General features: G+C 69.9%; 108 protein-coding genes, 3 tRNA genes, 1 other RNA gene and 1 pseudogene (2 of these 113 only partly in view). 51 read left to right on the top strand and 62 right to left on the bottom strand.

What is annotated here, in order from left to right:
• Positions 1-1,090, bottom strand: the 5' portion of a protein-coding gene (gene uvrB / locus H6927_09205; protein ID MCP5218274.1) for an excinuclease ABC subunit UvrB. It extends 1,001 nt beyond the left edge of the window; only the first 1,090 of its 2,091 coding nucleotides appear in the window; the start codon lies at positions 1,088-1,090; its stop codon lies off the left edge, out of view.
• A gap of 120 nt (positions 1,091-1,210) precedes the next feature.
• Between uvrB and H6927_09200 the strand changes: the two genes are divergently transcribed.
• A complete protein-coding gene (locus tag H6927_09200) occupies positions 1,211-2,407 on the top strand; it encodes an aspartate/tyrosine/aromatic aminotransferase (GenBank protein MCP5218273.1) in 1,197 nt (398 codons plus the stop codon).
• 181 nt (positions 2,408-2,588) lie between these two features.
• Here the strand turns inward: H6927_09200 and dnaB are convergent, their stop codons facing one another.
• On the bottom strand, positions 2,589-4,004 hold the full coding sequence (gene dnaB / locus H6927_09195; protein MCP5218272.1) for a replicative DNA helicase: 1,416 nt from the start codon (positions 4,002-4,004) through the stop codon (positions 2,589-2,591).
• Between the two features lie 155 nt (positions 4,005-4,159).
• Complete coding sequence (locus tag H6927_09190; GenBank protein MCP5218271.1) at positions 4,160-4,588, bottom strand: Hsp20/alpha crystallin family protein; 429 nt, start codon at positions 4,586-4,588, stop codon at positions 4,160-4,162.
• Positions 4,589-4,766: 178 nt separating this feature from the next.
• Between H6927_09190 and H6927_09185 the strand changes: the two genes are divergently transcribed.
• From H6927_09185 to H6927_09175, 3 genes are read left to right on the top strand one after another with little or no spacing between them, the layout of a single operon-like run.
• Positions 4,767-5,708 (top strand): inositol monophosphatase, encoded by a 942-nt coding sequence (locus tag H6927_09185; protein MCP5218270.1) that lies wholly within the window; start codon positions 4,767-4,769, stop codon positions 5,706-5,708.
• On the top strand, positions 5,705-6,430 hold the full coding sequence (trmB, locus tag H6927_09180; GenBank protein ID MCP5218269.1) for a tRNA (guanosine(46)-N7)-methyltransferase TrmB: 726 nt from the start codon (positions 5,705-5,707) through the stop codon (positions 6,428-6,430). The genes H6927_09185 and trmB overlap by 4 nt, the downstream gene beginning before the upstream one ends.
• Positions 6,431-6,434: 4 nt before the next feature.
• Positions 6,435-7,376 carry a pseudouridine synthase gene (locus tag H6927_09175; GenBank protein ID MCP5218268.1) on the top strand — a complete coding sequence of 314 codons (942 nt, stop codon included), beginning with the start codon at positions 6,435-6,437 and terminating at the stop codon, positions 7,374-7,376.
• Here H6927_09175 and H6927_09170 read toward each other — a convergent pair whose 3' ends face one another.
• Positions 7,377-7,868: a hypothetical protein gene (locus tag H6927_09170; GenBank protein ID MCP5218267.1), complete on the bottom strand. Its 492-nt coding sequence runs from the start codon at positions 7,866-7,868 to the stop codon at positions 7,377-7,379.
• A 141-nt stretch (positions 7,869-8,009) separates the two neighbouring features.
• Here H6927_09170 and H6927_09165 point away from each other — a divergent pair, with 141 nt between their 5' ends.
• From H6927_09165 to H6927_09145, 5 genes are all read left to right on the top strand, one after another.
• Positions 8,010-8,432 carry a hypothetical protein gene (locus tag H6927_09165; GenBank protein ID MCP5218266.1) on the top strand — a complete coding sequence of 141 codons (423 nt, stop codon included), beginning with the start codon at positions 8,010-8,012 and terminating at the stop codon, positions 8,430-8,432.
• A gap of 66 nt (positions 8,433-8,498) precedes the next feature.
• A complete protein-coding gene (locus tag H6927_09160; protein ID MCP5218265.1) occupies positions 8,499-8,894 on the top strand; it encodes a hypothetical protein in 396 nt (131 codons plus the stop codon).
• 24 nt (positions 8,895-8,918) lie between these two features.
• Positions 8,919-10,334, top strand: coding sequence for an ISL3 family transposase (locus H6927_09155; protein ID MCP5218264.1), 1,416 nt, complete (start codon positions 8,919-8,921; stop codon positions 10,332-10,334).
• An 88-nt stretch (positions 10,335-10,422) separates the two neighbouring features.
• Entirely contained in the window at positions 10,423-11,370 is a 948-nt protein-coding gene (locus tag H6927_09150; protein ID MCP5218263.1) for an MBL fold metallo-hydrolase, read from the top strand.
• Between the two features lie 11 nt (positions 11,371-11,381).
• Positions 11,382-11,759 (top strand): MAPEG family protein, encoded by a 378-nt coding sequence (locus H6927_09145; protein MCP5218262.1) that lies wholly within the window; start codon positions 11,382-11,384, stop codon positions 11,757-11,759.
• Positions 11,760-11,924: 165 nt separating this feature from the next.
• Here the strand turns inward: H6927_09145 and H6927_09140 are convergent, their stop codons facing one another.
• Positions 11,925-12,416: a redoxin domain-containing protein gene (locus H6927_09140; GenBank protein MCP5218261.1), complete on the bottom strand. Its 492-nt coding sequence runs from the start codon at positions 12,414-12,416 to the stop codon at positions 11,925-11,927.
• 136 nt (positions 12,417-12,552) lie between these two features.
• Here H6927_09140 and H6927_09135 point away from each other — a divergent pair, with 136 nt between their 5' ends.
• Both H6927_09135 and H6927_09130 read left to right on the top strand, forming a co-directional pair.
• The gene (locus H6927_09135) at positions 12,553-13,386 is read left to right on the top strand and encodes an isocitrate lyase/phosphoenolpyruvate mutase family protein (protein MCP5218260.1); all 834 of its coding nucleotides are present in this window, start codon (positions 12,553-12,555) and stop codon (positions 13,384-13,386) included.
• An 88-nt stretch (positions 13,387-13,474) separates the two neighbouring features.
• Positions 13,475-14,623, top strand: a complete 1,149-nt coding sequence (locus H6927_09130) for a cytochrome P450 (protein ID MCP5218259.1) — start codon at positions 13,475-13,477, stop codon at positions 14,621-14,623.
• Between the two features lie 15 nt (positions 14,624-14,638).
• Here H6927_09130 and H6927_09125 read toward each other — a convergent pair whose 3' ends face one another.
• The gene (locus H6927_09125; GenBank protein ID MCP5218258.1) at positions 14,639-15,493 is read right to left on the bottom strand and encodes a tetratricopeptide repeat protein; all 855 of its coding nucleotides are present in this window, start codon (positions 15,491-15,493) and stop codon (positions 14,639-14,641) included.
• 50 nt (positions 15,494-15,543) lie between these two features.
• Entirely contained in the window at positions 15,544-17,097 is a 1,554-nt protein-coding gene (gene murJ / locus H6927_09120) for a murein biosynthesis integral membrane protein MurJ (protein MCP5218257.1), read from the bottom strand.
• A 109-nt stretch (positions 17,098-17,206) separates the two neighbouring features.
• On the opposite strand from murJ, the gene rpsT reads away from it, so the two are divergent.
• The 3 genes from rpsT (at position 17,207) to H6927_09105 (ending at position 20,289) form a co-directional block, all read left to right on the top strand.
• Entirely contained in the window at positions 17,207-17,503 is a 297-nt protein-coding gene (gene rpsT, locus H6927_09115; protein MCP5218256.1) for a 30S ribosomal protein S20, read from the top strand.
• A 200-nt stretch (positions 17,504-17,703) separates the two neighbouring features.
• Positions 17,704-18,084, top strand: a complete 381-nt coding sequence (locus H6927_09110; GenBank protein ID MCP5218255.1) for a hypothetical protein — start codon at positions 17,704-17,706, stop codon at positions 18,082-18,084.
• A 105-nt stretch (positions 18,085-18,189) separates the two neighbouring features.
• On the top strand, positions 18,190-20,289 hold the full coding sequence (locus tag H6927_09105; protein ID MCP5218254.1) for a TonB-dependent copper receptor: 2,100 nt from the start codon (positions 18,190-18,192) through the stop codon (positions 20,287-20,289).
• Here the strand turns inward: H6927_09105 and H6927_09100 are convergent.
• From H6927_09100 to H6927_09065, 8 genes are all read right to left on the bottom strand, one after another.
• On the bottom strand, positions 20,220-21,812 hold the full coding sequence (locus tag H6927_09100; GenBank protein ID MCP5218253.1) for an efflux transporter outer membrane subunit: 1,593 nt from the start codon (positions 21,810-21,812) through the stop codon (positions 20,220-20,222). The two genes, H6927_09105 and H6927_09100, sit on opposite strands and share 70 nt — an antisense overlap.
• A gap of 14 nt (positions 21,813-21,826) precedes the next feature.
• Positions 21,827-22,537: an ABC transporter ATP-binding protein gene (locus H6927_09095; protein ID MCP5218252.1), complete on the bottom strand. Its 711-nt coding sequence runs from the start codon at positions 22,535-22,537 to the stop codon at positions 21,827-21,829.
• Between the two features lie 5 nt (positions 22,538-22,542).
• Positions 22,543-23,742, bottom strand: a complete 1,200-nt coding sequence (locus H6927_09090) for an ABC transporter permease (GenBank protein MCP5218251.1) — start codon at positions 23,740-23,742, stop codon at positions 22,543-22,545.
• On the bottom strand, positions 23,739-24,890 hold the full coding sequence (locus H6927_09085) for an efflux RND transporter periplasmic adaptor subunit (protein ID MCP5218250.1): 1,152 nt from the start codon (positions 24,888-24,890) through the stop codon (positions 23,739-23,741). Before H6927_09085 ends, H6927_09090 begins: the two co-directional genes overlap by 4 nt.
• On the bottom strand, positions 24,887-25,495 hold the full coding sequence (locus H6927_09080) for a TetR/AcrR family transcriptional regulator (GenBank protein ID MCP5218249.1): 609 nt from the start codon (positions 25,493-25,495) through the stop codon (positions 24,887-24,889). Before H6927_09080 ends, H6927_09085 begins: the two co-directional genes overlap by 4 nt.
• Before the next feature lie 142 nt (positions 25,496-25,637).
• Positions 25,638-27,026, bottom strand: coding sequence for a sensor histidine kinase (locus H6927_09075; protein MCP5218248.1), 1,389 nt, complete (start codon positions 27,024-27,026; stop codon positions 25,638-25,640).
• Positions 27,023-27,694, bottom strand: a complete 672-nt coding sequence (locus H6927_09070; GenBank protein MCP5218247.1) for a response regulator transcription factor — start codon at positions 27,692-27,694, stop codon at positions 27,023-27,025. Before H6927_09070 ends, H6927_09075 begins: the two co-directional genes overlap by 4 nt.
• Positions 27,669-28,031 (bottom strand): PepSY domain-containing protein, encoded by a 363-nt coding sequence (locus H6927_09065; protein MCP5218246.1) that lies wholly within the window; start codon positions 28,029-28,031, stop codon positions 27,669-27,671. Before H6927_09065 ends, H6927_09070 begins: the two co-directional genes overlap by 26 nt.
• Positions 28,032-28,160: 129 nt before the next feature.
• Here H6927_09065 and H6927_09060 point away from each other — a divergent pair, with 129 nt between their 5' ends.
• The 7 genes from H6927_09060 (at position 28,161) to H6927_09030 (ending at position 35,773) form a co-directional block, all read left to right on the top strand.
• Entirely contained in the window at positions 28,161-28,706 is a 546-nt protein-coding gene (locus tag H6927_09060; protein ID MCP5218245.1) for a cytochrome b, read from the top strand.
• A gap of 19 nt (positions 28,707-28,725) precedes the next feature.
• Positions 28,726-29,124 carry a PepSY domain-containing protein gene (locus H6927_09055; protein ID MCP5218244.1) on the top strand — a complete coding sequence of 133 codons (399 nt, stop codon included), beginning with the start codon at positions 28,726-28,728 and terminating at the stop codon, positions 29,122-29,124.
• 29 nt (positions 29,125-29,153) lie between these two features.
• Complete coding sequence (locus tag H6927_09050; protein ID MCP5218243.1) at positions 29,154-29,630, top strand: DUF2271 domain-containing protein; 477 nt, start codon at positions 29,154-29,156, stop codon at positions 29,628-29,630.
• A gap of 4 nt (positions 29,631-29,634) precedes the next feature.
• Entirely contained in the window at positions 29,635-31,842 is a 2,208-nt protein-coding gene (locus tag H6927_09045) for a PepSY domain-containing protein (GenBank protein ID MCP5218242.1), read from the top strand.
• Positions 31,823-32,782, top strand: a complete 960-nt coding sequence (locus tag H6927_09040) for an FAD:protein FMN transferase (GenBank protein MCP5218241.1) — start codon at positions 31,823-31,825, stop codon at positions 32,780-32,782. Before H6927_09045 ends, H6927_09040 begins: the two co-directional genes overlap by 20 nt.
• Positions 32,783-32,875: 93 nt before the next feature.
• A complete protein-coding gene (locus H6927_09035) occupies positions 32,876-33,181 on the top strand; it encodes a hypothetical protein (GenBank protein ID MCP5218240.1) in 306 nt (101 codons plus the stop codon).
• Positions 33,182-33,184: 3 nt separating this feature from the next.
• Positions 33,185-35,773, top strand: a complete 2,589-nt coding sequence (locus H6927_09030; GenBank protein ID MCP5218239.1) for a cation-translocating P-type ATPase — start codon at positions 33,185-33,187, stop codon at positions 35,771-35,773.
• Positions 35,774-35,817: 44 nt separating this feature from the next.
• On the opposite strand, the gene H6927_09025 is transcribed toward H6927_09030, so the two are convergent.
• Positions 35,818-36,147 carry a DUF3579 domain-containing protein gene (locus H6927_09025; GenBank protein MCP5218238.1) on the bottom strand — a complete coding sequence of 110 codons (330 nt, stop codon included), beginning with the start codon at positions 36,145-36,147 and terminating at the stop codon, positions 35,818-35,820.
• A 269-nt stretch (positions 36,148-36,416) separates the two neighbouring features.
• On the opposite strand from H6927_09025, the gene H6927_09020 reads away from it, so the two are divergent.
• From H6927_09020 to kynA, 6 genes are all read left to right on the top strand, one after another.
• Positions 36,417-37,577: an aspartate aminotransferase family protein gene (locus H6927_09020; GenBank protein ID MCP5218237.1), complete on the top strand. Its 1,161-nt coding sequence runs from the start codon at positions 36,417-36,419 to the stop codon at positions 37,575-37,577.
• Between the two features lie 7 nt (positions 37,578-37,584).
• Positions 37,585-38,517 (top strand): ornithine carbamoyltransferase, encoded by a 933-nt coding sequence (gene argF / locus H6927_09015; protein ID MCP5218236.1) that lies wholly within the window; start codon positions 37,585-37,587, stop codon positions 38,515-38,517.
• Between the two features lie 2 nt (positions 38,518-38,519).
• The gene (locus H6927_09010; protein ID MCP5218235.1) at positions 38,520-38,831 is read left to right on the top strand and encodes a YkgJ family cysteine cluster protein; all 312 of its coding nucleotides are present in this window, start codon (positions 38,520-38,522) and stop codon (positions 38,829-38,831) included.
• 97 nt (positions 38,832-38,928) lie between these two features.
• A complete protein-coding gene (gene kynB, locus H6927_09005) occupies positions 38,929-39,573 on the top strand; it encodes an arylformamidase (GenBank protein ID MCP5218234.1) in 645 nt (214 codons plus the stop codon).
• Positions 39,574-39,638: 65 nt separating this feature from the next.
• Positions 39,639-40,922: a kynureninase gene (gene kynU, locus H6927_09000; GenBank protein ID MCP5218233.1), complete on the top strand. Its 1,284-nt coding sequence runs from the start codon at positions 39,639-39,641 to the stop codon at positions 40,920-40,922.
• A gap of 28 nt (positions 40,923-40,950) precedes the next feature.
• Positions 40,951-41,796: a tryptophan 2,3-dioxygenase gene (gene kynA / locus H6927_08995; protein ID MCP5218232.1), complete on the top strand. Its 846-nt coding sequence runs from the start codon at positions 40,951-40,953 to the stop codon at positions 41,794-41,796.
• Between the two features lie 67 nt (positions 41,797-41,863).
• On the opposite strand, the gene ilvC is transcribed toward kynA, so the two are convergent.
• The 3 genes from ilvC to H6927_08980 form a co-directional block, all read right to left on the bottom strand.
• Positions 41,864-42,880: a ketol-acid reductoisomerase gene (gene ilvC / locus H6927_08990; GenBank protein MCP5218231.1), complete on the bottom strand. Its 1,017-nt coding sequence runs from the start codon at positions 42,878-42,880 to the stop codon at positions 41,864-41,866.
• A 75-nt stretch (positions 42,881-42,955) separates the two neighbouring features.
• Positions 42,956-43,447 carry an acetolactate synthase small subunit gene (ilvN, locus tag H6927_08985; GenBank protein ID MCP5218230.1) on the bottom strand — a complete coding sequence of 164 codons (492 nt, stop codon included), beginning with the start codon at positions 43,445-43,447 and terminating at the stop codon, positions 42,956-42,958.
• 129 nt (positions 43,448-43,576) lie between these two features.
• On the bottom strand, positions 43,577-45,367 hold the full coding sequence (locus H6927_08980; protein ID MCP5218229.1) for an acetolactate synthase 3 catalytic subunit: 1,791 nt from the start codon (positions 45,365-45,367) through the stop codon (positions 43,577-43,579).
• 332 nt (positions 45,368-45,699) lie between these two features.
• Between H6927_08980 and H6927_08975 the strand changes: the two genes are divergently transcribed.
• The 6 genes from H6927_08975 (at position 45,700) to H6927_08950 (ending at position 49,030) form a co-directional block, all read left to right on the top strand.
• Positions 45,700-46,269: an RNA polymerase sigma factor gene (locus tag H6927_08975; GenBank protein MCP5218228.1), complete on the top strand. Its 570-nt coding sequence runs from the start codon at positions 45,700-45,702 to the stop codon at positions 46,267-46,269.
• Entirely contained in the window at positions 46,266-46,760 is a 495-nt protein-coding gene (locus H6927_08970; GenBank protein MCP5218227.1) for a DUF3619 family protein, read from the top strand. Before H6927_08975 ends, H6927_08970 begins: the two co-directional genes overlap by 4 nt.
• An 18-nt stretch (positions 46,761-46,778) precedes the next feature.
• Positions 46,779-47,420 (top strand): DUF3106 domain-containing protein, encoded by a 642-nt coding sequence (locus H6927_08965; GenBank protein ID MCP5218226.1) that lies wholly within the window; start codon positions 46,779-46,781, stop codon positions 47,418-47,420.
• Between the two features lie 69 nt (positions 47,421-47,489).
• Positions 47,490-48,026, top strand: a complete 537-nt coding sequence (locus tag H6927_08960; GenBank protein MCP5218225.1) for an RDD family protein — start codon at positions 47,490-47,492, stop codon at positions 48,024-48,026.
• Positions 48,023-48,421 (top strand): diacylglycerol kinase, encoded by a 399-nt coding sequence (locus H6927_08955; GenBank protein ID MCP5218224.1) that lies wholly within the window; start codon positions 48,023-48,025, stop codon positions 48,419-48,421. Before H6927_08960 ends, H6927_08955 begins: the two co-directional genes overlap by 4 nt.
• A gap of 6 nt (positions 48,422-48,427) precedes the next feature.
• Positions 48,428-49,030, top strand: coding sequence for a TIGR00730 family Rossman fold protein (locus tag H6927_08950; protein MCP5218223.1), 603 nt, complete (start codon positions 48,428-48,430; stop codon positions 49,028-49,030).
• A gap of 2 nt (positions 49,031-49,032) precedes the next feature.
• Here the strand turns inward: H6927_08950 and H6927_08945 are convergent, their stop codons facing one another.
• The 5 genes from H6927_08945 to H6927_08925 are packed head-to-tail and all read right to left on the bottom strand — an operon-like array spanning position 49,033 to position 53,604.
• Complete coding sequence (locus H6927_08945; protein MCP5218222.1) at positions 49,033-50,241, bottom strand: oxygen-independent coproporphyrinogen III oxidase-like protein; 1,209 nt, start codon at positions 50,239-50,241, stop codon at positions 49,033-49,035.
• Positions 50,238-50,837: an RdgB/HAM1 family non-canonical purine NTP pyrophosphatase gene (gene rdgB / locus H6927_08940; protein ID MCP5218221.1), complete on the bottom strand. Its 600-nt coding sequence runs from the start codon at positions 50,835-50,837 to the stop codon at positions 50,238-50,240. Before rdgB ends, H6927_08945 begins: the two co-directional genes overlap by 4 nt.
• A gap of 42 nt (positions 50,838-50,879) precedes the next feature.
• A complete protein-coding gene (gene rph / locus H6927_08935; protein ID MCP5218220.1) occupies positions 50,880-51,626 on the bottom strand; it encodes a ribonuclease PH in 747 nt (248 codons plus the stop codon).
• 60 nt (positions 51,627-51,686) lie between these two features.
• Positions 51,687-52,595, bottom strand: a complete 909-nt coding sequence (locus tag H6927_08930; GenBank protein MCP5218219.1) for a serine/threonine-protein phosphatase — start codon at positions 52,593-52,595, stop codon at positions 51,687-51,689.
• Position 52,596: 1 nt separating this feature from the next.
• On the bottom strand, positions 52,597-53,604 hold the full coding sequence (locus H6927_08925; protein ID MCP5218218.1) for a serine/threonine protein kinase: 1,008 nt from the start codon (positions 53,602-53,604) through the stop codon (positions 52,597-52,599).
• Positions 53,605-53,712: 108 nt separating this feature from the next.
• On the opposite strand from H6927_08925, the gene H6927_08920 reads away from it, so the two are divergent.
• Positions 53,713-54,606 carry a YicC family protein gene (locus tag H6927_08920; protein ID MCP5218217.1) on the top strand — a complete coding sequence of 298 codons (894 nt, stop codon included), beginning with the start codon at positions 53,713-53,715 and terminating at the stop codon, positions 54,604-54,606.
• A gap of 282 nt (positions 54,607-54,888) precedes the next feature.
• Positions 54,889-55,464 (top strand): DUF4102 domain-containing protein, encoded by a 576-nt coding sequence (locus tag H6927_08915; GenBank protein MCP5218216.1) that lies wholly within the window; start codon positions 54,889-54,891, stop codon positions 55,462-55,464.
• 176 nt (positions 55,465-55,640) lie between these two features.
• On the opposite strand, the gene H6927_08910 is transcribed toward H6927_08915, so the two are convergent.
• Positions 55,641-56,615: an IS5 family transposase gene (locus H6927_08910; GenBank protein ID MCP5218215.1), complete on the bottom strand. Its 975-nt coding sequence runs from the start codon at positions 56,613-56,615 to the stop codon at positions 55,641-55,643.
• Between the two features lie 62 nt (positions 56,616-56,677).
• Here H6927_08910 and H6927_08905 point away from each other — a divergent pair, with 62 nt between their 5' ends.
• Positions 56,678-58,207 (top strand): hypothetical protein, encoded by a 1,530-nt coding sequence (locus H6927_08905; protein MCP5218214.1) that lies wholly within the window; start codon positions 56,678-56,680, stop codon positions 58,205-58,207.
• A gap of 275 nt (positions 58,208-58,482) precedes the next feature.
• Here the strand turns inward: H6927_08905 and H6927_08900 are convergent, their stop codons facing one another.
• The 4 genes from H6927_08900 to H6927_08885 all read right to left on the bottom strand — a co-directional run bounded on the left by H6927_08900 (position 58,483) and on the right by H6927_08885 (position 64,104).
• The gene (locus H6927_08900) at positions 58,483-61,569 is read right to left on the bottom strand and encodes an efflux RND transporter permease subunit (GenBank protein ID MCP5218213.1); all 3,087 of its coding nucleotides are present in this window, start codon (positions 61,567-61,569) and stop codon (positions 58,483-58,485) included.
• Between the two features lie 9 nt (positions 61,570-61,578).
• On the bottom strand, positions 61,579-62,802 hold the full coding sequence (locus tag H6927_08895; GenBank protein MCP5218212.1) for an efflux RND transporter periplasmic adaptor subunit: 1,224 nt from the start codon (positions 62,800-62,802) through the stop codon (positions 61,579-61,581).
• Positions 62,803-62,903: 101 nt separating this feature from the next.
• Positions 62,904-63,341, bottom strand: a complete 438-nt coding sequence (rnhA, locus tag H6927_08890; protein ID MCP5218211.1) for a ribonuclease HI — start codon at positions 63,339-63,341, stop codon at positions 62,904-62,906.
• Positions 63,328-64,104, bottom strand: coding sequence for a class I SAM-dependent methyltransferase (locus tag H6927_08885; protein MCP5218210.1), 777 nt, complete (start codon positions 64,102-64,104; stop codon positions 63,328-63,330). The genes rnhA and H6927_08885 overlap by 14 nt, the downstream gene beginning before the upstream one ends.
• Before the next feature lie 70 nt (positions 64,105-64,174).
• On the opposite strand from H6927_08885, the gene gloB reads away from it, so the two are divergent.
• Positions 64,175-64,945, top strand: a complete 771-nt coding sequence (gene gloB, locus H6927_08880) for a hydroxyacylglutathione hydrolase (GenBank protein ID MCP5218209.1) — start codon at positions 64,175-64,177, stop codon at positions 64,943-64,945.
• Complete coding sequence (locus H6927_08875) at positions 64,942-66,489, top strand: transglycosylase SLT domain-containing protein (GenBank protein ID MCP5218208.1); 1,548 nt, start codon at positions 64,942-64,944, stop codon at positions 66,487-66,489. The genes gloB and H6927_08875 overlap by 4 nt, the downstream gene beginning before the upstream one ends.
• An 18-nt stretch (positions 66,490-66,507) precedes the next feature.
• On the opposite strand, the gene H6927_08870 is transcribed toward H6927_08875, so the two are convergent.
• From H6927_08870 to dnaX, 4 genes are all read right to left on the bottom strand, one after another.
• Positions 66,508-67,566, bottom strand: coding sequence for an ABC transporter substrate-binding protein (locus tag H6927_08870; protein ID MCP5218207.1), 1,059 nt, complete (start codon positions 67,564-67,566; stop codon positions 66,508-66,510).
• Positions 67,567-67,780: 214 nt separating this feature from the next.
• Complete coding sequence (gene recR / locus H6927_08865) at positions 67,781-68,371, bottom strand: recombination protein RecR (protein ID MCP5218206.1); 591 nt, start codon at positions 68,369-68,371, stop codon at positions 67,781-67,783.
• Positions 68,372-68,387: 16 nt separating this feature from the next.
• The gene (locus H6927_08860) at positions 68,388-68,723 is read right to left on the bottom strand and encodes a YbaB/EbfC family nucleoid-associated protein (protein ID MCP5218205.1); all 336 of its coding nucleotides are present in this window, start codon (positions 68,721-68,723) and stop codon (positions 68,388-68,390) included.
• Between the two features lie 34 nt (positions 68,724-68,757).
• Entirely contained in the window at positions 68,758-70,587 is a 1,830-nt protein-coding gene (gene dnaX / locus H6927_08855) for a DNA polymerase III subunit gamma/tau (protein ID MCP5218204.1), read from the bottom strand.
• A 203-nt stretch (positions 70,588-70,790) separates the two neighbouring features.
• On the opposite strand from dnaX, the gene H6927_08850 reads away from it, so the two are divergent.
• Together H6927_08850 and ffs are read left to right on the top strand one after the other, a co-directional pair.
• Positions 70,791-71,042, top strand: coding sequence for a hypothetical protein (locus tag H6927_08850; protein MCP5218203.1), 252 nt, complete (start codon positions 70,791-70,793; stop codon positions 71,040-71,042).
• Between the two features lie 5 nt (positions 71,043-71,047).
• Positions 71,048-71,144, top strand: an RNA gene (ffs, locus tag H6927_08845) — signal recognition particle sRNA small type.
• Positions 71,145-71,196: 52 nt separating this feature from the next.
• Here the strand turns inward: ffs and H6927_08840 are convergent.
• The 9 genes from H6927_08840 to H6927_08800 all read right to left on the bottom strand — a co-directional run bounded on the left by H6927_08840 (position 71,197) and on the right by H6927_08800 (position 78,935).
• A complete protein-coding gene (locus H6927_08840) occupies positions 71,197-71,493 on the bottom strand; it encodes a hypothetical protein (GenBank protein ID MCP5218202.1) in 297 nt (98 codons plus the stop codon).
• Positions 71,494-71,516: 23 nt separating this feature from the next.
• Positions 71,517-71,780: a nitrogen fixation protein FixH gene (locus H6927_08835; GenBank protein MCP5218201.1), complete on the bottom strand. Its 264-nt coding sequence runs from the start codon at positions 71,778-71,780 to the stop codon at positions 71,517-71,519.
• Between the two features lie 4 nt (positions 71,781-71,784).
• On the bottom strand, positions 71,785-73,206 hold the full coding sequence (gene ccoG / locus H6927_08830; protein MCP5218200.1) for a cytochrome c oxidase accessory protein CcoG: 1,422 nt from the start codon (positions 73,204-73,206) through the stop codon (positions 71,785-71,787).
• Positions 73,207-73,268: 62 nt separating this feature from the next.
• Complete coding sequence (gene ccoP, locus H6927_08825; GenBank protein MCP5218199.1) at positions 73,269-74,192, bottom strand: cytochrome-c oxidase, cbb3-type subunit III; 924 nt, start codon at positions 74,190-74,192, stop codon at positions 73,269-73,271.
• A gap of 17 nt (positions 74,193-74,209) precedes the next feature.
• On the bottom strand, positions 74,210-74,347 hold the full coding sequence (locus H6927_08820; protein ID MCP5218198.1) for a cbb3-type cytochrome c oxidase subunit 3: 138 nt from the start codon (positions 74,345-74,347) through the stop codon (positions 74,210-74,212).
• A gap of 17 nt (positions 74,348-74,364) precedes the next feature.
• Positions 74,365-74,982: a cytochrome-c oxidase, cbb3-type subunit II gene (gene ccoO, locus H6927_08815; protein ID MCP5218197.1), complete on the bottom strand. Its 618-nt coding sequence runs from the start codon at positions 74,980-74,982 to the stop codon at positions 74,365-74,367.
• A 22-nt stretch (positions 74,983-75,004) separates the two neighbouring features.
• The gene (ccoN, locus tag H6927_08810) at positions 75,005-76,441 is read right to left on the bottom strand and encodes a cytochrome-c oxidase, cbb3-type subunit I (GenBank protein MCP5218196.1); all 1,437 of its coding nucleotides are present in this window, start codon (positions 76,439-76,441) and stop codon (positions 75,005-75,007) included.
• 68 nt (positions 76,442-76,509) lie between these two features.
• Positions 76,510-76,647 carry a cbb3-type cytochrome oxidase assembly protein CcoS gene (gene ccoS, locus H6927_08805; GenBank protein MCP5218195.1) on the bottom strand — a complete coding sequence of 46 codons (138 nt, stop codon included), beginning with the start codon at positions 76,645-76,647 and terminating at the stop codon, positions 76,510-76,512.
• On the bottom strand, positions 76,647-78,935 hold the full coding sequence (locus H6927_08800) for a cation-translocating P-type ATPase (GenBank protein ID MCP5218194.1): 2,289 nt from the start codon (positions 78,933-78,935) through the stop codon (positions 76,647-76,649). Before H6927_08800 ends, ccoS begins: the two co-directional genes overlap by 1 nt.
• 227 nt (positions 78,936-79,162) lie before the next feature.
• Between H6927_08800 and H6927_08795 the strand changes: the two genes are divergently transcribed.
• Entirely contained in the window at positions 79,163-79,606 is a 444-nt protein-coding gene (locus H6927_08795; GenBank protein ID MCP5218193.1) for a universal stress protein, read from the top strand.
• A 13-nt stretch (positions 79,607-79,619) separates the two neighbouring features.
• On the opposite strand, the gene H6927_08790 is transcribed toward H6927_08795, so the two are convergent.
• The 5 genes from H6927_08790 to H6927_08770 are packed head-to-tail and all read right to left on the bottom strand — an operon-like array spanning position 79,620 to position 84,956.
• Complete coding sequence (locus H6927_08790; GenBank protein ID MCP5218192.1) at positions 79,620-80,228, bottom strand: LapA family protein; 609 nt, start codon at positions 80,226-80,228, stop codon at positions 79,620-79,622.
• A gap of 59 nt (positions 80,229-80,287) precedes the next feature.
• A complete protein-coding gene (locus H6927_08785; protein ID MCP5218191.1) occupies positions 80,288-81,847 on the bottom strand; it encodes a malonyl-CoA synthase in 1,560 nt (519 codons plus the stop codon).
• Between the two features lie 27 nt (positions 81,848-81,874).
• Positions 81,875-82,666, bottom strand: a complete 792-nt coding sequence (locus tag H6927_08780) for an enoyl-CoA hydratase/isomerase family protein (GenBank protein ID MCP5218190.1) — start codon at positions 82,664-82,666, stop codon at positions 81,875-81,877.
• 18 nt (positions 82,667-82,684) lie between these two features.
• Positions 82,685-84,073, bottom strand: coding sequence for a malonyl-CoA decarboxylase (locus H6927_08775; protein MCP5218189.1), 1,389 nt, complete (start codon positions 84,071-84,073; stop codon positions 82,685-82,687).
• A 52-nt stretch (positions 84,074-84,125) separates the two neighbouring features.
• A complete protein-coding gene (locus H6927_08770) occupies positions 84,126-84,956 on the bottom strand; it encodes a prolipoprotein diacylglyceryl transferase (GenBank protein ID MCP5218188.1) in 831 nt (276 codons plus the stop codon).
• A 109-nt stretch (positions 84,957-85,065) separates the two neighbouring features.
• On the opposite strand from H6927_08770, the gene ilvD reads away from it, so the two are divergent.
• The 3 genes from ilvD (at position 85,066) to H6927_08755 (ending at position 87,517) form a co-directional block, all read left to right on the top strand.
• A complete protein-coding gene (gene ilvD, locus H6927_08765) occupies positions 85,066-86,775 on the top strand; it encodes a dihydroxy-acid dehydratase (GenBank protein ID MCP5218187.1) in 1,710 nt (569 codons plus the stop codon).
• A gap of 11 nt (positions 86,776-86,786) precedes the next feature.
• Entirely contained in the window at positions 86,787-87,167 is a 381-nt protein-coding gene (locus tag H6927_08760) for a hypothetical protein (GenBank protein ID MCP5218186.1), read from the top strand.
• Positions 87,168-87,286: 119 nt separating this feature from the next.
• Positions 87,287-87,517 (top strand): hexameric tyrosine-coordinated heme protein, encoded by a 231-nt coding sequence (locus tag H6927_08755; protein ID MCP5218185.1) that lies wholly within the window; start codon positions 87,287-87,289, stop codon positions 87,515-87,517.
• Between the two features lie 4 nt (positions 87,518-87,521).
• Here the strand turns inward: H6927_08755 and ribD are convergent, their stop codons facing one another.
• The 10 genes from ribD to folC all read right to left on the bottom strand — a co-directional run bounded on the left by ribD (position 87,522) and on the right by folC (position 96,044).
• Positions 87,522-88,634: a bifunctional diaminohydroxyphosphoribosylaminopyrimidine deaminase/5-amino-6-(5-phosphoribosylamino)uracil reductase RibD gene (gene ribD, locus H6927_08750; protein MCP5218184.1), complete on the bottom strand. Its 1,113-nt coding sequence runs from the start codon at positions 88,632-88,634 to the stop codon at positions 87,522-87,524.
• Positions 88,635-88,715: 81 nt separating this feature from the next.
• Positions 88,716-88,792: transfer RNA gene (locus H6927_08745), tRNA-Asp, on the bottom strand.
• A 46-nt stretch (positions 88,793-88,838) separates the two neighbouring features.
• Positions 88,839-88,914: transfer RNA gene (locus H6927_08740), tRNA-Glu, on the bottom strand.
• A gap of 38 nt (positions 88,915-88,952) precedes the next feature.
• Positions 88,953-89,028, bottom strand: a tRNA-Ala gene (locus H6927_08735).
• A gap of 37 nt (positions 89,029-89,065) precedes the next feature.
• Positions 89,066-90,475, bottom strand: coding sequence for a glutamate--tRNA ligase (locus tag H6927_08730; protein ID MCP5218183.1), 1,410 nt, complete (start codon positions 90,473-90,475; stop codon positions 89,066-89,068).
• 54 nt (positions 90,476-90,529) lie between these two features.
• Entirely contained in the window at positions 90,530-91,768 is a 1,239-nt protein-coding gene (locus H6927_08725) for an O-succinylhomoserine sulfhydrylase (protein ID MCP5218182.1), read from the bottom strand.
• Between the two features lie 14 nt (positions 91,769-91,782).
• Positions 91,783-93,261, bottom strand: a complete 1,479-nt coding sequence (gene purF, locus H6927_08720; protein MCP5218181.1) for an amidophosphoribosyltransferase — start codon at positions 93,259-93,261, stop codon at positions 91,783-91,785.
• Positions 93,262-93,297: 36 nt separating this feature from the next.
• Positions 93,298-93,786 carry a CvpA family protein gene (locus tag H6927_08715; protein ID MCP5218180.1) on the bottom strand — a complete coding sequence of 163 codons (489 nt, stop codon included), beginning with the start codon at positions 93,784-93,786 and terminating at the stop codon, positions 93,298-93,300.
• Positions 93,787-93,814: 28 nt separating this feature from the next.
• Entirely contained in the window at positions 93,815-94,687 is an 873-nt protein-coding gene (locus tag H6927_08710) for an SPOR domain-containing protein (protein ID MCP5218179.1), read from the bottom strand.
• Positions 94,688-94,703: 16 nt separating this feature from the next.
• Positions 94,704-96,044 (bottom strand): bifunctional tetrahydrofolate synthase/dihydrofolate synthase, encoded by a 1,341-nt coding sequence (gene folC, locus H6927_08705; protein MCP5218178.1) that lies wholly within the window; start codon positions 96,042-96,044, stop codon positions 94,704-94,706.
• A gap of 15 nt (positions 96,045-96,059) precedes the next feature.
• Between folC and H6927_08700 the strand changes: the two genes are divergently transcribed.
• Together H6927_08700 and cls are read left to right on the top strand one after the other, a co-directional pair.
• Positions 96,060-96,422: an ArsC family reductase gene (locus H6927_08700; protein MCP5218177.1), complete on the top strand. Its 363-nt coding sequence runs from the start codon at positions 96,060-96,062 to the stop codon at positions 96,420-96,422.
• A 5-nt stretch (positions 96,423-96,427) separates the two neighbouring features.
• On the top strand, positions 96,428-97,879 hold the full coding sequence (gene cls / locus H6927_08695; GenBank protein ID MCP5218176.1) for a cardiolipin synthase: 1,452 nt from the start codon (positions 96,428-96,430) through the stop codon (positions 97,877-97,879).
• Positions 97,880-97,900: 21 nt separating this feature from the next.
• On the opposite strand, the gene H6927_08690 is transcribed toward cls, so the two are convergent.
• Positions 97,901-98,656 (bottom strand): class II aldolase/adducin family protein, encoded by a 756-nt coding sequence (locus H6927_08690; protein ID MCP5218175.1) that lies wholly within the window; start codon positions 98,654-98,656, stop codon positions 97,901-97,903.
• 296 nt (positions 98,657-98,952) lie between these two features.
• On the opposite strand from H6927_08690, the gene H6927_08685 reads away from it, so the two are divergent.
• The 5 genes from H6927_08685 (at position 98,953) to H6927_08665 (ending at position 105,079) form a co-directional block, all read left to right on the top strand.
• The gene (locus tag H6927_08685) at positions 98,953-99,894 is read left to right on the top strand and encodes a LysR family transcriptional regulator (protein MCP5218174.1); all 942 of its coding nucleotides are present in this window, start codon (positions 98,953-98,955) and stop codon (positions 99,892-99,894) included.
• Positions 99,895-100,072: 178 nt separating this feature from the next.
• Positions 100,073-101,242 carry an ABC transporter substrate-binding protein gene (locus H6927_08680; GenBank protein ID MCP5218173.1) on the top strand — a complete coding sequence of 390 codons (1,170 nt, stop codon included), beginning with the start codon at positions 100,073-100,075 and terminating at the stop codon, positions 101,240-101,242.
• A gap of 146 nt (positions 101,243-101,388) precedes the next feature.
• Positions 101,389-102,861, top strand: a complete 1,473-nt coding sequence (locus tag H6927_08675; GenBank protein MCP5218172.1) for an NAD-dependent succinate-semialdehyde dehydrogenase — start codon at positions 101,389-101,391, stop codon at positions 102,859-102,861.
• Between the two features lie 317 nt (positions 102,862-103,178).
• On the top strand, positions 103,179-104,456 hold the full coding sequence (locus H6927_08670) for an FAD-dependent monooxygenase (protein ID MCP5218171.1): 1,278 nt from the start codon (positions 103,179-103,181) through the stop codon (positions 104,454-104,456).
• 5 nt (positions 104,457-104,461) lie between these two features.
• Entirely contained in the window at positions 104,462-105,079 is a 618-nt protein-coding gene (locus H6927_08665; GenBank protein MCP5218170.1) for an NAD(P)-binding domain-containing protein, read from the top strand.
• A gap of 99 nt (positions 105,080-105,178) precedes the next feature.
• On the opposite strand, the gene H6927_08660 is transcribed toward H6927_08665, so the two are convergent.
• The 4 genes and pseudogenes from H6927_08660 to H6927_08645 form a co-directional block, all read right to left on the bottom strand.
• Positions 105,179-106,567 carry a TIGR03862 family flavoprotein gene (locus H6927_08660; protein ID MCP5218169.1) on the bottom strand — a complete coding sequence of 463 codons (1,389 nt, stop codon included), beginning with the start codon at positions 106,565-106,567 and terminating at the stop codon, positions 105,179-105,181.
• Between the two features lie 52 nt (positions 106,568-106,619).
• Entirely contained in the window at positions 106,620-107,792 is a 1,173-nt protein-coding gene (locus H6927_08655) for an amidohydrolase (protein ID MCP5218168.1), read from the bottom strand.
• A 17-nt stretch (positions 107,793-107,809) separates the two neighbouring features.
• A pseudogene (locus H6927_08650) lies at positions 107,810-109,033 on the bottom strand (diaminopropionate ammonia-lyase).
• 158 nt (positions 109,034-109,191) lie between these two features.
• Positions 109,192-111,389 carry the 3' portion of a UvrD-helicase domain-containing protein gene (locus tag H6927_08645; GenBank protein ID MCP5218167.1) on the bottom strand. The gene runs 1,093 nt beyond the window's last position, so the window shows 2,198 of its 3,291 coding nt (coding positions 1,094-3,291); its start codon lies off the right edge, out of view; it ends in the stop codon at positions 109,192-109,194.

Here is a 111,389-nt window from a genome sequence, read left to right as displayed (position 1 = left end):
TCTGGTGGCTTTCGTCCAGGAACATGATCGCGTCGCGCGGCAGGTAGTCGGTCAGCGTGGCCGGCGGCTCGCCCGGCGCCGCGCCCGACAGGTGGCGCGTGTAGTTCTCGATGCCCTTGCAGTGGCCCAGCTCGGCCAGCATCTCCAGATCGAACCGCGTGCGCTGCTCCAGCCGCTGGGCCTCCACCAGCTTGCCTTCGGCCACGAAGTATTTCAGCCGCTCGGCCAGCTCCAGCTTGATGGTTTCCACCGCCGCCAGCGTCTTCTCGCGCGGCGTCACGTAATGGCTGGACGGGTACACCACGAAGCGCGGCACCTTCTGCTGGATGTGGCCGGTGAGCGGATCGAACAGGGCCAGGCTTTCCACCTCGTCGTCGAACAGCTCGATGCGCACCGCCAGCTCGCTGTGCTCGGCCGGAAACACGTCGATGGTGTCGCCGCGCACGCGGAAGGTGCCGCGCTGAAAGTCCATGTCCTGGCGCTGGTACTGCATGCGCACCAACTGCTGGATGGCGTCGCGCTGGCCCTGCTTGCCGCCCGTCTTCAGGATCATCCGCATCTGCAGATAGTCCTCGGGTGCGCCGATGCCGTAGATGGCGCTCACTGTGGCCACGATCACCGTGTCGCGCCGCTCCAGCACGCTCTTGGTGGCCGACAGGCGCATCTGCTCGATGTGCTCGTTGATGGCGCTGTCCTTCTCGATGAACAGGTCGCGCTGCGGCACGTAGGCCTCGGGCTGGTAGTAGTCGTAGTAGCTGACGAAGTACTCCACCGCGTTCTTCGGAAAAAACTCGCGGAACTCGCTGTACAGCTGCGCCGCCAGCGTCTTGTTGGGTGCGAACACGATGGCGGGCCGCCCCAGGCGTGCGATCACGTTGGCCATGGTGAAGGTCTTGCCCGAGCCGGTGACGCCCAGCAGGGTCTGGAACGCTTCGCCGTTTTCCACCCCCTCCACCAGCTGCTCGATGGCCGTGGGCTGGTCGCCCGCCGGCGGATAGGGCTGGTAGAGCTGGAAGGGCGAGTCGGGGTAGCTGACGAACCGGCCTTCGGGCAAGGAAGGCGAAGCAACGGCATGGATCGGGGTGGACATCGGCAAGGACAGCGGCAAGGGCCGGCAAACGCGCCGTAAAATTTCGGGCGAACCGGCTAGGCTAACCGAGTCGGCGCTTTCTTGCCACCCGCTGGCGCTCCCACCGCAAGGATTTTTCTCATGTCGCTGTTTTCCGCCGTCGAGCTCGCCCCGCGCGACCCCATCCTGGGCCTGAACGAGCAATTTGCCGCCGACACCAAGCCCAACAAGGTCAACCTGGGCGTGGGCGTGTACTTCGACGAAAACGGCAAGCTGCCGCTGCTGCAGTGCGTGCAGGCGGCCGAGAAGCAGCTCATGGCCACGCCCAAGCCGCGCGGCTACCTGCCCATCGACGGCATCGCCGCGTACGACGACGGCGTGAAGAAGCTGGTGTTCGGCGCCGATTCGGAGCCCTACCGCTCGGGCCGCGTGGCCACCGTGCAGGGCCTGGGCGGCACCGGCGCGCTGAAGATCGGCGCCGACTTCCTCAAGCACCTCAACCCCAATGCCAAGGTGCTGATCAGCGACCCGAGCTGGGAAAACCACCGCGCCCTGTTCACCCAGGCGGGCTTCCCGGTCGGCACCTACCGCTACTACGACGCGGCCACGCGCCAGCTCGACTTTGCCGGCATGCTGGCCGACCTGCAGGCCGCCGCAGCCGGCACCATCGTGGTGCTGCATGCGTGCTGCCACAACCCCACGGGCTACGACATCAGCGCCGCGCAGTGGGACCAGGTGATTGCCGCCGTCAAGGCGCGCGGCCTCACGCCCTTCCTGGACATGGCCTACCAGGGCTTTGCCGAGGGCATCGCCGAGGACGGCGCCGTGGTCGGCAAGTTCGTCGCCGCCGGCCTGACGTTCTTCGTCTCGACCTCGTTTTCCAAGAGCTTCAGCCTGTACGGCGAGCGCGTGGGCGCGCTGTCGGTGCTGTGCGCCGACAAGGACGAGGCGGTCCGGGTGCTCAGCCAGCTCAAGATCATGATCCGCACCAACTACAGCAACCCGCCCACGCACGGCGGCGCGGTGGTGGCCACGGTGCTGGGCGACGCCACGCTGCGCGCGCAGTGGGAGCAGGAGCTGGCCGGCATGCGCACCCGCATCAAGGCCATGCGCAAGAAGCTGGTGGAGGGCCTGAAGGCCGCCGGCGTGCAGAAGGACATGGGCTTCATCACCACCCAGGTGGGCATGTTCAGCTACTCGGGCCTCTCCAAGGAGCAGATGGTGCGCCTGCGCAGCGAGTTCGGCGTGTACGGCACCGACACCGGCCGCATGTGCGTGGCGGCGCTGAACGAGAAGAACATCGACTACGTATGTCAATCGATCGCGAAGGTGATGTAAGCCAGCGCCGTCCCCAATAAAAAACCGTGGCTGAGGCCACGGTTTTTTATTGACCCCGCACTCAAGGCCGCGGAGCAGGCCATGCCAGGGCACCCCTGGCCGGGGTCTCCCCGGTCAGAGGGTGCGCCCCCTTGAAGGGGGGAAGCGAAGCGGAACGAAGTCCGCGCAGCTTGGGGGTGGTTCAATAATCGTCGCTGCTGCCCGCCGCCAGGCTCTCGAAGCGCGTGAGCGGCTTGATGAAGGCCAGCTTGACGGTGCCCGTGGGCCCGTTGCGCTGCTTGCCGATGATGATTTCGGCCACGCCGGGCTCGCGCGATTCCTTGTTGTAGTAGTCGTCGCGGTAGATGAACATGATGATGTCGGCGTCCTGCTCGATGGCGCCCGACTCGCGCAGGTCGCTCATCATGGGGCGCTTGTCGGTGCGCTGCTCCACCGAGCGGTTGAGCTGCGACAGCGCGATCACCGGGCACTGCAGCTCCTTGGCCAGCGCCTTCAGGCCGCGCGAGATCTCGCCCAGCTCGGTGGCGCGGTTTTCATCGCTGCCGCTGCTGCCGCTCATCAGCTGCAGATAATCGACCACGATCAGGCCCAGCTTGCCGCACTGGCGCGCCAGGCGGCGGGCGTTGGCGCGCAGCTCGGCGGGCGTCAGGCCCGGCGTCTCGTCGATGTGCAGGCTGACGTTGCGCAGGCGCTCGATGGCCTCGGTCAGGCGCGGCCATTCCTCGTCGGTCAGCCGGCCGGTGCGCAGGTGGCCCTGGTCGATGCGGCCGATGGAGCCGACGATACGCACCGCCAGCTGCGAGGCGCCCATTTCCATCGAGAACACCGCCACCGGCAGACCCTCGTTCAGCGCCACGTGCTCGGCGATGTTGATGGCGAACGCCGTCTTGCCCATGGATGGGCGCGCGGCCAGCACCACCAGGTCGCCCGCCTGCAGGCCGGCGGTCATGCGGTCCAGGTCGTAAAAACCCGTGGGCACGCCGGTGACGTCGTTGGGGTTGTCGGCCATCTCCTGCACGCGGTCGAGCAGCTGCACGACCAGGCTGTCCATGGCCTGAAAGCCCTGCTTCATGCGCGAGCTCTGCTCGCCGATCTTGAAGATCTTGCTCTCGGCGTCGTCCAGGATGGCGGCCACCGCGCGGCCCTGGGTGTTGAAGGCGCTGGTGGCGATGTCGTCGCTGGCGCTCACCAGCTGGCGCAGGATGGAGCGCTCGCGCACGATCTCGGCGTAGCGGCGGATGTTGCTGGCGCTGGGCACGTACTGCGCCAGCGCGTTGAGGTAGGCCAGCCCGCCGATCTCGTCGCCCTTGCCCTGGCGCTGCAGCTCCTCGTGCACGGTGATCACGTCGGCCGGCTTGCTGTCGGCCACCAGCTTGGCCAGCACGCCGTACACCAGCCGGTGCTCGTAGCGGTAGAAGTCGCCCTCGATCAGCACGTCGCCCACGCGGTCCCAGGCGCTGTTGTCCAGCAGCAGGCCGCCCAGCACGCTGGACTCGGCCTCGATGGAATGCGGCGGAATGCGCAGCTGGGCGACCTGGCGATCGAGCGGCGCGTCGTCGCCGAGCGCGGCGTAGCTGGGATCAAAAACGGTGGACATGGGCGGATCGAAACAACATCGGCCCGATCCTACGCGCTCCGATCGGCGCCGTCACAGGACAAGTCTGTGGATAAGCGGTGGGCACGCCGTGGAAAGGGCGCGCAGATCACAGCAACCGGGCCGCATCCGCACGGCCACGACCCGGTTTCAGCTTCTTACTCGATCGCCAGGCGCTGCGCGGCGCTGGGCAGCTTCTTGGGCAGGGTCAGCGTCAGCACGCCGTTGTCGTACTTGGCCTTGGCCTGCGCCTGGTCGATCTCGGCCGGCAGCTGGAAGCTGCGCGCCACCGCGCCGTAGTAGCGCTCGCTGCGCAGCACCTTCTCGCCGCTGGACTGGCTGTCCTGCTGCTTGATCTCGGCGCGCAGCGTGACGACGCCGCCATCGATCGACACCTGGATCTCGTCCTTGCTGACGCCCGGCACCTCGGCCTGCACCACGTAGCCGGCATCCGACTCCTTGACGTCAACGCGGATCCGCGCCGCGCTGGGCAGCGGATCGCCGTGCAGGGGCTTGATGAAAAAGCCCGGCGCGACATCGCGAAAGAAGTCGTCGAACAGGCTGTTGCGAAGCTGTTGGTTGGTCATGACACTCTCCTGATGAACACGGCGCCATTGCCGCATGCACCCCAGTTCAGGGCCAGGCGGCGGCTTTCAAGGCCCGCGGCCGCTCAGCCCGGCGCGCGACACCACCGCCTCAGGCGTGGGAAAATGCGCCTTTCGCCGTCGCCATCGGGCGCCCGGTCGCTGCTCTTTCCCACAAATCATGTCGTCCTCCCTGCACCCCATGCTCAACGTGGCCATCCGGGCCGCCCGCGCCGCCGGCGCCATCATCAACCGCGCCGCGCTCGACGTCGAGGCCGTGCGCATCTCGCAAAAGCGCGCCAACGACTTCGTCACCGAGATCGACCACGCCAGCGAGGACGCCATCATCGACACCCTGCTGACGGCCTACCCGCAGCACGGCATCCACGCCGAGGAGTCGGGCCGCACGCGCGGCAACCCGCGCTCCGACCACGTCTGGATCATCGACCCGCTGGACGGCACCACCAACTTCATCCACGGCTTTCCCGTCTACTGCGTCAGCATCGCACTGGCCGTCGCCGGGCGCGTGGAGCAGGCCGTGGTGTACGACCCCACGCGCAACGACCTGTTCACCGCCACGCGCGGGCGCGGCGCCTTCCTGAACGAGCGGCGCATCCGCGTCAGCAAGCGCACGCGGCTGCAGGAGAGCCTGATCGCCACCGGCTTCCCGTACCGCCAGGGCGACGACTTCGACGGCTACCTGCGCCTGATGGGCGAGCTGATGCGCCACACCGCCGGCCTGCGCCGCCCGGGCGCCGCCGCGCTCGACCTGGCCTACGTGGCCGCCGGCTATTCGGACGGCTTTTTCGAGACCGGCCTCAAGCCCTGGGACGTGGCCGCCGGCTCGCTGCTGGTGACCGAAGCCGGCGGGCTGATCGGCAACTTCACCGGCGAGGTGGGCGACACGCTGGAGCAAGGCGAATGCCTGGCCGCCACGCCGCGCGTGTATGCGCAGCTGGTGTCGGTGCTGCACAAGCACTCGCGCTACCGGCAGGCCGGCGGCGCCCCTGCCGCTGCTGGCGAGCGCAAGGGCGCGCTGTCGCTGCGCAAGCACGAGGTGGGCGCGGCCCATGCCGCCGAGCAGGCCGCGGCGCAACCCGGCACCCAAGCCAGCGCCGAATGAGCGCGCCCGAGGACAGCAGCGCGGGCGTGGCGCACCCGCGCGCGGTGCGCAGCTTCGTCACCCGCGCCGGCCGCATGACCACCGGCCAGGCCCGCGCGCTGGCCGACCTGGGGCCGCGCTACGTGCTGCCGTACGATCCGGGTATTCCTGATTTGATAGCGCATTGCGCAGATCGGGAGCGGGCCAGTGGCCAAAATCATTCCAAAACCGTGCTGGAGATCGGTTTCGGCATGGGCCAGGCCACGGCGCACATCGCGGCGCTGCGGCCCGACACCCTGTTCATCGGCTGCGAGGTGCACGAGCCCGGCGTGGGCGCGCTGCTCAAGCTGGTCGATGCGCTGCAGCTGCCCAACGTGCGCATCATCCAGCACGACGCGGTCGAGGTGCTGCAGCACATGGTCGCCCCCGGCACGCTGGACGGCATCCACATCTTCTTTCCCGACCCCTGGCCCAAGAAGCGCCACCACAAGCGCCGCCTGATCCAGCCCGACTTCGTGCACCAGCTGGCGCTGCGCCTGGCGCCCGGCGGCTACCTGCACTGCGCCACCGACTGGCAGCCCTACGCCGAGCAGATGCTGCAGGTGCTCGGCGCCGAGCCCCTGCTGGCCAACACCGCCGAGGACTACGCCCCGCGCCCCGACTACCGCCCGCTCACCAAGTTCGAGCTGCGCGGCCTGCGCCTGGGCCACGGCGTGTGGGACCTGGTCTTCAAACGCGTCTGAGTTCATGAGCCGTCGCGCCGGCGCCCTCGACCTGCCGCTGCGCGAGGGCGTGGCCGCCAGCACGGTGGCCGTGCCGGCCGGCGCCTGGCCCACGGTGCTGGACTTTCTGGCCGAGCGCCTGCCGGCCCTGTCGCGCGCCGACTGGCACGCCCGCCTGGCCGGTGGCGAGGTGCTGGACGAGGCCGGCCAGCGCCTGGACCCGCACGCGCCCTGCCCGCACGGCCGGCGCCTGCACTACTGGCGCTGGCACGCGCAGGAGCCGGCGCTGCCCTGGCACGAAACCATCGTGTTCCAGGACGAGTGGCTGGTGGTGGCCGACAAGCCGCACTTCATGCCCGTCACGCCCAGCGGCCGCTTTGCGCGCCAGAGCCTGCTGGCCCGGCTGCGCCAGCGCCTGGGCCTGCCGCGGCTGAGCCCCGTGCACCGCATCGACCGCGACACCGCCGGCCTGGTGCTGCTGGCCGTGCAGCCGCACACCCGCGACGCCTACCAGGCGCTGTTTCGTGCCCGCGCCGTGCACAAGCACTACGAGGCGGTGGCGGCGCACCGGCCCGACCTGGCCTTGCCGCGCCGGCACGCCAGCCGGCTCGAGCCCGACCCCGAGCGCTTTTTCATCGGCCGCGAAGTGCCCGGCGAGCCCAACAGCGTCAGCGAGCTGGCCTGCGCCCAGGTGCTGGGCCGCCACGCCCTGTACCACCTGCGGTCCATCACCGGCCAGCGCCACCAGCTGCGCCTGCACATGGCCGCGCTGGGCCGCCCCATCCTGGGCGACGCCTTCTACCCCGAGGTGCGCCACGCCGCCGGCGTGGACGACTGGCAGCGGCCGCTGCAGCTGCTGGCGCGCGCCCTGGCCTTCACCGACCCCGTCACGGGGCAGGCGCGCGCGTTCCAGTCCAGCCTGCAACTGGCCGCCGCGCAGGGCCGCTGGCCGCTGGCGGGCGGATGATCAGGCCTCGCCCAATGGACTGAGTTCGGTCAGGGGCAAGCCCTGCAGCGGGGCAAAGTCGCTGTCGATGCGCTGGCGCCGGCGCACGCTCAGGTGCTGGCGCAGCTGCGCCACCCGGTCGGCCTGCCGCGGCGGAGGCGCCGCCTCGGGGTTGGCGCGGCGCAGCATCGACGCCACGCGGCGCGAGCTGACGTGCCCCACCGGCTGCTCCCCCACGCGGGCCTGGTCCTGGCCGTCCACGACGTGCAGGCGCAGCAACCCGCGCTCACCCAACTCGCCCAGCTCGAACAGCTTGCGCTGGAAGTAGGCCTGCAGCTGCGGCCGCTCGGCCGGTGGCACGGATTGCGGCGTCTCGATGTGCAGCAGCACGCCTTCGTGCCCCCATTCGTCGCGCGTCAGCACGCAGTCGCACCGGCCCGCCAGGCCCACGTGCCGCATCACCAGCCGGGCGGCCCCGCGCAGCCGCCGCAGGCGCATCCCGCGCGTGGACACGGGCCAACGGGCCCTTTGGATAAACTGCATCAGCATAGGCACTCCGCCCCACATCACTTGCCGGCTCTCCGGAATAACTTGTGGAACAGGTGACCATGCAGTATCCTCCTGAGTCGGATTTTCGTGTGGAAAGGAAACCAAGTGAAACTGCATCCTAAGACCGCCGCCCTTGTGGACCGGTTCGCCGCAGCTCTGAAGGAAAAACTCGCCGCCGCAGAGGAGAAGTACGGCTACTCCGACGGGTGGGCGACTGACGACTGGATGGGCGAGTGTCGCAAGGAACTGCGGAAGCACGTTGCAAAAGGGGACCCACTGGATGTGGCGGCCTACTGCGCATTCCTGTGGCATCACGGCGAGGCGACCACCGGCCCATGTCCGCACGCAGACTACTGCAACGAGACGGGCTCCTGCGCGAACGGATGCGATGACCGGATGCCTCGGCTGACGGACCAAGATGTGGCCGACTGCTTGGGTCGGTCGTTCGATGCGGCGGGGAATATCCTGCCCAGCACCTTCGCACGCGAGGTTCTCCGGGCGGCTCAAGTCTTGGTCCGAGAGAAGTGAATTGACTGCCTTTTTCTTCATCTGCGCAGCCCTGTACTGCGCGTGGTTCATCCTGAGGTTCCTGCTATGAACGAGAATTACGAGGGCGCGCTGGCCAAGATTGACGCTGCAAGGAAACTGGCCCGGCAGACGATGGCGAAGCATGGCAAAGAGGAGGTGTGCGACCCGCCAATGGGCATCGACACGCCCCAGAGGCCGGCGCTGCCGGCTTGGCAGGACGTGTTGGGCGCTGCCGAGCAGCTCGTCCGGCAGAAGCCCGCCTTCCCCAAGTACATCAAGGGCACGGTCTTGGAGAACGATGTGCCGGTGTGGATTGCCACCTTCACCCAGCAAATGCTGGTGCGCGAGCTGTCTCGCATCCGGGCTGTCATCGCTTCCGACCGCTGTGACGGTGATACCGACTACGCAGCGGGAGCCAACGCCGCCCGAGCCAAGTACCTCGCCGCCATTGACAAGCGGTGACCCCATCCACACGACAATCCGGGGATGACGGACATCCTCGACCTGAAGGGCTGGACGGTGCTGGGTCGCACCGAGGAGGACGGGGCGGACGTGCTGGAGGCGGAGTACCCGCTGCCCATGCCTACCGCCTGCCCAAAGTGCGGCACCCTCGACTGCATCTACCGGCACGGCACCAAAGCTACTACTTACGTCGACATTCCGATGCGCGGGAAGCCGGCCAAGCTGCGGGCGAAGGTCCAGCGATACCGGTGCACCTCCTGCAAGGAGACCTTCCTGCAGCCGCTGGGCGGCATCTTGGAGGGCCGGCGCATGACGGAGCGCTGCGCCACCTACATCAAGGCCCACAGCCTGCGGGACACCTTCACCCGCATCGCGGAGAACGTGGGGTGCGACGACAAGACGGTCCGGACGCTGGGGGCGGAGTACATGGCCGAACTGGAGGCCAGCCACCGGCCGGAGATGCCAGACTGGCTGGGCATCGACGAGACCCAAATCGACGGGAAGATGCGCTGCGTCCTGACGGACATCGGGGAGCGCCGCATCCTCGACATGCTGCCGGACCGGGACAAGGCGACCTTGGCGGGGTGGCTGCACCGGTTCAAGGACCGGCACTGGGTCAAGGGCGTGGCCATCGACATGTGGCGGCCGTACCGGGACGTGTCGCACCAGATGTTCCCTGGCCGACCGGTGGTCATCGACAAGTTCCACGTCGTCCGCATGGCGAACTACTGCATGGAGCGGGTCCGCATCCGGCTCCAGAAGCAGCGCAAGGCTGGCGAGCGGCGCCTGTGGCTCCAGTCCAAGGCGATGCTGAACATGCGGTACGCCAAGCTGGCCGAGAAGGGCCGGTTCAATCTGGACATGTGGCTGGCCAACGAGCCCGAGCTGGCCGCCGCCTACGGGCTGAAAGAGGCGTTCTACAACATCTACGACCTGCCCAAGGCGCAGGCCGTGGCGGCCTTCGACGCCTTCCCGGGGACCATCCCAGCCAGCCTGAAGGCGGACTTCAAGACTCTCACGACCGCCATGAAGAACTGGCGGACGGAGATTCTGGCGTACTTCGACCACCCCATCACCAACGCCTACACCGAGGCGCTGAACGGGGTCGCCAAGACCATCAACCGGCAGGGCCGGGGGTACACCTTCGAGGTGCTGCGCGCCCGTCTCCTGTACGGCAAGGGGCCGCTGGAGCCGTGGCGGCTGGCGACCGTCTACCCTGCCAACCCCACCCAGTTGCAGCTCCTGAAGCGGGAACAGGGCAACCGGTGCCAGAGCTGCGGCTGCGAGCTGGGACGGACCAAGGACGACAAGGCGAACGTGGTCGTTCTGGTGCGCGGCAACACCCGCCGGCAGCAGCTCATTTGCGGGCTGTGCAACGTCGGTTTCCACACGGAGGCACTCAATCACCGGAAGCCTCCTTCAACACAGAAATCCGGATAGCCCACTTGCCGTTACATCAAATTTGAATCCGATTGGAATTGTGTGACATTTTCTCGCTTTTCGTCATTTTAATGAGGCCTTTTTAGGTATGTTTTCCGGTTCCCCCTCCAGCCTGATCGCCGACGACATCAAGGTCTTCGATCGCGGCTGGCTGTCGTCCACCAACGTCCTGTGCCTGGGCGAGGAGCCCGCCCTGATCGACACCGGCCACGTCAAGCACGCCAAGCAGACCGTTGCCCTGGTGCAACAGGCCCTGGGCGACCAGCCCCTGGCGCGCATCGCCCACACCCACCTGCACAGCGACCACTGCGGCGGCACCGGCGCACTGCAGGCCGCCTGGCCGCAGGCGCGCACCGGGGTGCCGCAGGTGTCGCTGGAGGCCGTGCAGCACTGGGACGAGCGCGCCCTCAGCTTCGGCGCCACCGGCCAGCGCTGCGCGCGCTTCGGCGCCCAGCACGGCCTGCGCCCCGGCGACACGGTGCGCCTGGGCCGCCGCGACTGGCAGATCCACGCCGCCCCCGGCCACGACAACCTGGCGGTGCTGCTGTTCGAGCCCGCCGCGCGCATCCTGATCGCCGGCGACGCGCTGTGGGAGCACGGCGTGGGTGTGATCTTTCCGGTGTTCGACGGCGACGAGGGCTTCGAGCCCTTCGAGCGCACCCTGCACGCCGTCGAGGCCCTGCAGCCCGAGTGGGTGGTGCCCGGTCACGGCCGGCCCGTCGCCCGCGCCGACGGCGGCATCGAGCGCGCCCTCGGCCAGGCGCGCGCGCGGGCGCAGCAACTTCAGGCGCACCCGGCGCAGCACGCGCTGCATGCGGCCAAGGTGATGGTCAAGTACCAGCTGCTGGACGTCGAGGCCATGCCGCACGCCGCCTTCCTGGCCTGGGCCGACGCGACGCCCATCCTGCACCGCCTGCACCAGCAGCACGGCCCCGACCTGGCATGGGACGACTGGCTGCAGCACGCCGTGCTGGCGCCGCTGCTGGCGCGCGGCGTGCTGCGGCAGGACGCCACCCACCTGCGCAACGGCACCTAAGCAACTGCACCATGAACACCCTGCACATCGTCGCCCTGCTGGCCGTCATCCAGTTCTTTTATTTCGGCGCCAAGGTCGGCCGCGCGCGCGCCCGGTACGGCATCAAGGCGCCGGCCGTGACCGGCCACGAGATGTTCGAGCGCGCCTATCGCGTGCAGATGAACACGCTGGAGCAGCTGGTCGGCTTCCTGCCCGCCCTGCTGATCGCCGGCATCTACTGGCCGCAAGCCGTGGTCGCGCCCGTCGGCGTGCTGTACCTGCTCGGCCGCGCGCTGTACCGCCACCGCTACATGCAGGACCCCGCGCGGCGCGGCCCCGGCTTCATGCTCACCGTGCTGGCCACGGGCATCCTGCTGGTGGCGGGTCTGGTCGGCGCCGTGGTGCACTGAAGGTGTAAACGAACCCACCATGCCCGCTCATCCCGCCCCAACGCGCCCGGGAGGCAGCGCAAATGCTCGCCATAGCCCCCGCTATGACTGCGCTTTGCGCCTTGATCGGCCACGTTGGGGCGGTCTGCTCGGGCACGCCGGATTCATTCACACCTTCTGAGCCCGTCAGCGCTCGGCCAGCAAGGTGCCCAGCGCCGCCCCCAGCGCCAGGTCGGGCACGTGGCCGAAGCCGTGCTGGCGCACGCGCCCCTGGCGGTCGATCAGGATCAGCGTCGGCGTGCCGTGCATGCCGTAGGCGCGCATCGTGCGCGGCAGGCCGCCGTTGCCGTCGGGCTGATCGACGCCGATGGGAAAGCGCAGCCGGTTCTCGACGATGTAGGCCTGCAGCGACACCGGCCGCATCGCCTCGTGATGCTCGAACACGGTGTGCAGCCCGACCACCGTCAGGCCCTGGCCGCCGAACTGCTCGTGCACCTGCTGCGCCTGCGGCGTGGCCAGCCGCACGCAGGCCGGGCACAGCATCTGGAAGGCATGCAGCATCACCACCTGGCCGCGCAGGTCGGCCAGGCGCAGGGGCGCGTCGTGGTTGAACCACTGGGCCACCTCCCACTCGGGCGCGGGCGGCGCATGGGCCTGCGAGGATGAAGGTCGTGCCATGGTAGCCCGATTATCGGCAGGCCGGCGCCCGGCCGGGCCGCGCGGCGTGTCGCAACCCTGCGCGCGGTGATGCCTCGGCGCGCCGCGGCGCCCTGGACGATGCGCGTGGCTACCATCGCAAGCAGGAGACCCCACCATGACCCATGCCCCCACCCCGGTCCAGATCGCGGCCCGCCGCGCCGCGTTTCGCCAGTTGCACGCCAGCGGCTGCTTCGCCCTGCCCAACCCCTGGGACGTGGGCTCGGCGCGCTACCTGGCGCAGCGCGGCTTCAAGGCGCTGGCCAGCACCAGCTCGGGCGCCGCCTGGTCGCAAGGCTGCGCCGACGGCCAGATGACGCTGGAGGCCGTGCTGCAGCACCTGCGCGAGCTGGTGGCGGCCACCGAGCTGCCCGTCAACGCCGACTTCGAAAGGGGTTTTGCCGACGACCCGGAGGGCGTGGCGCGCCACGTGCGCCTGGCCATCGACACCGGCGTGGCCGGCCTGTCGATCGAGGATTCGACCGGCGACACGGCCCGCCCCCTGTTCGACCTGCCCACCGCCGTGGCCCGCCTGCGCGCGGCGCGCGCGGCCATCGACGCCTCGGGCCAGGACGTGCTGCTGATCGGCCGCGCCGAGAACTTCTTTGCCGGCCAGCCCGACTTGGACGACGCCATCCGCCGCCTGCGGGCGTACGCGGAGGCCGGCGCCGACTGCCTGTACGCGCCGGGTCTGGCCACCCGCGAGCAGATCGCCGCCGTGGTCCAGGCCGTGGCGCCCAAGCCCGTCAACGTGCTGTACAGCACCCCCGGTGGGTTGACGCTGGACGAGCTGGCCGCGCTGGGCGTGCGCCGCGTGAGCGTGGGGGGCGGCCTGGCGCGGGCCGCCTGGGGCGGCTTTCAGCGCGCGGCCGATGCCCTGGCTCAGGGGCGCTTCGACGGGTTTGCGGGCGCCGCGCCAGGGCGTGAGCTCAACCAGTTGCTGGGCGCTTGAAACACAAAACGTCGCCGGAGGGACTTGACCCAGCACAAAACCACATCGGCCGCAATGCGCGAACCTGAGCGGCCCCCGAGATGCCGTCATGACTTCAACCCCACCCCCCGACTGGGACCCCCAGGCCCCCGATGTGCTGGCCGACCCACGCGCGGCCTACGACGCGCTGCGCGAGCGCTGCCCGGTGGCCTTCGGTCCCGCCGGCCAGGCCACGGTGACGCGCCACGCCGACGTGCTGCGCGTGCTGCTGGACCCTGCCACCTTCAGCAGCGCGGTGTCGGCGCACCCCGCCGTGCCCAATGGCTACGACGCGCCGCGGCACACGGCCTACCGCCGGGCGCTCGACCCGTTCTTCGCGCCGGAGCGCACCCGGCATTTCTCGCCGGTGTGCCGCAGGCTGGCGGTGCGCACCGTGCAAGAAGCGCTGTCGCTGGGCAGCATCGAAGCCGGCAACGAGTTCGCCCTGCCCTTTGCCGTGCGCGTGCAGTCCGCCTTCCTGGGCTGGCCGGCGCTGATCCAGGACGAGCTGATCGACTGGCTGCACCGCAGCCACGCGGCCACGCGCTCGGGCGACCGCGCGCTGACGGCGCAGGTGGCGCAGGAGTTCGAGGCCTTCGTCGAGCGCGTGCGCGACGCCCGCCTGGGCGCTGCGCCCACGCAGGACATCAGCACCGAGCTGATGCACACCCAGGTCGATGGCCGGCCGCTGAACCTGCGCGAGCTGGCCAGCGTGCTGCGCAACTGGACGGTGGGCGAAGTCGGCACCATCGCTGCCTCGGTCGGCATCCTGCTGCACTGGCTGGCCACCGAGCCCGACTGGCAGCAGCGCCTGCGCGCCGAACCGGCGCTGCTGCCGGCCGCCATCGACGAGGTGCTGCGCCGCGACGGACCGCTGCCGGCCAACCGGCGCATCACCACCCGCGCGGTGGAGCTGGGCGGGCGCAGCCTGCCGGCGGGCACGCGGCTGTCGCTGAGCTGGATCGCGGCCAACCGCGACCCGCGGGCCCTGGCCGAGCCCGACCGCCTGCACCTGGACCGCGATCCGGCCCTCAACCTGCTGTATGGCGCGGGCATCCACGTGTGCCCCGGCGCGCCTCTGGCCCGGCTGGAGCTGCGCCTGCTGATGGAAGAGCTGCTGATCCGCACCCAGTCGATCGCGCTGGCCGCCGGCCACGCGCCCACGCGCGCCGCGCCGCCGGACGCCGGCTACGCCAGCCTGCGCATCCGGCTGCGCTGACCTCCCCGGCAAGCGTCAGATCAGATCACCGCCCAAGGCCCGCAGCCGCTCGGCAATGTGGTCGCGGTCGGGGGCTTGGCCGGCCTGCCGCAGATACACCGCCAGGTCGACGCGCGCGCGCTGCAGCTCGCCCAGCTCGGCCAGGGCCAGGCCGCGCTCGCGGTACTCGTCCCAGGCGCGCGGCAGCAGGGTGATCAGGCGGTCCTGTACCGCCACCGCCCGCTGCCAGTCCTGCGCGCCGTGATGGATGTGCTTGAGGTTGCCCAGCATGCGCGCCAGGATCTGGCGTGGCGTGGCGCCTTCCAGAAACAGGGTGAGCGGCAGCTCCTGGGCAAAGCCGGGGCCGCTGGCCGGGCGGGTCCATTCGTCCAGCCGCTCGCGCAGCTCGGCCTGGCTCAGCGACTGCCCGGTGAAGGGGTCGATCACCACGCGCCCCTCGTCCAGGTGGGCCTGCACCAGGAAGTGGCCCGGAAAGCTGACGCCCTCCACCGTCAGATCGAGGCTGCGCGCCAGCTCCAGCCACAGCACGGCCAGCGAGATCGGGATGCCGCGGCGGGTGTGCAGCACCCGGTGCAGGTAGCTGTTCTCGACCGCGTAGTAGTCGTTGGCGTTGCCCGCGAAACCCAGCTCGCCGAAAAAGAACTGCCCCAGCGCGCCCAGCCGGTCGAGCACCGGCGCCTGCCGGTCCACCCGCCGCTGCAGGCGCGCCGCCAGCTGGTCGACGTCGGCCAGCACCTGCTGCACGTCCAGCTCGGGCCAATCGTCCTGCGCCAGGCTGGCCGCGGCCTCCAGCAGCGGCAGGTCGTCGTCGCTCTGCACCAGGACGGCAAAGTACTGGAGAGGCGTCGGTGTGGCCCAGTCGTGTTGCATGCGTGCCCCGTGGGCTGCTTGCGCAGCGTGGTCCCCTCGACTGTATAACCTCAGCGCCGAAGCAGCGTGCGCAGGCGCAGACCGCTGAGCACCAAAGTGCCGAAGTAGATCAGCGCCGCGCCCAGGCCCACCAGGCCCAGCAGGCCCACGCGCGGCCACGGCGGCATGGCCAGCCAGTCGAAGTGGCGCGCCGCCCACAGCAGGAACGCCGTGAGCACCACCGTGGCCAACGCCACCTGCATGCCGAAGCGCCCCCAGCCCGGCGCCGGCCGGAAGTGGCCGCGTCGCACCAGGCCGTGCAGCAGCCAGGCGGCATTGATCAGCGCCCCCAGGCCGATCGACAGCGTGAGCGCCGCGTGCTGCAGAAAAGGCACGAACAGGACGTTGAACACCTGGGTGATGACCAGCACCGCCACGGCGATCTTCACCGGGGTGCGGATGTCCAGGCTGGCGTAGTAGCCCGGCGCCAGCACCTTCACCGCCACCAGGCCCAGCAGGCCCACGCCGTACAAGGTCAGGGCAAAGGCGGTGCGCTCCACGTCGTGGCCCGAGAAGCGCCCGTGATGAAACAGCGTGGCGATCAGCGGCGTGGCAAAACTGAGCAGCGCCGCGGCGCAGGGCACGGTCAGCAGCACCACCAGCCGCAGGCCCCAGTCCAGCATCTGCGAATAGCGCGCGTCGTCGCCACGGGCGCGCGCCGCCGCCAGCTGCGGCGTCAGCACCACGCCCAGCGCCACCCCCAGCAGCGCGGTCGGAAACTCCATCAGCCGGTCGGCGTAGAACAGCCAGGTCACGCTGCCCACCGCCAGGTGCGAGGCGATCTGCGTGTTGATCAGCAGGGACAGCTGCGCCACGCCCACGCCCAGCAGCGCCGGCAGCATCAGCGTCAGCACCTGACGCACCCCCGCGTCGCGCCAGGCCGCCCGCACGCGGGCCGGCCACAGGCCGATGCGCGGCAGCAGGCCCAGGCGCGCCAGCGCCGGCACCTGCACGGCCAGTTGCAGCAGGCCGCCGGCCAGCACGCCGCCGGCCATGGCGTAGATCGGCTCCACGCCCCGGCGCGCCAGCCACGGCGCGCCCAGCCAGGCCGCCAGGATCATGGCCAGGTTCAAGAGCACCGGGGTGGCGGCGGGCACGGCAAAGTGCCGCCACGTGTTCAGGATGCCGGCCGACAAGGCCACCAGCGACATGCAGCCGATGTAGGGAAACATCCAGCGCGTCATCAGCACGCCGGCGTCGAAGCTGGGGCCGTCCAGCCCGCTGGCCAGGGCCCACACCAGCACCGGCGCCGCGACGATGCCCACCACGGTCACGGCCACCAGCACCCAGGCCAGCACGGTCGCCACCGCGTCGATCAGCTGGCGCGTGGCCGCGTCGCCCGCGCTGGCCCGGCCGCGCGCCAGCACCGGCACGAAGGCCTGGCTGAAGGCGCCCTCGGCAAACAGGCGGCGCAGCAGGTTGGGGATGCGAAAGGCGACGTTGAAGGCGTCCGTCAAGCCGTTGACGCCGAACACCGAGGCCATCAGCAGATCGCGCACCAGGCCCGTGATGCGCGAGGCCAGGGTGAGCAGGGAAACGGTGGAAGCGGCTTTGAACAGGCTCACAAGGGGCTCTCAGCAGGGCCCTGAAGTGTAGCCGCCGTCCGCCCGAGTCCACGAAAGAGTAGAATGCGCGGTTTGCCGACAACATCCTCAAACCCAAAGGACTACTCACATGGCTGCTGGAAAGCCCAAGAAAAAGAACCCGCGCCTGGCGTCGGGCCGCAAACGCGCGCGCCAGAACGTCGCGCTCAACGCCGCGAACACCTCGCTGCGCTCCAAATACCGCACCTCGGTCAAGAACGTCGAGAAGGCCGTGCTGGCCGGCGACAAGGACAAGGCCACCGCCGCCTTCGCGCTGATGCAATCGGTGGTGGACGCCATCGCCGACAAGGGCATCTTCCACAAGAACAAGGCCGCGCGCGACAAGAGCCGCCTGTCCACCAAGGTCAAGGCGCTGGCCGCGGCCTAAAGCCCAAGCCCCAACCCCGCCCGGGGCGGCTCCACCGCGATCCGCCCTGCCGTTTGAATCGGGTGCGCTGTCGGCAAAACAGCATCAAAAAAACCGCCTTCGGGCGGTTTTTTCATGGGCGCATGGATCCGCCGTTGATGCAACTCAAGTGCAGGCCATCGAGGGCCGAAGCACGTCGGGTTGGCCAAGATAATCGAGCGATGCTCCAACGCATGCGCCAGCACCCAAGCCTGCGCGCCGTGGTTTTCACGGCGTTCGTGCTGGCGTGGCTGGTGGCCTTGGCCGCAGGCATCCAGGCGCGCACGGCGCTGGCGCAGCTCGAGCCGCCCGGCCTGTGCACCACCGCGCAAGGCGGGTCTGCGCCATATGACCCCACCCCCGCCGGGCAAGCGCAGCACCACAGCCTGGACTGCCTGCTGTGCGTCGCGCTGGCCACGCCGCCCGCCATCCGGCTGGCGGCGTGGCGCTCGCCCGTGCCGGTGGCCCACCGGGGCCGCCACCGCCTGGCCTCGATCGTGCTGGCCTGGCAAGCGCAGGCCCCATTGCCCGCACGCGGGCCACCCGCTCCCCTCCACGCCTGACGGCTTGCCTCTTGCGCCCGGCCCCTGCGGCCCGGCGCCATTTCCCTTTTTGTCTGTCCGAACGCGGCCGTGCTGCCTGAGCGCACGGTTTGCGCTCGGGCGTGGATGGCTTTCATGACTGCAACCCTCATTCCCGCGGGCACGTGCGCTCGCCCCCGACTCACCCCTTGCGCGCTGGCCTGCGCGCTGCTGCTGGCCGGGCCGGCCATGGCCGCCCAGGACGATGCCGCGGTCGACAATGCGCTGTCCGAGGTGGTCGTCACCGCCGTGCACGACCATTCGCCCGCCCACGTCGTGGCCGACCCCAAGCAGCCGCGCCAGCCGGTGCCGGCCAGCGACGCGGCGGACTACCTCAAGACCATCCCGGGCTTCTCGGCCATCCGCAGCGGCGGCTCCAACAGCGACCCGGTGTTTCGCGGCCAGTTCGGCTCGCGCCTGCCGCTGCTGACCAACGGCACGCTGCTGCTGGGCGCCTGCCCCGGGCGCATGGACGCGCCCAGCTCCTACATTTCGCCCGAGACCTTCGACACCCTCACCGTGATCAAGGGGCCCCAGAGCGTGCTGTGGGGGCCCGGCGCCTCGGCCGGGGTGGTGCTGTTCGACCGCGAGCGGCCCGACTTCAGCACCGGCAATGTGCATTTGCGCGCCAGCCTGCTGGGCGCCAGCGCCGGCCGCAACGACCAGAACGCCGACCTGGAAGCCGGCAGCGAGCGGATGTACGTACGCGTCACGGCCAACCATTCGCACAGCCAGGATTACAAAGACGGCCAAGGCCGGCGCGTACCTTCGGCCTGGGACAAATGGAACGCCGACGCGGCCGTGGGCCTGACGCCCGACGCCGACACGCGGCTGGAGCTGAGCGCCGGCGCGGGCGACGGCTGGGCCCGCTACGGCGGCCGGGGCATGGACGGCACGCAGTTCCGGCGCGACAGCCTGGGCCTGCGCTTCGAGAAGGAGCACCTCACGCCCTGGCTCGCCAAGATCGATGCGCAGCTGTACCGCAACCAGGCCGACCACGTGATGGACAACTTCACCCTGCGCACGCCGCCCGCCACCGGCATGATGGCCGGCGGCATGGCCAGCAACGTCCAGCGCACCACCACCGGGGGGCGCCTGGCCGCCACCGTGGTGCCGGGCGATGGCGTGTCGCTGGTCACGGGCGTGGACTTTTCGCGCAGCCCGCACGAGGCGCGCCGCGGCACACCCGCGATGCCCTACGCCGATCAGCCCTGGAAGGGCGACGCCAAGTTCGCCAACCTGGGCGTGTTTGCCGAGGCCAGCTGGCAAGCCCAGCCCGGCACGCGCTGGGTGGGCGGGCTGCGGCTGGACCGCGCCCAGGCCTGGCGCTATCCCGCCAGCAACCCGGGCATGGGCGGCATGGGCGGCGCAGGCATGGGCATGCCCGCCTCGGCGGACGACAACCACCGCGCGCGCTCGGCGCTGCCCAGCGGCTTCGTGCGCTGGGAGCGCACCCTGCAACCAGGCACCACGGCCTACGTGGGCCTGGGCCACGTGCAACGCTTTCCGGACTACTGGGAGCTGATCTCCCCCGGCAACAGCGCGGCGGCCAGCGGCAATGCCTTTGCCACGCTGCGGCCGGAGAAAACCACGCAGCTCGACGCGGGGATCAACTGGAAGGGGCAGGACTGGCAGCTCTGGGGCTCGGGCTACGTGGGCCGGGTGCAGGACTACATCCTGTTCGACTACCCCGGCATGGGCTCCAGCGTGCGCAACGTGAACGCGCAGACCGCCGGTTTCGAGCTGGGCGGCAGCCGGCGCCTGAACGCCGCCTGGACGGCACAAGGCACGCTGGCCTACAACTGGGGCCGCAACAGCACCGACCAACGCCCGCTGCCGCAGATGCCGCCGCTGGAAGCCCGGCTGGGCCTGAACTATGCGCAAGGCCCCTGGAGCGCCGGCGTGCTGTGGCGCGTGGCGGCCGCGCAGCGCCGCTATGCCCTGAATCAGGGCAACGTCGTGGGGCGCGACCTGGGCCCCAGCGCGGGCTTCGGCGTGTTCTCGCTGCACGCCGACTACCGCGTGAACCAGCGCCTGAAGCTGTCCCTGGGCATCGACAACCTGTTCGACAAGACCTATGCCGAGCACCTGAACCTGGCGGGCAACGCGGGCTTCGGCTATCCGGGCGGCGTGCGCGTCAACGAGCCGGGGCGCACGCTGTGGCTGCGGGCGGATGTGACGTTCTGATCCGCCTCGGGCGCCGCGGCCGAGGCCTGGTACAGCGCGGCGCTGTCGGCCAGCCGCTGCGCCTGGGCGGCGATCAGGCCGAGCTGAGCCTGCCGCGCCTGCTGCCGGGCCAGCAGCACCTGCACGTAAGCGGCGGTGCCCAGCGCATGCTGGCGCTCCACCGACTGCAGGGTGGCGCGCGCCGCGGCATCGGCCGCCGCCAGCGCCGCCAGGGCCTGCGCGTCGTGGTCGAGCGCGCGCAGGGTGTCGGCCACCTCGCGCAGCGCCCCCAGCACCACGCCCTGGTAGTTGGCCGCGGCGGCATCCAGCGCCGCCAGATAGGCGCGCTGCTCCGCCGGCAGGCCGGGGTTGAACAAGGGCTGGGTCAGCTGGCCCAGCACGGCCCACGCTGCGGAGGCTCCGCCAAACAAGGCGCCCGCGGTCAGCGCCTGGCTGCCCAGGCTGGCGCTCAGTTCGATCTGCGGATAGAGCTTGGCCACCGCCACCCCGTGGTCGGCGGTGGCGGCGTGCAGCAAGGCCTCGGCCGCCCGGATGTCGGGGCGGGCCCGCACCAGCTCGGACGGCAGCGCCACCGGCAGCACGGCGGGCAGGCTGAACTCGGCCAGCGTGAATTCCGGCACCCGCGCCGCGCCCGGCGCCTGCCCGGCCAGCACGGCCAGCCGGTGATCGCTTTGATCGAGCTGCTGGCGCAGCGAGGCCAGGCCGGCGCGCGTCTGCTCGGTCTGCGCCTGCAAAGCCAGCAACTCGTCGGGCGCCGCCGCGCCCAGGCGCACGCGCTCGCCGGTCAGGCCCTGCTGCTCCTGCTGCGCGCCCAGCAGCGCCTCGGTGGCCGCGATCTGCCCGGCCAGCCGGGCGCGCCCGATGGCGCTGGCGGCCAGGCTGCCGGCCAGCGTCAAGCGGGCGCCGTCCAGCTGGTGGCGGCGCTGGTCGGTGCGGGCGGCCAGCGCCTCCAGCGCGCGCCGGTTGCCGCCCGACACATCGAGCCGATAGCGCACGCCGAGGCCGGCGCTGTACAGGTTGAACTCGCGCGCGTCGCCGGCCTGCCCCTGCGCGCTCGGGTTCAGGCGCTGGCGCTGCGCGCCGAGGGTGCCGCTGACCTGCGGGTACAGCGTGGCGCCGGCCTGCGCGGCGTAGGTTTCGTCGGCCTGCCGCAAAGTGGCCTCGGCCGCGGCCAGCGTGGGGCTGGCGGCAAAGGCCTGCTCGATCCAGGCGTCCAGCCGCTGCGAGCCCAGCTGGCGCCACCAGCGCGCATCCACCGGCGCGCCCACCGCAAAGCCCTGGGCGGCGCCCAGGGCGGTATCGGCCGACGCCGTCTGCGCCGGCAGTGGCGCCGCCGTGTAGCTGGAGACAGTGGGCGCTGGCGGGCGCTGGAAGTCGGAGCCGGCAGCGCAGCCGGCCAGCAGGCCCAGGGCCGCCAGCGTCGGCCATGCGAACGCCGTGCGCTGGGATGCGCCGGCGCCCTCACCCCCACCCTCTCCCGGAGGGAGAGGGAGAAAATCGGTGCATCGGGAGCCTCGTTTCATTTCAAACTCCTTGATCAATCGATCGCCCGCCCCTCGCCCGCCTCTTCGTGCGTCACGCCATCGCGGATGTGATAGATGCGCTTGAAGGTGGGGATGATTTTTTCGTCGTGCGTCACGACGATGATGGCGGTCTCGTACTTGCGCGCCATGTCGTTCAGGATGCGCACCACCGCCATGGCGCGCTGCGAGTCGAGCGGCGCGGTGGGCTCGTCGGCCAGGATCACCGGCGGGCGGTTGACCAGGCCACGCGCGATCGCCACGCGCTGCTGCTCGCCGCCCGACAGCTGCGCCGGCATGGCCTGGGCGCGGTGCTGCACGTCCAGCGCCGTGAGCAGCTCCAGCGCGCGCCGGCGCGCCTCGTCGTTGGGCACGCCGGCCAGCATCGGCAGCAGCGCCACGTTGTCGGTGACGTCCAGAAACGGGATCAGGTACGGCGCCTGGAACACGAAGCCGATCTTGTCGCGCCGCAGCGCGCGCAGGTCGCGCACTTTCCAGCCGTCGTCGTAGATCACCTCGTCGCCCAGCACCATGCGGCCGGCCGTCGGGTCGATCACCGCGCCCAGGCATTTCAGCAGCGTGCTCTTGCCCGAGCCGGAGGGCCCGATCAGGCCCACCACCTCGCCCGGCGCGACCTGCATGTTGACGTTGCGCAGCGCCAGCACGGCCGTGTCCCCGCTGCCGTAGCGCTTGGACAGCCCCTCGATGCGAATGCCCTTGCCGCCCATGGCCATCACCCGATCGCCTCGGCCGGATCGACCTTGAGCGCCATGCGGATCGCCACGCCGCTGGCCAGCACGCAGATCGCCATCAGGGCGAAGAAGCCCGCGACCGAGTCCTGCGGCACCAGCAGCACGTACTTGGGAAAGATGGGCGCGGCGAAGGTGGCGCTGATCTTGCCCACCACGAAGCCGATCACGCCCAGCACCAGCGCCTGCTGCAGGATCATGCCGGCGATGGTGCGGTTGCGCGTGCCGATCAGCTTGAGCACGGCGATCTCGCGGATCTTGTCCATCGTCAGCGTGTAGATGATGAAGGCCACGATGGCGGCGCTGACCAGCGCCAGGATGACCAGGAACATGCCGATCTGCTTGGCCGAGGTGGCGATCAGCTTGCCCAGCACGATGCCTTCCATCTGCGCGCGGTCGTACACCGTCAGACGCTTCCAGCGCCGGATCGGCTCGGCCACCCGCGCCGGCGCAAAGCCCGGCTGCACGCGCACCAGCACCGCGTTGGCCGCATGGTTGCTGGTCTGCGAGGCGACCACCGCGTCCAGCAGGCCGGGCACGCCGGGGCGGTTGAAGGCCGGGTTGTCGCCGGTGCGCCGCCGCTGCATGAGGATGGCGTCGTTGTCCTTGAGGAACTGCGCCTCCTGCGCGTCCTTGAGCGGAATGAACACCATCGGATCGCCGCCGGACGACACCATGCGGCGCGTGAGGCCGACCACGCGGTAGTGGTTGCGCCGGATCTTCAGCTCGTCACCCAGTTGAAACCCCGAGGCCAGGTCGGCCACGGCCTCGTAGTGGCCGCGCGTCAGCTGCCGGCCCGCCACCAGCTGCGGCGGCCAGCCCGGATCGCCCGGGCCGCCGGCGGTGATGCCCACCACCATGGCGCGCACGTCGCGGCTGCCCTGCCCCACCTGCATCGTCAAGTAGGTCACGTTGGCCGCCTGCGCCACGCCCGGCATGGCGCGGATGCCGCGCCACAGGTCGTCCGGCACGCTGGACGATTCGGCATAGGGGCCCAGCGTGTCCCTCTGCACCACCCACAGGTCGGCCCCGCTGGCGTCGAGCAGCACCTTCCCGTCGTCGATCATGCCGCGGTACACCCCGGCCATGGTCAGCGTGACGCCGATCAGCAGGCCCAGGCCGACCCCGGTGAAGATGAACTTGCCCCAGGCATGCAGGATGTCGCGCCCGGCCAGGCTGATCATGGCACCACCCCGGCAATCCGGTCGACCACCTGGATGCGGCTGCCCGCGCTCAGGGCCTTCTCGCTGTACACCACCACCGGCTCGCCCACCGCCAGGCCCTGGGTCACCTGCACCCAGCCGTCTAGGTCGCCACGCCCGGGCGTCACCGCCTGGAAGGCCAGCTTGCCATCGACCATTTTCCAGACACCCAGCTTGCCGCCGACCGTTCGCAACGCAGCGTTCGGGATGGCGGGCGCCGCGGCCAGGGCCGGCAATTGCACCGTCACCTCGGCCAGCTCGCCCACGGGCGGCAAGGTGGCCGGTGGGGCATCGAACGTCAGCTTGGCCAGCGTTTCCTCGGTCACGACGTCGGCGCGCGGCTCCACGCGCAGCACGCGCGCGTCCAGCGCCTGCCCGCGCCGGGACCGCAGCACGGCCTTGGCCGGCAGGCCGGCCGCCAGCCCCTCGGCGCCGATCTGGTCGAAGCGCGTGTCCACCCACAGGCTGGCCGGGTCGATCAGCTCGACCACGGCCTGCCCCGCCACCACCGTGGTGCCCGGGTCCACGTCGCGCGCCACCACCAGGCCCGCCACCGGCGCCAGCAGCACCAGGTTGCCGCGCTGCGCGCGCACCGCCTGCAGCTCGGCGCGCAGCCGGGCGCCGTCGGCGCGCGCCGCCGCCAGCGCGGCGTCGGCCAGCGCCAGCTCCTGGCGCCGGGTGGCGGCCAGCTCCTCGCTGGTGCCGCGCACCGCCAGCAGATCGTCATAGCGTTTGGCCTGCGTGCGGGCGAAGGCCTGTTTCGCCTCGGCCTGGCGCAGGGCCGCATCGGCGCTGGCGATGGCGGCCTGCTGCGCGCGCAGGCGCTCGTCCAGGTCGACCGGGTCCATCTCGCCCAGCACCTGGCCGGCGGCCACGGTGTCGCCCACCTGCACGTCGACGCGGCGCACGCGCCCGGCAGCGGTGGGGCCGATCTTGTAGGTGTGGCGCGCCTGTACCGTGCCGATGCCGGCCAGCGCCGGCGCGATGCTGCGCGATTCGACCTGCGTCACGGTCACGGCCACCGGCGCCAAAGGCCCCGAACGCAGGGCGACGTAGACGAACAGCACCGCCAGCGGCACGGCGACGGCCAGCAGCATGAGCGTGCGGCGCTGCAGACGGGGAAATTTCATGATGCGCTCCCGATGCCGCGGCGATAGATGGCAAACGCTCCCGCCGCCGCGTGGCGAATCTGGCCGACCTTGCCCGCCAGCAGCGACTGCATGACCAGGCCCTGGACGGTGCCGATGAACAGCACGGCCGCCGCGTCCACGTCGAGCGCGCGGTCGAACTCGCCCTGCGCCTTGCCGGCGTCGAGCAGGTGGCGCAGGCGCATGCCGTACTGCTGCAGCAGCGCGCGCACCATCTGCTTGGGCAGGCTGTCGTCGGCGCGCTGCAGCTCGCCGAACAGCAGGCGCGGCACGCCCGGGTGCCGGGCCACGAAGTCGATGTGCGCCATGAACATGGCCTCCAGCGCGGCGGCCGGGCCAGCGGCCTGCGCGGCCGCCTTGTCGATGCGCGCGAGCAGGCGATCGCTGACCCAGGTCATGCAGGCCTGCACGATCGCGTCCTTGCTCGGGAAGTGCCTAAACAGCGCCCCTTGCGTCAGGCCCATGCGCTCGGCGATCGCGCTGGTGGTGATGTCGCTCGGGTTTTGCCGCGCGGCCAGGTCGATCAGGGCCTCCACGGTGGCCGCGCGCCGTTCGTCGGCCGGGAGGTGTCGTGGGCGTTCGGTCATGGTCGGGCGGCGTTTTGATGCAAGTAAGTAATTGATTACTACCTTATCATGGCCAGGCGATGCAATGCAAGCCGCGCGCCGCCTGCCCACTTCGGGTTTGGGGCCATCCGTCTTTCAGGTGCAGGAAACCCGCGCTTACCGCTCACACCCCGGCACTTGGCGCAGCCCCCTCGGCCGCCGGCAGGCACAGCCGCATGCGCAGGCCGCCCAGGGGCGAGGCCAGCGCCTGCACGCTGCCGCCGTAGGTCTCGGCCAGCGTGCGCACGATGTCCAGCCCCAGCCCGGAGCCGGGGCGCTGCTCGTCGCCCTGCACGCCGCGCTCGAACATGCGCTCGCGCTCGGCCTCGGGAATGCCCGGGCCGTCGTCGTCGACCGTGAAGCACAGCTGCTCGCCGGCCGGCTGCACGTCGACCGCGACGCGCGCGCGGGCCCACTTGCCCGCGTTGTCCAGCAGGTTGCCCAGCAGCTCGTACAAGTCCTGGGCCTCGCCACGAAAGGCCAGGTCCCGGGCTTGCGGCGCCAGATCGAAGGCAACGCCGCGCTCGACGTGCAGGCGCGCCATGGTGCGCAGCAGCGAGCGCACGGGCCCCAGCACCGGCGTGCGCAGGCCGGTGGCGCGCACGGCGGCGGCGGCGCGCGCGCGCGCCAGGTGCCATTCGACCTGGCGCCGTGCCAGCTCCACCTGCTCGAGCACCTGCTGCGCCAGCGGGCCGGAGTCCCGCCGCGCGGCGTTGGCCAGGATCGCCAGCGGCGTGTGCACCGCGTGCGCCAGGTTGCCGGCCTGGGTGCGCGCGCGCTGCACCATGTCGGCGTTTTCGCTCAGCACGTGGTTGAACTCGCCCACCAGCGGCTGCAGCTCCCGCGGGAAGTCGCCGGTCAGTTGCGCCGCCTCGCCGCTGCGCACCGCCGCCAGGCGCTGGCGCAACAGCTTGAGCGGCTGCAGCGCGAAATGCAGCTGCAAGGCCGCCGCCACCGCCAGGCCCAGCGCCAGCATGGCCAGCGCCGCCAGCAGCAGGCGCGTGAAGCGCTGCAGCGGCTCGGCCAGCAGCGCCCGGTCGCCGGCCACCACCACGCGCAGCGGCGGCGCGGCCTGCTCGGGCAGCTGCAGCGGGCGCGCGACGGCCAGCAGCGCGTGGCCTTGCGCGTCCTGCAGGTGCAGCACGCCATAGCCGGCGGCGGGGTACTGCGCGGGCGGCGGCGGCAAGCTCAAGGCCTGGTCCCACAACGAGCGCGAGCGCGCCACGGCCGCGCGCGGCCGGGCGCCCCCTTCGTCGACCTGCCAGTACAGGCCCGACAGCGGCTGCTCCAGCCGGGCGTCGCCGGCCATCGGGGCCACCGTCACACCCTTGTCGGGCGTCCAGTCGACCGCCGCGCTCAACTGGTTGAGCTGCAGCAGCAGCTGCGCCTGCAGCTGCTGCGTGATGTGCTCCAGGAACAGCGTGCGCAGGCCCCAGCCCGCCACCGCCACCGCCAGCACGATCCAGGCCAGCGTGCCCGCCAGCAGGCGCAGGCGCAGCGAGCCGGCCTTCATGCGCCAGCGCCGGTGTCCACCAGCCGGTAGCCCAGGCCGCGCACGGTCTCGATGCTGCCTTCGGGCAGCTTCTTGCGCAGGCGAGCGACGAAGACCTCGATGGTGTTGGAGTCGCGGTCGCTGTCCTGCGCGTAGATGTGCTCGGACAGCTCGGTGCGCGAGAGCACCTCGCCCTTGCGCTGCATCAAGAGCGACAGCAGCTTGAACTCGTGGCTGGTCAGAACCAGGGGTTGGCCGTCGACCAGCACGCGCGCCTGGCGCGTGTCCAGCCAGATCGGGCCGCAGCGCCACTCGGCGCTGGCGTGCTCGCCACCACGGCGCAGCAGCGCGCGCAGGCGCGCCAGCAGCTCTTCCATGTGAAAGGGCTTGGCCAGGTAGTCGTCGGCGCCGGCGTCCATGCCCTCGACCTTTTCCTGCCAGCTGCCGCGCGCGGTCAGGATCAGCACCGGCATGTTGCGCCCGGCGGCGCGCCAGCGGCGCAGCACCGACAGGCCGTCCTGCACCGGCAGGCCCAAATCCAGCACCACGGCATCGAAGGTTTCCACGTCACCCAGGTAATGCGCCTCGCGCCCGTCCGCCGCGCCCTCCACCGTGTGGCCAGCGGCGGCAATGGCCTGCATCAGCTGCTCGCGCAGGGTGGGTTCATCTTCCACCACGAGAATTCGCATCCCTGTCCTTTTCGGTGTCCTTGCGCTTGATGGCCAGCACGCGGCCGTCGACCGCATCGACCTTCAGTTTGGCCACGCGGCCGTCGTTTTGCAACAGGCGGATTTCGTAGATGAAGCGGCCGTCCTCGCGCTCGAACTCGACCTTGAGCACCTGGCCCGGCACCTCGCGCGCCAGCTTGCCCAGCACGGTGGCCAGCGGCAGCACCTGGCCGCTTTCCAGCGCCTGGCGCGCCAGGTCGTGATCGTCCGCCTGCACGGCGGCGCCAAGCCCCAGCGCGCACGCCAGCAGACCCGCCTGAAAGGGGCCGCACAGCCAGCGGAGTTTGGGGATGCTCATGGGACCGGTTTATACCGGCCCCGCAGTGAACGGCAGATGAACAGCGCTTTCAGGATCGGTTCAGGCCCGGTTTGGAACAATGGATTCCAAGGCCGGCACGTTGCTGGACTGCAAGCCCATGGAGCCATGATGAAACCGCAAGGCAACCGTTACCACCCCCTGCTGATCGGCCTGCACTGGCTGACGCTGCTGCTGCTGATCGCCATCTACGCCAGCATGGAGCTGCGCGGCATCTTCCCCAAGGGCAGCGCCGCCTACGACGGCATGAAGACCTGGCACTTCATGCTGGGCCTGACGGTGCTGGGCGTGGTGCTGGTGCGCCTGCCGCTGCGCCTGGCCCTGCACGAGCCGCCCATCACCCCGGCACCGCCCGCGTGGCAGCACGCCATGGCCACGGCCATGCACTGGGCGCTGTACGGCCTGCTGATCGCGATGCCGCTGCTGGGCTGGCTGGCCCTGAGCGCCAGGGGCAAGCTGATTCCCTTCTACGGGCTGGAGCTGCCCGCGCTGATCGGCCCGGACAAGGCGCTGGGCAAGAACATCAAGGAAGTCCACGAGTTCATCGGCAACCTGGGCTACGCGCTGATCGGCGTGCACGCGGCGGCGGCGCTGTTTCATCACTATGTCATGCGCGACGACACGCTGCAGCGCATGTTGCCGGGCGCAGCCCGCTGACCGAGAAGGAGCCCACGCCATGAAAACCCGCCAAACCATTGCCCCCGCCCTGCTGGCCCTCACCCTGGGCGCCGCCACGCTGGCGGCCTGGGCCGGCGACGACTGCGACGTGCCGGTCCGGCGCTGGCAGTCGCGCGACGCCGTGCGCCAGATGGCGGCCCAAAAAGGCTGGGAGCTGGAGCGCCTGAAGATCGACGACGGCTGCTACGAAATCCGCGGCCGCGACGCCGAGGGCCGCCGCTTCAAGGCCAAGCTCGACCCCGAGACGCTGGAGCCGGTCAGCATGAAGCGGCGCGAGCGCGACCGCGAACACCGGCGCGAACCCGCGCCCGACGGCCCACCGGCCGCCGCGCCCGGCGCCGCCCCCGCCAGCCCCCTGTTCAGCCCCGGCAGCAAGCCGCGCGGGCAGATCGAATGACGGCAGCAGCCACACAAGGAAGAACCACCATGCGCAAACCCCTGCTCACCACCCTCGCCGCCGCCTGCGCGCTGGCCGTGCCGGCGCTGGCCCAGAGCCGCGAAGTCACGCTCACGACGCAGCTCAAGAACTACGGCGGCAACGGCGCCTACCTGGCCGTGTACCTGACCGACGCCAAGGGCGCCTACGCCGGCACCCTGTGGGTCGCTGGCGGCAAGGCCAAGTACTACAAGCACCTGAGCGACTGGAACCGCCTGTCGGCCGGCGACGCCAAGCGCCTGCAGGGCGTGACCGGCGCCAGCGTGGGCGCGGGCCGCACGCTCAAGGTGACGGCCGACCTGGCCGACGCGCTGATCGACGCCGGCTACGAGATCCACGTCGACGCCGCCGTGGAAGACATGCGCGACAGCCCCTCCGAAGTGCGCCTGCCCCTGACGGCCGCCGGCGCGGGCAAGGCGCAGGCCGGCAAGCAGTACATCCAATCGACGAGCTATCAACTCAAATAAATCGATGCTTTGGCGACAAATCCACCGCTGGCTCGGCCTGGTGGCCGGCACCGTGGCCCTGGTGCTGGGCCTGACCGGGGCGGTGCTCTCGCTGGACCCGGTGCTCTCCCGCTGGCAGGCCCGGCCCACGCCCAATAGCCTGAGCGTGGCGCAGCTGGCCGGGCAGATCGCGGCCAGCGTCCCCGGTGCGGAAGAAGTCCGCCGCCTGCCTTCGGGCGAGATCGTGGTCTATGGTTTCGACAACGGCCAGGCGCGCGCCAGCCGCATCGACCCGGCCAGCGGCCAGGTGCTGGGCGAGTACCAGCCCTCGGCCACGATGCGCTGGTTCAAGAACCTGCACCGCAGCTTTCTGCTGGGCGACGGCGGGCGCATCGCGGCGGCGCTGGTCGCCCTGGCCATGGGGCTGCTCGCCGCCACCGGCGGGGTGCTGCTGGCGCGGCGCCTGGGCGGCTGGCGCCAGTTGCTCGGCCGCGTGCGCGGCACGCGGGTGCAGCGCCTGCACGTGGTCACCGGGCGCGCGGTGCTGGCGGTGCTGCTGCTCACCTCGGTCACGGCGCTGGCCATGAGCGCGGCCACCTTCGGCTGGGTCACGCTGGATGCCGACGCCGAGCCGGACCTGGCCCCCAGCACCGCCATCACCGCCGACCTGCCCGCGGCCCAATTGCCGCTGCTGCGCGAGCTGCCGGTGCGCGAGCTGCAGAAACTCAACTTCCCCGCCGCCGACGACCCCGCCGACACCTGGCAGGTCACCACCACGCAGGGCCAGGGCTGGATCGACCGCCACAGCGGCCAGACGCTGGCCTGGCACGACGCCAGCACCGCCCAGCGCATCAACGACTGGGCCGTGCTGCTGCACACCGGCGAGGGCGCCTGGGCCTGGGCGCCGGTGCTGGGACTGGCCGGCCTGTCCATCCCGCTGTTCTGGGCCACCGGCCTGATGCTGTGGTGGCAGGCCCGCAGCCAGCGCCCGCGCCTGGCCCGCAACAGCGCGCCGGCGCAGGCCGACACCCTCGTCTTCGTCGCCAGCGAGAACGGCTCGACCTGGGGCTTCGCCCAGGCGCTGCACGCGGCGCTGGTGCAGGCCGGGCACGCGGTGCACACCAGCGGCCTGGAGCACTTCCAGGTTCCGCCCAACGCCCGGCAGGTTTTGCTGCTGGCCGCCACCTACGGCGACGGCCAGGCGCCGGCGCATGCAGCGCGCGCGCTGGAGCGCATCGCGCAAGCGCCGGTGACCTCGGCGCGCGTGGCCGTGCTGGGCTTCGGCGACCGCCAGTTCAAGGCCTTCTGCGCCTACGCCGAGGCGCTGGACGCCGCGCTGCGTCAGCGCGGCTGGGCCAGCCTGCTGCCGCTGGAGCGCATCCACCAGCAGTCGGCGCAGGAGTTCACCCGCTGGGGCGAGCGGTTGGCCGAGCAGCTCGGCCAGCCGCTCACGATCGACTACCGCCCGCGCCTGCCGCGCACCACCGAGCTGGAGCTGGTCTCGCGCCAGGACTACCCGGGCGGCGCGGGCGAGCCGGCGGCCATCCTGCGCTTCAAGTGGCCCAAGGCCAGCTGGCTCGACCGCCTGCGCGGGCGCGCGCTGCCGCGCTTTGCCGCCGGCGACCTGCTGGGCGTGCTGGCGCCGGGCAGCGCCGTGCCGCGCCTGTATTCGCTCGCCAGCGGCTGGCGCGACGGCTTCGTCGAGATCTGCGTGCGCCGCCGCGCCGGCGGGGTGTGCTCGGGCTACCTGCATGGCCTGCAGCCGGGCGCACGCATCGCAGCATTCATCCGGCCCAACCCCGCCTTCACGCTGGAAGCCACGCGCCGGCCGGTGATGCTGATCGGCGCCGGCACCGGCGTGGCGCCGCTGGCCGGCTTCATCCGCGGCAACACGGGGTACACGCCCATGCACCTGTACTACGGCGCGCGCGACCCGGCGCTGGACTACTACTTCGAAGACGACCTGCAGCGCTGGCTGGCCGAGCAGCGCCTGGCCAGCCTGAACACCAGCTTCTCACGCACGCCGCAGGGCGGCGGCTACGTGCAGGAGGCCCTGCAGCGCGACGCGCCAAGGTTGCGCGAGCTGGTCTCCAAGGGCGCCATCGTGCGCGTGTGCGGCAGCCAGACCATGGCGCACGGCGTGGCGCAGGCGCTCGACGCCATCCTCGCCACCATGGGTCTGAGCGTGCAGCAGCTGAAGGCGCACGGACGCTATGCCGAAGACACCTTCTGAACGCCCGGCGCGCCAGCGCCTGCACGGCCCCACCATGGGCACGCGCTGGTCGGTGCTGTGCGACCTCGAACCCGGCGTGGACCCGGCCGCGCTGCGGCGTGATCTGGCCGCCGCCGTCGAACAGGTGGACCGGCAGATGTCGCCATGGAAGCCCGACAGCGACCTCGTGCGCCTGAACCGCGCGCCCACCGACGAATGGGTGCCCTTGCCGGCCGAGATCACGGCCGTGCTGGCGCGCGCGCTCGACGTCGCGCGCCTGAGCCACGGCGCCTTCGACCCCACGGTGGGCGCGCTGGTCGATGCCTGGGGCTTCGGCGCGGCGCGCGATGCGCCCGACGCCGCCGCCATCCGCGCGGCACCGCGTCCAGCCTACGAAAAACTCGAACTCGACCCCGCCGCCGGCCGCGCGCGCAAGCACGCGCTGCTGCAGGTGGACCTGTGCGGCATCGCCAAGGGCTACGCGGTGGACCGGATGGCGCAGGTGCTGCAGCAGCACGGCGTGGCCCACGCGCTGGCGGCGCTGGACGGCGAGCTGCGCGCCCTGGGCAGCCAGGCGGACGGCACGCCCTGGGCCGTGGCGCTGGAGCGCCCCGACACCGGCCGGCGCGCCGCGCACGGCGTGCTGGAACTGGCCGACCTGGCGGTGGCCACCTCGGGCGACTACCGCCACTTCGTGCAGGTGGGCGAGGCCCGCCTGGCGCACAGCATGGACGGGCGCAGCGGCCGGCCGGTACACAACGGCGTGGCCAGCGTCACCGTGCTGGCGCCCGCCTGCATGGACGCCGACGCCTGGGCCACCGCGCTGCTGGTGGCCGGCCCGGGCGAAGGCCTGGCGCTGGCGCAGCGCCATGGCCTGGAAGTGCTGTGGCTGCTGCGCCGGGGCGACACCCTGACCGAGATCGGACTGGGGCGTTTCGACGCGCGCGAGACCGCTGGCTGAACGGCCGATGAACCCCGCGTTCAGCACCGATTCACCCCCTTCCGCGCACACTGGCGTCACAGTCACTTTCGACTGCCATCACAGGAGATCATCATGCGCACCACCACCCTGCTCGCCACGCTGGCCCTGTTGACCGCCACCATCGGCACCCCGGCGCTCGCCGCCAGCCACAGCCACAAGCACCAGCGGGCGCAGCCCGTTAGCGCACCCGCCGACGATGGCTACGATCACGGCATGCAGACCGTGCCCCACAGCGCCGCCCCCAAGCAGCCGGGCCACGGCTGGCAATACTTCTCCGACCCGGCCACGCTGCGCGCCGTCGTCATCAGCCCGCAAGGCGACTACTACCTCAGCCGGGGCCGGGGCCTGCGCTGGGTGGCTGCCGCGCAATCAGAATGACGCATGACTCATGACCACCCGGCTGGCGCCGGGCATGCCGATACGCCCCAGGGCCTGAGCCACCACGAGGCCGCCGAGCGCCTGGCGCGCGACGGCCCCAACCAGTTGCCGGGCAGCGCGCCCAAGTCGCTGCTGGCGATCGTGCGCGAGGTGCTCACCGAGCCCATGTTCCTGATGCTGCTGGCCGCGGGCGGCATCTACCTGGCGCTGGGCGACCGGGGCGAGGCGCTGTTTCTGCTCGGCTTCGTCTTCGTGGTCATCGGCATCACGCTGGTGCAGGAGCGCCGCACGCAGCGCGCGCTGGAGTCGCTGCGCGAGCTGTCCGCCCCGCGCGCCCTGGTGCTGCGCGGCGGCCAGGAGCAGCGCATCGCCGGCACCGAGGTGGTCTGCGGCGACCTGCTGGTGCTGCACGAGGGCGACCGCATCGCCGCCGACGCACAGCTGCTGCAGGGCCAGCTGGAGGTGGACGAATCGCTGCTCACGGGCGAATCGGTGCCCGTGGCCAAGCAGGCCACAGAGACGAACGAAGCCGAGAGCGCCAGCCTGTTTGCCAGCACCGTGGTCACGCGCGGCGTGGGCCTGGCGCAGGTGCAGGCCACGGCGGGGCGCACGGCGGTGGGCCGCATCGGCGCCGACCTGGCCGCCACCGAGGCGCCGCCCTCGCCGCTGCAGCAGCGCTCGCGCCGGCTGGTGCGCGGCCTGGGCGTGCTGGCCATCGCGCTGGCGCTGGCGCAGGTGGGGCTTGGCTGGTGGTGGAACGGCCGGCCGCTGCTGGACAGCCTGCTCGCCGGCATTGCCCTGGCCATGGCGCTGCTGCCCGAGGAGATCCCGGTCATCCTCACCGTGTTCCTGGCGCTGGGCGCCTGGCGCCTGACGCGGCTGCAGGTGCTCACGCGGCGCATCACGGCCGTGGAGACCCTGGGCGCCATCACCGTGCTGGCCGTGGACAAGACCGGCACGCTGACCCAAAACCGCATGGCCGTGGCCGAGCTGGCCACGCCCGCCGGCGCCTGGCGCGCGCAGGAGGCACGCGAGCTGCCCGAGGACTTCCACCGGCTGGTGGAATTCGCCATGCTGGCCACGCCGGGCGACCCGTTCGACCCCATGGAGAAGGCCATCCAGCAGTTCGGCCACGCCTGGCTGCAGGGCACCGAGCACGTGCACGACGGACGCGAGCCGGTGTTCGAGTACGCGCTGTCGGGCGAGATCCTGGCCATGACGCGGGTGTTTGCCAGCGGCGCGCCCCGGCAGCACCTGCTGGCCACCAAGGGCGCGCCCGAGGCGGTAGCCGACCTGTGCCACCTGGACGCGCCGCGCCTGGCCGCGGTGCGCGCCCAGGTGGAAGCGCTGGCCGAGCGCGGCCTGCGCGTGCTGGGCGTGGCGCGCGGGCGCTGGCCCGGCACGGGCGATGCCAACGGCGCCGCCTGGCCGCCCAGCCAGCACGACTTCGACTTTGAATTCCTGGGCCTGCTGGCCCTGGCCGACCCGCCGCGCCCCGAGGTGCCGGACGCCATTGCCCAATGCCGCGCCGCCCGCGTGCGCGTGGTCATGATGACCGGCGACCACCCGGCGACGGCGCGCGCCATCGCGCGCCAGGTGGGCCTGTCGGAGCGGCCCGAGGTCATCACCGGCGACGAGATCGAGCGCCTGGACGACGCCACGCTGGGCGAGCGCCTGCGCCACGTGGACCTGTGCGCGCGCCTGAAGCCCGAGCACAAGCTGCGCCTAGTGCAGCTGCTGCACGCCAGCGGCGAGGTGGTGGCCATGACCGGCGACGGCGTGAACGACGCGCCCGCGCTGAAGGCCGCGCACGTGGGCATCGCCATGGGCGAGCGCGGCACCGACGTGGCGCGCGAGGCCGCGGCGCTGGTGCTGCTCAAGGACAGCTTTGCCCACATCGTCGCCGCCATCCGCCATGGCCGGCGCATCGACGACAACGTGCGCAAGGCCACGCGCTTCGTGTTCGCCGTGCACCTGCCGATCGTGGCGCTGGCGCTGGCGCCCACCCTGCTGCACTGGCCGGCGCTGCTGCTGCCGGTGCACATCGTGCTCATGGAGCTGCTCATCGACCCGGCCTGCTCCATCGTCTTCGAGGCCGAGCCCGAGGCGCCCGGCATCATGCAGCGCCCGCCGCGGCCAGTGGATGATTCGCCCTTTGCCCTGCGCACCCTGGTGCTGCCGCTGCTGCAGGGCGCCGGCGTGGCCGCCCTGCTGCTGGCCGCGCAGGCGGGGCTGCAGGCCCGGGGCTGGAGCGTGGCCCAGGGCCGCACCGTGGTCTTCGGCGCGCTGCTGCCGTGCGTGCTGTTGCTGATCCTGGCGCAGCGCGACCCGGCGCGCGCCGTGCTGCACCGCGGCGCGGCGCCCAACCCCTGGCTGCCCCCCATGGCGGCGGCCGTGGGCGTGCTGCTGCTGGCGGTGCTGGCCATCCCCGGCCTGCGCCATCTGATGGGGCTGGCCCCCGTGGGCTGGGCCGGGCTGGCGGCCGGCGCCGGCGTGCTGGCGCTGTGCCTGGGCTGGCTGGAGCTGCTCAGGCTGGCCGCATCAGGCCGCCATCGGATGCCGGAAACGCCCCCCGGAAAACTACAGTATTGATAGCCTCTCGGGCTCTATTGACGCGGGCTAGCGACCGATTCGACTCATGATTTGTGGTCAGGGGCATCGCCCAGCAGGCAGGCCTCGGCGGTCTGCAGGTCGTTGTCGCGGGCGAAGTTCATCACGAAGTCCCAGGCCATGGGCTCGTGCTCGCGCAGCGCGCGGTTGACCACCACGCACTTCACGCCGCCGATCACGGTGGGCAGGCACCAGGGCGAATAGCCCAGGTGCGCGCCGGGCCCGGCCGCGCCGCCGGGGCGAAAGCGCGCCATCACGCCCGCCAGCCGCTCGGACCAGTCGCTGGGGCGAAAGGTACGCCCGTCGCGGGTGATGCCCTGGATGAAAACTTCGCTGCTGGAGGGAGAGACGGCCATCGGTCCGTGACGGCAAGCCGTCCGCAAGAACGCAAAAAAAGACGCCGCTCGAACCGGCATCGGCAGCCGGAGGCGGCATGCGCATTTTATCCGCCACCCCGAAGCGGCACCGCCAGCCGGCGCATCGCTGTCATGCAAAAGCCGCAACGCGGGCGCTGGGCCGCACTTCTAGAATAGAGCTTCGACGGGCCGCGTTGGCCCGCTTCTTTTTGGTGATTTGAGGAGTTTGAACCGTGAGCACCGCCCCCGAACTCGAGCAGCCCCACCTGATGAACACCTACGGCCGCCTGCCCGCGGCCATGGCCTACGGCAAGGGCTGCCGCCTGTGGGACGTTCATGGCAAGAGCTATCTCGACGGCCTGGGCGGCATCGCCGTCAACACCCTGGGCCACGCCCACCCCAAGCTGGTGCCCGCCCTGCAGGACCAGATCGCCAAGCTGATCCACACCAGCAACTACTACTACACGCCCAACGCCGAGAAGCTGGCGGCCAAGCTGACCGAAATCTCGGGCATGACGAACGTGTTTTTCTGCTGCACCGGGCTGGAGGCCAACGAAGCGGCGCTGAAGCTGGCGCGCAAGTACGGCCACGACAAGGGCATCGACAAGCCGCAGATCGTGGTCTACGAGCACGCCTTCCACGGCCGCAGCATCGCCACCCTCTCGGCCACCGGCAACCCCAAGGTGCAAAAAGGCTTCGGCCCGCTGGTGGCAGGCTTCATCCGCGTGCCGCTCAACGACATCGAGGCCCTCAAGAAGGCCACCGACGGCAACCAGGATGTGGTGGCCGTGTTCTTCGAGACCATCCAGGGCGAAGGCGGCATCCACCCCATGCGGGTGGAATACCTCAAGCAGGTGCGCGCCCTGTGCGACGAGCGCGGCTGGCTGCTGATGATCGACGAGGTGCAGTGCGGCATGGGCCGCACCGGCAAGTGGTTCGCCCACCAGTGGGCCGGCATCGTGCCCGACGTGATGCCGCTGGCCAAGGGCCTGGGCTCGGGCGTGCCCATCGGCGCCGTGGTGGCGGGCCCCAAGGCCGCGCACATCTTCGGCCCGGGCAACCACGGCACCACCTTCGGCGGCAACCCGCTGGCCATGCGTGCGGGGGTCGAAACCCTGCGCATTATGGAAGAAGAAAACCTGCTTCAGAATGCCGCCACCGTGGGCGCGCACCTGAAGGGCGCGCTGCAGCAGGCGCTGGCCGGCAACCCCGGCGTGCGCGAGGTGCGCGGCCAGGGCCTGATGATCGGCGTGGAGCTGGCCAAGCCCTGCGGCGCGCTGGCCGAGCGCGCGCTGCACGCGGGCCTGCTGATCAGCGTGACGGCCGATTCGGTCATCCGCCTGGTGCCGCCCTTGATCCTGAGCACGGCCGAAGCCGACGAGATCGTCGCCATCCTGGTGCCGCTGATCGAAGCCTTTTTGAAGGAGTGATGTGGCCATGACCCCGCCGCCCGTCAAGCATTACCTGCAGTTTTCCGACCTGAGCGCCGACGAGTACGGCTACCTCTTGGGCCGCGCCGCGCTGATCAAGCGCAAGTTCAAGGCCTACGAGAAGCACCACACGCTCAACGACCGCACGCTGGCCATGATCTTCGAGAAGGCCAGCACGCGCACGCGCGTCAGCTTCGAGGCCGGCATGTACCAGCTGGGCGGCAGCGTGGTGCACCTGACGAGCGAAGGCAGCCAGCTGGGCCGCAGCGAGCCGATCGAGGACACCGCGCGCGTGATCAGCCGCATGACCGACCTCGTGATGATCCGCACCTTCGAGCAGGCGCGCATCGAGCGCTTCGCGCAGTTTTCGCGCGTGCCCGTCATCAACGGCCTGACCAACGAATACCACCCCTGCCAGATCCTGGCCGACATCTTCACCTTCATCGAGCACCGCGGCTCCATCCAGGGCAAGACGGTGGCCTGGATCGGCGACGGCAACAACATGGCCCACACCTGGGCGCAGGCCGCGGCGCTGCTGGGCTTCACGCTGCACGTGGCCACGCCGCGCGGCTACGAGATGGACACGAAACTGGCCTCGTCGGGCACCCAGGTCGCGCAAGGCTGGAAGACCTTCAGCGACCCGCTGCAGGCCTGCGCCGGCGCCGACCTGGTGACCACCGACGTGTGGACCAGCATGGGCTACGAGGCCGAGAACGAGGCGCGCAAGAAGGCCTTTGCCGACTGGTGCGTGGACGCGAAGATGATGCGCGCCGCCCACCCCGACGCCCTGTTCATGCACTGCCTGCCCGCGCACCGCGGCGAAGAGGTGAGCGCCGAGGTCATCGACGGCCCGCAGTCGGTGGTGTGGGACGAGGCGGAGAACCGGATGCACGTGCAGAAGGCGCTCATGGAGTACCTGCTGCTGGGCCGGCTCGCGTAAGGATGGATCGGCTCGACTGCCAAAGCTGTGGCGCCTGCTGCGCCAGTTTTCGTGTCGATTTCTCGGTCTTCGAGACCGAGGCCGAAGGCGGCCGCGTGCCCGACGGCCTGGCCGAGCCCCTCACCGCCCACACCTGCCGCCTGCGCGGCACCGACCACTCGCCGCCGCGCTGCGCCGCCCTGACGGGCCGCGTGGGCCAGCAGGTGGCCTGCGCCATCTACCCCTGGCGGCCCTCGCCCTGCCACGAGTTCGAGGCCGGCTCCGACGCCTGCCTGCGCGCCCGGCGCTATCACGGCCTGCCGGTGCCGGCCTGAACCCAAATTCAGCCTTGGTTTGAAGCAGCGATTTTTTTCATCGCCTGTTGCAAACAACCGACACCACGGCCGTTTTGGGCGCGTTAACTTCGCGCCCATGTCTGATTCCTCCCGCCCGCTGTGGGACATCTCCCCGCCCGTACACGCCGCCAGCCCGGTGTTTCCGGGCGACACGGCGTATCAGCAGCGCTGGTCGGCGCAGATCGGCCCCGGCTGCCCGGTCAACGTCAGCGCCATCACCCTGTCGCCGCACGTGGGCGCGCACGCCGACGCGCCCCTGCACTACGACCCGGCCGGCGCCGCCGTGGGCGATCTGGACCTGACGCCGTTTCTCGGCCCCTGCCGCGTGATCCACGCCATCGGCGTGCGGCCGCTCATTCTTTGGGAGCACCTGGCGCACGCCGCATACGGGCTGCCGCCGCGTGTGCTGGTGCGAACCTACGCCCGCGCGCCCACCGGCCACTGGGACCCGCAACTGGCCGCCTACGCGCCCGAGACGGTGGAGCGCCTGGCGGATGCCGGCGTGCGCCTGATCGGCATCGACACCGCCAGCATCGACCCGGCCGACAGCAAGCAACTGGCCAGCCACCAGGTGATTCGCCGGCGCGGCCTGCGCGTGCTGGAAAACCTGGTGCTCGACGCGGTGCCCGATGGCGACTACGAACTGATCGCCCTGCCCCTGCGGCTGACCGAGGCCGACGCCTCGCCCGTGCGCGCCGTGCTGCGCGCCCTGCCATCCTGAATTTGAATCAAAACCCCCGCTCGCGCCCGCCAGATGGGCGCAAGCAGCTATCTTTTGGAGAGCCAATGACTTCCCTGTCCGACTGCCAGGCGCACGACCGCGCCGACCCGCTGGCCCCGCTGCGCGATTTGTTCGAGCTGCCCGCCGGCGTGATCTACCTGGACGGCAACTCGCTGGGCGCGCAGCCCCGCGCCGTGCCCGCGCGCGTGGCCGCCGTGGTGGCCCAGCAGTGGGGGCGCGACTTGATCACCAGCTGGAACAAGGCCGGCTGGTTTGCCCTGCCGCGCCGCGTGGGCGACCGCATCGCCCCCTGGATCGGCGCCCAGGCCGGCCAGGTGGTGGCCGCCGACACCACCTCGATCAACCTCTACAAGGCGCTGTCGGCCGCGCTGTCCATCGCCCGGCAGCAGGACGACACGCGCCGCGTGGTGGTCAGCGAGCGCAGCAACTTCCCCACCGACCTGTACATCGCCGAGGCCCTGTGCCGCGAGCGCGGCTGCACGCTCAAGCTGATCGAGCCGCACGAGGTGCTGCAAAGCCTGCAGCCCGATGTGGCGGTGCTGATGCTCACCCAGGTCAACTACCGCACCGGCGCGCTGCACGACATGGCGCAGGTCACCGCCGCCGCGCATGCCGCCGGGGTGCTGACGGTGTGGGACCTGTGCCACAGCGCCGGCGCGGTGCCGGTCGACCTGAGCGGCGCCGATGCCGACTTTGCCGTCGGCTGCACCTACAAGTATTTCAACGGCGGCCCGGGCTCGCCGGCCTTCGTGTGGGTGCATCCGCGCCACGTGGCCCGCTGCTGGCAGCCGCTGGCCGGCTGGTGGGGACATGCGGCGCCGTTCGACTTCACGCCCGAGTACCAGCCGGCCATGGACATCACGCGCTACCAGTGCGGCACGCAGCCGATCATCAGCCTGGCCGCGCTGGATGCGGCGCTGGACGTGTTCGACGCCGCCGCCGGCCTGGGCGGTATGGCCGCGCTGCGTGCCAAGTCGCTGCAGCTGACCGATCTGTTCATCGAGCTGGTCGAGGCCCAGTGCCCGGGCCAGTTCGAGCTGGTGACTCCGCGCGAGCATGCCCGGCGCGGCTCGCAGGTGTGCCTGTCACCGACGGCCAGGCTGCCGGCCGGCAGTGCGTATGCCATCGTGCAGGCGCTGATCGCGCGCGGCGTGATCGGGGACTTTCGCGCGGGCGACGCGCAGCAGCCGGACATCGTGCGCCTGGGCTTCACGCCGCTGTACCTGCGCCACGAGGACGTGTGGCACGCCGCGCGCCACCTGGCCGAAGTGCTGCAGAAGCAGGAATACCGGAAGCCTGAGTTCAACCAGCGCCATGCCGTGACCTGACATTCATTCATCCCAAGGAGACCACCCCATGACCACCAAAGACACCGCCGCCATCGTGCGCGACGAGCACGCCCAGCTCGACTACACCAACAGCATGAGCTATGGCGACTACCTGCACATCGACCAGGTGCTCTCGGCCCAGCACCCGCTCTCGCCCGCACACGACGAGATGCTGTTCATCATCCAGCACCAGACCAGCGAGCTGTGGATGAAGCTGATGCTGACCGAGATCGGCGCCGCCCTGCAGGACGTGCGCGCCGACCGCCTGCCGCCCGCCTTCAAGAAGCTGGCGCGCGCCAGCCGCATCTTCGAGCAGCTGGTGGGCGCCTGGGACGTGCTGGCCACCATGACCCCGCCCGAGTACAGCGCCATCCGCCCGTTCCTGGGCCCGTCCAGCGGTTTTCAGAGCTTTCAGTACCGCTGCATCGAATTCGCCCTGGGCAACAAGAACGCCGCCATGCTGAAGGTGCACGCGCACAAGCCCGAGCGCCTGGCGCTGGTGCAGTCGTACTACAACGCGCCTTCGCTGTACGACGAGGCGCTGCAGCTGATGGCCCGCCGCGGCCTGAGCGTGCCCACCAGCCACCTGCAGCGCGACTGGACGCAGCCCTACGAGGCCAGCGACGCCGTCGAGGCCGCCTGGCTCACCGTCTACCGCGCGCCGGATCAATACTGGGACCTGTACCAGCTGGGCGAAAAACTCACCGACCTGGAAGACGCCTTCCGCGTCTGGCGCTTCAAGCACGTGACCACGGTGGAGCGCATCATCGGCTTCAAGCGCGGCACCGGCGGCACCAGCGGCGTGGGCTACCTGCGCAAGATGCTGGACGTGGTGCTGTTCCCGGAGCTGTGGCGGCTGCGCACCGATCTGTGAGCCGCGCCGCGGCGCCCACAAAAAAGGCCGCGATCGCTCGCGGCCTTTTCGTTGCGCTAAGGTCGGATCAGTTTCTTGATTTGTCGACCAGCTTGTTGGCCTTGATCCAGGGCATCATGGCGCGCAGCTTCTCGCCCACCACCTCGATCTGGCTTTCGGCGTTCAGGCGGCGGCGGCTTTGCAGCGTGGGCGCGCCGGCCAGGTTCTCGGCGATGAAGCTCTTGGCGTACTCGCCGGTCTGGATGTCGCGCAGCGCCTGGCGCATGGCCTTCTTGGTCTCGTCGGTGACGATGCGCGGGCCGGTCACGTACTCGCCGTACTCGGCGTTGTTGCTGATCGAGTAGTTCATGTTGGCGATGCCGCCTTCATAGATCAGATCGACGATCAGTTTCAGCTCGTGCAGGCACTCGAAGTAGGCCATCTCGGGCGCGTAGCCGGCCTCGACCAGGGTCTCGAAGCCGGCCTTGATCAGCTCGACGGTGCCGCCGCACAGCACGGCCTGCTCGCCGAACAGGTCGGTCTCGGTCTCCTCGCGGAAGTTGGTTTCGATGATGCCGGCCTTGCCGCCGCCGTTGGCCATGGCGTAGGACAGCGCCAGGTCGCGCGCCTTGCCGCTCTTGTCCTGGTGCACGGCCACCAGGTGCGGCACGCCGCCGCCCTGGGTGTAGGTGCTGCGCACGGTGTGGCCGGGTGCCTTGGGCGCCACCATCCACACGTCCAGGTCGGCGCGCGGCACGACCTGGCCGTAGTGCACGTTGAAGCCGTGCGCAAAGGCCAGCGAGGCGCCCTGCTTGATGTTCGGCTCCACGTCCTCGCGGTACACCTTGGCGATCTGCTCGTCGGGCAGCAGGATCATGACCACGTCGGCCTGCTTGACGGCGTCGGCCACCTCGGCCACCTTCAGGCCGGCCTTCTCGACCTTGGGCCAGCTGGCGCCGCCCTTGCGCAGGCCGACCACGACCTTGACACCGCTGTCGTTCAGGTTTTGCGCATGCGCGTGGCCTTGCGAGCCGTAGCCGATGATGGCCACCGTCTTGCCCTTGATGAGGGACAGGTCACAGTCTTTGTCGTAGAACACTTTCACGGGTTTTCTCCTTGGATTGTCTCGATTACTATCAAAAATGAAGCTTCTGCCGCATGATCGGCGCGGGCCTCAGGCTCAAACCTTCAACAAACGCTCGCCGCGCCCGATGCCGCTGGCGCCGGTGCGCACGGTCTCCAGGATGGCGCTCTTGTCGATCGAGTTGAGGAACGCGTCGTGCTTGGCCTGGTCGCCGGTCAGCTCGATGGTGTAGCTCTTGTCGGTCACGTCGATGACGCGGCCGCGGAAGATGTCGGTGGTGCGCTTGATCTCCTCGCGCTCCTTGCCGACGGCGCGCACCTTGACCATCATGTGCTCGCGCTCGATGTAGCTGCCCTCGGTCAGGTCCACCACCTTGACCACCTCGATCAGGCGGTTGAGGTGCTTGGTGATCTGCTCGATCACCTCCTCGGAGCCGGTGGTCTGGATGGTCATGCGCGAGAGGCTGGCGTCCTCGGTGGGCGCGACGATCAGCGACTCGATGTTGTAGCCCCGGGCCGAGAACAGGCCCACCACGCGGGACAGCGCGCCCGCCTCGTTTTCAATCAGTACGGCAATGATGTGTTTCATGTCTCGATTCCTCTTTTCGCCGCCCTCCCCCGCGCACGGTAACGCGCGGGCTTGGCGGACAATAGATTCGTCTTGCTATGGATAATGGAGCTGTTCGCGCTTGCAGGACAAGCGATGCAAGCCCATTTCTTATAAATCTTCCGATCCGAGCAGCATCTCGGTGATGCCCATGCCCGCGCGCACCATCGGAAAGACGTTTTCCGTCGGGTCGGTGCGAAAGTCCATGAACACGGTGCGGTCCTTGAGCTTGCGCGCCTCGCGCAGCGCGGGCTCCACGTCCTGCGGGCGCTCAATCAGCATGCCCACGTGGCCGTAGGCCTCGGCCAGCTTGACGAAGTTGGGCAGCGCGTCCATGTAGCTGTGGCTGTAGCGGCCGGAGTACTCGATCTCCTGCCACTGGCGCACCATGCCCAGGTAGCGGTTGTTGAGCGAGACGATCTTGATCGGCGTGTTGTACTGCAGGCAGGTGGACAGCTCCTGGATGCACATCTGCACCGAGCCCTCGCCGGTGATGCAGAACACCTCCGAATCGGGCTTGGCCAGCTTGATGCCCATGGCGTACGGAATGCCCACGCCCATGGTACCCAGCCCGCCCGAGTTGATCCAGCGGCGCGGCTCGTCGAAGCGGTAGTACTGCGCCGCCCACATCTGGTGCTGCCCCACGTCGGAGGTGATGTAGGTGTCGGCGTCCTTGGTCATGTTCCACAGCGTCTCGACCACGTGTTGCGGCTTGATGACCTCGGTGTTGCCGCGGTCGTAGGCCAGGCAGTCGCGCCCGCGCCAGCCGTCGATGGTTTTCCACCAGTCGGCCAGGGCCGCCGCGTCGGGCCGGGCCTGGTTTTCGCGCAGCATGCCGATCAGGTCGGTCAGCACGTCCTTGACGTCGCCCACGATCGGCACGTCCACCCGCACGCGCTTGGAAATGCTGGACGGGTCGATGTCGATGTGGATGATCTTGCGGTCGACCGAGGCGAAGTGCCTGGGGTTGCCGATCACGCGGTCGTCGAAGCGCGCGCCCACGGCCAGCAGCACGTCGCAGTTCTGCATGGCGTTGTTGGCTTCCCAGGTGCCGTGCATGCCCAGCATGCCGACGAAGCGCTTGTCCGAGGCCGGAAACGCCCCCAGGCCCATCAGCGTGTGGGTGACCGGCGCGCCCAGCAGGTCGACCAGGGTGCGCAGATCGGCGCTGGCATTGGCCAGCAGCACGCCGCCGCCGGTGTAGATGTAGGGCCGCTTGGCCGACAGCAGCAGCTGCAGCGCCTTGCGGATCTGCCCGCTGTGGCCCTTCTTGACCGGGTTGTACGAGCGCATCTCGATCGTCTCGGGATAGCCCTTGAAGGCGGTCTTGGCAAACGACACGTCCTTGGGAATGTCCACCACCACCGGGCCCGGGCGGCCCGAGCGCGCGATGTGGAAGGCCTTCTTCATCACCGTGGCCATGTCGCGCACGTCTTTGACCAGGAAGTTGTGCTTGACGACGGGGCGCGTGATGCCCACGGTGTCGCACTCCTGGAAGGCGTCCTGGCCGATGGCCGCCGTGGGCACCTGGCCGCACAGGATCACCATCGGGATCGAGTCCATGTAGGCGGTGGCGATGCCGGTGACGGCGTTGGTCACGCCCGGGCCCGAGGTGACCAGGGCCACGCCCACGTCGCCCGTGGCGCGCGCGTAGCCGTCGGCCGCGTGCACGGCCGCCTGCTCGTGGCGCACCAGCACGTGCTGGATGGATTCCTGCTTGTAGAACGCGTCGTAGATGTGCAGCACCGCCCCGCCGGGGTAGCCCCAGACGTACTTGACGCCCTCGGCCTGCAGCGCCTTGACCAGGATTTCGGCGCCGCGCAGATCTTGGGAAGCGTGGGATGCTTCGCTGCGCGAGGACGCGGCAGCGGCCGACTTGAGCTCGGCTTTGGAGATTTCCATTTCGATCAACCTTTCGAGAATTTCTCTGACGAAAAACCTTGGGTGCCCCTTGCCAGCCCTCGTGGGGCCGCTTCAGGACTTGAGACCACACGCCATGGACGGGAAACTGTGAAGCCCGCCGGACGGTGACCCGTTTGCCAGTTTGACTGCAGCTCGCATTATGGCACCGCAGGCCGCCCAGCGCCGGCGCCGGCCGGGCCCAATGCCATAATCGGCCGCTTTGTGGCATGACGTCCCGGCATGGGCGCCCGCGGCAAACACCCCCCAGATGACTCGCGCCCTCCCCCTTCGCGCGCCACCGGCACGCCCTCATCCGAGAGGCTGAGACGCTCTTGGCGACCGAGCAAGAACTGTCCGACCTGCTGCGCAGCGTGGAAAAGCGCGCCTTCAAGCGCACGCTCTACCACGTGCGCGACGAAAACGCCGCACTGGACATCGTGCAGGACAGCATGATGAAGCTGGCCGAGCACTACGGCGACAAGCCGGCCGCGCAGCTGCCCCTGCTGTTCCAGCGCATCCTGTCCAACAGCACGCTGGACTGGTTTCGGCGCCAGAAGTCGCGCAACGCGCTGTTTTCCAACCTGAGCGACTTCGAACCGGCCGACGACGAGGGCGGCAGCTTCGACCTGCTGGAAAGCCTGGTCGCCAACGGCGCCGGCGAGTCGGTCGAAAGCGCCGAGGACAGCACCCGGCGCGCCGAAATCCTGCACGAGATCGAAACCCAGGTCCAGGCCCTGCCGACCCGTCAACGCGAGGCCTTTCTGATGCGTTACTGGGAGGAGATGGACGTTGCCGAAACCGCCGCCGCGATGGGGTGTTCGGAAGGCAGCGTCAAGACACACTGCTCGCGCGCCGTCCAGGCTCTGGCCAAGGCCCTGCGCAGCAAGGGAATCACGCCATGAGCACCAGCCACCAGATCCAGCGCGATGACATCCTGCAAAACCGCTTCGGCCTGCGCGTGGCCGCCCGCCTGTCGGCCGGCGCCAGCGACCTGCCGCACGAGCTGTCCGAGCGCCTGCGGGCGGCGCGCCAGCAGGCGCTCGCGCGCCGCAAGCGCCCCGTGGTGGTGGCCCACCGCCCGGTGGTCAGCCGCGCGGCCGCCGTCATGCGCCAGGGCCCGGCCGCCGTGCTGGGCCTGGGCGGCGGCGACGGTCCCGGCTTCTGGGGCCGCGCCAGCACCGCCGTGCTGCTGGCGGCGCTGGCCATCGGCCTGGTCACCATCAACATCGTGCAGGACAACGACCGCGCCGTCGACATCGCCGACCTGGACGCCGCCCTGCTGACCGACGACCTGCCGCCCCAGGCCTACGCCGATCCCGGTTTCCTGCAGTTCCTCAAGACCCGGCACCAGGAGCGCGGCACCGACTCGTCGGCCGACCGCCCCGAGACCTGAGAAGGCTCGCCCGCGTCCATGCCCGCCCGGAACCTTCCTGCCCGCTGGCTTGCGGCGCTGCTCGTCCCGGTCGGCCTGTCGCTGGCCTTGGCCGCCCCGGCGCAGGCCGAGGGCGGGGCCCGTCCGACCCGCCCGGCCCACGCGGCGGCCAGCAACGGCATCGCCTGGCGTGACCTGACGGCGCGCCAGAAGACCGCCCTGGCGCCGCTGAAGGAGCAGTGGCCCACGCTGAGCGTGGAGCACCAGCGCAAGTGGATCGCCCTGGCCCGCAACTACCACCGCCTGAAGCCCGCCGAGCAGGCGACGCTGCAGCAGCGCATGAGCGACTGGGCCCAGCTCAGTCCCTCGCAGCGCACCCGGGCACGGCTCAACTTCGGCGAGGCGCGGCGCCTGCCGGCCGACGAAAAGCGCGCCCAGTGGGAGGCCTACCAGGCCTTGTCCGAGCAGGAGCGCGAGCGCCTGGCCCAGGACCGGCCCAAGCCCCCCGTCACCGCCGCGCCGGCCCTGCGCCCCACCCCGCCCAGCCCCATCGCACGGCCCGTGCTGCCCACCACGCCTCCTGCCGACGGCGCCAGCCGCGACATCCGCTCCAGCGTGCCGCTGAACCGCCATACACTGCTGCCTTTGCGGACGGCGCCCGACCCGGTCGACCGGCGCTGACCGCGCCCCATTGTGGCCCTCCCTGGCGCGCGTGCCGCCGGCACGCCCCTTGATCCGCTTTCCCCACCGATGCCTGCCCTGCCTTCCAGCCCTTCCTCCGCGGCCACCGCCGGCCCGGGCGTGCTCGTCGCCCCCCCGCTGCGCCGGCGCATGGCCTGCTGGCTGTACGAAGGCCTGCTGCTGTTCGGCGTGGTGTTCGTCGCCGGCTACCTGTTCGGCACGCTCACGCAGACACGCAACGCCCTGAACAACCGGCACGAGCTGCAGTTCTTCGTCTTCGTGGTCGTCGGCGTCTACTTCGGCTGGTTCTGGAGCAAGGGCCAGACCCTGGCCATGAAGACCTGGCACATCCGCGTGGTCGACCGCCAGGGCCAGCGGCTGTCGCAGGGCCGCGCCGTGCTGCGCTACCTGCTGTGCTGGGTATGGTTTTTGCCGCCGCTGGCGGCCATGGCGCCGTTTCCGCTGCGCGCGGGCGAGGTCACCGTGCTGACCGTCGGTTGGGTGCTGGTGTGGGCGCTGCTGAGCCGCTTTCGCGCCGACCGCCAGTTCTGGCACGACGCCTGGGCCGGCACCCGCCTGATCGACGTGCGCCCGACCGCCCCATGACCCCCGACGCGCGCTCGCCCGCCAACCCGCAAAAAAACCGGCGCGGCCTCGATCGCCTGTGGCATGCCTCCGGCTATTCGCTGCAGGGCCTGCGCGCCGCCTGGGACGAGACCGCTTTTCGCCAGGAGGCCGTGGCCGCCCTGGTGCTGCTGCCCGCCTCGCTGTGGCTGGGCCAGGGCTGGGTCGAGGTGGCGCTGCTGGCCGGTTCGGTCGTCGGCGTGCTGATCGTCGAGCTGCTCAACAGCGGGATCGAGACCGCCATCGACCGCTTCGGCGGCGAATGGCACCCGCTGTCCAAGCGCGCCAAGGACCTGGGCTCGGCCGCCGTGCTGCTGGCCCTGCTGCTGGCCTGCGCCATCTGGGCCACCGCGCTGGTCCACCGCTTTTTCACCTGATCCGCCATGTCTGCCGCCTCTGCCGCCTCGCCCTCCTTTTCGATCTGCGTCTACTGCGGCTCGCGCCCCGGCGCCGACCCCGCCTTTGCCGAGGCGGCCCAGGGCGTGGGCCGCTGGATCGGCCAGCACGGCGGCCAGCTCGTGTACGGCGGCGGGCGCAGCGGCCTGATGGGCGTGGTGGCCAACGCCACGCTGGCCGCGGGCGGGCGCGTGGTGGGCGTCATCCCGCAGGCGCTGGTGGACCGCGAGCAGGCGCACCGCGGCTGCACCGAGCTGCACGTGGTGGACACCATGCACGAGCGCAAGCGCCGCATGGCCGAGCGCGCCGACGCCTTCCTGGCCCTGCCCGGCGGCATCGGCACGATGGAAGAGTTCTTCGAGATCTGGACCTGGCACCAGCTGGGCTACCACGGCAAGCCCGTGGGCCTGCTGAACGTGGGCGGCTACTACGACGCGCTGCTGCAGTTCATGCACACGGGCGTGCGCGCCGGCTTCATGGACCAGGCGCAGATGCGCACGGTGGCCACTGGCGCCCAGTGGCAAAGCCTGCTGCCCGAGCTGGTGGAGCGCGCCGGCTTCACCGCGCCCACCCAGATCGGCCCGATCTGATCTCAACCCGGCGGCAAGAACAGCTGCTGCAGGTCGCTCAAAAAGTCGAAGCCGCGCGCCGTGGGCCGCAGGCCGGCCCCGCCGGGCTCCAGCCAGCCCCGATCCTCGGCCTGCCGCAGGGCGGCGCGCACCCGCTCGGCCGGCAGGCCGGTGCGCGCGCTGAAGTCCTGCAGGGCAAAGCCGTCCTTCAGCCGCAGCGCGTTCAGCATGAACTCGAACGGCAGGTCGCCCGGCGTCACCTCGTGGCTGCTGGCCACGGCGTCGCCGGCCAGCGCCTGCTGCATGTAGCGCTCGGGCAGGCGGTGGCGCACCTGGCGCAGCACGCGGTGGGCAAAGCTGAGCTTGCCGTGCGCGCCGGCGCCCAGTCCCAAATAGTCGCCAAACCGCCAGTAGTTCAGGTTGTGCGCGCAGCGGTGGCCGGCCCGCGCGTAGGCCGACACCTCGTAGCGCTCCAGCCCTGCCTGGCCGGTCAGCTCGGTGATGCGGTCCAGCATGTCCCAGGCCACGTCCTCCTCGGGCAGGCGCGGCGGATACTTGGCAAACACCGTGTTGGGCTCGATCGTCAGGTGGTAGATCGACAGGTGCGGCGGCGCGAACGACAGCGCCGTGCGCACGTCCTGCTCCAGCTCGGCCAGTGTCTGGCCCGGCAGCGCGTACATCAGGTCCAGGTTGAAGGTGTCGAAGGCGCGCGCAGCCTCCTGCAGCGCGGCGCGGGCCTGGGCGCCATCGTGCACACGGCCGATGGCCTTGAGGTGCGCGTCGTCGAAGCTCTGCACGCCCACCGACAGGCGCGTGACGCCCGCGGCGCGAAAGGCGGCAAAGCGCTCGCGCTCGAAGGTGCCGGGGTTGGCCTCCAGCGTGATCTCGCAGGCGGGCAGCAAAGGCAGGCGGGCGCGCACGCCCTCGATCAGGCGGGCGATGCGCTCGGGCGCGAACAGGCTGGGCGTGCCGCCGCCCAAAAACACGCTGACCACCGGCCGCCCCCAGACCAGCGGCAGGCTGGCCTCCAGGTCGGCCAGCAGCGCGTCGACGTAGCGCTGCTGCTCGGCACCGGCGTCCGCCCCGGCACGCAGCTCATGCGAATTGAAGTCGCAGTAGGGGCACTTGCGGATGCACCAGGGCAGGTGCAGGTACAGCGACAGCGGCGGCAGCGCAGGCAGGTTCAAGGGGCCCGGCCCCATCAGGGCGGTCACATCCGCCGCAGGGCTCATAGCCAACGCTCGCGCATCAGGGCCAGCATGGCGCGCGCCGCCTGGCCGCGGTGGCTGTGGGCGTTCTTCTCCTGCGCGGGCAGCTCGGCAAAGGTCTTGCCCAGGGCGGGGATGAACATCACCGGGTCGAAGCCGAAGCCGCCGCTGCCGCGCGGCTCGCGCACGATCTCGCCCACCGCGCGGCCGACGGCGATCAGCGGCTCGGGGTCGTCGGCGCTGCGCAGCGCCACCAGCGTGCTGACCAGGGCGGCGCGGCGCTGCTCGATGCCCTGCATCTGCTCCAGCAAGGCGCGCACGTTGTGGGCGTCGCCCTTGGGGTAGCCGAAGCGGGTGGCATAGTAGGCGGTGTCCACGCCCGGCTGGCCGCCAAAGGCGTCCACGCACAGGCCGGCATCGTCGGCCAGCGCCGGCAGGCCGCTGGCGGCGCTGGCGTGCCGCGCCTTGGCCAGGGCGTTCTCGACGAAGGTGCGGTACGGCTCGGGGGCCTCGCCGATGCCCAGCTCGGACTGGCGCAGCAGCCCGAAGCCCAGCGGCGCCAGCATGGCCTGCAGTTCGGCCAGCTTGCCGGCATTGTGGGAGGCCAGTACGATGTTCATGGTCAAATCAGGCTCCAGCGCCCATCAATCAAGCGCGAACAGCTATGGTTTTGATAATGCTTCCCGCTGCAGCGCGATCAGCTCGCCAATGCCCTTCTCGGCCAGTTGCAGCAGCCGGTCCATCTCGGCGCGCGAAAAGGCCGCGCCCTCGGCCGTGCCCTGCACCTCGACGAAATGGCCGGCGCCGGTCATCACCACGTTCATGTCGGTGTCGCAGGCCGAGTCCTCGTTGTAGTCCAGATCGAGCAGCGGCACGCCGCCCACGATGCCCACCGAGATGGCGGCCACCGGCGCGAGCACGGGCGAAGCCGCGATCCGCCCCTGCGCCAGCAGCCAGTTCACCGCATCCTGCGCGGCCACGAAGGCGCCGGTGATGCCGGCGGTGCGCGTGCCGCCGTCGGCCTGGATCACGTCGCAGTCCAGGTGGATGGTGCGCTCGCCCAGCTTCTTGAGGTCGAACACGGCGCGCAGGCTGCGGCCGATCAGGCGCTGGATCTCCTGCGTGCGCCCGCTTTGCTTGCCGCGCGCGGCCTCGCGGTCGCCGCGGGTGTGGGTGGCGCGCGGCAGCATGCCGTATTCGGCCGTCACCCAGCCTTCGCCGCTGCCGCGCTTGTGCGGCGGCACCTTCTCCTCGACCGAGGCGTTGCACAGCACGCGCGTGCCGCCGAACTCGATCAGCACCGAGCCTTCGGCATAGGCGGTGTAGCGGCGGGTGATGCGCACCGGGCGCAGGGCGTCGGGCGCGCGGCCCTGGCGTTGGTGGGCGGAGGAAACAGAGGGATCGGTCATGAAAAAACGGCAGTCGTCAGGAAAAGCGGAGCCGGGCGCCAGCGCGCCGGCCTGGGAAGGTCAGCGCCGGGCGGCGCTGCGCTGGATGGCGTCGTTGATCTCGGCGATGGAGCGCTCGATGGCCTGCTCGTCCAGCTCGTCGAGCAAGGGATCGACGTCGACGGCCTGGATGGTGGAGGCAAAGCTGTCGCGCTCCATCAGCTCGGTCTGCGTGAAGCCGCTGTTGGCAAAGGCCGGCGGCGGCGACTCCCATTCGAACGCCAGCACCGTGACGTTGTCCGAGTGCGCGCCGGCCTCGGCCAGCGCCTGCTCGACCAGCGCCGGCACGGCCTGCGTCACCGGCAGCGCCGACAGGCTGGCCACGATGGCCTCGTCGTCGATGCTGTCCCACAGCCCGTCCGAGCACAGCATCACCTTGTCGCCCTGCCGCAGCGGCAGCGGCCCGCCCAGGTCGTACATGGGACGGGCGATGGAGCCCAGGCAGGTGAACAGCACGTTGCGGTTCAGTATCTCGGCGGCGCTGCCCGCGTGCGCCTGCGTCTGCGCCTCGGCATAGGAATGGTCGCGCGTGCGCGCCAGCAGGCGCCCCTCGCGCACCACATACAGGCGCGAATCGCCGCAGTGCACCCACTGCAGCATGCCGTCCTGCACCACCGCGGCCACCACCGTGGTGCGCGGGGTGTCGAGCAGCGCGCGCGCGCTGGCGTAGCGGATGATCTCGTGGTGCGCCGCCAGCACGCCGCCCGACAGGAAGTCGGGCACCACCGCCAGCCGCGTGCGCGCATGGTGCTGGAACTGGCTGGAAAACGACTGCAGCGCGATCTGCGCCGCCACCTCGCCATCGGGATGGCCGCCCATGCCGTCGGCCAGCACGAACAGCCCCGCATCGCGCGTGTAGCTGTAGCCCATGCGGTCTTCGTTCTTCTCGCGCCCGCCGATGCGGCTGAGCTGGAAAATGGAAAACTTCATGTCATCGCATGCGGGTGGCGAAGTGGGTCGCCCGCTTGATGTTCTTCTTGGTGTCGCTCAGCACGTTGTCCAGGCCCAGGCGCACCTTCTCGGTCATCGACAGCTTGGTGTAGCGGCGCTCGCCCTCACGCGAGAGCTCCTTTTGCAGCGCGAACACCGACTGCGGTCGCGACAGCGGATCGAGCGCCATGCACCACTCCACCATCTCGATCAGGCTGTCGGAGTACAGCCCACGCATGCGCGTGAGCGACAGCGCCAGCCGGTCCTTCTCCAGGCGCTGCGGCGCCTCGTTGGGTGGAAAGCCGTGCATGCACGAATAAATGCAGGCGCCGATGGCGTAGATGTCGGTCCACGGCCCCATGGTGGCATCGCGCCGGTACATCTCGGGTGCGGCAAAGCCGGGCGTATACATCGGGCGGGTGAAGTTGCCTTCCTTGTTCAGCACCTCGCGCGCGGCGCCGAAGTCCAGCATCACGGCGCGGTTGTCGTCGGTGATGAAGATGTTGGCGGGTTTCAGATCCAGGTGCAGCATCTTGTGCTGGTGCACCACGCGCAGCCCGCGCAGGATCTCGTCGAACAGCGAGCGGATGGTGGATTCGCGAAACACCTTGTCCTTCTTCAGCTCGCGCGCCGTCACGATGAAGTCCTGCAGGGTGGCGCCCTCCAGGTGGTTCATCACCATGTACACGGTCTCGTTCTGGCGAAAGAAGTTCAGCACGCTCACCACCGAGGCGTGCGAGATCTGCGCCAGTGCGCGGCCTTCCTCGAAGAAACTCTTGAGACCCAGGCGGTACAGCGAGAGCTTTTCGGGCGCCACCTGGGGCACCAGCTCACCCGGCGCGCGCGTGGACAGGGCCGCCGGCAGGTATTCCTTGATGGCCACCTGCTGGCCCAAGGCATCCAGCGCCAGGTAGACCAGGCCGAACCCCCCGCCGGCCAGCTTGCGCAGCACGCGGTAACCCCCGATCATGGTGTCGGGTGGCAGGGGAGCGGGCTTGAGCTTTGCCATAGAATTTCGGATGCACACCGGTTGCCGCGCGAACTTGCTGAAACCGGCCTGAAACGCCGTACGCAGGCCCCTCACGCAAGCGAAGGAAACCCAATGTCAGTTTACAGTATGACCGGCTACGCCAGTGGCCGGATCAGCCCCCAGAAAGCCGTCGACGCGCAAGCCGCCCTCCCGGGCATCGTGCTCGACCTGCGCTCCGTCAACAGCCGCTTTCTGGACCTCACCCTGCGCCTGCCCGACGAGTTGCGCGCGCACGAGCCGGCGCTGCGCCAGCTGCTCACGCACGGCCTCAAGCGCGGCAAGGTCGAACTGCGTGCCGCACTGGAGGGCCGCAGCGGCGGCATGGTGGGCGACCCGCCGATCGCCGTGCTGCAACAGCTGGCCAGCCTGCAGGACAAGGTGCGCGCCTGGCTGCCCGAGGCCGCCGCGCTGTCCGTGGCCGACGTGCAACGTCTGACCGCCGGCACCGGCGACGGAGCCAGCGAGGTGCCCGCCGAGACCCTACTGGCGCTGGCCCGCCGCGTGCTGGACGATTTTGCGGCGGCGCGCGCGCGCGAGGGTGCGCGCTTGGTCGAGCTGCTGCACGCGCGCATCACCGAGCTGCGCACGCTGGCCACGCGCGCCGAGCCCCTGGTGCCGCAGGCCGTGCAGGCGCAAAAGCAGCGCTTCATCGCCCGCTGGAACGAGGCGCTGGCCGACGCCGGCAGCACCGTCCCCACGGCGGCGGCGCAGGAGCGCGCCTTGTCCGAGGCCGCCGCCTTCGCCATCCGCATCGATGTGGCCGAGGAACTGGGGCGCCTGCGCGCCCACCTGGACGAGATCGAATCGGTGCTGGAAAAAGGCGGCGAAGCCGGCAAGCGGCTGGACTTCCTGATCCAGGAGCTGCACCGCGAAGCCAACACCCTGGGCTCCAAGTCCACGGCGCTGGAGCTCTCGCGCATCAGCGTGGACATGAAGGTGCTGATCGAGCAGATGCGCGAGCAGGTGCAAAATTTAGAGTAGGGTTTCAGGCGGTCTCATGCCACCTCAAACCGCCGCCTAAGTCGTTGATTTCCGTAGGCAAGTAGGTTCAGGCCGTCGCACGGCGTTTCACCCCAGTGCATGCTGTTTGTGGGGGTTTGTGGGGGGTTTTCGGGCCAAGCGCCCGATCCCCTGTCGTTTTTCCGCACCGACCCCCACAAGCTCCCTGGAGAGCCGCGCCACGCTTGGTTCTACGCGATTTGTCGCGTTCGCCTGGCTGGCGCGCACTCCATGTTCCGAAGCACTTGGAAAGGAGATTGCGTGATGTCAGTGATGAACCATGAAGTCGTAAAGCGCGTGACCGACTTGACCCTGCGTGCGTGGCTGCGCTCCGGTCCGGTCGACAAGAGGATCGGAGGTGGACTGACCTTCGTGGCCTCGGCCTCCGCGGCCCGAAAGTACCAAGCATCCTGGATCCTGCGTTACCGCTTCGCGGGCAAGAGCAAGGAGAAGGCGCTCGGGCGATACCCGGACATCTCCCTGCAGGCTGCCCGCGAACTCACCCGAAACGATCGGGCGAAGATTCAGCAAGGCGTGGACGTCGCCGCGGAGAAGCAGCACTTCAAGCTGGTCAACCGGCGGAAGCGGCCATGCCTTGCCCTGCGCAGGGTCTGGTACACGCGCTACATCGTCCCGAACTACGCCAAACCGGAACGGATCGAATCCTCTTTCATCCGCTACGTCGATCCCATCATCGGACACCTGATGGTCGACCAGGTGGAGCCGGAACACATCGAGCGCATTCTCGACCGGGCGGTGAAAGCGGGAGCCCCAACCGTCGCGAATGATCTGCTTCGGTACATGGTCCGGATGTTCAACTTCGCCATCCGCAAACGCTAGCCAACGTACCAGAATCTAAGGACACTCTGCAAAACCCTGTCTGCTGACGGCATGAGTGGCGCGACGGCAGATCAGGTTTCGTGATGCGCAATAGCGGCTCGATTTTCGGCACTTGGCGCCCGTGTTCGAGGCGCTGTGCCGGTTTTCAGATGCCCTTTGGCGCCCAGTAGGCGCACTCATGCCTGCGTCCCCTGCAAAATCGCCTTGCGCACCATCCACAGATTGCCCAGCGCGAACATTACCTGCAGTCGTGCCGTGTTCTTGGCCAGCCCGCGGTAGCGCACCTTGGCATGGCCGAACTGCTGCTTGATCAGCCTGAACGGGTGTTCGACCTTGGCACGGATGCTGGCCTTGATCTTCTCGAGCTGTTCAATCTTCGCCGCCAGTGCATTGCTCAGCTCCAGTGCCGCGCGCTTGCCCGGGCGCATGGCAATGTGCCAGTCCACGGCCAGCCCTTGGGCCTCCTGGCGCTTGTCCACGCCCTGGTAGCCTGCATCGGCGAACACGTCCGTCTCCTGCCCGTGCAGCAGCTGCGTGGCCTGCGTCACGTCATTGACGTTGGCCGCCGTGCCAATGACCGTGTGCACCAGACCCGATTGGGCATCCACGCCAATGTGCGCCTTCATCCCGAAGTGCCACTGCTTGCCCTTCTTGGTCTGGTGCATCTGCGGGTCCCGCTCACCTCTGTTGTTCTTGCTCGAACTGGGTGCCGCGATGATGGTGGCATCCACCACCGTGCCGGTCTTGAGCATCAGGCCTTGCCGGGCCAAGCCGGCATTGATCACGGCCATGATCTTCGGGGCGAGTTCGTGCTTCTCCAGCAGATGCCGAAAGCGCAGGATGGTGCTCTCGTCGGGCATGCGTGCGGCACCCTGCAGCCCGGCAAAGCGGCGGTACAACGGCCTTTCATGCAGTTCTTCTTCCATCGCCGGATCGCTCAGGTTCCACCACAGTTGCAGGCAGTGAATGCGCAGCATCGTCTCGATCGCGAACGGCGGGCGCCCTCCCAGCGCCTGGTGTGCGCCGCGGGCGTGTGGCTGAATCAGCGCCACCAACTCGCCCCACGGAACCACCAGATTCATCTCGTCAAGAAAGACCTCCTTGCGAGTCTTCTTGGGCAGCGGATCAAGGCCGAAGGTCATCTGTGTCATGTCCGCCATCGTCTCTCATCCTCTCGCCTCGCGCCAGTCTCGCCGGTTGGAGGTTTTGCAGAGTGTCCCTAAGCAAGATCAATGCAAGTTATTTCTGCGACAGGATACTAGATGAAGCAAACGATCAACGCCGGAGGCTCACCGCGCTGCTCGATGCGCAGATCGAATTGAACGCCTTCATCAACCGGTCGGTAGAAGCCTTCAGCTACGACGATGGCATCCGCTTCGTGCGACAGGGCGAGCGGCTGGAAATCATTGAAGTAGATGCCCAGGCACGGGCCGCATGGCGCAGCGATGGCGACAAGCTCAACCGCCTGCACCAGTATTGGCTGTATCGCGGTATGGACGCGCTGATGGCATCCCCCGATTTGTTGACATTGGTCAGCCCAGCCCATCTGGAAGCCAATTTGCAGGCCTTCGCCAAGGCCATGGGCACGTGGCTGCGCCTGCAGGAGGTCTATGGCATCGCAGAGCAGGTGCGTGCCGAGGCCGACTCAGCCGTCGATGTCTTCCGTGCCCTGCTGGCCACCGAGTTGATGACGGCGTTCTACATCGAAGACTTTCTGCGACCGTACCACCAGCACTTGCAGCAGTTGGGGCATCCCTGGCTGGCGCTGGGACGCCTGGCGTTCGGCGGCCTGCTGCAGTCCGACATGCAGAACCGCTTTCCGATCACATGGTCTGATCGCGAGGCCAAGATCGCCCGCATCACCCCCTGGACGGCCACGGCGGAGCACCCCCAAGGCCAGGCGCGAGCGGCGGAAGCCATCCTGGATTTCTGGACCAGCGACTGGAGTGCGTTGGCCGAGCGTTTGCGCGAGGGTGATGCCGCCTTGCACCCTCGCTGGCAGGAACGCCCCGTGCTGAAGATGGGGCGGCACCTGTTCCAATTGCCTTGGATGATGGCCATTCAGAACAACGCCACTGCGGCGGTCAACAACCTGCGTCGACTAGGCGCCCGGCGAAACGAAGCGCGGGAGGAAACCCGACGCATCGAAGCACGGCTGGGCATGCTGTTCGAGCAACGAGGCTTTCGGGTGCTCGTCGGCCACAAGTTCCCCGCTGGCATGGGCGATGAAGAGGACGCGGGCGAAATCGACCTGCTGTGCGCACTGGAAGGGCACTTGCTTGTGCTCGAACTGAAGTCAACCTACCAGCGCCGCTCCATGAAAGACGCCTGGATGCACCGCACCTCGACCCTGCGCAAGGCAGGATGGCAGTTGCACAGGAAGGTACCTGCGGTTCGCCATGTACTCCAGCACGATGCGTCGTTGCGCCAGGCGCTGGCCCTCCCGCCGGGAGCCGAGCCGGAGATCACCGCCTGGATCGTTGACACCTCCATCGAGTGGGATCACCAGGCGTTCCGGGGCTTTCTCAAGATTTCGCTGGAAGAGATCCAGATTGCACTGCGCGATGACCGGCGCTGGCTGAACGACCCCGAAGGATTGTTCCGGGTGACAGGCGCTGGTGATGCGACGACGCGTACCGACACAGGCGCGGAGCCCATCGACACGCTCTACCCAGACGGATTCTCGGTAAGAAAATTCATTGAGGTTGTCGAGTCGGCTGCGGTATGGACGGCCGCGGCATGAGCAGAGGAACTGCGGCACGTGACAGCCTTGGGCCAAGGAGGTCGGCTGATAGACTTCCCTCCATGCGCACGCTGAAGAGCCGTTGCAGTGGCACGTCGTCTCACCGCAGCCCAGGCATCTTGTGGGGTAAATCGTGGGGGAAATGCAGGCCTAAAACCCCAATAGATCATGAAAATCAACGACTTGGTGCGCGTTTCACGCTTCAGGTGCAGAACATCGAGTAGCGAGGCCGCCCTGACGGCGTGACGCCACCGTCCCGGGCCGATGCGCCGGCCTCAGTGCGGCGCCACGACAGCGCTGGCCACCGGCTCGGCAATGGCCCCGGGCACGCGCCGGCGCGCCAGCAGCGAATACATGGTGGGCACCACGAACACCGTCAGCAGGGTGCCCAGGCTCATGCCGCCCACGATCACCCAGCCGATCTGGCGGCGGCTTTCGGCCCCGGCGCCGGTGGCCAGTGCCAGCGGCAGCGCGCCCAGCACCATGGCGCCGGTGGTCATCAGGATGGGGCGCAGGCGCTGGCTGCTGGCGTGCACCAGCGCGTCCAGCATGGGCTCGCCGCGCTGGCGCAGCTGGTTGGTGAACTCGACGATCAGAATGCCGTGCTTGGTGACCAGGCCAACCAGGGTGATCAGGCCGATCTGCGAATACACGTTGAGCGAGCCGCCGCTCCACTTGAGCGCCAGCAGCGCGCCGATCATCGACAGCGGCACCGAGAACATGATGACCAGCGGATCGACAAAGCTCTCGAACTGCGCCGACAGCACCAGGAAGATGAACAGCAGCGCCAGCCCGAACACCACGACCAGCGCGCCCTGCGAGGATCGGAACTCGCGCGAGATGCCGTTCAAATCGGTCGTGTAGCCGGTCTTGAGCACCTTGTCGGCACTTTGCTGCAAAAAGCCCAGCGCCTCGCCCAGCGAGTAGTCGGGCGCCAGGTTGGCCGTGAGCGTGGCCGAGCGGCGCTGGCCGAAGTGGTTGAGTTCGCGCGGCGACACGCTTTCGCGCACCGTGACCAGGGCCGACAGCGGCACCATGGCATCCACCCCGCCCTTGCTGGCGCGCAGCTGGATGCGCTCGATGTCCTCGGGCGTGCTGCGGCCGGTGATGGCCGTCTGCACGATCACGTCGTACTGCTCGGCGTCGCGCTTGTAGCGCGTGACCACGCGTCCGCCCAGCATGGTCTCGATGGCCCGCGCCACGGCGTCCACGCCCACGCCCAGATCGGCCGCCCGCGCGCGATCGACCTCGACGCGCAGCTCGGGCTTGGACAGGCGCAGGTCAAGGTCGGGCGCGACGAAGCCCGGGTTGCCGGCCACCTCGGCCAGCAGCCGGCCCATCGCCTCGTTGAGATGGGCGTAGCTGTCGGAGGTCTGCACCACGAAGCTCACCGGCCGCTCGCGAAAGCCCTGGCCCAGCGACGGCGGCGTGATGGCGAAGGTGTTGACGCCGGCGATGCGGTTGAACTGCGGCTGCAGCTCGCGGGCGATGTCCAGCGTCGAGCGCCGGCGCTCGGACCAGTCGACCGCGCGGTACATCACGCTGCCCTGCGACACCGTGGGGTTGCCGACGTTGGCGAAGATGCGGTCGAACTCGGGGTAGCGCTCGCCGATCCGCGCCAGCTCGCGCGCGTAGCGGTCGGTATAGGCCAGGGTGGCGCCGTCGGGCGCGTTGATGCTGGCCAGGATCATGCCGCGGTCTTCCAGCGGCGAGAGCTCCTGGCGCAGGCTGGGGTAGACCACGGCGATGGCCACGGCGCAGCCCAGCATGACCAGTCCCACCGCCCAGCGCCAGCCGCCCAGCACCCGGCGCAACAGCCGGCCATAGCCGTTAGCCAGCGCCGTCAGCGCGTGCTCCATGGTGCGATCGAACCAGTGCGGATTGGGGTTGTGGCGCAGCAGCTTGGAGCACAGCATGGGCGTCAGCGTGAGCGCCACGAAGCCCGACACCACCACGGCGCCCGCCAGCGCCAGCGCGAACTCGACGAACAGCCGCCCGGTGCGCCCGGGGGTGAAGGCCAGCGGCGCGAACACCGCCGCCAGCGTGAGCGTCATGGCGATGATGGCGAAACTGATCTCGCGCGCGCCATGGATGGCGGCGGCAAACGGCGCCATGCCCTCCTCGATGTGGCGGTAGATGTTCTCCAGCATGACGATGGCGTCGTCCACCACCAGGCCGATGGCCAGCACCAGCGCCAGCAGCGTCAGCGTGTTGATCGAAAAACCGGCCAGCGCCATCAGCCCGAAGGAGCCGATCAGGCTGACCGGGATGGTGACGATGGGAATGATGGAGGCGCGCATCGTGCGCAGAAAGACGAAGATCACCAGCGCCACCAGCACGATGGCCTCGGCGATGGTGGCGTACACGCTCTTGACCGCGCGGTCGATGAACACCGAGTTGTCGCTGGCGATGTCGACCTTCACGTCGTCGGGCAGGTCCTGCTGCAGGCGCGGCAGCAGTTCGCGCACGCCCTTGGACAGCTCCAGCGGGTTGGCCGTGGCCTGGCGGATCACGCCGGCCGAGATCGAGGGCCGGCCGTTCAGGCGCACCGCACTGCGCTCGTCGGCCGCGCCTTCCTCCACCCGGCCCAGGTCGGCGATGCGCACCGGAAAGCCGTTGACGGTCTTGACCACCACGGCGGCGAATTCGGCCGGCGTCACCAGGTCGGTCTGCGAGGTGACGGAAAACTCGCGCTGGCTCGACTCGATGCGCCCGGCCGGCAGCTCCAGGTTGTTGCGCCGGATGGCGTCCTCCACGTCCTGCGTGGTCAGGCGGTAGGCTGCCAGGCGGTCGGCGTCCAGCCACACGCGCATGGCGTACTTGCGCTCGCCGTAGATGCGCACGTCGGCCACGCCGGTCACCGTCTGCAGCCGCGCCTTGACGATGCGGTTCAGCAGGTCGTTGATCTCCAGCGGCGCCCGCGTGTCGCTGGAGAACGCCAGCCACATGACCGGAAAGGCGTCGGCCTCGACCTTGGCGATGACCGGCTCGTCGATCGCCTGCGGCAGCTTGTTGCGCACGCGCGAGACACGGTCGCGCACCTCGGCGGCCGCCGTGTCGGCGTCCTTCTCCAGCCGAAAGCGCACGCTGATCTGCCCCTGCTCGGGCCGGCTGATCGAGGTCAGCACGTCCACCGCGTCGATGCCGGCGATGGAGTCTTCCAGCGGCTTGGTCACCTGCGACTCGATCACCTCGGCCGAGGCGCCGGCGTAGCGCACGCTCACCGTCACCACCGGCTCGTCGATCTTGGGGTATTCGCGCACCGACAGGCGCGTGTAGCTCACCAGGCCGACCAGCACGACCAGCAGCGACAGCACGGTGGCGAACACCGGGCGCCGAATGGACAGCTCGCTCAGTTGCATGGCGCTGGCTCAGCGGGCGGGCACAGCGCCGCAGGGGCTGGGGCCGGGCGGGGTCTCGGCCCAGGGCAGCGCCTCGGCTGAGGCCCCAGGCGCCTGGGGCGTCTCGCCGGCCGGCGCGTCGGCCACGCGCAGCAGCGCGCCCTCGCCCTGGATGCGCTGCTGGCCGGCGGTGACCACCCGCTCGCCCTCGGCCAGGCCCTGCACGATCTCCACCCAGCCGGCCAGGCGCACGCCGGTCTGCACGTCCACCCGCTCGCCGCGCCAGGCCGGCGCCCCTTCGGGGCCCTCGGCCTTGACCAGTCGATACACGCTTTGCCGGCCGCCCTGCGAGACCACGGCCTGCTCGGGAATCATCAGCGCCGCGCGGTCCTCGCCCAGGCGCGCGGCCACGCGCGCGAACATGCCTGGGCGCAGCTGCAGCCGCCGGTTGTCGATGCAGCCGCGCACGTTCAGGCTGCGGCCATTGGCGTCGATCTGCGGGTCCACCGCCTGCACCACGGCGGCAAAGGCTCGCTCGGGCAGCGCCTCCACCTGCACGCGCGCGCTCTGGCCCGGCCGCACGCGGGCCTGCCAGCGCTCGGGCAGGCGAAAGTCCACGTACATCGCGTTCATGTCTTCCAGGTTGACGATGTCGGCGCCGTCCTTCAGGTAGTCGCCCACGCTGATGTTGCGCAGCCCGGCCACGCCGTCGAAGGGTGCCAGCACGCGCATGCGGGCGGCGGTAGCGCGCGCCAGTTCGGCCTTGGCCAGTGCCACCTTGACCGCGGCCGCGCTCTCGTCCAGCCCGCGCTGGCTGATGAAGCCCTGCGCCACCAGCTCGGTGTTGCGCCGGTGGTTGGCCTGCGCGATCGACAGCTCGGCCTGCGCCTGCTGCAGCTGCGCCTGCTGCAGCCGGTCGTCCAGCTGCACCAGCAGCTGGCCCCGGGCCACCTTCTGGCCGTCGCGAAAGCCGATCTGCACCACCCGGCCGCTGACCTCGGCGCGCACCACGGTGCCCTGGCGCGAACGCAGCGAGCCCACGGCCTCGACGTCGTCGGCCACGGCCTGGCGGCGCACGGGCGCCGCCTCCACCACCACGGCCGCGCGCGCCGGCGCGCCACCCGCAGCACCCGGCTGGGCCGCGCCGGTGCTTTTAGCGCTCGCCGCCACCGGCGGGCGCTGCACCCACCAGGCCACGCCCAAGGCGCCCGCCAGGGCCAGGACGGCGAGAAGGGTTGTCGAGGTCTTCAAGATGGGCTCACCCGCGCCGGCGCCACCGCGGCGCCCAATCTTGCAAACTGTAGCAGCAGCCGGGCCATTCGCAACGGCTCCGGCGCCATCGGGAGATGAAAAAATCAGCCGCGCGGCACGCCGCGGTTGGCCAGTGCGTCGGCGCGCTCGTTGCCCTCGTGACCGGCATGGCCGCGCACCCAGTGCCAGGCGATGCGGTGGCCGCTGCCCGCCACCAGCGCGTCCAGCCGTTGCCACAGATCGACGTTTTTCACCGGCTGGCCGGTGGAGGTGCGCCAGCCCTTGGCCTTCCAGCCCGTGATCCAGCTGGTGATGCCCTGGCGCACGTACTGGCTGTCCAGGTACAGCGCCACCTCGCACGGGCGCTTGAGCGCGCTCAAGCCCTCGATCACGGCGGTCAGCTCCATCCGGTTGTTGGTGGTCAGCGGCTCGCCGCCGTACAGCTCTTTCTCGTGGCCCGGCGAGCGCAGCCATACCCCCCAGCCGCCGGGGCCGGGGTTGCCCTTGCAGGCACCGTCCGTGTACATCTCAACGCGATCCAAAATGACTTTCCTTGTGATGGCCCGCCGGCGTCGCGCGCCCGGCAAGGGAGGCCGGCTGGCCCACCGGGGCGGCCGCCTTGCGCCAGCTTTGCCCGATCAGCAACGGCCCGCGCACGCGCTTGACGGCCACGATGCAGTACGTGGCGCCCAGGATGGGCCACCAGCGCTGCCCCAGCCGCTCCAGCCAGCCGAAGCGCGCGAGTGTACGGGCGCCGCGCACGGCGGGCTGATAGCAGCCGAAATCGGCCGACTCCAGCTCCAACTCCAGCAGCTGCAGCCAGTCGCGCAGGCGCCGCGGGCCGATGAACTCGCCCACGTCGGGCAGAAACAGGCGCCCGCCCAGCCAGCGCGCGCGGTATTGGCGCAGGCCCCACAGGCTGGCCGGGTTCAGGCCGGTGATGGCCACCCGCCCCTCCGGCACCAGCACGCGCTGCACCTCGCGCAAGCTGGCGTGCGGGTCGGCGCTGAACTCCAGCGTGTGCGGCAGCACCACCAGGTCCAGGCTGGCCTCGGCAAACGGCAGGGCCGTGCTGTCGGTCACCAGGGCAACGCGCGGGGCCGACGGGTCGGCCAGGGGCGGCGCCACGTCCGCCAGCCATCGGTGCGGCATGCGGTTGGCCGCCAGCGCGTCCAGCTCGGCCAGGCCCAGCTGCAGCGCGTGGTAGCCGAACACGTCGGCCAGTGCATCGTCCAGCCGGGCGCGCTCCCAGGCCAGGGCCACCTGGCCGGCCGGCGTTTGAAACCAGTCGTGCAGGCCACTCATGTCGAAGGCTCAGGCCAGCACATACCAAGTGAGCAAGCCTGATTTCAAAGGTGAATAAAATCCGCTCTTCATGAATCTGATCGCCCTGCCCGCCTTCGAGGACAACTACCTGTGGCTGCTGCACGATGACGCGCGTGCACTGGTGGTCGATCCGGGCGACGCCCAGCCGGTGCAGGCCGCGCTCGCCCGCCTGGGCCTGCAGTTGCAGGGCATTCTAGTCACGCACCATCACGGCGATCACACCGGCGGCGTCGCGGTCCTGCGCGAGGCCACCGGCGCCGCCGTGTATGGCCCGGCCGGCGAACGCATTCCCGAACCTCATCATGCCTTGCGGGGCGGGCAAGGCGTGAGCGTGCTGGGCATCGACTGGCAGGTGATCGACGTGCCCGGCCACACGGCGGGCCACATCGCCTATTACGCCCCCGACGTGGACGGCACGCCGCTGCTGTTTTGCGGCGACACGCTGTTTTCGGGCGGCTGCGGCCGCCTGTTCGAGGGCACGCCGGCGCAGATGCTGGCCTCGCTCGACGCGCTGGCGGCGCTGCCGGCCGCCACGCGGGTGTGCTGCGCGCACGAGTACACCCTGGCCAACCTGCGCTTTGCCGTCGCCGTCGAGCCCGGCAACCAGGCGCTGGCCGACTACACCCGCCAGTGCGAGCGGCGGCGCGCCCAAGGGCTGCCCACCCTGCCGTCCGACATTGGCACCGAGCGGGCCATCAACCCCTTCCTGCGCAGCCGCCAGCCGGCGGTGGCACAGGCCGTGCGGGCGCACACGCCGTCCGCCCAAGACGAAGTCGCGGTGTTTGCCGCCCTTCGCGAATGGAAGAACACGTTCCGATGAAACTCCTGCATGTGCTGGCGCTGGGCGCCTGTGTCTGGCTGGCCGGCTGCGCCGCGCCGCCCAAGGAAGCCGGCGGCAGCGCCCCCGGCACGCCCGGCACACCCACGGCGGGTGCCACCCCTGCCGGCCAGCCGGGTGCCATGCCCGCGGTGGCCGTGACCGAACTGCCCAGCTCCAAGGTCGCCCCGCTGGCCGCCCCGGCCGACCTGTGGGACCGCATCCGCCGCGGCTTTGCCATGCCCAACCTCGACTCCGACCTGGTGCGCAAGCAGCAGCAGTGGTACTTGAGCCGACCCGACTACATCGACCGCATGGTCGAGCGCTCGCGCCTGTACCTGTTCCATGTGGTCGAGGAGCTGGAGCTGCGCGGCATGCCCACCGAGCTGGCGCTGCTGCCCTACATCGAGTCGGCCTTCAACCCGCAGGCGGTGTCCAGCGCCAAGGCCGCCGGCCTGTGGCAGTTCATGCCCGGCACCGGGCGCGACTTCCAGTTGACGCAAAACGTGCTGCGCGACGAGCGCCGCAGCGTGCTCGACTCCACCCGCGCGGCGCTGGACTACCTGCAGATGCTGCACGACATGTTCGGCGACTGGCACCTGGCGCTGGCCGCCTACAACTGGGGCCAGGGCAACGTCAGCAAGGCCATCGAGCGCAACAAGGCCGCCGGCCTGCCCACCGGCTACCTCGACCTGAACATGCCGGCCGAGACGCGCAACTACGTGCCCAAGCTGCAGGCGGTCAAGGACATCATCGCCAACCCCACGCTCTTCGGCGCGGTGCTGCCCGACATCGGCAACCACCCGTTCTTCGACACCGTGGACATCACGCGCGACATCGACGTCGAGATGGCCGCGCGCCTGGCCGAGGTGCGCCTGGAAGACTTCAAGGCGCTCAACCCCTCGCAGCGCAAGCCCATCATCTTTGCCGCCGGCACCCCCCAGATCCTGCTGCCCTGGGACAACGCCGCCATCTTCAAGAAGAACCTGGCCGCCGCCGACCCTGCCACGCTGGCCTCGTGGACGGCCTGGGTGGCACCCAGCACCATGGCCACGCGCGAGGCGGCCCGGCAGGTGAGCATGGACGAGGGCGAGCTGCGCGAACTCAACGGCGTGCCGCGCGGCATGCTGATCCGGCAAGGCTCCACCCTGGTGGTGCCCCGCAACGGAAAAACCCCGTCCGCCGTGGCGCCCCAGGTGGTGGACAACGCGCACCTGGCGCTGGCGCCCGAGGTCGTCCTGCGCCGCGCCACGGTGCGCGCGCGCCGCGGCGACACCATTGCCCTGGTGGCCGCGCGCTACGACCTGCCGGCCGCCACGGTGGCCGGATGGAACAAGACCCATGCCAGCGCCGCCCTGAAGCCGGGTCGCGCGGTGGTGGTGTATCTGCCGGTGCGCGCCGGCCGCAGCGCGGCGGCCAGCCCGCGCGCCACTGCCAAGGCCGCACCGCGCCGCGCGGCGCAGCAGCACACCCAGCGCCGCGCATCACCCGCCAAGGCCACGCACAAGGCGGCGGCCAGCAAGACCAGCAGCAAGAAACGCCGCTGAACGCGGCACGCGCGCCAGCTACGCCCCGTAGCGCAGCTTGGCGCGCTGGGCGAATTCGTTGGTGTAGGTGGTGGCCGGCGCCGGCGCCCGGACCGGGGCCGCCGCGGGAACGTGCCGTGCCACGAGCTCGTGCGCCGTCATGACGGCGGGCTCGCTGATCAGGCCGTCGGGCGAAAACGCCTCGCGCACCTTGTCCAGCGCCGACAGGTAGATCGCCCGGTCACCCGACATGGCGCTCTCGGGCACGGCGCGCACGATGTCGCTGGGGCCGGCCGTCTGCAGCCACTTGAGCGCGCGCACGATCGCGTTGGCCAGCGCCTGCACGGTATTGGGGTAGCGCAGCACGAAGCCCTGCGGCGCGTACAGGCAGCCGCCCGGCATCGGCCCACTATAGAGCTGCTGGGTGCCGCGCAGCGAGCGCGCGTCGGCGATGACGCGGATCTGCGCGCGAAACTCGAGCCGGCTGATCACCGGATCGACGTTGGCGATGGCCTCGATGCGCCCTTCCTGAAGCGCCGCCACCGCCGCCGCCCCGGTGCCCACGCCCACCCAGCGCACCTCGTCGGCGCCCACGCCGGCGCGCGCCAGCACCATCCGCGCGAACCACTGCGTGGCCGAATCGGCCGCCGAAATGCCGACGCGCAGGCCTCGCAGCTGCCGCGCGTCGCGAAACTCGGGCAAGGCCGGCCCCCCGACCCCCATCACCACCTGCGGCGCGCGCCCCAGCAGCGCGAAGGCTCGGCAGTTGATGCCGCGCTGGCGCAGGACCACCGTGTGCTCGAAAGCGCCGGCCACCAGGTCGGCGTGGCCGCTGACCATGGCCTGCTCGGCCGGCCCGCCGCCGGGGTGGTCCTGCAGATCGACGCTCAGGCCCTCGTCGTCGAAATAATGGAGCTGCCGGGCCAGGATGAGCGGCAGGTAGTACAGCGTGGCCAGGCCGCCCACGGCCAGGGTCACGCGTGGGCGCTCCAGCCGCGCCTGTGCGCGCAGCGCGGGGCTGGCCAGCAGCCCGAGCGCGGGCGCCGCGGCCAGCCAGCGGCGGCGTTGGAGATCGGGCGAAGGGCAAGCGGTGAACACGGCACGCGGCGGTCGGCAAAGTCAACAAGGTCAGCCCAGACCGTATACAAGCCATGGCATGCGTGCATCGGGACGTGCCCGGATGGGGTTTTCATCAATGCCATCGGGCGCCAGACCAGCTAGGTGCCCGCACGGCCTCATTCAAGCAAAATACCGCTGCAGCCCGCGTCAATCAAGCCCGAAAAGCTATGCAATCAATAGTAAATCGATTGCTTCAGCGGCGATCGACCAGGGCATGGGCGATGGTGCCCAGGTCGACGTATTCCAGCTCGCTGCCCGCCGGCACGCCGCGCGCCAGGCGCGTCACCGCCAGCCCGCGCGCCTTCAGCGCCTGGCCGATCACGTGCGCGGTGGCCTCGCCCTCGGCCGTGAAGTTGGTGGCCAGGATCACCTCCTGGACCTGGCCGTCGGTGGCACGCGCCAGCAATTCGGGAAGGCCGATGTCCTGCGGACCCACGCCGTCGAGCGGGCTCAGCCGCCCCATCAACACGAAGTAGCGGCCGCGAAACGCCCCGGTACGCTCCAGCGCGGCCTGGTCCGCCGGGGTCTCGACCACCGCCAGCTTGCTGGCATCGCGGCGCGGATCGAGGCAGGTGGCGCACACCTCGGCCTCGGTGAAGGTGTGGCACAGGCGGCAGTGGCGCACCTGCCGCACGGCCGCATCCAGCGCCTGCGCCAAGACCTGCGCGCCCGGCCGGTCGTGCTGCAGCAGGTGAAAGGCCATGCGCTGCGCCGAGCGCTGGCCCACGCCGGGCAGCCGGCGCAGGGCCTGTACCAGGGTATCGAGGCTGTGGGTGTCGCTCAAGGCCGGGGGCGTGCCGTCAGAAAGGGAACTTCATGCCGCCCGGCAGCCCCGGCATGCCGGCCGGCATCAGCTTGCCCATCTTCTCGTTGGACACTTCCTCGGCCTTGCGCACGGCGGCGTTGAAGGCGGCGGCCACCAGGTCCTCCAGCATGTCCTTGTCGTCCTGCAGCAGGCTGGGATCGATGGTGACGCGCTTGACGTCGTGCTTGCAGGTCATCAGCACCTTGACCATGCCGGCGCCCGACTCGCCCTCGACCTCGACGCTGGCCAGCTCGTCCTGCGCCTTCTTCAGGTTGTCCTGCATGGCCTGGGCCTGTTTCATCAGGCCGGCCAGTTGTCCTTTGTTGAACATCGATATTCCTCTACGTTGGCATTCCAAAAAAGCTTCACAGCGGCTTCACGCTGCCGGGCACGATTTTCGCCCCAAACTCGCGCATCATCTCCTGCACGAAGGGGTCGGCCATCAGCACCGCCTCAGCCGCCTTCTGGCGCTGCGTGGCAGCCAGCGCGTTGCGGCGCGCGGGGCAGTCCTTGACGGCGCCCAGCTCCACCTGCAGCTGCACCGCATGGCCCGCCTCGGCCAGGGCGGCCTGCAGGCGCTCGCGCGCGCCCGACTGCGCCAGCGATCCGCTTTCGACCCGCAGCGTCCAGCACTCGGCCGTACGCGCCACCAGCTCGGCCTGCAAGGCCAGCTCGCGCGTGAGCGCCGTCACCGCCTCGGCGGCCACCAGCTTTTGCACCACCGCGTGCCAGAAGTCGCCCTCGGCACCCGGCACCACGGCGGGCGGCGCCGGTTCGATGCCGATCGGGCGGGCCGGCGGCTCGGGCAGGTCGGTCGCATGGCGAACCGGGGTGGCCACGGCGGCGTCGCCGGGCGCCGCGGCGGGCCGGGATTCGGGCGCCGGCCGACCGGGTGCGCGCACCGGCAGGGCCTGCACCGGGGGGCGGGCGGGGGCCAGGGCCTGCGCGGGCGGTGGCGCCTCGTCGGCTGGCAGAGGCGCCGCTGCGCCGGGCTCGGCCGCCGGCACCTCGGCGCGTGGCGCCACGGCGGGGGCGCTGGCAACCGGCTCAGCCGCTTTCAGAGTTTTTTTTTCCGCCGTGGCGCTGGCCGCCGGGCCCGCCTTGAACGGCAGCAGGCGCAGCAGCACCATGGTGAGGCCGACGTATTCGTCGGGTGCCAGGCCCAGTTCGGCGCGGCCATGAATGCACAGGCTGTACAGCAGCTGCGTCTCGTCGGCCGGCATGCGCGTGGCCAGTTCGGCGATGCGCACAGCGTCGCGGCCGGATTCGTCCACCGCCATGGCCGGCACCGCCTGCTGCACGGCCATGCGCTGCAGCACACCGGCCATGTCCTCCAGCGTGGTGGCGGCCGATTGGCCGGCGGCGCGTAGTTGATCGACCTGCTCGACCACGGCGCGGCCGTCGGCCTGCGCCAGCGCCTCGATCAGGCTGAACACCACGCTGCGATCGACGCTGCCCAGCATCTGGCGCACGGCCGCCTCGTGCAACTGGCCGGAGCCGAAGGCGATCGCCTGGTCGGTCAGGCTCAGCGCGTCGCGCATGGAGCCGCGCGCGGCGCGCGCCAGCAGGCGCAGGGCCGGCGCGTCGGCGCTCACCTGCTCGGCCGCCAGCACGCGCTGCAGGTGCTCCTGCACCGTCTCGGGCGCCATCGGCCGCAGGTTGAACTGCAGGCAGCGGCTGAGCACCGTCACCGGCACCTTCTGCGGGTCGGTGGTGGCAAGCACGAACTTGAGGTACTCGGGCGGCTCCTCCAGCGTCTTCAGCATGGCGTTGAAGGCCGTGTTGGTGAGCATGTGCACCTCGTCGATCATGAAGACCTTGAAGCGCCCCTGCACCGGCTTGTAGACCGCCTGCTCCAGCAGGCCCTGCACCTCGTCCACGCCGCGGTTGCTGGCCGCGTCCAGCTCGGTGTAGTCGACGAAGCGCCCGGCGTCGATCTCGGTGCAGGCCGCGCACACGCCGCAGGGCGTGGCGGTGATGCCGCCCTGCCCGTCCGGCCCGGTGCAGTTGAGCGACTTGGCCAGGATGCGCGAGACGGTGGTCTTGCCCACGCCGCGCGTGCCGGTGAACAGGTAGGCGTGGTGCAGGCGCTGCTGGGTCAGTGCATTGCCGAGCGCCTGCACCACATGCTCCTGGCCCACCAGTTCGGCAAAATTGCGAGGCCGGTATTTGCGGGCCAGCACCAGATAGGACATGGCGGCGATTCTACGGGCGCATTCATGGGGTCTCGCCAGGCTGAACCGATCGACGTTTTAGAGTGCAAGCTCTGAAACGATGCATTCGCACAACGCCGGCTCGCGCGAGTCGCCAAAGCGCGTTATGCTGCGGCGCAACATCGTCATGATCAATGGTCTGAAAGCCACGCGCCGCACACGGTGCCGACCTGCCTCCTCGATCCATGCTGCACCGCTTCGACAGTCCTGATTTTGCAGATTCCGAGACCGCCCTGGTCGCGGCCTGTCCCGAGGCGGCGACCCTGATCCAGGCGCTGCGCGGCTGCCAGCACCCCCGCAGCGGCCGCCTGATGGCGCGGCTGCGCGACTGCCAGGACCCCGACCGCATGGACGAGTTGCGCGCCGAAATCTTCCAGCTGCTGGCCCTCAGTTTCGGCCGCGCCGAGGCCGAGCGCCGCCTGCTGCCGCTACAATAGACAGCGACGGGCCTTCCCGCATGGTGAAGGGGCCAACCGGGTCAGGTGGGGAACCAAGCAGCCCTCACTCTGGAGCCAGTGCCGGGGTCAAGGCTCGTCACCTATTTCCCCTCTTTCTTGAACGCGCCAAGCGCTCGCGCCGCTTGGCGTCACCTTACTTCAGGATGTCGGGCGGCGTCCAGTTCTCGGGCGGCTGCACCACCTCACGGCGCTCGAAACCATTGAGATCGCGGGCCGGGCGCGCCAGCATCAGGGTGATGCCGCTGCTGAGCATGAGCATGACCCAGAAGATGAAGAAGGTGACGCTGTAGATCGCCTCGCGCGGCCAGTCCACCGTTTGGCCGAACAAGGTCAGCGACAGCGGGTCGAGCACCGCGAACACCATGACCTCCAGCACTCCGGCGACCATGAAGGCCGGCCAGGCAATCCACATCAGGCGTTGACGCAACATCGTGCGGGCCTCCGACACGCGCCTCAAGGGCGCGGGGCGCGGGCCACGCCACCGGTGGCGGCGTGGTTGCGCGCCTGCATGGCCGGCGTCAGCGTGGCCGCGGCTGGCGTGCTGGGCTGGGCCACCACGGCACGCTGGGCATCGGTGTAGACCGGGTCGGGCCGGCTGATGGCCAGGTACAGGGTGAAAAAGCCGGCCACCACCACGATGGCCGGGCCGCTGACCACCAGCCACATGTGGCCGTACTTCCACCACGGCGCGCTGACAGGTTCTTGGCTTGTTTGCATCGGCTTACCTCGGAACGATGAAGACGGATTTTTCGCGCACCTCGCCGACGCCGGGCGAATCCACGCGGAAGTGGATCTCGTGCGATCCGGGCTTGGTCCCATCATAGGGCAGGCGCAGCTGCACCGGCACCCACATCGACTGCGCGCCGTCGATGGTGACGCTCGGCTCGCTCACCAGCTTGAGGCCGGGCAGGCCGTCGACCGCCAGGCTGAAGGTGCGTGGCTGCTCGGTGGCGTTCATGACCTGCACGCGGTAGATGTTCTCGATCTGGCCGCCCTCAACGATGCGCGCCAGCGTGGCGCGGTCGCGCACGATGTCGACCTTGAAGGGCGTGCGCAGCCACAGGCTGGCGGCCAGGGCCACGATCAGCGTGGCCAGCGCGGCGCTGTAGACCAGCACGCGCGGGCGCAGCACCCGGCGCCAGATTTCGCGCTTGCCCCAGCCCTGCTCCAGCGCCCGTTCGGTCGAGTAGCGAATCAGCCCGCGCGGATAGCCCACCTTGTCCATCACCTCGTCGCAGGCGTCGATGCAGGCGGCGCAGCTGATGCACTCGTACTGCAGGCCATCGCGGATGTCGATGCCGGTGGGACACACCTGCACGCACATCGTGCAGTCGATGCAGTCGCCCAGGCCCATGGCTTTCGGGTCGGCCTTCTTGGATCGGCCGCCGCGCGGTTCGCCGCGGGCCGCGTCGTAGGTGACGATCAGCGTGTCCTTGTCGAACATGGCGCTCTGAAAGCGTGCGTACGGGCACATGTACTTGCACACCTGCTCGCGCATGAAGCCGGCGTTGCCCCAGGTGGCAAAGCCGTAGAAGAACACCCAGAAGGTCTCCCACGGCCCCAGGCTCCAGTGCAGCACGTGCGCGGCCAGTTCGCGAATGGGCGTGAAGTAGCCCACAAAGGTCAGGCCCGTCCACAGGCCGATGGCGATCCACACCGCGTGCTTGCCGCCCTTGCGCAGCAGCTTGCCCGGCGACACGGGGGCGGCGTCCAGCCGCATGCGCGCCTGGCGGTCGCCTTCGAACTGCTTTTCCACCCACAGGTAGATCTCGGTGTAGACGGTCTGCGGGCAGGCGTAGCCGCACCACTGGCGCCCCGCCACCGCCGTGAACAGGAACAGCAGCAGCGCCGAGATGATCAGGATGCCCGTCAGGTAGATGACGTCCTGCGGGTACAGCACCAGCCCGAAGATGTAAAAGCGCCGCGCCTCCAGGTCGAACAGCATCGCCTGGCGTCCGCCCCACTGCACCCAGGGCATGCCGTAGAAGAAAAGCTGCGTGGCAAAAACGAAGAACCAGCGCCAGCGCGTGAACAGGCCGCTGATGCTGCGCGGATAGACCTTCTTCTGCGCCTCGTAGAGCCAGACCGTCGCCCCTTCGTCCGGGCGTGTCGCTGCTGCCGTCGCTTGCTTGGATGGTTTCATGTCAAACGCTTCGAGCGTGCACACCCCGCGGCGCGCACGCTCCAGTCAGGGCCGGGTATCGCCTATTTCGCCGCCTCGGCCGGCATGCCGCCGCCCTTGCCCCAGACGTAGGCCGTCAGCACCTTCAGCTGCTCGGGGCTGAACTTGCTGTCCCAGGCCGGCATCACGCCGGTGCGACCGTTGGTGATCATGCTGACGATGTGCGACTCGACCCCCGGGCCGTGGGTGAAGATGCCCGTGGTCAGGTTGGGCGCGCCCAGCGCCGGGTTGCCCTTGCCGTCCATGCCGTGGCAGGCGGCGCAGGCCACGAACTTGGCGCGTCCCAGGTTGGCGCGCACCGAGTCATGCGGCGAGCCCGACAGGCTGAGCACGTAGTTGGCCACGTTGCGCACGTCCTCGGGCGTGCCCACGGCGGCGGCCATCGGCGGCATCATGCCGGTGCGGCCCTTGGCGATGGTTTCCTCGATCTGCGCCGGCGTGCCGCCCCAGTTCCACTGCTTGTCGGTCAGGTTGGGAAAGCCCTTGCCGCCGCGCGCATCCGAGCCGTGGCACTGGGCGCAGTTGTTCATGAACAGGCGGTCGCCAATGGCCATGGCCTGGTGGTCCTTGGCCAACTCCTCCACGCTCTTGCCGGCAAAGGCGGCGTAGATGGGGGCCACCTGCTCCTTGCCCTTGGCCAACTCCTGGTCGAGCTGGCCGACCTGGGTCCATTTGAGCGAGCCCTGGTAGGAGCCCAGGCCCGGATACAGGTACAGGTAGGCGAAGGCGAAGGCGCAGGTGATGATGAACAGGCCCACCCACCAGCGCGGCAGCGGGTTGTTCATCTCGCGCAGGTCCTCGTCCCATACGTGGCCGGTGGTGTTGTCGCCCTGCGTCATGGCCTTGGTCTTGCCGCTGAACCACAGCAGCAGCAGGCAGGCAACGATGCCGCCCAGCGTGATGACGGTGACATACACCGACCAGAAATTGCTCGTGAAGTCGCTCATGGCGTGTTCCCTGTTGTTCAATCCTGCTCGAACGGCAGGCGAGCGGCCTCTTCGAAACGGGCGCGGTTGCGGCCCGACCAGGCCCAGACCACGATGCCCACGAAGACGATGAACGTCACCACGGTGATGACGCCGCGCAGCACATTGATATCCATGCGAATGTCCTCCGTGCTTACTTGCGGTGAATGCCCAGCACCTGCAGGTAGGCGATCACGGCATCCAGCTCGGTCTTGCCCTTGACGTCCTCGGGCGCCTTGGCGATTTCCTCGTCGGTGTAGGGTGCGCCCAGGGTGCGCAGGCCGCGCATGTGCGCCTGGATCGAGCCTGCGTCGGCGGCCGTGCGCTCCAGCCACGGGTAGGCGGGCATGTTGGACTCGGGCACCACGTCGCGCGGATTGTTCAGGTGCGCGCGGTGCCAGTCGTCGCTGTAGCGCCCGCCCACGCGTGCCAGGTCGGGCCCGGTGCGCTTGCTGCCCCACAGGTGCGGGTGGTCGTAGACGAATTCACCCGCCACCGAGTACGGCCCGTAGCGCAGCGCCTCGGCACGGAAGGGGCGGATCATCTGCGAGTGGCAGTTGTTGCAGCCCTCGCGGATGTAGACGTCGCGCCCCACCACCTGCAGCGCGGTGTAGGGCTTCAGGCCCTCGATCGGCTGGGTGGTGGATTTCTGGAAGAACAGCGGCACGATCTCGACCAGGCCACCGAAGGAGACCACGATCAGGATCAGCACGATCATCAGGAAGTTGCTGGTCTCGATGCGTGCGTGACCGGTGATTTTTTCTTGCGCCATGATGCGTTGGTCCTTTCTGGCTTCAGGCGTGCGCCACGGCGGCGGGAATCGAAACCGGCACCACGCGGCCGGCAGCGGCCGTCTTGGCGGTGTTCCACAGCATCAGCACCATGCCGCTGAGGTACAGCAGGCCGCCCAGCAAGCGGATCACGTAGAACGGATAGGTCGCCTTGACCGATTCGACGAAGGTGTAGGTCAGCGTGCCGTCGGCGTTGACCGCGCGCCACATCAGGCCCTGCATCACGCCGGCGATCCACATCGCGGCGATGTACAGCACGATGCCGATGGTGGCGATCCAGAAGTGCGCCTCAATGGCCTTGACGCTGTACATCTGCTTGCGGCCGAACAGGCGCGGGATCATGTAGTACAGCGAGCCCATGGTGATCAGGCCCACCCAGCCCAAGGCGCCGGAGTGCACGTGGCCGATGGTCCAGTCGGTGTAGTGGCTGAGCGCGTTGACGGTCTTGATCGACATCATCGGCCCCTCGAAGGTGGACATGCCGTAGAACGACAGCGACACGATCAAAAAGCGCAGGATCGGGTCGTCGCGCAGCTTGTGCCAGGCACCCGACAGCGTCATGATGCCGTTGAGCATGCCGCCCCAGCTGGGGGCCAGCAGGATCAGCGAGAACACCATGCCCACCGACTGCGCCCAGTCGGGCAGCGCGGTGTAGTGCAGGTGGTGCGGGCCGGCCCACATGTAGGTGAAGATCAGCGCCCAGAAGTGCACGATCGACAGGCGGTAGCTGTACACCGGGCGCTCGGCCTGCTTGGGGATGAAGTAGTACATCATGCCCAGGAAGCCCGCCGTCAGGAAGAAGCCCACCGCGTTGTGGCCGTACCACCACTGCACCATGGCGTCCTGCACGCCGGCGTAGGCCGAGTAGGACTTCATCCAGCCCACCGGCAGCTCGGCGCTGTTGACCACGTGCAGCAGCGCGATGGCCAGGATGAAGCCGCCGTAGAACCAGTTGGCCACGTAGATGTGCTTGACCTTGCGCGTGCCGATGGTGCCGAAGAACACGATCGCGTAGGCCACCCACACCAGGGTGATCAGGATGTCGATCGGCCACTCCAGCTCGGCGTATTCCTTGCTGCTGGTGTAGCCCATGGGCAGCGAGATGACCGCGCCCACGATGACCGCCTGCCAGCCCCAGAAGACGAACGACGCCAGCTTGTCGCTGAACAGGCGCACCTGGCAGGTGCGCTGCACCACGTAGAACGAGGTGGCGATCAGGCCCGTGCCGCCAAAGGCAAAGATGACCGCGTTGGTGTGCAATGGCCGCAAGCGCCCGTAACTGAGCCAGGGAATGCCCAGGCTCAACTCGGGCCAGGCCAGCTGGGCGGCGATGATCACCCCCACCAGCATGCCCACCACCCCCCAGACCACCGTCATGATGGCCAGTTGGCGCACCACCTTGTCGTTGTAGACCGTCGCTTTAGCGTTGGCAAATGTCATGTCAATCGTTCCTACTTATCAACCGCGCAGCAGTATCCTCAATTGCGTCATGGACACGTTGACGTGCGTCAATCGTTCTCGAGAATGCGCTGCCCCTCGCGTTCCACATCCTCGAACTGGCCCCGATAAATGGCCCAGCCGAGCGCTCCCAGCACAAAAAACACCAGCACCACCGACAGCGGGATGAGCACATACAGCACGTCCATCAGGCCCACTCCCCATCCATGCCACGCGACAGCCGCAGCGCGTTGAGCACCACCACCAGCGAACTGGCGGCCATACCCAGGCCCGCGGCCCAGGCCGGCATCCACCCCGCCATGGCCATCGGCACGGCGGCGGCGTTGTAGACCATGGCCCAGCCCAGATTCTGCTTGACCACAGCCACCGTGCGCACCGCCTGCCGGCGGGCCGCCGGCACGGCCAGCAGGCGCTCGCCCAGCACCACGAAGTCCGACTGCGCCTGGGCCAGCGGCACCGCCCGGCCGAAGGCGAAGGAGACCTGGGCCGCCGCCAGCACGGGGCCGTCGTTCAGCCCGTCGCCCACCATGGCGGTGCGCGCGCCCTGCGCCTGCAGCGCCCGCAGGTGGTCCAGCTTGTCGGCCGGCGAGCAGCCGCCCAGGGCCACGTCCACGCCGAGCTGCCCGCCCACCTGCGCCGCCGTGCGCGCGTCGTCGCCCGACACCAGCTGCACCTGCAGGCCCTGCTCGTGCAGGGCCGCCACGCTCGCCCGTGCGTCGGCGCGGATGTCTTCCAGGAAGTCGAAGCTGGCCAGCCAGCCCTGCTCGTCGCTCAAATGGCTCACCGGCCCGGCCGCCGCCGTGGCCGGCACGGCGCAAAAGGCGTGCGAGCCCAGGCGCAGGCGCCGTGGCGGCCCCTCACCCCAGGCCACGTCACCCGCCACACCCTGCCCCACCGTCTCGTGCACCCGCGTGGCCTCGGGCAGTACCGCTTCGCCGGCGGCGGCGGCCACCGCCCGCGACACCGGGTGCAGGCTGTGGCGCGCCAGCGCGGCGGCCAGGACCAGCGCGTCGCCGCGCGCCACGCCCTCGCGCAGCACCACCCGTTGCAGCACGAAGGCGTCGCGCGTCAAGGTGCCGGTCTTGTCGAACACCACGGTGTCCACCGCGGCCAGCGCCTCGATGGCCTGCAGGCGCCGCACCAGGACACCGCGCCGCGCCAGCGCCCCGGCGCTGGCCAGCATGGCCGCCGGCGTGGCCAGCGACAGCGCACAGGGGCAGGTCACCACCAGGATGGCCACCGCCACCATCAGGGCATGCTCCGGGTCCTGGGGCCACCACCAGGCGCAGGCCACGCCCGCCGCCAGCAGCACGAACAGCAGGAAGGGCGTGGCCAGGCGATCGGCCAATTGCGCGATGCGCGGCTTGCTGACCGCGGCCTGCTCCATCAGCGCCACCACCTGGGCGTAGCGCGTGCCTTCGCCCACATGGCTGACGCGCAGCTCCACCGGCTGGCTCAGGTTGTGGCTGCCGGCAATCACCGTCTCGCCCCGGTCGCGCGCCACCGGGCGCGATTCGCCCGTCAGCAGGGCCTCATCGACCGTGGTCTGGCCGCTCAGGATCGTGCCGTCGGCCACGAAGCTCTCGCCCGGCAGCACGCGCAGTACGTCGCCCACGCGCACGCGGCGCGCCGACACGCGCTGCCAGCCACCGCCCGCGTCGCGGCGCTGCACGCTGTCGGGCAGGCGGTGCATCAGCGCCTCCAGCGCGCCAGCGGCGCGGTCGCGCAGGCGCAGCTCCAGCCAGCGCCCGGCCAGCAGGAAAAACACGAACATCGTGAACGAGTCGAAGTACACCTCGTGGCCGAAGGGCCCCGCGGGCTCGAAGGTGCCCAGGCTGCTGACGACGAAGGTGATGACCATGCCCAGCGCCACCGGCAGGTCCATGCCGATCCGGCGCGCGCGCGCATCGCGCCAGGCGCCGGCCAGGAAAGGCTGGCACGCAAACAGCAGCACCGGCAGCGACAGCACCCACTGGGCCCAGCGCAGCAGATGGATGAGGTCGGGCTCGATCTCGCCCGGCGCGGTGAAGTACGACGGGGCGGCGTACATCATCACCTGCATCATGCACAGGCCGGCCACGCCCAGGCGCCACAGCATGCGGCGCGTGTCGGCCTGGCGCTGCACGGCGGCCTGCAGGTCGTGCACCGGCACGGCGCGGTAGCCGCTGCCCTGCAGGGCCGCCAGCCAGCGCGAGGGCCGCGTGGCCCGCTCGTCCCACAGCACGCGCGCACGCTGGGCGGCGGCGCTGACCTGCACCTCCCGCACCCCCGGCACCGCGCCGATCAGGCGCTCGATCGTGCCGGCGCAGGCCGCGCAATGCATGCCTTCCAGGGCCACCGACGATTCCCAGCAACCGTCCGGGATCGCCGCCGCGCCGGCCTCGGCTGCCTGGCGGCTGAAGGCCAGCCACTCGTCGCGCTCGTCCAGCAGCGACAGCCCGGCCGACGGGGCATCGTCCGCCTGGGGCGCCCCCATCGCGGTCGTCTGAAGAGTCCCTGCCGCCAGCATGGATGAACCATAACCGAACGGCCCGAGCCTTCGCTTGACACAGGTCAATGTGGCGTCGCCGTTCGTGGGTGAACATGGTGGGGACCGTGTCAAGCACCTGCACCGGCCCCGCGAATGCGGTATGGTTTTGACGCCGGCACGCGCTGCGGCGCACGCGTGGAAGGGGCGCATCGTCACACACAAGGAGAAGGATCATGTATCAGCGCATTCTGGTTGCCACCGACGGGTCGGAGCTGTCCAACAAGGCCGTCGATCACGCTGTTCGGCTGGCGGCCACCTGTGGCGCCGAGTTGCTGGCGGCCACGGTCATCCCGGTCTACCCGCGCGGCTACTACGACGGCTCGCTGTCGCTGCCCAAGGAAGAAGTCGATCGCATCAAGCAAAGCTGGACCGACATCGGACGCAAGCACCTCGACGCGGTGCGTGACGCCGGCGCCGCGCTGAAGGTCAAGGTGACCGAGGTGATGGCCGAGTCAGACCTGGTGTCGGACGCGCTGCTGGAGCTGGCCACCAAGCACAACGCCGACCTGATCGTGATGGCCTCGCACGGCCGCCGCGGCATGTCGCGCCTGCTGCTGGGCAGCGAAACCCAGCACGTGGTGACGCACGCGAAAATCCCGGTGCTGGTCCTGCACTGAAGGCCGGCAACGCTCAGATCGAGGGCATGCCGGCGGTCGGATCGGCCGGGCCCTCGTCGGCCGGCTGGTGCGTCACCGCCGGGCGCATGCTGGGCAAGGCGGGCTTGTAGTCGGCCAGGCCTTCGCGCAGGCCCATTTCCAGCCGGTCCACGCGCGCGTGCAGGTCGCGGTTGTGGTTCTCGACCGCCTGCGTCAGGCGGCCGATCTCGGCGTCCACTGGACGCTCGCGAAGGCCCATTTCGGCGCGGTCGATGCGCGAGAGGGTGTCCTGCTTCTGGCGCTCGACGGCCTCGGTCAGGCGCGCCACCTCCTGGTCCAGGTGCTGGCGCAGGTCGGTGAAGCGCGAGGCCTCGGCCTTGTCGGCCAGCTCGCGCTGGGCCGACAGTTCCTTGGCGTGGCGGCGCGTTTCCATCAGCACGGTGCCCTGGGTGTAGGCCATCACGCCGACGAACACCACGAACAGCAGCACCATCAGTCCCACCAGCACCAGGCCCAGCGGCGCCGTGACGTGGGTGAAGATGAGCGACAGGTCGGTCGGCCGGTTCATCTCCGTCCAATTGACGCCGACGAAGGTCGCGATGGCGGCGCAAATCAACAAGAAGAACAGGGTGCGCAAGGACATGGGGGCTCCTGGGTGGTCGGTCTGCGAACGTGCGAGGAGTGTAAGGGCCACCACGGCCGTCACGCCGTGAACAAATCCTTGTAGCGCTCGCGCAGCAGATTCTTCTGCACCTTGCCCATGGTGTTGCGCGGCAGCTCGGCCAGGACGAAGCAGCGCTTGGGTATCTTGTAGTTGGCCAGCCGCGCCTTGAGCGTGGCCAGCAGCGCGTCCGGATCGGGCTTGGCGCCGGCGCGGGCAATCACCACCGCCACGCCCACCTCGCCGAAGTCGGGGTGCGGCACGCCGACGATGGCCGACTCCTGCACGCCCGGCAGCTCGTTGAGCACGCCCTCGATCTCGGCCGGGTAGACGTTGTAGCCGCCGCTGATGATCAGATCCTTGCTGCGCCCGACGATGGTGACGTAGCCGCGCGCGTCCTGCTGGCCCACGTCGCCGGTCTTGAAAAAGCCGTCGGGGGTGAACTCCTCGGCCGTCTTCTCGGGCATCTGCCAGTAGCCGGCAAACACGTTGGGGCCCTTGACCTGGATGCCGCCGATCGCGCCGGCCGCCACCGGCCGGCCGTCATCGCCGCACACGCGCAAATCAACGCCCGGCAGCGGAAAGCCCACCGTGCCGCCGCGCCGCTCGCTCTGGTTCTGGTAGCGCGGGTCGGCCCGGTAGGGGTTGCTGGTGAGCATGATGGTCTCGCTCATGCCGTAGCGCTCCAGGATGGTGTGGCCGGTGCGCGCGCGCCAGTCATCGAAGGTCTCGATCAGCAGCGGCGCCGAGCCGCTGATGAACAGGCGCATGCTCCCGGCCGTCTCTCGCGTCAGCCCCGGCTCGGCCAGCATGCGCGTGTACAGCGTGGGCACGCCCATGAACACCGTGGCGCGCGGCAGATCGGCCAGCACCCGCTTGGGGTCGAACTTGCCGTGCCACAGCATGGTGCTGCCGTTCAGCAAAGCGCCATGGATGGCCACGAACAGGCCGTGCACGTGAAAGATGGGCAGCGCATGGATCAGCACGTCGCCGGGCTGCCAGCCCCAGTAGTCTTTCAGCACCGCCGCGTTGGACAGCAGGTTGCCGTGCGACAGCATGGCGCCCTTGCTGCGGCCGGTGGTGCCGCTGGTGTAGACGATAGCGGCCAGATCGTCCGCCTGCCGCGGCACGGGCGTCTGCGTGGCGCCGCAGTGCGCCGCGCGCTCCAGCAGGCTGCCCGTGCGGTCGTCGTTCAGCGTGAAGACGTGGCGCGTGCCGGCCTGAAACGCGATCGGGCTGATCCAGGCGAAGTTCTTGCCCGTGCACACCACCACCGCCGGCCTGGCATTGCCCACGAAGTACGCGATCTCGCCGCTCTGGTAGGCCGTGTTGAGCGGCAAGAAGACAAAGCCGGCGCGCAGCGTGGCCAGGTACAGGATCAGGGCCTCGACCGACTTGTCCACCTGCACCGCCACGCGCGGCGGCATGCCGGCGGAGTCCGGGGGGATGTCCAGCGACTGCAACAGATTGGCCACCATGGCCGTGGCGCGGTCGAGGTCGCGCCAGGAGTAGCGCAGGCCGCTGTCGGTTTCCACCGCCACGGCGTCCAGGTCGGCGGGAAAGGCGGCGCGCAAGGCGGCAAACAGGTTGGCGTTGGGCATGGCTCGTTCGATGGGAATGTCAGCAGATCAAAACCGCGGCGGGCGCTTGGCCAGGAAGGCCGCGATGCCCTCCCGGTGCTCGGCGCCGTCGGCGTAATCGTAGGCGTCGATGACTATGTTTTCAATAGCTAATGGGGCATATTCGTCGCGGGCCAGGGGCTGATTCAATGCCCGAAACGTCTGTTTGTTCAGGCGTGCGGCGCGCGGCGCCAGGGCGGTGATGCGCCGTGCCCGCTCGCGAGCGTGCTCCAGCACCGCGGCCGCCGGCAGCACGCGGTGCACGAAGCCGCGCGCCTTCATCTCGGCCGCGTCCAGCACCGCCGCCTCCAGCAGCATCTCGCGCGCCGTGGCCTCGCCGGCCACGCGCGCCACCAGCGCCGCCTCGCGCGGGGCCATCGGAAAACCCAGCTTGGCGATCGGTGCGCCGAAGCGCGCGTCGTCGGCCGCCACGCGGATGTCGCAGCAACTGGCGATCTCCATGCCGGCACCCATGCAATGGCCCTCGATGGCGGCGATCACCGGCACGTCGCAGTCCAGCATGGCCTGCAGGCCGCCCCAGACGTCCTGCTCGTGAAACGCCCGCAGGCTGGCCACGTCGAAGCGGAACGCGGGGTATTCGGCGATGTCGCCGCCGGCGCAGAACGTTGCACCCTGGCCGTGCACGATGACGCAGCGCACGCCCTCGTCGGCCTGGATCGCCGCGAACACGGCGCGCAGGCGGCGCCACATGGCGCGCGACATGGCGTTGAGCTTGCCAGCGTTGGCCAGCATGACGTGCGCCACGGCGCCGTCGCGTTCGAGCTGGATGTCACCCGGCATGGCGATGCGCGCGCTCCGTCAATCCAGCAGGCTCTGGACGGCGCCGGCCACCGGCACCGTTCCCTGCGCCAGCTCGCGCCGGTGCTTGTCCAGGCGCTTGAGGTCATACAGGTAGTTGACCATCAGCCCGTACGACTGCCTGAGGCCCTTGGGCGAGGGGTCGCCCAGCCAGTTGATGCGCTCGATGCGCGCGCCGTTGCCCAGGTGAAAGCGCGTCACGGCGTCCAGCGGACGGCCGCCCTCGATGTGCTCGCGCGCGAGGTAGTGGGCGGCAGCGGCCAGCAGCCAGCGGGCGCGGGCCGATTTCTCGGGCCACTGGGTCACGCCGTCGAGCGCGCCCTGCAGGTCGGCGGCGGCAACCTGGGCCACGCCCAGCTCGCGCGCCAGCTCGGCGCGGGCGCGCGCGGGCGTGGCCTGCAGGCGGGCGTCGAGGTTCTTGCCCAGCCAGGCGCGCAGGCCGGGGATGGGCGAGAGCGTGGCGAACACCTTCAGGCGCGGAAACTCGGTCTGCAGCACCTCGACCACGCGCTTGATCAGCTCGTCGCCAAAGCTCACGCCCTTGAGGCCGCTCTGGGTGTTGCTGATGGAGTAGAAGATGGCGCAGGCGGCCTTGTCCAGGTCGGCCGGGGCGGCCTCCTCGTCCAGCAGCGGGACGATGCCGCCGGCCATCTCGCGCAGCAGGGCCACCTCGACAAAGATCAGCGGCTCGCCGGGCATGCGCGGGTGGAAGAAGCTGTAGCAGCGCCGGTCCTCGTCCAGCCGGTTCTTGGCGTCCTGCCAGCTGCGGATGTCGTGCACGGCCTCGTACTGGATCAGCTTTTCGATCAGCGAGGCGGGCGAGTCCCAGCTGATGCGGCGCAGCTCCAGAAAGCCGACGTCGAACCAGGTCGAGAACAGCTCCTGCAGCTCGCCGTCCAGCGCGACCAGGCGCTTGTCCTTCTTGAGCTGCGGCAGCAGCTCGGCGCGCAGATCGACCAAAAAGCGCACGCCGCCCGGATAGGCCGAAAAGCGCTGCAGCAGGCGCGTGCGCGGGGCAGTGAAGGCGCGGCGCAGGTGCAGCTCGGCACGCGCCTCGTCGTCGGTGCCGCGCACGGCCTCGTAGGCGGCGTGGGCCGATTCGATGGCGCTCACGTCGGGGGCGAAGTGCTCGCTCATCAGCACCCAGCATTCGCGCCGCTGCTCGGGCGTGGCGCCGGCGTACCACTGCGCCAAGGCGGCGGCGCGGCGGCCGCCCTCGACCTCGCTGACGGCGGGGTCCAGCACCTGCTGCAGCTCGCGCAGGATGCGGCGCGGGCCCCAGGGGCCGATGGCGTCCACCCCGCGCTCGAGCATGGCACCCAGGCGCTGGCGAATGCTGGGGGAGGACGCGAGGCCGTCCGGGAGATCACGTGTTGCTTCGGAATTCATAGCTATCAACGATTCATCCACGCCGGCCAGCGATCAAAAAAGCCTTGAAACGTCAGGCACGGGACCCGGCCGCGGCAGGAAGGCGCCGGCTGGCCCAGGCCCACAGCGCCACGCCCGCCAGCACCATGGGCACGCACAGCCACTGGCCCATGGACAGGCCCAGCGACAGCAGGCCCAGGTAGGCGTCGGGCTCGCGGAAATACTCGGCCGTGAAGCGCAGCACGCCGTAGCCCACCAGGAAAGCCCCACTCACCTGCCCCATCCGGCGCGGGCGGCGCGCGTACAGCCACAGCAGCACGAACAGCAGCACGCCCTCCAGCAGGAACTGGTAGATCTGCGAGGGGTGGCGCGGCAGCATGGAGCCGCTTTGCGGAAACACCATGGCCCAGGGCAGCTCGGGCGGGGCAAAGCGGCCCCACAGCTCGCCGTTGATGAAGTTGCCCACGCGCCCGCTGGCCAGGCCCAGCGGCACGCAGGGCGCGACCAGGTCGGTCACCTGCAGCCAGGGGCGGCCGCGCCGGTGCGCCCACAAAACCATGGCCACGATGACGCCCAGCATGCCGCCGTGAAAGCTCATGCCCCCTTCCCAGATGGCCAGCACCTGCAGCGGGTGGGCGGCGTAGAACTCGGGCTTGTAGAACAGGCAAAAGCCCAGGCGCCCGCCCACGATGACGCCCACCACGCCCCAGAACAGCATGTCCTCGATGTCGCGCCGGCTCCAGGGCGCGGGCTGGGTGACGGCCGCGAACTGCGGGTGGCGCAGCCGGCGCGTGGCCAGAAAATAAAACAGCCCGAAGGCCACCAGGTAGGTGATGCCGTACCAGTGAATGGCCAGCGGGCCCAGGCGGATGGCGATGGGGTCGATGTGCGGATACATCAGCATGGCCGCATTGTGCCCGCGCAAGGGCGGCGCCTGTTCTTGGCGCATACTTTGCATTTTGCGCAGCCGTCCGGGGCTGCGTTTTCACGCCTTCTCTCATCAACACATCGCCATGGCCGATTCCAAACCCAACCTGCCCATCAACCGCCGCAGCGCCAACATCACCCAGGGCAAGGCGCGCGCCGCCAACCGCTCCATGTACTACGGCATGGGCTACACCGAGGCCGACTTCGACAAGCCCATGGTCGGCGTGGCCAACGGCCACAGCACCATCACGCCCTGCAACAGCGGCCTGCAGAAGCTGGCCGACGCGGCGATTGCCGGCATCGAGGAAGCGGGCGGCAACGCACAGGTGTTCGGCACGCCGACCATCAGCGACGGCATGGCCATGGGCACCGAGGGCATGAAGTATTCGCTGGTCAGCCGCGAGGTGATCAGCGACTGCGTGGAGACCTGCGTGCAGGGCCAGTGGATGGACGGCTGCGTGGTTATCGGCGGCTGCGACAAGAACATGCCCGGCGGCATGATGGGCATGCTGCGCGCCAACGTGCCCAGCATCTACGTCTACGGCGGCACCATCGAGCCGGGCTGCCTGCACGGGTGCGACCTGAACATCGTGAGCGTGTTCGAGGCCGTGGGCGCCAACGCCGCCGGCAAGATCAGCGACCAGGAGCTCAAGGACATCGAGCAGCACGCCATTCCCGGCACCGGCTCGTGCGGCGGCATGTACACCGCCAACACCATGAGCAGCGCCTTCGAGGCGCTGGGCATGAGCCTGCCCTACTCCAGCACCATGGCCAACCCGCATTCTGAAAAGGTGGATTCGGCCCGCGAGTCGGCCAAGGTGCTGATCGAAGCCATCAAGAAGGACCTCAAGCCGCGCGACATCGTCACGCGCAAGTCGATCGAGAACGCCGTCGCCGTGATCATGGCCGTGGGCGGCTCGACCAATGCGGTGCTGCACTTCCTGGCGATCGCGCATGCGGCGGGCGTCGAATGGACCATCGACGACTTCGAGCGCATGCGCAAGAAGGTGCCGGTGTTCTGCGACATGAAGCCCAGCGGCAAGTACCTGGCGGTGGACCTGCACAAGGCCGGCGGCATTCCGCAGGTGATGAAGATGCTGCTGAACGCGGGCCTGCTGCACGGCGACTGCATCACCATCACCGGCAAGACCATCGCCGAGACGCTGAAAGACGTGCCCGACGCGCCGCGCGCCGACCAGGACGTGATCCGTCCCTTCGACAAGCCGCTGTACGACGAGGGCCACCTGGCCATCCTCAAGGGCAACCTCAGCCCCGAGGGCAGCGTGGCCAAGATCACCGGCCTGAAGAACCCCGTGATGACCGGCCCGGCGCGCGTGTTCGACGACGAGCAGTCGGCGCTGGCCGCCATCCTGGCCGGCAAGATCAAGCCCGGCGACGTGATGGTGCTGCGCTACCTGGGCCCCAAGGGCGGCCCGGGCATGCCCGAGATGCTGGCGCCCACCGGCGCGCTGATCGGCGAGGGCCTGGGCGAGAGCGTGGGCCTGATCACCGACGGACGCTTTTCGGGCGGCACCTGGGGCATGGTGGTGGGCCACGTGGCACCCGAGGCGGCCGCCGGTGGCAACATCGCCCTGATTCACGAGGGCGACTCGATCACCATCGACGCGCACCAACTGCTGCTGCAGCTGAACGTGCCCGACGCCGAGCTGGCCCGGCGCCGCGCCGCCTGGACGGCGCCCAAGCCGCGCTACACCCGCGGCGTGCAGGCCAAGTTCGCCTTCAACGCGTCCAGCGCCAGCCGCGGCGCGGTGCTGGACGACTTTCCGCAGAACTGAGGAGCGTCGTCATGAGCATTCCCGTCGCCCTGCCCGAGCTGGGCCAGGCCATGGCCCGCTACCGGTTTGCCTATCTGCTGACGGCCCCCGGCCAGGGCGCGCCGCACGCCACCGCCACGGCGGTGACGCTGCAAGGCGGCGTGCTGCACATCGCCGGCATCGGCCGGCGCACGCGCGCCAACATCGAGCGCGAGCCGGCGGTGGCGCTGGTGTGGCCGCCGCTGTCGCCCGACGAGCATTCGCTGATCGTCGAGGGCACGGCCGCGCTCGAGGGCGAAGGCCTGCGCGTCACGCCCACGCGCGCCGTGCTGCACCGCTCGGCGCCGGCACCCACGCCCGCGGCGCCGGGCGCGTGCGGGTCGGACTGCGTCGAGCTGAACCTGCCTGGCTGACGCGCGGCACGCGGCAAGCGAAAGACCCCACCGCGCGCGGCCTCAACGCGCCACGGGGCACGGCCCGCGCAGGTGCTGCGGCAGAATCCTTCGGTCAATACAACCCAAGGAGATCTCGCATGGCCGACACATGGCTCACCTCGCTCATCACCGCCACCCCGCAAGAAGGCTTCGAGCTGGCCATCACGCTCAGCCGCCGCGGCGTCAAGTACACGCAGCCCGACGCCCAGGTGCTGCACAAGCTGCGGCCCGAGTATTCGAACGACGCGCACGAACTGACCGCAGCCTCGCACGTGATTGCCACCAACTTCCAGACCGTGGCGGCGGCCAACAACTATTGGCGTAAATAAGAGGTCAACGCGCCGATGGGTTGACGACCCTGGCCCGGATGCGCAGGTCGGGGCCGATGCGGTCGGCACCGATGTATTCGAGCCACGGACCCTGAGCCAGATCGGTGAAAGGACCCAGATCGGCCAGTGGCGCGCCCTGGCCCAGCAGGCGCGGGGCCTGATAGAGCAGCAGTTCATCGACCAGGCCGGCGCGCCACAGGGCGGCATTGAGTTGGGCACCGGCTTCGACGTGCACTTCGTTGACCTCGCGCCGCGCCAGTTCCACGAGCAAGGCGGACAGATCGATTCGGCCCTCCGCATCCGGCAGCCGCAGCACGCCGGCGCCGCGATCACGCAAGGCCTGCTCGCGCTGGGTGTCGGCGCCAGCGCCGGCGATGCAAACGCGGCGCCCTGGCACCTGCCACAGACGCGCGTCCAGCGGCGTGCGCAGCCGGCTGTCGGCAATCACCAGCATGGGCTGACGCGTGGCGCCCGGCAGGCGCACGTCCAGCCGCGGATCGTCGTGCAGCACGGTGCCGATGCCGGTGAGCACCGCGCACGCGCGGGCGCGCCAGGCATGGCCGTCTTCGCGCGCGGCAGGCGAGGTGATCCACTGGCTGGCGCCGTTGGGCAGCGCGGTGCGTCCGTCCAGCGAGGCGGCCACCTTCATGCGCACCCAGGGGCGGCCGCGCTGCATGCGGCTGAAGAAACCGAGGTTGAGCTCGCGCGAGGCCTCAGCGCCCGGCCCCACCTCGACCGCGATGCCGGCCGCGCGCAAGCGCGCAAAGCCCTGCCCCGCCACGCGCGGGTTCGGGTCTTGCAGTGAAGCCACCACCCGGCGCACACCGGCCTTGATCAGCGCATCGGCGCACGGCCCGGTGCGGCCCTGGTGCGCACAGGGCTCGAGCGTGACGTAGGCCGTGGCGCCCACGGTGGCATGCCCGCGCGCCTGCGCATCGCGCAGGGCCATCACCTCGGCGTGCGCCTGCCCGGTGGGCTGCGTGTGCCCCTGGCCAATGACCTGGCCATCGGCGCCCACCAGCACGCAACCGACGGCCGGATTGGGCGGACAGATCGGGCGCGCCTGCTCGGCCAGGGCAAGCGCCATGGCCATGAAGGGATTGACCGGAAGTGACATGATCGGCGTGGACAAAGCAGGCACGTTGCACGCGCGACCCAAGAAAAAAGGGCCTGATCGAAATCAGGCCCTTTTGAGCTTTGGCGGAGTGGACGGGACTCGAACCCGCGACCCCCGGCGTGACAGGCCGGTATTCTAACCAACTGAACTACCACTCCGCACGAAGCCGCGTTCGGCTTTTGCAAGCCCAAGTGCGACAAAACTTGGCGACCCTACGGGGATTCGAACCCCGGTACTCACCGTGAAAGGGTGATGTCCTAGGCCTCTAGACGATAGGGTCAAAACCTTGGAACGACTGACCGATTCTCGACACTTTGATGGTGGAGGTAAGCGGGATCGAACCGCTGACCTCTTGCATGCCATGCAAGCGCTCTCCCAGCTGAGCTATACCCCCGTTTGTGGGTGTCGAGCCTCGCATTATATGTTGGATTTCACCCTCTTCGCAAGCTTGCCAAAACTTTTTCGCGCCGATGCAGGGCCAGCACCGCGTCGACCGAAGGCGTCTGCGGCGTGCCCATGACCAGCACGCGCACGGGCATGGCCAGTTGGGGCATTTTCAGGCCGTGCTCGGCCAGGGTCTGCTTGAGCGCGGCGGCGATGTCGGCCGTGGTCCATGGCGTGGATTCGAGCCGCGTGGCCAAGCTGGCCAGGGCGGGCTTGACGGCGGCGGTGACGTGCTTGGCCAGGTCGTCGGCGCTCGGCTGCACGTCGGCGTAGTACGGCAGCAGCCAGTTGGCCAGGGCCGCGGTGGTGTCCACGCGGTCCTTGAACAGATCGCACAGCGCGGGCAGGCGCTCGTCGCCCTCGACGCCGCGCTTTTGCAGCTGCGCGGCCACCAGCGGCGCCAGCTCCGCGCCCGGCATGGCCTTCAGGTGCTGGGCGTTGACCCAGCGCAGCTTGGCTTCGTCAAAGCGCCCGGCGCTGGTGCCCAGGTGGTCGAGGTTGAACCACTGCAGGAATTGCGCGCGCGAGAAGATCTCGTCGTCGCCATGGCTCCAGCCCAGGCGCGCCAGGTAGTTGACCATGGCATCGGGCAGGTAGCCCTCGTCGCGGTACTGCGTGACGGCCTTGGCGCCGTTGCGCTTGCTCATCTTCTCGCCCTGCTCGTTGAGCACGGTGGGCAGGTGGGCGAACACCGGCACCGGCGCGCCCAGGGCCTGGAAGATGTGGATCTGGCGCGGCGTGTTGTTGACGTGGTCGTCGCCGCGGATGACGTGGGTGATGCCCATGTCCATGTCGTCCACGCAGACGCAGAAGTTGTAGGTGGGCGTGCCGTCGGGGCGGGCGATGACCAGGTCGTCCAGCTCGCTGTTCTGGAACGCGATGTGGCCCTTGCACTTGTCGTCCCAGCCGACCACGCCGCTCAAGGGCGTCTTGAAGCGCAGCACCGGCTGCACGCCGGCGGGCACGGGCGGCAACACCTTGCCGGGCTCGGGGCGCCAGGTGCCGTCGTAGCGCGGCTTTTGCTTGGCGGCCATTTGCCGCTCGCGCAGCGCGTCGAGTTCGGCCACGCTCATGTAGCAGGGGTACACATGGCCGGCGGCCTGCAGCTGCGCCAGCACCGCCTTGTAGCGGTCCATGCGCTGCATCTGGTAGTAGGGGCCTTCGTCCGCATCCAGCCCGAGCCAGGCCATGCCCTCCAGGATGACGTCGACCGAGGCCTGGGTGGAGCGCTCCAGGTCGGTGTCTTCGATGCGCAGGATGAAGGTGCCGCCCTGCGAGCGCGCAAAGGCCCAGGGATACAGCGCCGAACGGATGTTGCCCAGGTGGATGAAGCCGGTGGGCGATGGCGCGAAGCGCGTGCGCACGCGCCGCGTGGATGGATCCTGGTTTTGAGTCATTTTGCGCCCTGGCCCCCGTCGAATATGCGTAAACAGCTATTTATTTTATAGCATTCAGTCGATGCGGCCACAACTGTCCAGCCCGTGCGAAAGGTCGCGCAGGATGTCGGGCACGTGCTCCAGCCCGACCGACAGGCGGATCAGGCCCTGCCCCACGCCGGCGGCCTGGCGCTGCGCTTCGGACAGGCGTCCGTGCGAGGTGCTGGCCGGGTGGCTGAGCAGGGTGCGCACGTCGCCCAGGTTGGTGGCGATGCTGCACACGCGCGTGCTGTCGATGACGTGAAAGGCGCGCGCGCGGCCCTGCTCGGGGCTGGCGGCCCTGACGCTGAAGGCAATCACCGACCCACCGACGCCCCCTTGCTGCGCCATGGCCAGCCGGTGTTGCGGGTGCGAGGGCAGGCCGGGGTAGAACACGCGCTCGACGGCGGGGTGTTTCTCGAGCCAGCTGGCGATCTGCAGCGCGTTGGCGCTTTGCGCGGCCACGCGCAGGCTGAGCGTTTCCATGCCCTTGTGCACCACCCAGGCGTTGAAGGGCGAGAGCACCATGCCGGCGGTGCGGATCAGCGGCGCGAACACCTCGTCGATCAGCTTGCGCGAGCCGCAAAGGGCGCCGGCCATGACGCGGCCCTGGCCGTCGAGAAACTTGGTGCCCGAGTGGATGATCAGGTCGGCCCCCAGCGCCAGCGGCTTTTGCAGCGCGGGCGTGGCAAAGCAGTTGTCCACCGCCAGCAGCGCGCCGGCCTTCCTGGCGATGGCGGCCAGCGCGGCGATGTCGCACACCTCGGTCAGCGGGTTGGTGGGCGTTTCGGCAAACAGCAGGCGGGTGTTGGGGCGCAGCGCGGCGCGCCACTCACCCACGTCGGTCTGCGACACGAACGAGGTCTGCACGCCGAAGCGCGCAAATTCAGAGCCCAGCAGCTTGATGGTGGAGCCGAACATGGACTGCGAGGCGATCACGTGGTCGCCGCTTTTCAGCAGGCCCATGGCCATCAGCAGGATGGCCGACATGCCGCTGGCGGTGGCGATGGCCGCCTCGGCGCCTTCCAGCGCGGCCAGCCGGCGCTCGAATGCGGTGACCGAGGGGTTGGCGGTGCGGGTGTAGGTGTAGCCCTCCTCCTGCATGGCAAAGCGGCGCGCCGAGGTCTCGGCGTCGGGCTGCACGAAGCAGCTGGTGAGGTACAGCGCCTCGGAGTGCTCGCCGTAGCCGCTGCGCGGGATCGACACGCGCACGGCCAGGGTGTCGGGGTGCAGGCCTTCGGGCAGGTCCTGCTCGTTCAACTCGTTCGGGTTCATGGTCCACTCATCCATCAATCGGCACTGTCGGGCACGGCCAGCTCGCGCGGGCGCTCGGCGTTCAGGCGCGCCAGGTCGCCCTCGGAGATGTCGCCGGTGACGTACACGCCGTCGAAGCACGAGGCGTCGAAGCGCGTCACGCGCGGGTTGACGCTGGCAATGGCCTGCTTCATGGCCTGCACGTCCTGGTAGATCAGCGCGTCGGCGCCGATGATTCTCCGCACCTCCTCGATGCTGCGCCCGTGCGCCACCAGCTCCTCGCGCGTGGGCATGTCGATGCCGTAGACGTTGGGGTGGCGCACCGGCGGCGCGGCGCTGGCCATGTAGACCTTGCGCGCGCCGGCGTCGCGCGCCATCTGCACGATCTCCTGGCTGGTGGTGCCGCGCACGATGGAGTCGTCGACCAGCAGCACGTTGCGGCCGGCAAACTCGCTGGCGATCAGGCCGAGCTTTTGCCGCACCGAGCGCTTGCGCACCGCCTGGCCGGGCATGATGAAGGTGCGGCCCACGTAGCGGTTCTTGACGAAGCCCTCGCGGTAGGGCTTGCCCAGCATGCGCGCCAGCTCGTTGGCGCTGGGGCGGCTGGATTCGGGGATCGGGATGACCACGTCGATCTGGTCCGGCGGCACGGTGGAGACCACGCGCTTGGCCAGCGTCTGCCCCAGGTTCAGGCGCGCCTGGTAGACCGAGATGCCGTCCAGCACCGAGTCGGGCCGCGCCAGGTAGACGTATTCGAAAATGCAGGGCGACAGGCTGGGCTGATCGGCGCACTGGCGCGCGTGCACCGCGGCGTCGAGCGTGACGAACAGCGCCTCGCCGGGCGCCAAGTCGCGCTCCAGCACGTGGCCGGTGCCCTCCAGCGCCACCGATTCGCTGGCCGCCATGACGCCACCGCCGGCCCCGCGTCCGAAGCACAGCGGACGGATGCCGAAGGGGTCGCGAAACACCAGCATGCCGCAGCCGGCGATGTGCGCGATCACGGCATACGAGCCGCGCAGGCGCCGGTGCACCGCCGCCACCGCGGCAAAAGCCTGCTCGGGGCCGAGCTGGCCGCCGCCGCGCGTGGCCTGCTGCAGCTCGTGCGCCAGCACGCCCAGCAGCACCTCGGAGTCGCTGTCGGTGTTGATGTGGCGGTGGTCATCGGCCAGCAGCTCCTGGCGCAGCGCCTGGGCGTTGGTCAGGTTGCCGTTGTGCACCAGCACCACACCGAAGGGCGCGCTGGTGTAGAAGGGCTGCGCCTCCTGCTCGCTGTCGGCGTTGCCGGCGGTGGGGTAGCGCACCTGGCCCAGGCCGCTGGTGCCGGGCAGCGCGCGCATGTTGCGCGTGCGAAAGACGTCGCGCACCATGCCCTTGGCCTTGTGCATGAAGAACTTGCCGCCCTGCTGCGTCACGATGCCGGCGGCATCCTGGCCGCGGTGCTGCAGCAGCAGCAAGGCGTCGTAGAGAGTCTGATTGACCGGCGCCCGACCAACCACGCCGACGATGCCACACATGATGATGTCCTGAAAAAAGGCCCGAAGGCCCGATTGTCACGTCGAAAGATACTGCCCGAGCGCCGCCGGCAGCACCGGGCGCAGTTGCCCCAGCACGCCCTGCAGCCACGCGCCGCTGACCGACTGGCGCCACCACGGCGCCTGGCCCTGCCCCGTTAGCTGCACCACGATGGCCAGCACCAGCAGCAGCAGCGCGCCGCGCAGCGCGCCGAACACGGCGCCCAGCACCCGGTCCACCGGCCGCATGCCCAGCGCGCGCGCCGCGCCGCGCACCGCCCAGGCCAGCATGCCGCCGGCAAAGGCCACCACGATGAACACCAGCACGAAGCCCGCCGCAAAGCGCCACTCGACGGGCGCCTCGCCCATCGGCAAGGCCCGGCCGACCCATTCGGCCGCCCAGCGCGCCACGACATACGCCGCCACCCAGCCCGCCACCGACAAGGCCTCGTACAGCAGCCCGCGCCAGGCCCCCAGCAGCAGGGAGCCCAGCACGACAGCCAGGCAGATCCAGTCGGTGGGGTGCATGGGGGCGGCCGCGGGTCCGATCCGATGATCAGAGCGTGAGGATGCTGCCCGGCAAGCCCGCCTTCTTCAGCGCCGCGGCCGCCTTCTCGGCCTCGGCCCGGCTGGCGAAGGGGCCCACGCGCACGCGGGTACGCTTGCCGTCGGCCGTGCTGACCACCTGGGTGTAGGTCTTCAGGCCCGCGCCCTCGGCCTTGCGGCGCGCCTGCTGGGCCGAGTCGGCCTCGGCGAAGGCGCCGATCTGCACGATGTAGCGGCCGGCGTCGGTGGCGCTGGCGGCCGTGGCCGGCTTGGCGCTGCCGCGGCCTTCCAGCGCCGCCCGGGCGCGCGCGGCCTCGGCCTCGCGGCGGGCCTTGGCGTCGGCTTCGCGCTGGGTCTTGGCCTGCTGCTCGTCGAGCTGGGCCTTGGCGCGGGCCTGGGCCTCCTGCTCGCGGCGCGCCTTGGCATCGTCGCCGCGCGCCGCCTGGGCCGCTGGCGTGGCCGGGGGCTTGGCCGCGTCGCCCTGCGCCGCGCGCGTGGGGGCGGTGGTCTCGGCTGCCGGCGAGGCCGCGGCCTGCGCCGCTGGCCTGGATGTGGGCGGCACCACCTCCTCGTGCTCGCCCAGGCTGGCGGCGGCAGGCACCGCGGCCTGGCCGACCGGCTTGGGCGCCGTCAGGGCTGGCGCGCTGTCGCGATCGGGAATGGTGATGGGGGCATTGATGGCCGCCGGGCGCGGCTCGGTGTCGAACAGCAGCGGAAAGCCGACGACCGCCACCACCACCAGCACCACCGCGCCGATCAGGCGATGGCGCGCGCGCCGGCGCACGTTCTCGACCGAGTCGGGCGGCGCGCTGGCCGCATCGGCCTTGCGCGGCGGCTTCTTGGCGGGGGCAGCGCTGTGCTGGCGGAACTTGAAAAATGCCATGGTGCGGGGTCAGCCGTCAGCGATCGGCATGCTGCCAGGGCGCGTCGGATTCGAGGTGCGGTACGCCATGCTCCAGCACGCCACCGACGGTGTAGAACGATCCAAAGCAGACGATTCTATCAGTGGGCTGCACGCGCGCCGCCGCCGCGTTGAAGGCCGCCATGGGCGTGGCGAAGCACTCGGCCGCGGCCCCGGCACGCTGCGTGACCGCGCGCCAGGTGGCCTCCAGCGCCTGGGCCGAGGCGGCGCGCGGCGTGGGCAGGTCGGTGAAGTACCAGCGGTCGATCAGCGGGTCCATGTGGCGCAGGATGGCGGCAATGTCCTTGTCGGCCATGGCGCCGAACACGCCGTGCGTCATCAGGAAGGAGCCCATGGCGTCCAGGCTTTGCGCCAGCGCGGCCACCGCGTGCGGGTTGTGCGCCACGTCCAGGATCACCACCGGATGGCCGGGAACGACCTGGAAGCGCCCAGGCAAGTCCATCATGCCGAAGCCGTTGCGCACCGCCTGCGCGGTCACCGGCAGGCGGGCGCGCAGCGCGTCCAGCGCGGCCAGCGCGCCCGAGGCGTTGATCAGCTGGTTGGCGCCGCGCAGCGTCGGGTAGCCCAGCCCGCTGTAGCGCCGCCCGCGCCCGGCCCAGGCCCATTGCTGCGGGTTGTTGCCCTGGTAGTTGAAGTCGCGCCCCAGCAGCCACAGGTCGGCCCCGATGGCGGCAGCGTGATCGAGCACGCTCTGGGGCGGCACCGGGTCGCTGACGATGGCGGGCTTGCCGGCGCGCATGATGCCGGCCTTCTCGAAGCCGATCTTCTCGCGCGTGTCGCCCAGCAGCTCGGCGTGGTCGATGTCGATGCTGGTGATGATGGCGCAGTCGGTGTCGATCACGTTGACGGCATCCAGCCGCCCGCCCAGGCCGACCTCCAGGATCACCGCGTCCAGCCCGGCGCGCGCCATGGCCTGCAGGATGGCCAGGGTGGTGAACTCGAAGTAGGTCAGCGAGATGTCCCCGCGCGCCGCCTCGACCTGCTCCAGGCAGGCCACCAGATCGGCCGCGGCGATGGCCTGGCCGCGGATGCGGCAGCGCTCCTCGAAGTGCACCAGGTGCGGCGAGGTGTAGACGCCGGTGCGGTAGCCCGCCTGCAGCAGGATGGCCTCCAGCATGGCGCAGGTCGAGCCCTTGCCGTTGGTGCCGGCCACGGTGATGACCGGGCAGTCGAAGCGCAGCGCCAGGCGCTCGGCCACCGCCCGCACCCGATCCAGCCCCAGCTCGATGACCGTGGGGTGCAGCCGCTCGCAGTAGGCGAGCCATTCGTTCAGTGTCTTCATGGGAGCGCCGATTGTCGCGCCAAGCGCCAAGGCCATGGCATCATCGCCGGCATGACCCGCGCATCCGTCACGCTCTACGGCATTTCCAACTGCGACACCGTCAAGAAGGCGCGCGCCTGGCTGGCCGAGCATCAGGTCGAGGTGCGCTTTCACGACTTCAAGAAGGCCGGCGTGCCGGCCGAGCACCTGCGGCGCTGGATCGACGCCGTCGGCTGGGAGCGCCTGCTGAACCGCCAGGGCACCACCTGGCGCAAGCTCGACGCGGCCACGCAGGCGGCCATCACCGATGCAATGAGTGCCGCCGCGCTGCTGCAGGCGCAGCCCAGCGCCATCCGCCGGCCCGTGATCGAGTGGGGCGGCGGCGCCATCACGGTCGGCTTTGCGCCGGACGACTGGTCGGCGCGCATCGGCTGACGACGATGTCCGGCCTTGCCTTTGCCGGCCACCCCTGGACTTATTGGCTGGCCTGGGCCTGGTCGATCTCCAGCATCATCCTGACCACCTGGATCATCTGGCAGCGCCGCTCGCCGGTGTCCACGCTGGCGTGGATCATCGTGCTCAACCTGCTGCCGGTGCTGGGCCTGCTGGTGTACGCCTACTTCGGCCCGCAGCGCGTCACGCGCCAGCGCCTCAAGCGCTGGCACACCCAGGCGGCGCTGATGTCGCAGCAGGACCTGCGCACGCTGCGCGCCGACCGGCCCGAGCCGCCGCTGTGGGCGGTGCAGCACGCGCGACTGATCGAGGCCGGCTGCGGCCTGCCGATCTGCAGCGCGCACGGGGTGGAGCTGCTGGCCAGCGGCGGCGCTACGCTGGACGCCCTGCTGCGCGAGATGGCCCAGGCGCGCAGCCACATCCACCTCGAGTACTACATCTTCGAGCCCGACCAGACCGGCCGCGCCGTGCTGCAGGCGCTCACCGAGCGCGCCAGCGCCGGCATTGCCGTGCGGCTGCTGGTGGACGCCATCGGCTCCTCGCGCCTGCTGGCGCGCCGCCACGCCGCGCTGCTGGACGCGCTGCGCCAGGCCGGTGGCCAGGTGGCCGTGTTCCACCGCGCGCGGCTGGACCGCCTGCGCCCGCTGGTCAACCTGCGCACGCACCGCAAGATCGCGGTGATCGACGGGCGCGTGGGCCTGCTGGGCGGCATCAACGTGACCGACGCCGAGAACGAGCGCGTGCGCCCCGACGACGCCTACCGCGACACCCACCTGCTGCTGCGCGGCGCCGCGGTGCGCTGGCTGCAGTACGTGTTTTTGCAGGACTGGTACTACGCCAGCGGCCACCAGCTGCACCACGACGGCCACGTGCTGCCGACGGGCGAGCCGCCGGGGCAGGTGCCGGTGCAGATCGTCGCCTCGGGCCCCGACAGCGACGGCGAGGCGATTCACCGCGCCGCCATCGACGCGCTGAACCTGGCGCGCGAGCGCGTGTGGCTGTCCACGCCCTACTTCGTGCCCACCGAGCCGGCCATCACCGCGCTGACCAATGCCGCGCTGCGCGGCGTGCAGGTCAAGCTGATCGTGCCCGAGCGCAGCGACTCGCGCATCGTCACCGCCGCCGCGCGCTCGTACTACCAGGAGCTGCAGAACGCCGGCGTGCTGGTGTTCGAGTACCGCGGACGCATGTTCCACCCCAAGACCCTGGTGATGGATTCGCTCTACAGCATGGTGGGCAGCGCCAACTTCGACAACCGCAGCTTTCGCCTGAACTTCGAGGTGGCGGCGGTGCTGTACGACCGCGCGCTCAACCAGCAGCTGGCCGGCATGTTCGAGGCCGACCTGTCCAATTGCCGCCTGGTGCCGCGCAACCGCCACGCGCCGGTGCACCAGCAGCTCTTCGAGGCCCTGGCGCGGCTGGGCTCGCCCTTGCTGTAGCCCGTCAGGGCGGGCCGGGCATCACAGCAGCGAGCGCGGGTCGAAACCGGCCTTGCGCAGCACGCTCCAGAACAGCATGCGCTCGAGCTGGTCGCGCGGCTCGAAGGCGGCCGCATCGCGCGCGCAGGCTTGCCGGACCGGATTGGACAGAGGAATATTCGCCCCGTTCAAACTGTCGGCCGCCACTTGCACCTCGCACGCGCGCTGCAGCGTCCACATCCAGCGGAAGGCGTTGAACACGTTGCAGCCCGTGCCCAGCAGGCCGTGGTTGCGCAGGATCATGATGCGTTTGTCGCCCAGGCTGGCGACCAGGCGCGGGCCCTCGCCGTCGTGCACGGTGATGCCTTCGAAGTCGTGGTAGGCCACGTCGCCGAACAGCTCGGCGCCGTAAAAATCGTCATGGCCCAGCCCGGCCTGCTTGCACGCCACCGCGATACCGGCCGTGGTGTGGATGTGCATGACGCAATGCGCATCGGGGCGCGCGCCGTGCACCGCGCTGTGGATCACGAAGCCGGCGCGGTTGACCGGATACGCCGTGGGCTCGGCCGGCGTGCCGTCCAGATGGATGCGCACCAGGTTGCGCGCCGTGACCTCCGAATAGTTCAGGCCGAAGGGGTTGATCAGGAAGGTGTCGGGCGTGCCGGGCACGCGCAGCGTGATGTGGTTGAAGATCAGCTCGGTCCAGCCCATGGCGTCGAACACGCGGTAGCAGGCCGCCAGCTCCAGGCGCAGGCGCCACTCGGCGAGCGCCATGTCGGCGGGGCGCTGCGCCTCCATCTCCGTCAGCAGATCGGCTTGCACAGGGGTTGGACTCAAGATCACTCTCCTTCTACGAATCAAGCACCAGCTCGGCCGACCGGGCGCGCGAGACCCCAATCGTCATGCTCTTGTGGGTGGCCCCAGGCTGCGGCGTATCCGCAGTCCTTGATGACAACATCGCAGGCGTCATTCGTGGCCATCTCGTGGGTCTTCTTGCCTGGACTTTGCGGATGGCTGCAGTCTAGGAACGAGTGGCGCGGCGATCAACCGGCTTTTGGCAAACATCTTGTTCCGATTTCTGGATAATCGCCGCCATGAACTGGAACGACTGCGAGATCTTCTGTCACGTGGTCGAGCACGGCGGCTTCTCGGCGGCCGCCAACTTTCTGAGCCACCCCAAGTCCAGCATCAGCAGCGCGGTGCAGCGGCTGGAGCAGGAGCTGGACACGCGCCTGCTGGAGCGCACCACCCGCAGCGTGCGTGTGACCGAGGCGGGCGAGATTTTGTTTCGGCGCACGGCGCCGCTGTTCTCGGGCCTGCACGACGCCTGCGCCGAGGTCCTGGGCTCGGGCCGCGAGGTGACGGGCACGCTGCGCATCGCCTCGCCCTACGAGTTCGGCGCGCACCACCTGGCACCCGTGGCCTGCGAGCTGATGCTGCGTCACCCCAAGCTGCAGGTGCAGATCGACGTCGAGAACCGCCCGATCAACCCGCTGACCGAGCCCTACGACATCGTTTTTGCCATGCTGGAGAGCCAGTTGCCCTCCTCCAGCGTGGTGATCCGGCGCATGTTCTCGCTGGAGCGCGATCTGTTTGCCGCCCCGTCGCTGGTGCACGAGCAGGGTCTGCCGCAGCGGCCCGACGAGCTGCGCCACTGGCCGCTGATCGCCAGCTCGGCCGACGCCGGCTGGTCCTTTGTCGACAGCGACGGCATCGACCACCACCTCGCCATCGACGCGCCGCGGGTCATCAGCGCCAACGCCGACATCCGCATGCAGGCGGCCATGCGCGGGCTGGGCATCACGCGCATCACGGCCAGCTTTTGCGCCGCGGCCGTGGCCAGCGGCACGCTCGCGCGCGTGCGCTTTGCGGGCTACACCTGCGAGCCGCTGCGCGTGTACGCCCTGCTGCCCGGCAAAAAACTGCAGCCCGAGAAGGTGCGGCATTTTCTGGACAGCCTGGCCGGCCACGCCCGCCTGACGCGCGAGGACATGGGCTGGCAGTTTCACCACGACAAAGGCACGTCGCCGGCCTGAACCCCGGGCGCCGGCCACCAGCCCGGCCTTGACCCGATGCTCGGCCATTGTTCGGCGCCTCGAACAATCTGTTCGCCGTTTTGAGCTTTATCAATCTCCCATCGGGCTTTACGGTTCACGACTGGGCCATCACTGCGGGTGATGGTTCTTTTTCCCATCACGAACGGAGACAAGCCCAATGCCGGCATTCAACCCCTGGAAGCTTTCACGCCCCGTCCTGGCGCTGCTGGTGAGCGCAACGGCTGCCCTGTCTGCGCAAGCCCAGATCAAGGTGGGGGTCGTGCTGTCCACCACCGGCCCCGCCTCCTCGCTGGGCATTCCCGAGCGCAAGACCGTCGAGCTGTTCCCCAAGGACATCGCGGGCCAGAAGATCGAGTACACCATTCTCGACGACGCCTCCGACCCCACGGGCGCCGTCAAGGCCACCCGCAAGCTGGTGTCCGAGGACGGGGTGCACCTGGTCATCGGCGCCACCACCACGCCCAGCTCGCTGGCCATGCGCGACGTGGTGGCCGACGCGGGCGTGCCCGAAATCTCGATCGCCGCCGGCCGCAGCATCGTCTTTCCGGTCGACGAAAAGCGCAAGTGGGTCTTCAACACCGCCCCCACCACCTCGCTGATGGCCGGCGCCGTGGTGCAGCACATGAAGAAGAAGGGCGTGAAGACGGCCGCCTACATCGGCTTTGACGACGCCTTCGGCGAGGACTGGGCGGCCAACTTTGCCGATGCCGCCAAGGCCGCCGGCATCGAGGTGGTGGCCAACGAGCGCTACAGCCGCTCGGCCACCTCGGTCACGGGCCAGACCCTGCACATCAAGGCCGCCAAGCCCGACGCGGTGATGATCGGCGCCTCGGGCACGGCCGCGGCGCTGCCCGAGCGCTCATTCAAGCAGATCGGCTACACCGGCACGCTCTACCAGAGCGGCGGCGTGGGCAACCCCGACTTCCTGCGCATCTGCGGCGCCGACTGCAATGGCACCGTGGTGGCCGTCGCGCCCGGCATGGTGGCGCGCCAGTTGCCGGACGACAGCCCCATCAAGCAGTCGGCCATGCGCTTTGCCAACACCTACGAGGGCGTACACGGCAAGAAGTCGATCACGCAGTTTGGCGCCAACGCCTGGGACTCGGGCATCCTGTTCGAGCATGCCGTGCCGGTGGCGCTCAAACAAGCCACGCCGAGCGACACCGCCGCCTTCCGCAAGGCGCTGCGCGACGCGCTGGAAGGCCTGAGGGCCGTGCCCGCCGCCGGCGGCATTTACACCATGGCTCCCGACAACCACAACGGCCTGAACGAGCTGGGCGTGGTGCTGGTCAAGATCGTCGATGGCGACTGGCAGCTGGAGAAATAGGACTACACTGATCCGACAGTGCCGTGGCGTCACGCGCCGCGGTACCGCTTGCCTTCCGACCCGCTTGCGAGCGGGTTTTTGCCGCCCCGACCGTCAAGTGGGCATCCCAGGCCCTTGACGTTTTTCATTGGATCGAGACCCACCGCATGGACCGCCTTGCCTCTCCCCTGGCCCAACTCAAGGACCCCAGCCTGCTCAAGACCGACGGCCTGATCAACGGCAAGTGGGTCAAGGGCAGCGCGCGCTTCGACGTGCTGGACCCGGCCACCGGCCGCAAGCTGGCCGACGTGGCCGACCTGGGTGCCAGGGAGACCAAGGCCGCCGTGACGGCCGCCAACGCGGCCTGGCCGGCCTGGCGCGGCCTGACCGCCAAGCAGCGCCACGCCTTGCTGATGAAGTGGTTTCATCTGTTGATGGAGAACCAGGACGACCTGGCCCGCCTGATGACGGCCGAGCAGGGCAAGCCCCTGCCCGAGGCCAAGGGCGAGGTGGCGTATGGCGCCAGCTTTGTCGAGTGGTTTGCCGAGGAGGCCAAGCGCGTCAACGGCCAGACCCTGCCGACCTTCGACAACAACAAGCGCCTGACCGTCATCCAGCAGCCCATCGGCGTATGCGCGGCCATCACGCCCTGGAACTTTCCGCTGGCCATGATCACGCGCAAGGTGGCGCCCGCGCTGGCCGCCGGCTGCACCGTGGTCATCAAGCCGGCCGAGCTGACGCCGCTGACGGCCCTGGCCGCCGCCGAGTTGGCGCAGCGCGCGGGCCTGCCGGCAGGCGTGATCAACGTCGTCACCGGCATGGACGCGCCGGCGATCGGCCAGGTGCTGTGCGAGAGCGAGGTGGTGCGCCACCTGTCCTTCACCGGCTCCACCGAGGTGGGCCGCATCCTGGCCGCGCAGTGCGCGCCGACGGTGAAAAAGCTGGCGCTGGAGCTGGGCGGCAACGCGCCCTTCATCGTGTTCGACGACGCCGACCTGGACTCGGCCGTCGAAGGCGCGCTGGCCAGCAAGTACCGCAACGCCGGCCAGACCTGCGTGTGCGCCAACCGCCTGTACGTGCAAGACGGCGTGTACGACGCCTTCGTCAAGAAGCTGGCGGCCAAGGTCAAGGGCATGAAGGTGGGCAATGGCTTCGACGAGGGCGTGAGCGTAGGCCCGCTGATCGAGCCGGCGGCCTTGAGCAAGGTGGACAGGCACATCAAGGACGCCGTCAAGAAGGGCGGCCAGGTCGTCACCGGCGGCAAGCGCCTGAAGGGCCAGTTCTACGAACCCACGGTGATCTCGGGCGCCACGGCGCAGATGCTGGTGGCGCGCGAGGAAACCTTCGGCCCGCTGGCGCCGGTGTTCCGCTTCAAGACCGAGCAGGAAGCCATCGACGCCGCCAACGCCACCATCTTCGGCCTGGCCAGCTACTTCTACGCCCGCGACATCGGCCGCATCACCCGCGTGAGCGAGGCGCTGGAGTACGGCATGGTCGGCATCAACACCGGCCTAATCTCCACCGAGCACGTGCCCTTCGGCGGCGTCAAGCAGTCCGGCCTGGGCCGCGAGGGCTCCAGCCATGGCATGGCCGAGTACCTGGAGATGAAGTACCTGTGCACGGGGGATGTGCAGAAGTAAGCCCAGAGCGCCCAGGCGGCAGCCTCCCGGTACCGCCGCCGCCATCGAAGCTGAAGCCAGACGGGCTGGAAAACCGACTCGACGAATCGGTCGTCGCCCCTGAAGGCCCCCATGAACACAGGGCGCGCGAGGTCAACCCGATCGCGCCGGACCCCGGCTTTTGTGCTTTGTTTGCAGCCGCTGCGAATGAAGATTATCCGGAATATTGGATAGTCTGTCCGCCCGTATCCGATTGATCGCGCGCAGTCATCTTTCTAGACTGCACACATCGTTTCTGACCTTCTGACGGGGACACCGCGGCAAGAGCAGGTGATTTCGTGTTCGTGCGGAACAGCGAACGAACCGCAGGTGCAGATGGCGCATCAATCAGCAAAGGGAATCGAATGGTAAGCAAGGCGGCAAAGATTGCGATCATTGGTGGAGGGCTGGGCGGCCTGTCTGCAGCGATTGCACTGAAGAAGATCGCGGGGGTTCAAGCCACCGTATTCGAGCAGTCCAACAAGCACGACGAGGTGGGTGCCGGGGTGACGATCGCACCCAATGCCTGCCGGGTGCTCGACAAGCTGGGCTTGCTCGAACCGATGCAGCGCGCTGGCGCGATTCCGGACGGACACGGTGTTTACCTGGATGCCATGGGCCATGTGATCACCGACGCAGCCTGGGAAGACACCTCGGGGCGCTACCGGAACATCGGTATGTATCGGCCCGACATGATCGATATTCTGGCCCAAGCGGTGGATCCCGAGGCGATTCGGCTTCACCATCGGGCCAAGTCGGTCGAAATGCTGGATTCCGGCGTGCGCGTCCACTTCGAAAACGGCAAGCAGGAAGACTTCGACGCGGTCATCGGCGCGGACGGGATTCGCTCGGTGGTGCGCAAGGCCGTGGGGCAGCCCACGAATTTCGTTTACTCCGGATACATGGCCTATCGGGGGGTGATCGATGCCGCCGATCTCCCCAAGGACTGGAAAAGGGTCAGCCAGACCTGGATGGGCAACGACCGGCACCTGATGACCTATCCGTTGCAGCAGCACAAGCTGTACAACTACGTCGCTTGCGTGCCCAGCGACCGGCCGCTCAAGGGCCCCTGGTCCGGCCCTGCGGACGTGGCCGAAGTGCATGCGGAATTCGGTCGCCAGAAATGGGACCCGAGGGTTTGGCAGTTTCTTTCGGCGATCAAGGAAACCTTCTGGTGGGGTTTGTTCGACATCGATCCTCTCACCAATTGGTCACGCGGCCCCATCACTCTGCTGGGTGACGCGGCGCACAGCATGATCCCGCACCAGGGCCAGGGGGTGAACCAGGCGTTCGAGGACTGCATCACTCTTGCCTACTTTCTCAACGAAGCCGACAGCGTCAGCGACATTCCCGAGGCCTTCAGGCGCTACACCGCTGCGCGCATGCAGCGGGCGGTGATCCTGCAGGTGGGTTCGCGCAGAGCCGGATCAATGTTCGACTCGCAACTGCAATTCACCGACACCAAAAAACGAAACACCGACATCACTTCGGGACGCGATTTTCGCAGAGCGGTGGTTTTTGACTACGACGCGCTGAAAGTGGCGGAGAACACACTGCAACGATTCAAGAGGGTTTGATTCATATGACGTCGATCAGCATTATTGGAAGAGGCAAGATGGGTTCGGCGATCGCGAACATCGCGGAACTTGCCGGCGCCCACGTCCAAATCGTCAATCGCAGTGCCACGCCCAGCAAGGACCACCCGAATGCCACGTATTCGGTTCTCGGCGACGACCTGACCGGGGATCTGGTGGTTTTCGCCATTCCCTACGGAGCCTATTCAAGCCTATTGGGACACTATCGAAACCGACTGGGCGGCAAAGTCGTGATCGACATCAGCAACCCCATTGATTTCACAACGTATGAGCAGCCAGAGGCTCTGCGCCATTCCTCCACGGCACTTGAACTCGCCAAGCAGCTGCCCCAGGACGTCGGCGTCCTGAAGGCGTTCAACGCCAATCTCGCCGACACGCTCATCACCCGCACGAATGGCACGACGACGACGACGGTTCTGTTCGCCGGAGACCATGCGGAGGGGAAGATCGCGCTCGCCGATCTTCTGAAGGCGGCAGGACTTCGTGCCGTCGACGCCGGGCCTTTGCAGCGTTCGAGGCAGCTTGAGGCGATCGGGTTCTTGCAGATGGTGTTGGCGTCGTCCGGAAAGACGCGCTTTGAGTCGGGCTTCACCCTGCTGCCTTGATTGCATGGCCGGACAAAGGCCGCACGCATCCATGAGCGGGCATACCGCAACGCGCAAGGCCTCGTCCGGATCGTGCGGGTACGCGCGTTCGGGCGCCATTCACCCTGGGGCGGCCCCCTGCCGCGCCAGCCGCCGCAACACCCCCTGCCCCGCGCGCACCCCGCTGGCCAGGGCGGCGGTGAGCAGGTAGCCCCCGGTGGGTGCCTCCCAGTCCAGCATCTCGCCCGCGCAAAACACACCGGGGCGGCTGCGCAGCTCCAGGTCCTGCGTCACGGCGTCCAGCCGCACGCCACCCGCCGTGCTGATGGCCTCGGCCACCGGCCGCGGCGCGCGCAAGGTGATGGGCAGCGCGCCGATGGCCTGCGCCACAGCCCGCGGGTCCTTCAGTTCATCGGGCGTCAGCCGCTCGTGCAGCAGCGCCATGTGCACGCCGCCCAGGCCCAGCCGGCTTTTCAGGTGCGAGGACAGGCTGCGGCTGCCGCGCGGGTGCGCCACCTCGGCCAGCACCTGCGCCGGCGTGCGCGCGGGCAGCAGGTTCAGGTGCAGCGTGGCCTGGCCGTGGCGCGCGATCTCGCCCCGCAGCAGGCTGCTGGCGGCGTAGACCAGGCTGCCCTCGATGCCGGTGGCGGTCAGCACGAACTCGCCGCGCCGCTCGAAACGCCGGCCCTGGCTGTCGACAAACGACAGCACCACGTTCTTCAGCGGCTGGCCGGCAAAGCGCTCGGCCAGGTACGGCGACCAGCCGACACCATCGCCCGCCTCCGGCGCCGCACCGCCCACCGGCCCGCCGCGCGGCGCCACGTCGAAGCCGCAGTTGGCCGGCACCAGCGGCGCCAGCTCGACCCCCGCCTGCGCGAGCCAGGGCGCCCAGGCGCCATCCGAACCCAGGCGCGGCCAGCTGGCGCCGCCCAGCGCCAGCACGGCGGCGCGCGGGCGCAGGGTCATGGCGCCATCGGGTGTTTCAAAGCAAAAAACACCTGCAGCCCGCGTCGAACAATCCGGGTAAGCTATTGAATCATGAGCATCCGGCACCCAACCCACCCAGCGGTTCCGCATGAAAAAGCGCACCGGCACGGCGCCCGGCACCTGCGGCATGCGCAGGCGCTGCAGCCAGGCGCGCAGCAGAGGCGCGGCCTTCATCTCGGTCGGGAACACGCGCCCGGACGTGCCCACGAAGGTCTGCACCCCCAGCTCCGCCGCCCAGGCGCGCACGGCGTCGGGCCCGAAGTCGCGCAGCCAGCCGGCCACCGCGTCGGCGGCGCCCGGCTCGCCGTCGCCCTGCCGAAAGCGGCCGATGAAGGGCGCCAGCGGCTCGGAGTGCGTCAGGTTCAGCCCACCGCGCCCGGCCAGCAGGAACTTGCGCCCGACCGAGGGCATGGCGTCGAACACCGCCACCGCCACGCCGGCGCGCGCCAGCACCTCGGCGGCCATCAGGCCGGCGGGGCCGGCGCCGATGACGGCGATGGAATCAGCAGGTGCGTGGGACATCGGACCAGGGCGCAGAAGGGAAGCGCCGATTGTCGCGGACGGCGCGCCGGCGCTACGGATCGAGCGGCAGGCGCTGGCTCGCCAGCTCGGCAAAAAAGCGCGCCCCCACGGGCAGGATGGCGTCGTTGAAGTCGTAGCCCGCGTTGTGCAGCGGCAGCCCGCCCTCGCCCCCGGCCAGGCCGTTGCCGATGAACACGAACGCCCCCGGCACCTGGCGCAGGAAGGCGCCGAAGTCCTCCGACGCCAGCAGCGGCGGCGTGTCGGCGGCCACCCGCTCGGGCCCCACCACCGCCCGCGCGGCATGCAGGGCGGCGGCCACCGGCGCGTCCCAGTTGACGGTGGGCGCGAACTCATGCGTGTACGCCACCTCGCAGGCCGCGCCATAGGCCGCGGCGATGCCGGCGCAGACCTCGCGCATGCGGCGCTCCAGCAATTTCTGGACTTCGGGCGTGAAGCTGCGCGTGTCGCCCTTGATCGTCACGTTGGACGGAATGGCGTTGCGAATGCCGTCGGTGATGAACTCGGTGCACGAGACCACCGCCGCGTCGGTGGCCTCCACCGCGCGCGCCACGATGGTCTGCAGCGCCAGCACGATCTCGGCGCCCACCACCAGCGGGTCGATGGTGAGGGCCGGACGCGAAGCGTGACCGCCGCGCCCGCGGATGCGGATGACGAAGTTGTCCTCGCTGGCCATCAGCGCGCCCGTGCGGGTGGCGATGGTGCCGGCGGCGATGCCGGGCATGTTGTGCGCGCCGTAGATTTCATCGACCGGAAAGCGCTCGAACAGGCCATCGTCGATCATGGCCTGCGCGCCGCGGCCGTGTTCCTCGGCCGGCTGGAAGATGAAGCGCACCGTGCCGCTGAAGTTGCGGCGCTCGCCCAGCAGGCGCGCCGCGCCCAGCACCATGGCCATGTGGCCGTCGTGCCCGCAGCCATGAAAGCAGCCGGCGTTTTGCGAGAGGTGCGCGCGCCCCGGCGCCTGCTCGGTCATGGCCAGCGCGTCCATGTCGGCGCGCAGGCCGATCACGCCGGCGCCCGTGCCCGCGCGCAGGCTGGCCACCAGGCCGGTGCCGCCGATGCCGCGGTGCACCTGCAGGCCCATCGACTCCAGCGCCGCGGCCACGTAGTCGGCCGTGCGGTGCTCGTTGAAGCCGGTCTCGGGGTGCTGGTGCAGGTGCCGGCGCCAGCGCACGAGTTGGGTGCCCAGTTCGGTTTCGGCGTACATGTCGGCTCTCCTTCGGGTCAAGACGAACGCGCCAGCCACTGCGCCTGCCGTTGCAGCACCTGCGCGGCGCCCTCGCCCACGCACCGGGCATACACCTGCGGCGCGGTGGCGCCTTCGGTGCCGATCAGCAGCACACGCGCGTCGGGGCCCAGCCCAAGCTCGGCCCACTGCGCCGCATGGGCGCGCAGCGCCTGCAGCGCGGCCAGGCCGGCCACGCCGGATTCACCGGCCACCACGGGCATGTCGCCATCCTGGCCCTGCGCCAGCGTGCGCATGGCCTGCACCGCCTGCGCGTCCTCCACGGTCTGAAAGTGATCCACCCCCGGCTGCAAAAAGCGCTAGGCCAGCGGCGAGGTCTCGCCACAGGCCAGCCCCGCCATCACCGAATCGACCGAGCCCGTGGCCCGCGCGGGGCGCCCCTGCAGCGCGCTTTGCAGCAGGCAGTCGGCCTGCGCCGGCTCGACCACGATGACGTGCGGGCGCCGCGCGCCGTGGAACTCCCACCAAAAACTCAGCAGCCCGGCCGCCATGCCGCCCACGCCGCCCTGCAGGAAGACGTGGGTGAAGGCGCCCGCCTCGCCCACGCGGGCACGGGTCTGCTCCACCACTTCGGCGGCGATGACGGCGTAGCCCTGCATCACGTCGCGCGGAATGTCCTCGTAGCCTTCGTACGACGTGTCGGACACCACCTGCCAGCCCTCGGTGCGGGCCAGGTGGGCGGCCTCGGCCACCGAGTCGTCGTAGTTGCCAGCGATGCGCACGATCCGCGCGCCGTGCGCGGCAATGGCGTCCTCGCGCTCCTGGCTGACGTGGGCGTGCAGCACGATCACGCAGCGGCAGCCGGCCGAGCGCGCCGCGGCGGCCAGCGCGCGGCCATGGTTGCCGTCGGTGGCGCTGATCACGGTGTGGCCTTGCAGCTGCGCGGCATGGCGGCCCGCCAGCACGCCCGCGGGCTCGAAACCCGGGTGCCGGCGCAGCAGCTCGCGCACCAGCGCCACCGGCGCGCCCAGCGCCTTGAAGCTGCCCAGCGGCGAGCGCACGGACTCATCCTTCAGGCCGATGCGCGCCACGCCCAGCTGCCGCGCCAGCCCGGGCAAGTCGTGCAGCGGCGTGGCGGCGGGGGCGATCTGCGGCCAGGCGGCCAGCCAGCGCCGGCTTTCCTGCGCGCGCTCGATGCTCAGGATCGAGCGCAGCTCGGCGGGGTATGGCGCGCGGATGGCGCGCGGGTTGCGGATCAGCATGGGGCGCTCCCGAAACGTCGTTGCCGCCATGGTAGGGCGCCAACTGCGGCACGACGCCCCTGCTTGAGAACCATGGCTGCCATGGGATTTGGCCTTTGGAGGTTGACGATGAATTTCATCATGGGCACCCAAATGGCGACAAACAACCCATCCACGGTTCAGGCGTCCACCACCCTCCCTTCCCCACTCAGGAACGCCACCCGCACTGCCTGCCCCGGGTGCAGGCGCTCGACGGCGGCGCGGTAGCGGGCCAGCTGGGCTTGCAGGGCCTCGTTGCGCTCGGGGTGGGCGGCGCTCTTGTAGTCCAGCACCCACCAGGCCTCGGGGCCGTGGGCGCCGGCGCGGCGGCGCACCAGGCGGTCGATGCGCAGGCGCTGGCCCTGGTGCACGAGTTCGACTTCGTCGAAAGCCTCCAGCACCTCGCTGGCGGACCAGGCCCAGGCGGCCTCGCCGGTGACGATGCGGCGCGCCATGGCCGCCGCGTGGCGGGCCTGCTCGGGCGCCAGGGCAAAGCGGCGCTGGGCCTGGGTGGCGCGCTCGGCACGCCAGCCATCGGGCGTGTCGCCGGCGTGCTCCAGCAGCCAGTGCATGGCCTCGCCGATGCGCGAGGCGTCGGTGGGGGCGCTGCGTTCGGGCTCGTCCGTTGCTTCTGATTGGATAGCTGCCAGCGCTTGCTGGATGCCGGCGCTTGGCACTTCGAGCATGTCAAACCCGCTTGACGGCGCGGTGGCGGCCGCGGGCGCGTCGGGCGCGGGCAGCGGGGTGGCCACGGGCTCCAGGCGCTGCCACCAGCTGGACGCGGGCACGCGGTGCGGCACCACGCCGCTGGCCACCAGGCGCTGGCGCGCGCGCGTCATGGCGACGTACAGGGCGTTGAGCTCTTCGCGCGCCTGGGCGGCGTCTTCCTGCGCGGCCAGGGCCTGCAGGCTGGGCGGGGGCTGGCGGTCGTTGGCGACAAAGGCCAGGCGCGCGGGCACGGGGGCGTCGCCGGGCCAGTCGATCAGCACGCCGGGGCCGGATCGGTTGCTGTCGGCGCCGGCGTCGGTGCCCAGCAGCAGCACGCAGTCGGCCTCCAGGCCCTTGGCGCCGTGCACGGTGAGCAGCTGCACGCTATCGGGTTGCGCGTGGCGCGGCGCGGGCAGGCGCTGGCGGCGCAAGGCGCGCACCCACTGGTAGGCGGTGAGGTAGCGCCCGCCACCCACCTGCAGCGCGCCAGCCAGCAGCGCGCGCAGTTGCGCCAGGGTGTGCGTGCGCTCGGGCACGGGCGCGGCGGCGGCAAAGCGGGCCAGCACGTCGCCATGCTGGTAGATGGCCTGCAGCGCGTCGTGCGGGGGCAGCGTGGCCAGCCAGCGCTGGTATTGCATCAAATCGGCGTGCAGCCGGCACTCGTCAAGCGCGGTCAGCTCCGTATTCGGTAGCACGTCGAGCCAGGCCGGGCGCGCGTCGCCCACGGCGGGGGAGGCGCGCGCGGCCAGGGCGATGCGCGCCAGGTCCTCGTCGGGCAGGCCGAACAGGGGCGACTTGAGCGCGCGCGCCAGCGACAAATCGTGCCCCGGCGAGACCAGCGCGTCGACCAGCGCCAGCACGTCCTGCGCGACGGGCAGATCGCCCAGGTTCTGCGCCTCGGGCTGCTCGCAGGCGATGCCCAGGTGGCGCAGCTCGGCCTGCAGCTCGCCCAGCGGCTGGCGCTTGCGGCACAGCACCATGATCTGGCGCGTGGGCGTGCCGGCCGCCACCTGCGCGGCGATCCAGCGCGCGGCCTGGCGCGCCTCCAGCGTGCGCTGGTGCTCCTCGGGCTCGACGCGCGGGGTGGCCAGGCTGTCGCGCCAGGCCAGCGGGTCGTCGTCGGGGTCGTCGGCGCGCTCAGGGCGCGGGATGAGGGGCAGCGTGGCGAGCTGGCCCTGCCCGTCGGTGGACTCGGTGCTGTGCGCGCGGTAGCCGTCGAACTGGCCCGCCGCCTGCGCCGCGCCCATGACGGCGTTGACGGCCTGCAGCACGGCGGGCGCGTTGCGGCGCGTGTGGTCGCAGGCCAGCAGCTCGCCGCCCAGGCCCTGGGCGATGAAGCGCTGCGCGGCGCCGAACACGCGCGGGTCGGCGCCGCGAAAGCGGTAGATGCTCTGCTTGGGGTCGCCCACGATGAAGACGCTGGGCGCGTCCAGCCCGCCGCCGCCGGCGCCGGCGTAGCCCGCCAGCCAGGCGTGCAGCGCCTGCCACTGCAGCGGGTTGGTGTCCTGGAACTCGTCGATCAGCAGATAGCGCACGCGCGCGTCCAGGCGCTGCTGCACGTAGCCGCTGAGGAATTCGTCCGACAGCAGGGTGAGCGCAGCGCGTTCGACGTCGGCCAGGTCGACCCAGC

The organism is Burkholderiaceae bacterium, from assembly GCA_024235995.1.
Lineage (GTDB): Bacteria > Pseudomonadota > Gammaproteobacteria > Burkholderiales > Burkholderiaceae_C > Ottowia.
This window is presented reverse-complemented; position numbering and strand designations above follow the sequence as displayed.

What these genes read in the sequence shown, in the direction of transcription:
- H6927_09075 (MCP5218248.1), bottom strand. Translation starts at nt 27,026, where the DNA reads ATGAAGGCCGGCTCGCTGCGCCTGCGCCTGCTGGCGGGCACGCTGGCC.
- H6927_08835 (MCP5218201.1), bottom strand. Translation starts at nt 71,780, where the DNA reads ATGCAAACAAGCCAAGAACCTGTCAGCGCGCCGTGGTGGAAGTACGGC.
- trmB (MCP5218269.1), top strand. Translation starts at nt 5,705, where the DNA reads ATGAGCGCGCCCGAGGACAGCAGCGCGGGCGTGGCGCACCCGCGCGCG.
- rdgB (MCP5218221.1), bottom strand. Translation starts at nt 50,837, where the DNA reads ATGAACATCGTACTGGCCTCCCACAATGCCGGCAAGCTGGCCGAACTG.
- H6927_08730 (MCP5218183.1), bottom strand. Translation starts at nt 90,475, where the DNA reads ATGACTCAAAACCAGGATCCATCCACGCGGCGCGTGCGCACGCGCTTC.
- H6927_08665 (MCP5218170.1), top strand. Translation starts at nt 104,462, where the DNA reads ATGACGTCGATCAGCATTATTGGAAGAGGCAAGATGGGTTCGGCGATC.
- folC (MCP5218178.1), bottom strand. Translation starts at nt 96,044, where the DNA reads ATGGCCTTGGCGCTTGGCGCGACAATCGGCGCTCCCATGAAGACACTG.
- H6927_09185 (MCP5218270.1), top strand. Translation starts at nt 4,767, where the DNA reads ATGTCGTCCTCCCTGCACCCCATGCTCAACGTGGCCATCCGGGCCGCC.
- H6927_09010 (MCP5218235.1), top strand. Translation starts at nt 38,520, where the DNA reads ATGGATCGGCTCGACTGCCAAAGCTGTGGCGCCTGCTGCGCCAGTTTT.
- H6927_08840 (MCP5218202.1), bottom strand. Translation starts at nt 71,493, where the DNA reads ATGTTGCGTCAACGCCTGATGTGGATTGCCTGGCCGGCCTTCATGGTC.
- ilvN (MCP5218230.1), bottom strand. Translation starts at nt 43,447, where the DNA reads ATGAAACACATCATTGCCGTACTGATTGAAAACGAGGCGGGCGCGCTG.
- H6927_09150 (MCP5218263.1), top strand. Translation starts at nt 10,423, where the DNA reads ATGTTTTCCGGTTCCCCCTCCAGCCTGATCGCCGACGACATCAAGGTC.
- ccoP (MCP5218199.1), bottom strand. Translation starts at nt 74,192, where the DNA reads ATGAGCGACTTCACGAGCAATTTCTGGTCGGTGTATGTCACCGTCATC.
- argF (MCP5218236.1), top strand. Translation starts at nt 37,585, where the DNA reads ATGACCCCGCCGCCCGTCAAGCATTACCTGCAGTTTTCCGACCTGAGC.
- H6927_08910 (MCP5218215.1), bottom strand. Translation starts at nt 56,615, where the DNA reads ATGACACAGATGACCTTCGGCCTTGATCCGCTGCCCAAGAAGACTCGC.
- H6927_09030 (MCP5218239.1), top strand. Translation starts at nt 33,185, where the DNA reads ATGACTCATGACCACCCGGCTGGCGCCGGGCATGCCGATACGCCCCAG.
- H6927_09160 (MCP5218265.1), top strand. Translation starts at nt 8,499, where the DNA reads ATGAACGAGAATTACGAGGGCGCGCTGGCCAAGATTGACGCTGCAAGG.
- H6927_08660 (MCP5218169.1), bottom strand. Translation starts at nt 106,567, where the DNA reads ATGTCCCACGCACCTGCTGATTCCATCGCCGTCATCGGCGCCGGCCCC.
- H6927_09035 (MCP5218240.1), top strand. Translation starts at nt 32,876, where the DNA reads ATGCGCACCACCACCCTGCTCGCCACGCTGGCCCTGTTGACCGCCACC.
- cls (MCP5218176.1), top strand. Translation starts at nt 96,428, where the DNA reads ATGTCCGGCCTTGCCTTTGCCGGCCACCCCTGGACTTATTGGCTGGCC.
- H6927_08875 (MCP5218208.1), top strand. Translation starts at nt 64,942, where the DNA reads ATGAAACTCCTGCATGTGCTGGCGCTGGGCGCCTGTGTCTGGCTGGCC.
- H6927_09140 (MCP5218261.1), bottom strand. Translation starts at nt 12,416, where the DNA reads ATGGCACGACCTTCATCCTCGCAGGCCCATGCGCCGCCCGCGCCCGAG.
- H6927_08965 (MCP5218226.1), top strand. Translation starts at nt 46,779, where the DNA reads ATGCCCGCCCGGAACCTTCCTGCCCGCTGGCTTGCGGCGCTGCTCGTC.
- H6927_08925 (MCP5218218.1), bottom strand. Translation starts at nt 53,604, where the DNA reads ATGGCAAAGCTCAAGCCCGCTCCCCTGCCACCCGACACCATGATCGGG.
- H6927_09175 (MCP5218268.1), top strand. Translation starts at nt 6,435, where the DNA reads ATGAGCCGTCGCGCCGGCGCCCTCGACCTGCCGCTGCGCGAGGGCGTG.
- H6927_08885 (MCP5218210.1), bottom strand. Translation starts at nt 64,104, where the DNA reads ATGAGTGGCCTGCACGACTGGTTTCAAACGCCGGCCGGCCAGGTGGCC.
- H6927_09080 (MCP5218249.1), bottom strand. Translation starts at nt 25,495, where the DNA reads ATGACCGAACGCCCACGACACCTCCCGGCCGACGAACGGCGCGCGGCC.
- H6927_08900 (MCP5218213.1), bottom strand. Translation starts at nt 61,569, where the DNA reads ATGCAACTGAGCGAGCTGTCCATTCGGCGCCCGGTGTTCGCCACCGTG.
- kynB (MCP5218234.1), top strand. Translation starts at nt 38,929, where the DNA reads ATGTCTGATTCCTCCCGCCCGCTGTGGGACATCTCCCCGCCCGTACAC.
- H6927_08850 (MCP5218203.1), top strand. Translation starts at nt 70,791, where the DNA reads ATGCTGCACCGCTTCGACAGTCCTGATTTTGCAGATTCCGAGACCGCC.
- kynU (MCP5218233.1), top strand. Translation starts at nt 39,639, where the DNA reads ATGACTTCCCTGTCCGACTGCCAGGCGCACGACCGCGCCGACCCGCTG.
- rph (MCP5218220.1), bottom strand. Translation starts at nt 51,626, where the DNA reads ATGACCGATCCCTCTGTTTCCTCCGCCCACCAACGCCAGGGCCGCGCG.
- H6927_09190 (MCP5218271.1), bottom strand. Translation starts at nt 4,588, where the DNA reads ATGACCAACCAACAGCTTCGCAACAGCCTGTTCGACGACTTCTTTCGC.
- rpsT (MCP5218256.1), top strand. Translation starts at nt 17,207, where the DNA reads ATGGCTGCTGGAAAGCCCAAGAAAAAGAACCCGCGCCTGGCGTCGGGC.
- dnaX (MCP5218204.1), bottom strand. Translation starts at nt 70,587, where the DNA reads ATGTCCTATCTGGTGCTGGCCCGCAAATACCGGCCTCGCAATTTTGCC.
- H6927_09155 (MCP5218264.1), top strand. Translation starts at nt 8,919, where the DNA reads ATGACGGACATCCTCGACCTGAAGGGCTGGACGGTGCTGGGTCGCACC.
- gloB (MCP5218209.1), top strand. Translation starts at nt 64,175, where the DNA reads ATGAATCTGATCGCCCTGCCCGCCTTCGAGGACAACTACCTGTGGCTG.
- H6927_08725 (MCP5218182.1), bottom strand. Translation starts at nt 91,768, where the DNA reads ATGAACCCGAACGAGTTGAACGAGCAGGACCTGCCCGAAGGCCTGCAC.
- H6927_08710 (MCP5218179.1), bottom strand. Translation starts at nt 94,687, where the DNA reads ATGGCATTTTTCAAGTTCCGCCAGCACAGCGCTGCCCCCGCCAAGAAG.
- H6927_08775 (MCP5218189.1), bottom strand. Translation starts at nt 84,073, where the DNA reads ATGAATTCCGAAGCAACACGTGATCTCCCGGACGGCCTCGCGTCCTCC.
- H6927_09135 (MCP5218260.1), top strand. Translation starts at nt 12,553, where the DNA reads ATGACCCATGCCCCCACCCCGGTCCAGATCGCGGCCCGCCGCGCCGCG.
- H6927_08800 (MCP5218194.1), bottom strand. Translation starts at nt 78,935, where the DNA reads ATGGGGGCGCCCCAGGCGGACGATGCCCCGTCGGCCGGGCTGTCGCTG.
- H6927_08760 (MCP5218186.1), top strand. Translation starts at nt 86,787, where the DNA reads ATGAGCATTCCCGTCGCCCTGCCCGAGCTGGGCCAGGCCATGGCCCGC.
- H6927_08680 (MCP5218173.1), top strand. Translation starts at nt 100,073, where the DNA reads ATGCCGGCATTCAACCCCTGGAAGCTTTCACGCCCCGTCCTGGCGCTG.
- H6927_08945 (MCP5218222.1), bottom strand. Translation starts at nt 50,241, where the DNA reads ATGAGCCCTGCGGCGGATGTGACCGCCCTGATGGGGCCGGGCCCCTTG.
- H6927_08655 (MCP5218168.1), bottom strand. Translation starts at nt 107,792, where the DNA reads ATGTACGCCGAAACCGAACTGGGCACCCAACTCGTGCGCTGGCGCCGG.
- H6927_09100 (MCP5218253.1), bottom strand. Translation starts at nt 21,812, where the DNA reads ATGAAACGAGGCTCCCGATGCACCGATTTTCTCCCTCTCCCTCCGGGA.
- H6927_09025 (MCP5218238.1), bottom strand. Translation starts at nt 36,147, where the DNA reads ATGGCCGTCTCTCCCTCCAGCAGCGAAGTTTTCATCCAGGGCATCACC.
- H6927_09070 (MCP5218247.1), bottom strand. Translation starts at nt 27,694, where the DNA reads ATGCGAATTCTCGTGGTGGAAGATGAACCCACCCTGCGCGAGCAGCTG.
- ccoN (MCP5218196.1), bottom strand. Translation starts at nt 76,441, where the DNA reads ATGACATTTGCCAACGCTAAAGCGACGGTCTACAACGACAAGGTGGTG.
- H6927_08780 (MCP5218190.1), bottom strand. Translation starts at nt 82,666, where the DNA reads ATGCCGGGTGACATCCAGCTCGAACGCGACGGCGCCGTGGCGCACGTC.
- H6927_09095 (MCP5218252.1), bottom strand. Translation starts at nt 22,537, where the DNA reads ATGGGCGGCAAGGGCATTCGCATCGAGGGGCTGTCCAAGCGCTACGGC.
- H6927_09050 (MCP5218243.1), top strand. Translation starts at nt 29,154, where the DNA reads ATGCGCAAACCCCTGCTCACCACCCTCGCCGCCGCCTGCGCGCTGGCC.
- H6927_09065 (MCP5218246.1), bottom strand. Translation starts at nt 28,031, where the DNA reads ATGAGCATCCCCAAACTCCGCTGGCTGTGCGGCCCCTTTCAGGCGGGT.
- H6927_08950 (MCP5218223.1), top strand. Translation starts at nt 48,428, where the DNA reads ATGTCTGCCGCCTCTGCCGCCTCGCCCTCCTTTTCGATCTGCGTCTAC.
- ilvD (MCP5218187.1), top strand. Translation starts at nt 85,066, where the DNA reads ATGGCCGATTCCAAACCCAACCTGCCCATCAACCGCCGCAGCGCCAAC.
- H6927_09060 (MCP5218245.1), top strand. Translation starts at nt 28,161, where the DNA reads ATGAAACCGCAAGGCAACCGTTACCACCCCCTGCTGATCGGCCTGCAC.
- H6927_09090 (MCP5218251.1), bottom strand. Translation starts at nt 23,742, where the DNA reads ATGATCAGCCTGGCCGGGCGCGACATCCTGCATGCCTGGGGCAAGTTC.
- ribD (MCP5218184.1), bottom strand. Translation starts at nt 88,634, where the DNA reads ATGTCACTTCCGGTCAATCCCTTCATGGCCATGGCGCTTGCCCTGGCC.
- H6927_08860 (MCP5218205.1), bottom strand. Translation starts at nt 68,723, where the DNA reads ATGTTCAACAAAGGACAACTGGCCGGCCTGATGAAACAGGCCCAGGCC.
- H6927_08675 (MCP5218172.1), top strand. Translation starts at nt 101,389, where the DNA reads ATGGACCGCCTTGCCTCTCCCCTGGCCCAACTCAAGGACCCCAGCCTG.
- H6927_08755 (MCP5218185.1), top strand. Translation starts at nt 87,287, where the DNA reads ATGGCCGACACATGGCTCACCTCGCTCATCACCGCCACCCCGCAAGAA.
- H6927_08785 (MCP5218191.1), bottom strand. Translation starts at nt 81,847, where the DNA reads ATGCCCAACGCCAACCTGTTTGCCGCCTTGCGCGCCGCCTTTCCCGCC.
- H6927_08915 (MCP5218216.1), top strand. Translation starts at nt 54,889, where the DNA reads ATGTCAGTGATGAACCATGAAGTCGTAAAGCGCGTGACCGACTTGACC.
- H6927_08700 (MCP5218177.1), top strand. Translation starts at nt 96,060, where the DNA reads ATGACCCGCGCATCCGTCACGCTCTACGGCATTTCCAACTGCGACACC.
- H6927_09110 (MCP5218255.1), top strand. Translation starts at nt 17,704, where the DNA reads ATGCTCCAACGCATGCGCCAGCACCCAAGCCTGCGCGCCGTGGTTTTC.
- H6927_08770 (MCP5218188.1), bottom strand. Translation starts at nt 84,956, where the DNA reads ATGCTGATGTATCCGCACATCGACCCCATCGCCATCCGCCTGGGCCCG.
- H6927_08970 (MCP5218227.1), top strand. Translation starts at nt 46,266, where the DNA reads ATGAGCACCAGCCACCAGATCCAGCGCGATGACATCCTGCAAAACCGC.
- H6927_09125 (MCP5218258.1), bottom strand. Translation starts at nt 15,493, where the DNA reads ATGCAACACGACTGGGCCACACCGACGCCTCTCCAGTACTTTGCCGTC.
- H6927_09085 (MCP5218250.1), bottom strand. Translation starts at nt 24,890, where the DNA reads ATGAAATTTCCCCGTCTGCAGCGCCGCACGCTCATGCTGCTGGCCGTC.
- H6927_08955 (MCP5218224.1), top strand. Translation starts at nt 48,023, where the DNA reads ATGACCCCCGACGCGCGCTCGCCCGCCAACCCGCAAAAAAACCGGCGC.
- H6927_09055 (MCP5218244.1), top strand. Translation starts at nt 28,726, where the DNA reads ATGAAAACCCGCCAAACCATTGCCCCCGCCCTGCTGGCCCTCACCCTG.
- H6927_09130 (MCP5218259.1), top strand. Translation starts at nt 13,475, where the DNA reads ATGACTTCAACCCCACCCCCCGACTGGGACCCCCAGGCCCCCGATGTG.
- H6927_09200 (MCP5218273.1), top strand. Translation starts at nt 1,211, where the DNA reads ATGTCGCTGTTTTCCGCCGTCGAGCTCGCCCCGCGCGACCCCATCCTG.
- H6927_09045 (MCP5218242.1), top strand. Translation starts at nt 29,635, where the DNA reads ATGCTTTGGCGACAAATCCACCGCTGGCTCGGCCTGGTGGCCGGCACC.
- H6927_08920 (MCP5218217.1), top strand. Translation starts at nt 53,713, where the DNA reads ATGACCGGCTACGCCAGTGGCCGGATCAGCCCCCAGAAAGCCGTCGAC.
- H6927_09040 (MCP5218241.1), top strand. Translation starts at nt 31,823, where the DNA reads ATGCCGAAGACACCTTCTGAACGCCCGGCGCGCCAGCGCCTGCACGGC.
- H6927_08980 (MCP5218229.1), bottom strand. Translation starts at nt 45,367, where the DNA reads ATGGAAATCTCCAAAGCCGAGCTCAAGTCGGCCGCTGCCGCGTCCTCG.
- H6927_09105 (MCP5218254.1), top strand. Translation starts at nt 18,190, where the DNA reads ATGGCTTTCATGACTGCAACCCTCATTCCCGCGGGCACGTGCGCTCGC.
- H6927_08685 (MCP5218174.1), top strand. Translation starts at nt 98,953, where the DNA reads ATGAACTGGAACGACTGCGAGATCTTCTGTCACGTGGTCGAGCACGGC.
- purF (MCP5218181.1), bottom strand. Translation starts at nt 93,261, where the DNA reads ATGTGTGGCATCGTCGGCGTGGTTGGTCGGGCGCCGGTCAATCAGACT.
- ccoO (MCP5218197.1), bottom strand. Translation starts at nt 74,982, where the DNA reads ATGGCGCAAGAAAAAATCACCGGTCACGCACGCATCGAGACCAGCAAC.
- H6927_08795 (MCP5218193.1), top strand. Translation starts at nt 79,163, where the DNA reads ATGTATCAGCGCATTCTGGTTGCCACCGACGGGTCGGAGCTGTCCAAC.
- ccoS (MCP5218195.1), bottom strand. Translation starts at nt 76,647, where the DNA reads ATGGACGTGCTGTATGTGCTCATCCCGCTGTCGGTGGTGCTGGTGTTT.
- H6927_08930 (MCP5218219.1), bottom strand. Translation starts at nt 52,595, where the DNA reads ATGAAGTTTTCCATTTTCCAGCTCAGCCGCATCGGCGGGCGCGAGAAG.
- H6927_08690 (MCP5218175.1), bottom strand. Translation starts at nt 98,656, where the DNA reads ATGGAGGCGCAGCGCCCCGCCGACATGGCGCTCGCCGAGTGGCGCCTG.
- H6927_08960 (MCP5218225.1), top strand. Translation starts at nt 47,490, where the DNA reads ATGCCTGCCCTGCCTTCCAGCCCTTCCTCCGCGGCCACCGCCGGCCCG.
- H6927_08820 (MCP5218198.1), bottom strand. Translation starts at nt 74,347, where the DNA reads ATGGATATCAATGTGCTGCGCGGCGTCATCACCGTGGTGACGTTCATC.
- H6927_09020 (MCP5218237.1), top strand. Translation starts at nt 36,417, where the DNA reads ATGAACACCTACGGCCGCCTGCCCGCGGCCATGGCCTACGGCAAGGGC.
- dnaB (MCP5218272.1), bottom strand. Translation starts at nt 4,004, where the DNA reads ATGTCCACCGTTTTTGATCCCAGCTACGCCGCGCTCGGCGACGACGCG.
- kynA (MCP5218232.1), top strand. Translation starts at nt 40,951, where the DNA reads ATGACCACCAAAGACACCGCCGCCATCGTGCGCGACGAGCACGCCCAG.
- H6927_09145 (MCP5218262.1), top strand. Translation starts at nt 11,382, where the DNA reads ATGAACACCCTGCACATCGTCGCCCTGCTGGCCGTCATCCAGTTCTTT.
- ccoG (MCP5218200.1), bottom strand. Translation starts at nt 73,206, where the DNA reads ATGAAACCATCCAAGCAAGCGACGGCAGCAGCGACACGCCCGGACGAA.
- H6927_08790 (MCP5218192.1), bottom strand. Translation starts at nt 80,228, where the DNA reads ATGTCCTTGCGCACCCTGTTCTTCTTGTTGATTTGCGCCGCCATCGCG.
- H6927_08715 (MCP5218180.1), bottom strand. Translation starts at nt 93,786, where the DNA reads ATGCACCCCACCGACTGGATCTGCCTGGCTGTCGTGCTGGGCTCCCTG.